Here is a 109,807-nt window from a genome sequence, read left to right as displayed (position 1 = left end):
CACGCCCGTACCGAAGAAGCCCTGGTACTCGCCCACCCGGTCGGCGGGGGCGAGGTCGAACGACAGCTGCCAGGAACCCGCCGACTGCTGCATCTCGGCGACGACCTGGAGCACCGCGCCGACCGTCAGCACGGCGACCGCCACCCAGGGCGAGACCCCGGCCGACAGCGCGAACACCGCGCACGACGCCAGCATCACGAGCCCCGAACGCCGCACCGCGCGCGTGGCCGACACCGGTCCCCGCACCCCGCGTGCCATCCGCACCTGGTAGAGCATCACCGCGCCGGTGTTGAGCACGAACAGCGCGGACACCAGCCAGGTCGGCGCCTCGGTCCGTTCGGAGATCCACAGCGGGATGCCCAGGCTCAGCAGCGGCATCCGCAGCAACAGCACGGTGTTGAGGAGCGTCACCAGGGCGTACGGGCGATCGCGCAGCACTCCGAGGGCGTCGCCCCGTCCCTTCTCGTCGGCCACACGCGCGTGCACCGCCTTCACGACGGGCAGCCGCAGCAGCACCGCGGCGCACAGCAGGAAGCTCACCGCGTCCAGTGCGAACACCCCGAGGTATGCCTCCCGCGTTCCCACGTGCAGCGCGAGTCCGCCGAGCCCCGCTCCCACCGCGAGACCGGCGTTGAGCGTCGACTGGAGGTGCGCGAGCAGTCCCGTCCGCTCCTCCCGGGACACCAGACCGGCCAGCAGGGCCTGCCGGGCCGCCGCGAGCCCCGACTGCGCGGAGGCGTACACGCACGCCGCGAGCACGAACGGCACGAAGCCGCGTACGACGAGGAAGGACGCCACCGCGACGCTCGTCGCGAGCGCCAGCAGCACCGCCGTGCCGCGCGGCCCGCGCCGGTCGGCGAGCCGTCCCAGGGGCACACCCACCAGCGAACCGACCGCCCACGCGATTGTGAGTCCGAGCCCCACGCGCGCGGGGGCGAGCCCGACGACATGGGTGAAGTAGAGGGCGGACGTGACGTAGTAGGCACCGTCCCCGACGGAGTTGCTCAACTGGGCCAGGGCCAGAACGCGCTGCGGACCAGCGGGCGGGATCACGCGGCTCGTCTTCGCGAGGGCTCCGGCGGGTGCGACTCGGTTCGTCATGACTATGACGCTACGAGCGGAATGGAACCCTCAACAGGTCCAATATTCATGAACTTTCCTGGCCCAATTCCACCCCGAACCCAAGACCCGAACCCAAGACCCGGACCCGCCCTCAGGCCCCCTCCAGCACCCGCCCCAACGCCTCCAACGCCGCCGGGTAAACCCGCTCGCGAGGCGTCCCGTACCCGACCACGAGCCCCTGCGGACGTTCGTCGCCCGCCGTGTGCCAGTGCTCCCCGAGGTTCCCCACCGCGAGCCCCTCCTCCGCGGCCCGCGACAGCGCCGTGCCCTCGTCGGTCACGTCGATCAGCGCGTGCAGCCCCGCCGCGATGCCCCGTACACCGCGCCGCGTCCCCAGCCGGTCCAGCAACTGGTCCCGTCGCCGCCGATACCGCAGGCGGCACGCGCGAACGTGCCGGTCGTAGGCGTGGCTGGTGATCATTTCGGCGAGGGCAAGCTGGCCGATGGACTCCGTGTGGTGGTCGGTGTGCAGCTTGGCGTCGGCGATCGCGTCCACGAGATGGGGCGGCAGAACCATCCAGCCGAGCCGCAGCGCGGGCCCGAGCGTCTTGGACGCCGTCCCCAGGTAGACGACATGTCCGGGTGCCATCCCCTGGAGGGCGCCCACGGGCTGCCGGTCGTAGCGGAACTCCCCGTCGTAGTCGTCCTCGACGATCAGCCCTCCACGCGCGCGTGCCCAGTCGGTGAGCGCACGCCGCCGCTCCGGGTGCAGGGTCACCCCGGTCGGGTACTGGTGCGCGGGCGTGAGGACGACGGCCGCCGCGTCGCCCAACCCCCGTACCGAAGCGCCCCGTTCATCGACCTCCACAGGAGCCACGGTTCCGCCGTTGTGCCGCACCACGTCCCGGTGGAAGGGGAGGCCGGGGTCCTCCATGGCGATCACTCCGGCGTCCAGCACGCACGTGAGGAGCGCGAGCCCCTGCACGTACCCGGAGGTCACGACGATCCGCTCGGGCGGCGCGATCACCCCGCGCGCCCGCCCCAGGTACCCCGACAACGCCGTCCGCAGCTCGATCCGGCCGCGCGGGTCCCCGTAGTCGTAGGCCAGGGAGGGCGCGCTCGCGATGGCCCGGCGCAGCGCGCGCAGCCAGGCCGCCGCCGGGAACGTACCGACGTCGGGGCTGCCGGGCCGCAGATCGAAACGGGGTGCACGCGCGCGTGCGGTCGCCTCCGGCGCGTCCTCGGCCGGGGAGGGCAGCGGGGCGACCTGCGTGCCGGACCCCTGCCGCGCGGTCAGATACCCCTCGGCGATCAGCTGGTCGTACGCCGACTTGGCCGTCCCGCGCGAGATCCCGAGCTCGGTCGCGAGCCGCCGTGTCGCCGGCAACCGCGTCCCGGGCGCCAGCCGCCCGTCCCGTACGGCATCGCGCAACGCCCGTTCGAGCCCGGCCCGGCGCCCGTCGGCGGCGTCGGGTTCGAGGTGCAGATCGACACCGACGCCGGACCAGAACGCGTCCACAGACAAGTCCCCCTCAGTGAAACGCGTCCCTATCTTTCAGGGGCGCGGGGCCGTGACATCGTGCGGCTGCGCCGCCGGGGACACGACCAGCCACCGACCGCACGCAGACGTATGGCCGGGCACCACACTGGTACCCGGCCATTCATGTCATGTCAGCCCATGTCGTGTCAGCCCTTGAGGGATGCCATCCACGCCTCGACCTCGTCCGACCGGCGAGGCAGCCCGGCGGACAGGTTCCGGTTGCCGTCCTCCGTGACGAGGATGTCGTCCTCGATACGGACGCCGATGCCCCGGTACTCCTCGGGCACGGTCAGGTCGTCCGCCTGGAAGTACAGCCCCGGCTCGACGGTCAGGCACATGCCCGGCTCCAGCGTGCCGTCCACGTACGTCTCCGTCCGCGCGGCCGCGCAGTCGTGGACGTCCATGCCGAGCATGTGACCGGTGCCGTGCAACGTCCAGCGCCGCTGCAGCCCCAGCTCCAGAACACGCTCCACGGGGCCCTCCACGAGCCCCCACTCGACCAGCTTCCGGGCCAGCACACGCTGCGAGGCGTCGTGGAAGTCGCGGTACTTGCCGCCCGGCTGCACGGCCGCGATACCGGCCTCCTGGGCCTCGTACACGGCGTCGTAGATCTTCTTCTGGATCTCGCTGTACGTGCCGTTGACCGGCAGCGTGCGCGTGACGTCGGCGGTGTAGAGCGTGTGGGTCTCCACGCCCGCGTCGAGCAGGAGCAGGTCACCGGAGCGCACGGGCCCGTCGTTGCGCACCCAGTGCAGCGTGCACGCGTGCGGCCCGGCGGCGCAGATGGAGCCGTACCCGACGTCGTTGCCCTCGACCCGCGCACGCAGGAAGAACGTGCCCTCGATGTAGCGCTCGGACGTGGCCTCCGCCTTGTCGAGGACCTTCACCACGTCCTCGAAACCGCGGACCGTCGAGTCGACGGCCTTCTGCAGCTCGCCGGCCTCGAACTCGTCCTTGACCAGCCGTGCTTCGGAGAGGAAGACCCGCAGCTCCTCGTCGCGCTCGGCGGTCACCTTGTCGGTGAGGGCCGCCTCGACGCCGGCGTCGTAGCCGCGCACGACCCGCACCGGGCCGGTCGCCTCGCGCAGCGCGTCGGCGAGTTCACGGACATCGGAGGCCGGGATGCCGTACAACTGCCCGGCCTCGGTCAGGGAGTGGCGGCGGCCGACCCACAGCTCGCCCTGGCCGGAGAGCCAGAACTCGCCGTTCTCACGGTCGGAGCGCGGCAGCAGGTAGATCGTGGCCTTGTGGCCGTCGGACCTCGGCTCCAGGACCAGGACGCCGTCCTCGGTCAGATTGCCGGTCAGGTACGCGTACTCGACCGACGCACGGAAGGGGTACTCCGTGTCGTTCGAGCGGGTCTTCAGGTTGCCCGCCGGGATCACCAGGCGCTCGCCCGGGAAGCGCGCGGAGAGCGCGGCACGGCGGGCGGCGGTGTACGCGGCCTGCGGGATCGGCTCCAGGCCGTGCAGCTCGGTGTCGGCCCAGCCGGACTTCATGCTCTCGGCCAGCTCGTCGGACACGCCCGGGTACAGGCCGTTCTTGCGCGGCTTGATCAGCTTTTCTTCATCAGCCTGGTCGGCGTCATCGTCAAGCACAGCTTCCGGGGTCTCCGGGTTGAGCGCCTCCGACACGGTCTGCCTCCTCGATACGACTCTGGACGCCCTCCATCGTACGGTCGTACGGAAGGACGCCCAGGGCCGGAGGACCTGTCACGCGGGGCTCGCCCGAAGGGACGCTCACTCGAAGCGTGCCGCCAGGAGCACCACGTCCTCGTCGCTGTCGGCGACGTCGAGCCCGTCCGGCAGCACACTCCGCAGGACGTGATCGGCGACCGCGCCCGGGTCGGTGCGCAGCGCCCTGGGCACGGACGCGGCGGCCGCGTGCAGCCGCGAGAAGGCACGGTCCATGGGGTCGCCGGTGCGGTGCAGCAGCCCGTCCGTGTAGAGCAGAACCGTCTCTCCGGCCTCGGCCTGGAACTCCACGCTCGGCGCCTCCCAGCAGGCGAGCATCCCCAGGGGCGCCGACAGGGACGTCTCCACGTACTCCGTGCGCCGCTCGCCGATCACCAGCGGCGGGCTGTGCCCGGCCCCGGCGAGCGTGACCTTGCGCAGCGCGGGCTCGCAGTACGCGAACAGGGCGGTGGCGGAACGGGCGGGCTCGGTCAGCCGCAGCAGCAGTTCGAGGTCGGACAGGACGGCGACCGGGTCCTCGCCCTCCATCACCGCGTACGCCCTCAGGGAGGCCCTCAGCCGGCCCATCGCGGCGACCGCACTGGGCCCCGACCCGGTGACGGACCCGACCGCGAGGCCGAGCGCGGCGTCGGGCAGCGGCAGCGCGTCGTACCAGTCGCCGCCGCCGCGCGGCCCCGTGCGGTGCCGGGCGGCGAGCTGGACGCCGGAGACACGGGGCAGCCGCGAGGGGAGCAGCTCCTCGGAGATGGTCGCCATGCACGCGCGCGTGCGGTCCAGTTCCACCAGCCGGGCCAGGTGCTCGGCCGCGTAGCGCGCGTACAGACCCACCAGGTGCCGCTGGCGCTCGACCGGCTCGGCGGGCTCGTCGTACAGCCACACGGCGGCGCCCAGGCGGCCCGCCGCCTCCGTGGACAGCGGGAGCGCGTAGCTCGCGGCGTAGCCGAGGCGGGCGGCGACCTCGCGGTGGCGCGGGTCGAGGCCGTCCTCGGACAGGAGATCCGGCTGGGAGATCTCGCCCTCGCCCCCGGGGAGACCGTCGAGGATCTTGCCGTACGACATGGCGCTGCGCGGGACGGTCTCGATGTGGCCGAGATCGGCTCGGGCGAGTCCCAGGCCGATGGTCGTGTCGGGGCCGAGTCCGTCGCCCGGTTCCAGGACCACGAGACCGCGCCGGGCGCCCACGAGGGCGGCTCCGGCGCGCAGCAGCTCCTGCAGCGCGTCCGGCAGTGCGGCGGTGCGCGCCAGGCGCTCGGTCAGCTCGTGCAGAGTGGTGAGATCAGAGACCCAACCTGCGAGTCTGTCCTGGAGAACGGCCCCGGGGGCGTGTGGAGAAGTGGTCGAAGAGGTACCCGGGGCGGCAGGCGCGGGCGCGACAGTGTGTGCGGGCGATGGAACCGTTGAATCGATTCCGGCCACTTTCGGGAGGTGAGGGGCGTTCATGGCGTCCGGCTTTCCGACCGGTGCGTATTGCTCAATAGCATCGCAAACCCCCATGTCATTCTGCGCCGCTAGCAGTGTCTCCACATGTACACGCACTCGTGAGGGGATGTCCAGCATTGTCCTGCCGGGATTCCTGGTGTCCGTGGGACCGTTGCGGAAATGCAAAGTTGGCTTAAAACTGACTCGAGTCTCGGCGTATTGAGGTCGACTGGCCTTGTTCGACGGAGCGTCACAGCGGTCGTGATGGGTACGTACTCGGTGAAGGCCAGGGATGGTTGGGATCGTCCCGGAACCTGGCGACGGACCCGGGCGTCTTAACCATCGACGACCGTGCCCCATCCTCCCGTGGCGGAGGCGGCGAGAAATACGCGCGACGGCAAACGCCAGGCCTCGCCACCCCACGCCATGCCCGTGCTTTAGCCAGACGCAGTATGGACACGGACACAGCCCAACGCTCGGCCCATACGGGTTCCCCTTGTCTCGGACGGGGGTGTGATGCGCCAGTAGGTACGCACAGTGAAGTGATCGACACATGATGTGATGTGGTCCTCGGTGTTGCCAGGCGTGCAACGGAAAGGAACGAGCGCTCATGCGCGAGATCCTCGGAAGGCGACGCAGGCTCCTGTCCAAGCGAAACGGCGGACAGCCTGAGATGCTCGGCGCGGCCCTGACCTTCGCGACCGCATGGCAGTGGCCCGTACTCCCGGGAGTGGCGGCGGACCCGCAGGGGCGGGCCCGCTGTGCGTGTCCCGACCCGGAATGCACAGTGCCCGGTGCCCATCCCTTCGACCCCGGCCTCCTTGCGGCCACCACCGACGAGCGGATGGTGCGCTGGTGGTGGACGAACCGGCCCGCGGCGCCGATCATCCTGGCCACCGGGGACAAGGCCCCCTGTGCGGTGAGCCTGCCGGCGCTCGCCGCGTCCCGCGCGCTCCTCGCGCTCGACCACATGGGGATGCGCCTCGGCCCCGTGATCGCGTCCCCGACGCGCTGGGCGCTGCTCGTGAAGCCGTACTCCCTGGAGCAGCTCGGCGAGTTGCTCTACGCCCAGGACCACGTTCCTGGCTCGCTGCGCTTCCACGGAGAGGGCGGCTATGTGGCGCTGCCTCCGTCCGAGACCGGCCAGGGTCAGCTCCGCTGGGAGCGGGCTCCGCTGCCCGGCTCGGCCGCCCCCTGGGTGCCCGATGTCGAGGCAGTCGTGGACGCCGTGGTGGAGGCCCTCACCCGTACGGGTGTGAGCGCCCCCGAGTTGTAGGGAAACCGGGCGCGCGGCGAGCCGCGCGCCCGCTCTCGCTCGTTATGTTCCTTTCATGCTGCGCCACTCCCGGGGACGACGAGCCCCAGGCCCTCGAAGAGTCCGCCCGATCGCGCTGGCGGGCGTGGTGGCGCTCATGGCCGCTCTGCCACTGGCCGTGGCCTCCGCGGGACCTGTGGGTGACGTGGATTCCGCGACCCCACGGACCTCCGACGACGGCTCACGCGCCTCCGACGACGCCGTACGCGCCTCGGGCGCCCGTGGTTCCGACGACGCGCCTGCTGCCGCCACCGGTCGCGCCGGCGCACCAAAGGCGCCCGAGCCTCGTTCCGCGCCCTCCGAGAGCCCCCTGACGCTCGGCCTGGGCCTCGCCACGGCCGCCCGCTGCGGTCCCGAACTCGCGTCCCCCGACGGCATCGAGGCACAGACCTGCGTGCTGACACAGGGACGGGACACCTGGGCGCGTACGTACTACCGCAACGCGACCGGCGGCGATCTCACGTCCGTACTGACCCTCATGGGGCCCTCGGACCGCACGGTACGGATGCACTGCGCCGTGGGCGCGGACGACGAGCCGGGGGTGTGCGAGACACCGCGGGAGCGCACGGCGGGGGACGCGGGTGCGTACACGGCGGTCGTGGAGTTCGCGAAGGGGGACGAGGGGCCGCTGTTGTTGCGCTCGGGGAGCAACTCACCTGCGCAGACTGCGCGTTGAGGCTTCAGCCGGCATGGGGCCCGGATCCGGGAATGAAAAGACCCGGTTGCTGGCGACGGGGGATGCACCAGCAACCGGGCTAATGGAACGGTAACAAGAGATCGGCGGTTCGCAAATTCGATCTCGGCTATTCGGACACCGACTTCCCTGCCGCAACGGGGAGTTGTGACAGGAGTCACCCGGTCCACGACCCTGTCGGCCGACTGACCGGTCGGCCAGTCCGATCTGGGTGTCAGCTGTGTCTCAGCTGAGCGTGACCTGCCGGTTGGTGAGACCGCCGCGCGCCCGGCGCTCGTCCGCGGTGAGCGGCGCGTCCGAGGCCAGCGCGGTGGCGAGCCGCTCGGCGAACTCGGCCGCCGGCTTCTCGACATCGTCCGCCGAGACGCCGGTCGGCAGGTCCCAGACCGGCACCGTGAGGCCGTGGGCACGGAAGGAGCCCACGAGACGGGTGCCGTCGCCGAGGCTCGACCGGCCCGCGGCGTGCAGCCGGGCGAGCGCGTCCAGAAGCTGCTCCTCCGGGTGCGGCATGACCCAGCGCAGGTGGTTCTTGTCGGGCGTCTCGCACCAGTACGCGGCGTCGACACCCGCGAGCTTCACGGTCGGGATGGCGGCGGCGTTCGCGCGCTCCAGGGAGGCGGTCACCTCCGTGGTCGCGTTCTGCGCGTCCGGAACCCAGAATTCGAACCCCGGGTGCACAACTGGCTCGAACGCGCCTTCGGGGTCGAGGAGGTCCTGCAGCCGCGGTCCGTCGGCCGGGGCGCGGCGGCCCTGGACCGGAGTGCCGGGCTCCGCGGTGAGCGCGCGCGTGAGGGTGTCGGCCAGGTCGCGGCTGATGTCACCGGACGCGGTGTCGTTCTGCAGGCCGATCAGGACCGAACCGTCTTCGCGGCGCAGCGCGGGCCACGCCATCGGCAGCACCGTCGCGAGCGTGACCGACGGGACGCCCTCCGGGAGCGCCTCCTTCAGATGCAGTTCGACAGTGGCCGCGGGCACCAGCTCGCGCAGCGCGACCCAGTCGCCCTCGCCCGCCAGTGCCTCGAAGGGGCGGTGCACCAGCTCGGTCACGGCGTGCGCGGCGGCCCGTCCGTGACAGGCCTTGTAACGGCGGCCGCTGTTGCATGGGCAGGGCTCGCGCGCCCCGACGACCGGGATCTCTCCATCCGTCAGCTGAGGCTGCTTGGCCTTCGTCTGGGGTCGCTTCTTGGCCATCGTGGATGTCTCCCGGTTACGGCTCGACTCGTACGGGCGCGAGCCTAGCCGCTCGTACGGGGAGTCACGGGACCCTGTGGACAACGTGCCGAGTCGTCCCGGAAGCGGTGATTCGGTTCGTCCTTGAACCAGTGCTTCCGTCTGCTTCGGGCTGCTTCGGACCAGGTCGTCCTGGCTTCGGGCCGTGTGGGGCTCGGGCCGTATCGGGGGGCGGCGGATTCTTGGCTCGGGCCGTTCGTCGGTCCGGTTCGTTCTCAGTCCAGGGTGTCGAATGCGTTCCCGAAGTCGAGGTCGGGTATCGCGGACACCGACGGGGCCGTGACACGCGCGGCGAAGTCGGCGCGGCGATGAGCCGCGTGTGCGTCCTTGTGCACGACCACCCACACCGTGACCTCACCGCGGGCGTCGTCCCGGACACCCCAGTCGTCGGCCAGTGCCGTGATGATGTTCAGCCCGCGGCCGCCGCGCGCGGTGACCGAGGGTGTGGCCGGAACCGGACGGGTCGGACCACCGCCGTCCGTCACCTCGACGGTGAGCCTGCCGGTCGGTTCGACGCGCCACGCGGCCCGGACGTCGCCGTCCCCCGCCAGTGCGTCACCCAACGGCCTGCCGTGTCGGCAGGCGTTGCTCAGTAGTTCGGAAAGGATCAGTACGGCATCGTCGATGACCGTTTCCGCCACACCGCCGGTGCGCAGCTGAGCCCGCATCCGGTGTCTTGCTTCCCCCACGCCCGCAGGGCCATGGGGTACGGCCATGCTCGACGACGTGGGCACCTCCTGTGCCACCACCAACGCCACCCCCGAGACCTCCTTTGCCCCACGCCACGGTGTGAATGCCCCCCTGGACTGGACCGGAAACCGGCCAATGCACGTGCAGTGACGCACTCGTAACGATCGAATACGGACCGAACGCGCCGGAGCACTCCCTGTAACCGTGTGGCCTGAATTCGACGGTGTGGCCGAGGCGTGGGGGTAGCCGCACAGGAGGCCCTGCTGGGCCCCAGGTCAGCGGCCCAGCTGGTGGCGCACCGCGCGCGGGCGGTTGGTGATGATGGCGTCGACGCCCAGCCCGACACAGAGATCGACGTCCTCGGGCTTGTTCACCGTCCATACGTGAACGTGATGTCCGGCACGCTTCAGGCGTTCGATGTACGCCGGGTGGTTGCGGACGATGCGCATCGAGGGTCCCGCGATCCGCACACCCGCGGGCAGCCGTCCGTCGCGCAGCCGGGGCGAGACGAACTGCATGAGATAGACCGTCGGCAGCGTCGGGGACGCGGCACGGACGCGGTGCAGCGAGCGCGCCGAGAAACTCATGACGCGCACGGGCGATTCGGCGGCCGAGGGCGGGGCGTCCAGGCCGAAGCGCTTCAGCAGTACGAGCAGGCGCTCCTCGACCTGGCCCGCCCAGCGGGTGGGGTGCTTCGTCTCGATGGCGAGCTGTACGGGGCGGCCGGCGTCGGCGACGAGTTCGAGCAGGCGCTCCAGGGTGAGGACGGACTGCTGCTCCCAGGACGGGGGCCGCTGTTGTTCCCAGTCGGGCGCTTCGTCGCGGTTCTTCCAGGAGCCGAAGTCCAGGGTGGCGAGGTCGGCGAGCTCCAGGGCGGAGACGGCGCCGCGGCCGTTGGAGGTGCGGTTGACGCGGCGGTCGTGGACACAGACGAGATGTCCGTCCGCGGTCAGCCGTACATCGCACTCCAGGGCGTCCGCCCCGTCCTCGATCGCCTTCTCGTACGCGGCCAGGGTGTGCTCCGGGGCCTCTTCGGAGGCCCCGCGGTGGGCGACGACCTGGGTCAGGTGCTGTCGTGCGTGGGTCACCGCGTCATGGTGCCATCGCGAGTGGGTAGGCGTGAGAGCGGTGGCGTGGTGCATGCGATGGTTTTGTCAGACCTGTCCGATATAAATGAAGATCCCGGAGTCACAGGCACCGCTTATGGTGCCCTGACGGCCCATGGGAAAAGCTGACGGCATACAAAAGCACATGCACAGCTGAATCGCGCCGGTTCCTGAACACACGCGGGTGGAGTCATGAACACACGTGAGTGATCGTGACCGAGTGCGACCTGAATGAACAGCCGTGGATCGAGAGGAAGAGCTGTGAGCACCGAGAACGAGGGCACTGCGGTACCCCCGGCCCCGTCTGCACCTCCCGTGCCGGTGGACACTCCTGCTGCTTCCGTGCCGCCGGAGCAGGGGGTGTCGCCGGGAGCGAACCCTATGGACCCCCATCAGGGCACGGCTCCGTCCCAGGGACCCGCCTACCCGCAGGAGTCGGGCGCTGCCCAAGGAGGCGCGCCGACGGCCACGTTGCCCCCGGTTCCCTCCGGGGCGCCCGAGGCCGCGGGCCCGGCACCGGAAGCGGGCGCCTGGCCGCCTCCGCCGCCGGCCACACCCTCGTACGCGAGCGGGGGTGAGGGCGGCTCGGGGGACGTCTGGGGTTCCTCGTACCAACAGCCGGCGCCCAAGCCCAAGTCCGGCGGGCGCGGCGGTCTGGTCGCCGCGGTGCTGGTGGCCGCGCTGGTCGCGGGCGGCGTGGGCGGTGGCATCGGCTACTGGGCTGCCGACCGGAACGACAGTTCCACGGACTCCACGACGGTTGCCGCCTCCCAGAGCGGCGGCGACCTCAAGCGTGACCCGGGCACGGTCGCGACCGTGGCCGCCACGGCTCTGCCGAGCACGGTCACCATCGAGGCCGAGGGGAGCAACGGCGAGGGCGGCACGGGCACCGGCTTCGTCTTCGACACCCAGGGCCACATCCTCACCAACAACCACGTGGTGGCGGAGGCGGTCGACAGCGGCAAGCTCTCGGCGACCTTCTCGAACGGCAAGAAGTACGAGGCCGAGGTCGTCGGCCACGCCCAGGGCTACGACGTCGCGGTGATCAAGCTCAAGAACGCTCCGAACGATCTCAAGCCGTTGCCCCTCGGCAACTCCGACAAGGTCGCCGTCGGCGACTCGACGATCGCGATCGGCGCGCCCTTCGGCCTGTCGAACACGGTGACCACGGGCATCATCAGCGCCAAGAACCGCCCGGTGGCCTCCAGCGACGGCAGTGCCCAGAGCAAGGCCTCGTACATGAGCGCCCTGCAGACCGACGCCTCGATCAACCCGGGCAACTCCGGCGGCCCGCTGCTGGACGCGAACGGCTCGGTCATCGGGATCAACTCCGCCATCCAGTCCTCCAGCGGCGGCCTGGGCGGCACGAGCCAGTCCGGTTCCATCGGCCTGGGCTTCGCGATCCCGATCAACCAGGCGAAGACCGTCGCCCAGCAGCTGATCAAGACCGGCAAGCCCGTCTACCCGGTGATCGGCGCCTCGGTCTCCCTGGAGGAGGGCACGGGCGCGAAGATCACCGAGCAGGGCGCCAGCGGCTCGGACGCGGTCACGCCGAACGGCCCCGCCGCCAAGGCCGGCCTCAAGCCCGGAGACGTCATCACCAAGCTCGACGACCGGGTGATCGACAGCGGTCCCACCCTCATCGGCGAGATCTGGACCCACCAGCCCGGCGACACCGTCAAACTCACCTACACCCGCGACGGCAAGCAGCAGACGGCCGAAGTCACCCTGGGCCAGCGCGAGGGTGACAGCTGACCCGTTAGTCTTGTCCCCGCGCCGATCTCTCAGCGGCGCGGGGTGGGTTGCCCGAGCGGCCTAAGGGAACGGTCTTGAAAACCGTCGTCGCAGCGATGTGACCGTGGGTTCAAATCCCACACCCACCGCATGGCTGAGAGCCTCTGACCAGCAACATCGGTCGGAGGCTCTCGCTGTTTCAGGTCCCTGTGATCGACCGCTGTTCCCCGTGGTTTCCCGGTCGATCGGGCACGTGAGGGGCACGGTGCCCAGCGCGTGTCTCTTTGATGAGCTGGTCAGTTGATCGGATGTGTCTGTCCGATTGTTGATCACCGATGTGATGTGGAACCGGATCGTGCCGTTGATGCCGGCCCCATCGTCCGGGCTCACCAGCACGCCGCCGGAGCCCGTAAAGGGGGGACGGCCCGCTCCAACGAACTCGATGACCACGCGCTCGGGCGTTCCGGCGGCGGGCTGAGCACTGAGGTTCACCTGGCCGCGGACGGCGGTGCGCGGCCCTCGCCTTCGCCGTCGCAGCAGGCCAGGACGGTGACGCACCCGCCTTCGGGACGGTGATGTCTCGCATCCGCGTGACCCGAAGCGGTGTGGGCAGACCACGCGCCCGGCCCCTGGTTGTCCTGGCCGACCGCGCGTACTCCTCCCGTGCCGTTCGCAACCACCTCCGGCGCCGGGGCATCCGCGCGGTTATCCCGCAGCCATCCTCATCTGGGCACGCCGATGACCACGGAACAAGAACCTAGACCCGTTCCAGCGGGCGGTGAGGGGGTAGCGGGGGCTCGACCCGGATGGAATCGTCGGGGCGGACGGTCCCTCCACAGCGGACCACAGCCATGACGCCACACTTGAACGTGAACTCGCCGGACAAGGGGTCCATGGCGAAGACCTCACCGAGCAGCCCCTTGCGGAAGTCGTTGATCTTCGAGCACGGGTTGCGCAGTCCGGTCACCTCGAGCCCCGCCTGCTCCCCGAGATGGAGCAGGGCGCCGGTGGGCAGGCCCAACAGGTCCACTCCGCGCGTGGTGATGTTCTCGCCGAGGCGGCCCGCAGAGACCTCGAAGCCCTTGAGCGCGAGTTCGTCGAAGAGTTCCTCGTGCATCAGGTGGACTTGGCGCAGGTTGGGCAGGTCCGGTTCGTAGGTCATGCGGAACTGGTGGCGGATCGTCTCACCTGCGTGAACGTCTCCTTCCACTCCGAGCCCCGTGAGCAGCCTGATGGAATCGCGATTGGGCTTGCTGAACGAGTACCCCTCGTTACGGCTCACTGCGGTCACCTGACCAGGCATCACGCCCTCCACCAGTTGTCGTTCTGCGGCCGGTCGATCATAGAGGCGGCGCAAGCGGCCTTGTGAGGGAGGCGTGCAGTGAGCGGACCTTCATGGGGCGGATGTGTCAGGTCCGGATCCAGGCCGGCACCGTCCCGCCACCGAACACCAAAGAGACAGCTCCTGGTTGGATGTCCGGCACTGTCGTCCCGACGCGGTGCTCAGCGTGCTGGACTAACGGTCGTGGCTACGTCGGCGGCGCACTCGAAACACGGTCCAGATCCCGACCCCGATGATGGGGAACACGATCAACGACATCGTCACAATGGCGGTGATCCCCGCGACGAGGAACGTGATCAGCAACTCCCATATCGAGGGATTCGGGTCCATGCCCTGCCTTCTTGATGTAGTCGCGTGACGTTGTCTGGCGATGACGCATATGTGGAACCTTCCGGTTCCTCAACGCTCCAGCATCATGCGCCTTCTGCGCCCCTGCTGTTCTTGACGGCGCGTAGGAGTTTTTGGGGTGCACGCGCGCGTGATTGTTTTCGCTTGCCTCGGTTTTCTGGGCTCCTAGGGGTGCTGTTCTCGGTTGCGGCAGGGCTAGGGACGGTGCCTTGTCATGCGGGATGCCGATGTGATGGTCGAGCGGGCCTCGCGTTCGGTGAGACCTGTGTGGATGGCGGCTTCGACCAGGGACTCGGTGAGGTCCGGGCCGAGGCCGTTCTCGTAGGCGCGGCAGGCGGCCCAGAAGAGGCGGGTGTTGCGCTGGCCCTCATGGGCGGCGAGGACGAACTGGACGAGCCCCTGGCCGTGTTGGCCCGCCGAGGCGGGGGTGGCGTGGCGGCCGGTACGGGGCGGGGGCAGGAGGAGCTGCAGAAGGGACGGCGGGCAGGCGGCGGGTGCCAGGTGGGCGGTGCCCGGGGCCGTGCTGTAGGCGCCGTGTTCGGTGCGTGAGCCGGGGCCGACGAGGTAGCCGCCGGCGCCGCGGATGTCGATTCCGGGGGCCAGCCGGCCCGCCGAGTTGGGGACGACGACGTCGGGCGGGCCGCTCAGCCAGACGTGGCGGCCGCCGCTGGGGGTCAGCACGACGACCGTCTCGGGGATCGTGAACAGGTGGCGCAGGGCCAGTTCCCGGAGAGCCGCGGACGAGTCCGTACCCGATTTGGTGTCGAGGTCGATGCCGATCAGGTGATGGGGGTCCAGTCCGCAGGCGATGCCGTAGCCGGTGGCCCAGGGGGCGGCGGCGAAGAGCTCTCGGATGCGCAGGGGGTCGATCGAGGCGTCGTACACCCCGTGGCCGAAGCGGCCGCACTCGCCGTGGCAGAGCGGGGCCGTCGGGTCGTCGCGGTGCGGGGAGCGAAGTGCCGGAAGTTTGGTTCGGGACAGAGGGATGACGGCCAGTCCGCGTTCGGCGGCTGACAGGGCGTGTGCGAGGGCCAGCGTCGTGGCCTGCCGGTCGATGGTGGCCATGACTCCATGTTCGTACGAGTGTTCGAAAAAAGGAAGAGGTGCTCCGAGGGTTGGGCGAAGGGAGGGCGGGCCGGGAGGGGTGGAAACCGGCCCCGCGGGATTGGCCGAAAACGTGCCGGAACGCTTCGTCCCTTGCGGCGTATGGGATTGAGTCGCCCGCACCGTCCTGATCTGCGGTTTCAGTGGCGCGAAGGGGGTTTATCGACATGTCCTCACGCTTGCGAGCGAATAGTGCCTTCCGGGGTGGTTCGCCGGGGATTCGGTGGGCAACTCTGGTCTCGCGACGTTGTGACAGACACCGAGGCGGTCGGCCAACTGCCCCGGAACAAGCCGTACTCAGCCGGTCCTGGCCGGTGCGAACTTCCGCTTCTGGAGGAATAGACATGGCAAGCATCCGTACCGCCCGCCTTCTCGCCGCAGCGGCAGCCCTGCCGCTCGCCGCCGCCCTCTTCTCAGGCGTCGCGGCGGCCGACAACGGCGCCTTCGCGGACAACGGATCGAACGCGGCCGTGGCGAACGTCGTCGGCAGCGGTGTCGGTGGCGACAACTACGGGACCTCGTCCACGACGCAGCAGCAGGCCGTCGGCTCCGGTGCCTCGAACCAGAGCAACACGGCTCAGGTGAACGGTTCCGCGTTCACGGCCATCGACCAGTCGAACGAGAACATCGCCGTCAACTTCACCGAGCTCTGGTGAGCCGGCGGCTGTCGGGGACTGGAGACCCCCGGCGGTCGTACGCCTCCTCAGTGGGGTGCTTAGTGGGGTGGTAACACGTCTGCGCGGCGGCACTTGGGTGCCGCCGCGCAGACGTTTCTGCACGTGTGCCGGGCGGGCGATCGTGACCCTGGCGGCCGAGGTCCGTGACCTTGACAGTCGCACCTATCTGACGGACAGTCAGAAACCCTTGTTCGTACGAGGTCCGGGAGGGCCGTCGTCGTGCATCTCGCCCCCACCGAGCGCCAGCGACGACTGCGCGCCGAACTCCGTACGTACTTCCGGGATCTGATGCCGGACGGGCCGCCGGCGCCCGCGGACTCGGACTCGGGTGAGCCGGGTGTCCCGGAACGGCAGCGGGCGCTCTTGCGCCGGATCGGTGCCGACGGGTGGCTGGGGCTCGGCTGGCCCGTCGCGTACGGGGGTCAGGGGCGCGGTGCCGACGAGCAGTTCGTCTTCTTCGACGAGGCCTACCGGGCGGGCGCTCCGGTCTCCATGGTCACGCTCAACACGGTCGGGCCGACGCTCATGAAGTACGGGACCGAGGAACAGAAGGACTACTTCCTGCCGCGGATTCTGCGCGGGGAGCTCGTGTTCGCGATCGGGTACAGCGAGCCGTCCGCGGGGACGGACCTGGCGTCGCTGCGGACCCGGGCCGTGCGGGTGGACGGCGGTGAGTGGCTCGTCGACGGGCAGAAGGTGTTCACGTCCAACGCCCAGCAGGCCGACTGGATCTGGCTCGCCTGCCGTACGGACCCCGACGCGCCGAAGCACAAGGGGATCTCGATCCTGCTCGTGCCCACCGACGCCCCCGGGTTCTCGTGGACGCCGATCGCGACGGTGGGCGGGCTGACCACGACGGCCACCTACTACGACGGCATCCGGGTCCCGGCGGCCGGCCTCGTCGGTGAGGAGAACGGCGGCTGGGGGCTCATCACCAACCAGCTCAACCACGAACGGGTCGCGCTCGCGGCGATCGGCATGCAGGCCGAGGACTTCTACGCGGCCGCTCTGGCCGCCGCCCGTACCCCCGATCCGGTGACGGGGCGGCGCAGGGTTGACGAGCCGTGGGTGCGGTCGAGGCTGGCCGAGGTGCATGCCCGGCTGGCGGCAACACGCCTGCTCAACTGGCGTTTGGTGGGTGATGTGGGGGCGGGCCGGCTGGCACCCGGCGATGCGAGCGGCGTGAAGGTCGTGGGAACCGAATCGGCGGTCGCGGTGTACCGAATGTGTCAGGAGATTGTCGGATCGGACGCGCTGGTCCGTTCCGGTTCGCCGGGTGTGTTCGAGGACGGCGAGCTGGAGCGGATGAACAGGGCGGCTCAGATCAACACGTTCGGGGGCGGGGTGAGCGAGGTGCAGCGGGAGATCGTGGCGACCATGCGGCTCGGGATGACCAGGGGGCGGCGGTGAGCGAGCGGGAGGTTCCGGGCGGAGAGGGAGCGGCGGCCTTGGGCGAGGGCGGCGAGTACGAGGACGTGTTCGCGCGGGCGAAGGCCTATGAGGGCCAGGCCGCCGCGGTCGGCGGTGTGGGCAAGGACCTGGTCAACGAGCCGATGATCCGGCACTGGTGCGAAGCGATGGGAGACACGAATCCGGCGTACGCGGGGGCGGATGCCACAGCACCGCCCACCATGCTCCAGGCGTGGACGATGGGAGGCCTCTCCGGGCACGCGGGACGTTCCGAGGCGTACGACGAGCTGCTCGGGCTGCTCGACGACGCCGGGTACACCTCGGTCGTCGCCACCGACTGCGAGCAGGAGTATCTGAGTCCGCTGCGGCCCGGGGACGCGATCACCTACGACGCGGTGATCGAGTCGGTCTCCGAGCGCAAGGCGACCAAGCTGGGCACGGGGTACTTCGTCACGACGCGGATGGATGTACGAGTGGGCGGCCGGCCGGTGGGGACACATCGGTTCCGGATCCTGAAGTACGTGCCCGCGGTTCGGAGAAGGAGTGCTCCGAAGGCGGAGGGGGCAGCCGCGGTTTCGCATACCGCGGCGGCTGCGGCGGCTGCGGCGTCTTCGAAGGTGTCGAAGATGTCGAAGGCACCGAAGGTGTCAGATGGTTCGGCGGCATCGGAGGGTTCGCCGAAGCCGGTCACCGGACAGGCTGACGAGGTCTCACGGCCCAAGCGGCCCCGCCCCGTCGTCAATCGCGACAACGCCGGCTTCTGGGAGGGCGTGTCCCGGCACCGGCTGCTCATACAGCGCTGCGACGGATGCAAGACGCTGCGATTCCCCTGGCTGCCGGGGTGCAACGCGTGCGGTTGCCCGGACTGGGACACGGTCGAGGCGGGCGGCGAGGGGACCGTCTACTCGTACGTGGTGATGCACCACCCGCCCTTCCCGGCCTTCGACCCGCCGTACGCGGTGGGGCTGATCGAACTCGCGGAGGGCGTGCGGATGATCAGCAACGTGGTGGGAGTGCCGCACGACCGGGTGCGGATCGGGCTGCCGGTTCGGCTGGAATTCGAGCAGGTGGACGAGGAGTTGGAGCTGCCGGTCTTCCGGGCCGTCGAGGGGAGCGGGGGCTGACATGGACTTCACGCCCACGGAGGAGCAGGCGGCGGCCCGCGAGCTGGCCGCGCGGATCTTCGGAGACCTGTCCACCCACGAGCGGCTGACGGCCGCCGGCACCGGCAGCGACGCCGAGCTGTGGAAGGCGTTGTGCGAGGCCGGATTGCCGGCCGCCGTCGAGGACGTAGGGCTCCTCGGGCTCGTGCTCCTGCTGGAGGAACAGGGGCGGACCACGGCCCAGGTCCCGTTCGCGGCGAGCTGTGTGTACGGGCTGCTGGCGGTGTCGGCCCACGGCTCGGCGGACCAGCGGGAGCGGCTGCTGCCCGCGATCGGGGACGGCACGGTGGTCGTGACCGGCGCACTGCCCGAGGCCGCCGTACGAGTGGGCGGATCAGGGGAGTTGAGCGGTGTGGTCCCCGTGGTGCCGTGGCTCCGTGATGCCACGCATGTCCTCGTCGCCGACGACGAGCACGGCCTGTGGCTCGTACGGACCGTCGACGCGCGGTGCGAGCCCGTCGAGCTGACAGCGCCCTGGTCGGCGGGACGGCTGACGCTGGACGCGACACCGGGTGACCGGCTGGGCGAGGAACCGGGCGAGCGGCTGGGCGGTCCCGATGCGGACGTGGCGGGTCAGGAGGCGTACGACGACGTACTGGCCACCGCGCGTACCGCCTTCGCGGGGCTGCAGGCCGGAGTGTGCGCGGGTTCGGTGGCCCGGGCGGTCGACTACACCAACACCCGCGAGCAGTTCGGGAGACCGCTCGCGACCAAGCAGGGGGTCCAACTCCGGGCGGCCGACGCGTACATGGACACCGAGGCGATACGGGTCACGGCCTACGAAGCGGCATGGCGGCGGGACGAGGGGCTGGACTACGCCACGCACGCGCTGACCGCGGCGTGGTGGGCGTCGGAGGCGGGGCACCGCGTGGTGCACGCGGGACAGCATCTGCACGGCGGTATGGGGGCCGACCTCGACCATCCCGTGCACCGGCACTTTCTGTGGGGCCGGCAGCTGGACGCGTATCTGGGGTGCGGGAGCGAAGTGCTCCAGGAGTTGGGGGCGTTGATCGTGCACGGTGAGGGGGACGTATGAACACCGAGGTCGGGCCGGTGCGGGTCGGGGACACCCTGCCGCCGCTGGAGATCGAGATCACCCGCACGCTCATCGTCGCCGGGGCGATCGCGTCGCGGGACTACCAGGACGTGCACCACGACGCGGAGCTCGCGAGGCAGAAGGGCTCGCCGGACATCTTCATGAACATCCTGACGACCAACGGGCTGGTCGGGCGCTACATCACGGACCGGTTCGGGCCGCGGTCCGTGCTGCGAAGGGTCGCGATCAGACTGGGCGCACCCAACTACCCGGGAGACACGATGGTGTTGACCGGCACGGTGGAGGAGGTCGAGGGCGACACGGCGACGGTCAGGGTGGTGGGGGCCAACGGGATCGGCAGACATGTCACAGGGACGGTCACGGTCACTGTCCCCGGAGCCGATGGAGCCGATGGAGCCGAAGGAGCTGCGGGCACTGAGGGAGCCGAGGGCGCCGCGGTCCGAGGGGCGGGGAGCCGGCCATGAGCGTACGGACGAGGGACGCGCTCGGCGGGCGGGCCGCGATCGTCGGGATCGGGGCCACCGAGTTCTCCAAGGACTCGGGGCGCAGTGAGCTGCGGCTGGCCGTCGAGGCGGTGCGGGCCGCGCTCGACGACGCGGGGCTCACACCGGCCGACGTGGACGGGATGGTGACGTTCACGATGGACACCAGCCCGGAGATCACCGTCGCCCAGGCGGCCGGCATGGGCGAGCTGTCCTTCTTCTCGCGGATCCACTACGGCGGAGGCGCGGCCTGTGCGACCGTCCAGCAGGCGGCTCTCGCCGTGGCCACGGGCGTGGCCGAGGTGGTGGTCTGCTACCGGGCGTTCAACGAGCGGTCGGGACGGAGATTCGGTTCGGGGGTGCAGCGGCGCGAGCCGTCGGCCGAGGGCGCCGCGCTCGGTTGGTCGTTGCCGTTCGGACTGCTCACGCCCGCGTCCTGGGTGGCGATGGCGGCCCAGCGCTATCTGCACACGTACGGACTGACGCCCGAGGCGTTCGGGCAGGTCGCGGTCGTCGACCGGAAGTACGCGGCGACCAATCCGGCGGCGTACTTCCACGGCAAACCGATCACACTCGCCGACCATGCCGCGTCACGGTGGATCGTCGAGCCGCTGCGGCTGCTGGACTGCTGTCAGGAGACCGACGGCGGTCAGGCCCTGGTCGTCACCTCGGTGGAGCGGGCGCGCGACCTGCCGCATCCGCCCGCCGTGATCACCGCGGCCGCCCAGGGCGCGGGACGCGCCCAGGAGCAGATGACCAGCTTCTACCGGGACGACCTGACAGGACTGCCGGAGATGGGCGTGGTGGCGCGGCAACTGTGGCGCACGTCCGGGCTCACGCCGGCCGGAATAGACGTGGGGATCCTGTACGACCACTTCACACCGTTCGTGCTGACACAGCTGGAGGAGTTCGGGTTCTGCAAGCCGGGCGAGGCCGCGGACTTCGTCGCCGAGGAGCGGTTGCCGTTGAACACGCACGGGGGGCAGCTCGGGGAGGCGTATCTGCACGGGATGAACGGTGTGGCGGAAGGCGTACGACAACTCCGGGGCACGTCCGTGAACCAGATACCCGAGGCCCACCGAGTGCTGGTGACGGCGGGGACGGGCGTCCCCACATCGGGGTTGATCCTGGGCACGGACGACCGGGGCTGATCCCGGGGGCGGGACGGACGACCGCGGTGCTCGTCCAGGAGCGGCGGACGGATGGCCGCGGTGCGCGTCGGCCGGGGGGCGGAGGCTTGCCCAGGCCGGGCGCCGGAGCGGGACCGTCGTTCTTCACTCGCTTCACTCGCCGTACGCGATTCGCCGTATGCCGCGGCCGGGTCAGCGCGGCGTCGGTGGTGCGAGCGCGCCCTCGGCCGGGTCTCAGCGCAGCCCAAGGAACTCGCTGCCGCGCTCGGAGAGCACCCCGGCGTACTCTCCGGGAGCGCCCGCGGAGTGCGGCCGTACTACTCCCGCATCATTCCTGGGCCCGGACTACTGCCAGGGGAGCCGTCTCTCAGGGGTGAACCCTCAGGGGGCCGGGGCCCGGCGTCCACCTTCAGTAGGTGGGGCCAGCCCCCCTCCTACAACCTGAGGCGGACACGGCTTCGGGACCTGCGGCCGATCCGCTGGAGTAGGGGGCGCTCCTAGCGTGGAGCCATGACCACAACCGTCTGCACCAGCGCTTCGAATGCGGCGACGCGGACTCTTGCGTACCCGTCGTTCTCTTCGTACGTCAAGGCCCGCCAACCAGTGCTGCTGCGTACCGCTCGCTCGCTGACCGCGAACCCGAGCGACGCGGAGGACCTGCTGCAGACCGCACTCACGAAGACGTACGTCGCGTGGGAGCGGATCGAGGACCACCGGGCCCTCGACGGCTATGTACGGCGCGCGTTGCTGAACACGCGGACGTCGCAGTGGCGCAAGCGGAAGGTCGACGAGTTCGCGTGCGACGAGCTGCCGGAGCCGGAGGCTCCGCCGGCCGGGGACCCGGCGGAACAGCAGGCGCTGCACGACGCCATGTGGCGCGCGATCATGAAGTTGCCTGCGCGGCAGCGGGCGATGGTCGTCCTGCGGTACTACGAGGACCTGAGCGAGGCACAGACGGCGGACGTACTGGGAGTGTCGATCGGTACGGTCAAGTCGGCCGTGTCGCGTGCTCTGGGCAAGCTTCGTGAGGACCCCGAGCTGGGTCCCGTGCGCTGACCGGTGCGCTGGTCAGTGCGGGGCAAGCACACTGCTCACCCGGGGGCAAGGAATCCCGTCGTGACGTGATCGATCATCCCGGAGTAGTGACATACCGCGCGGTATGTGAGCAGAATCAGCCCAACCCTTACTACCGCGTAGGCAATGTCGCCCCCGGGAGGACGCCGTGCTGAGCACGATGCAGGACGTACCGCTGCTGATCTCGAGGATCCTGACCCACGGGTCGACGATCCACGGTTCATCTCAGGTGATCACCTGGACCGGTGAGGGCGAGCCGCAGAGGCGCTCGTTCGCCGAGATCGGGGGCCGGGCGGCCCGGCTGGCACATGCGCTGCGTGAAGACCTCGGAGTCCGGGACGACGACCGGGTCGCGACGCTGATGTGGAACAACGCCGAGCATGTCGAGGCGTACTACGCGATCCCCGCCATGGGCGCGATTCTCCACACGCTCAACCTTCGACTGCCTCCCGAGCAGCTCGTCTGGATCGTCAACCACGCCGCCGACCGCGTGGTGGTGGCCAACGGCTCGCTGCTTCCGCTCCTCGCGCCGCTGCTGCCCCACCTCAAGACCATCGAGCACGTGGTGGTCTCCGGTCCCGGCGACCGTTCGCTGCTGGACGGGGCGACGGTCCAGGTGCACGAGTACGAGGACCTGATCGCCGGCAAGCCGGAGAGCTACGACTGGCCCGAGCTGGACGAGCGCCAGGCCGCGGCCATGTGCTACACCTCCGGCACGACCGGCGACCCCAAGGGCGTCATCTACTCCCACCGGTCGATCTACCTGCACTCGATGCAGGTCAACATGGCGCAGTCCATGGGCCTCACCGACGCGGACACCTCGCTTGTCGTCGTCCCGCAGTTCCATGTGAACGCCTGGGGCCTGCCGCACGCGATGTTCATGACCGGCGTGAACGTGCTGATGCCGGACCGTTTCCTCCAGCCCGCCCCGCTCGCCGAGATGATCGAGAGCCAGCGCCCGACGCACGCGGCCGCCGTCCCGACCATCTGGCAGGGTCTGCTCGCGGAGCTCAAGGCCAAGCCCCGTGACGTGAGTTCGCTGACCCAGGTCACCATCGGCGGCTCCGCCTGTCCGCCCGCCCTCATGAAGGCCTTCGACGAACTCGGCATGCGCGTCTGTCACGCCTGGGGCATGACGGAGACCTCTCCGCTCGGCACGATCGCGCGGCCTCCGGCCCAGGTGGAGGTGGGTTCGGACGAGGAGTTCGCGTACCGCCTCACGCAGGGCCGTTTCCCGGCGGGCGTCGAGGCCCGGCTGACCGGCCCGGGCGGCGAGCGGCTGCCGTGGGACGGAGAGTCGGCGGGTGAGCTGGAGGTGCGCGGCCCATGGATCGCGGGCGCGTACTACGGCGGTCAGGGCGCCGAAGTCCTGCGCCCCGCCGACAAGTTCAGTGAGGACGGCTGGCTCAAGACCGGCGACGTCGGGACGATCAGCCCCGACGGCTTCCTGACTCTCACCGACCGCGCCAAGGACGTCATCAAGTCCGGCGGAGAGTGGATCTCCTCGGTCGACTTGGAGAACGCGCTCATGGCTCACCCTGACGTAGCCGAGGCAGCGGTCGTTGCCGTCCCGGACGACAAGTGGGGTGAACGCCCGCTCGCCACCGTCGTGTTGAAGGAAGGCGCCGGCGCCGACTTCGAGTCCCTGAGGTCCTTCCTCGCGGGCGAGGGCAAGATCGCCAAGTGGCAGTTGCCTGAGCGCTGGACGATCATCGAGTCGGTACCGAAGACGAGCGTGGGCAAGTTCGACAAGAAGGTGCTGCGCAGGCAGTATGCGGCGGGTGAGCTGGACATCACCCAGATCTGACGGTCATCGAGGGCGAGCGACAGCCTTCTGACCGCATGTGGGTCGGTACGTGAGTTGGGGCGTTGTTTCACGTGAAACAACGCCCCAACTCACGTATGCGCACGTGCACTTCTCACGGAACTGACGGCGCTGCCGGTTCTGCCTGCGCTGCCAGTGCCGCCGGTACGGAGGGCGCTCAGTTCGTGCCGATGCGTGCCAGCAGGTCCACGATCCGGCCCTGCACCTCGGTACTCGTCGACCGTTCGGCGAGGAACAGCACCGTCTCCCCCGCCGCGAGGCGCGGCAGTTCGGTCGGGTCGACGGCTGCGGTGTAGACGACGAGCGGGGTGCGGTTGAGCTGGCCGTTCGCCCGCAGCCAGTCGACGATTCCGGCACGTCGGCGGCGTACCTGCATCAGGTCCATCACGACCAGGTTCGGCCGCATCTGCGAGGCCAGCGTGACGGCGTCCTCGTCCGACGAGGCGCGTGCGACCTGCATTCCACGCCGCTCCAGCGTCGAGGTCAGCGCCAGCGCGATCTCCGCGTGTTCCTCGATGAGCAGGACCCGCGGCGGGTGCTGATCGCTGTCGCGCGGGGCGAGGGCCTTGAGGAGTACGGCCGGGTCCGCGCCGTACGCCGCCTCACGCGTCGCCTGGCCGAGGCCCGCCGTCACCAGGACCGGGACCTCCGCGGCGACGGCGGCCTGACGCAGCGACTGGAGCGCCGTGCGCGTGATCGGGCCGGTGAGCGGGTCCACGAAGAGTGCGGCAGGGAAGGCGGCGATCTGCGCGTCGACCTCCTCGCGCGAGTGCACGATGACGGGCCGGTAGCCGCGGTCGCTCAGCGCCTGCTGGGTGGTGATGTCCGGCGCGGGCCAGACCAGCAGCCGACGCGGGTTGTCGAGCGGCTCCGGGGGCAGCTCGTCGTCCATCGGCTGCGGATGCGGCTGGTTCGCGACCTCGACCGCACCGCCGGGGCCGTCGAGCGGCTCGGGCCCCTCGTCGGCGTTCTCGTCGGGGGCTCCTATGGCGTACGAACGGCCGGTGCCCTCGGTGGTGTTGGCCAGCCGGGACTGGGGTCCGCTGCCCTGCGGGTGCGGGCGGGCCGCCGTGTCCGTCTGCTCGGCGACGTCGGCGACGGGCTCGGGGCGGGTGCCGAGCTTACGACGCCGCCCGGAGCCGTTGGTCGCGTGCGGGGGAGGCGTGGGGGCCTGCGGCTGCGGAGCGGTCTGGGCCTGAGCTTGGACCGGGGCTTGTGCCTGCGCCTGCGCCTGGGCCTGAGGAAGCGGCTGGGGCGTCGGCGGCGACGCGGGCCGACTCTGCCGGGGCTGCTGCGCGTCCGTCATACGGCGGCCGAACGGGACGCCCTGCCCGAGGGTACGGACACTGAACGCGCGGCCCTGTGTCGAGTTGGGGTCGACGGGAGGCGCCGCGGCCTCGGCGGGGAGCGGCTGTGCGGCACGGGGCTGCTCGGGCGCAGGCGCGGGCTCCGGGTCCGCCGGGCCGTCGGCCGTACCCGGCCAGGGCTGCTGTGCCGCAGCGGCGTCCGCGGGGGTCTGGGACGGCTCCGGCTGGGCGTTCTGTACGGGGGCCTGGGCGGGCGCAGCGGCTACCGGCACTCCGCCGGGGCCGACGGCTCCCGCGGGGTCCGCCGCACCGGTCGGCGCGGCCTGCGCCGGGAGTGCCTGTCCTGGGGCGCCCTGTTGGGGCATGCCCTGCGGAGGAACGGCCTGCACCGGGGCCATCTGGCCGGGAACGGGGCCGGCCTGGGCAGGGGCGCCCTGACCGGGGTTTCCCTGGGCGGGTACGGCGACGGGCAGGGGCTGCCCGGAAGCAGCCTGCGGCGCCATGCCCTCAGCCGGTACGCCCTGAGCCTGGGGCAGCTGTCCGGGCAAGGGCAGTGCCTGCCCGGGAACGCCCTGTACGGGGCCCAGTTGCGCGGGCATCTCCTGTCCAGGAACCCCTTGTCCAGGCGCCGCCTGCACAGGAACCCCTTGACCGGGAACCGCCACGGCCTGGCCAGGCGCGGCGGGCGCACCCTGCACACCCGGGGCCTGGGGAGCCCCCTGCGCGGGGGTCATTTGCCCGGGAACCCCCGGCGCGCCGGTGGCGGTGGCCGCGTCGAGCTCGCCCGTCGTCTGCCGAGCCCGTCGACGCCCGCTGGGCGCCTGCAATGGATGAGGCTGGGGCGGCGTGTGATCGTCGGCCGCGTTGTGCGACGCCACGTCGTGACGCCCGTCGTCGGCCTGGGCGGGAGCGTGTCCGAGAGCTGCCTGGCTGAGAGGCGGCTGACCGACGGGTGCTTGGGCGAGGGCTGCCTGGCCGTGGGCCTCCGCCTGCTGGGCTGCGTACTCGGGAGAGCGGTCCGCCTCGGCCGGCGGGAGCGCGAACACCGCGCGAGGCCCCGCCTCCTGCGCCGCCGCACGCTCGGCCGCGGCGGCCAGCGCACGCCGACGCCGTCCCGTCGGCTGAGGCGCGCCACCACTGGCGTCCGCGGCGGCACCCGCGTCCGGAGCGGGCGAAGGCGCCGCGGGCAATGCCGCCGGCAGCGCCTGCCGCTCGCCGTCCCGTCGCGCTCGCCGTCCACCGGCGGGCACGGGCACGCCCTGCGGAGGCACGGTCTCCCCCAGCCCCGTGGCAGCGGAACCGGCCGCATGCTCGGCAGCGGTCACGACCGCGCCCTCGGAGACGCCGTCCCCCTCGGCCGGACTGGGCCGCCCTCGCCGCCGCCCGGTTCCGCCGGAACCTTCGGCGCCGGCCTCGTCGGCCGAGACCTGAGCGGGAAGCGCGAGCTGAGCCCCGCCCCCGCCGCCGTCCCCGGCAGCGCGCCTGCGCCGCCCGGTGGGCACGGCCGTCTCCGTCGAGGGCCCGACCTCGCTCTCCAGGAAGGCGTCGACGGAGGCCCGCCGGGCCCGCCGTCGCCCACCACTCTGCGGCGAGGCCTGCTCGGGCAACGCGACCGCGGAACCGACACCGCCACCGCCCGGAGCCGGGCCCGGATCCACACCGGCGTCCGCACCCGCACTCACGGCCAGGGCCATACCGGGGTCCACGCCGGGAGCCGGAACCGCCCCGGCCCCGCCCCCGATCGGCACCTCGAGAACGAACGCGCTGCCGCTCATCCCGGGAACCTCGTGCGTCTGCAGCACTCCGCCGTGCGCGCGCACGATCCCCCGCACGATCGGCTCGTGCACCGGGTCTCCCCCGGTGTACGGCCCGCGCACCTCGATCCGTACGACCTCGCCGCGCTGCGCGGCCGCCACGACGACCGTGTTGTCCATGTAGCCGCCGGCCGAGACCGGCGCGTTGCCCGTGGAGTCGACGCCCGCGACGTCCGCGACGAGATGCGCGAGCGCGGTCGCGAGCCGCTGCGGGTCGACCTCGGCCTCGATGGGCGGCGCGTGAACGGCGAACTGCACCCGTCCGGGCCCGATCAGCTCGACCGCCCCGTCGACACCGGCCGCGACGACCGCGTCCAGCATCACTTTCGTACGGGTGACCTCTTCGGTCCCGGAGTCGAGGCGCTGGTAGGCGAGCACGTTGTCGACGAGCGTGGTGATGCGTGAGTAGCCGGCCGAGAGGTGGTGCAGCACCTGGTTGGCCTCGGGCCACAACTGCCCGGCGTCGTCCGCGGCAAGGACCGACAGCTCGGTCCGCAGCTGGTCCAGCGGCCCGCGCAGGGAACGCCCGAGCACGGCGAGCAGCTGCTCGTGCCGCGCGGCCAGCGCCTCGTAGCGGTCCTTCTCGCGCTCGGCGAGTGCCGCGTACCGGTCGTCGCCGGCGGCAAGCTCCTCCTCGTGCCGCTCACTCAGCTCGGCGAGCTGAGTGCCGTGCTCCTCCCGGAATGCCGCCAGCTCCTTCGCGTGCTCCTCGGCGGCCCGTTCGAGCTCTTCCTGATGCCGCTGGGCCTCGGCGTCCTTCTCCTCGGCGAGCGAGTCGTACGGCCGACGGTCCGTGAAGGTCATCACGGCCCCGACGAGCTGGTCACCGTCCCGAACGGGCGCGGTGGTCAGGTCGACCGGCACCTTGTCACCGCTCTTGGACCACAGGACCTGCCCGCGCACCCGGTGCTTCCGCCCGGAGCGCAGGGTGTCGGCGAGCGGCGACTCCTCGTACGGGAAGGGCTCGCCGTCGGCGCGCGAGTGCAGCATCAGCGGGTGCAGTTCCTGCCCGCCCAGATCGCTGGCCCGGAAACCCAGTATCTGAGCGGCGGCCGGATTGACGAGAACGACCCGTCCCTCGGTGTCCGTCCCCACGACACCCTCGGCGGCGGCCCGCAGGATCATCTCCGTCTGCCGCTGCGAACGAGCGAGCTCCGCCTCTGTGTCGACGGTGCCGGAGAGATCGCGTACGACGAGCATCAGCAGCTCATCGCTGGTGTAGCCGTAACCGTCGTACGCCTGCTGGCCGTTCTCCAGGTTCGCGCTCGTGACCTCGACCGGGAACTCGCTGCCGTCGGTGCGGCGGGCGATCATCCGGGTGGGCCTGGTACGGCCGCTCTCGTCGACGGTGTCGGGCCGCCGCATCGTGCCGGGGATGAGCCGGGAGTCGAACTGCGGCAGCAGATCGAGCAGTCCGCGACCGACGAGTGCCGTGCCCGGGGCCTCGAAGGCCTCCAGGGCGATGGTGTTGGCGTTGACGACCGTTCCATTGGCGTTGACCAGCACCAACGCATCGGGAAGCGCGTCGAGTATGGCTGCGAGGCGAGCAGCGCCTCGGGATGGCCTGCTGCTCACGAGACGCTTCCTCCCTGTTACCGCACCTTGCCGACCGCGGGTGCCATCTTGCCAACCGGTCCGCGACGTGTCACGCGAGGGAGTCTACGGGCAGTGGTTGCGCTCGCGACGCCGGATGAGAGGGAGGTCGCACGTAGAGGGGACGCAGAACGGACGCAGAAGACACGGAGAACCTGTGACCGTGCGTTTCGTCCCTCGACCCATGAGTCCGCTGTGCGATTCCTGTTCCCCCTGCCCTCCATCCCCACGCGCCGAGTTCCTGAAATACGGGCATTCCTACGATCCGAACCCAGGAAGCACCGGCACGAGGGCGTCCCAGCGCGCGATCTCGCACCCGTCGGCGCGCGCGTACGTCGCGTCGACGGGCCGTCCGGCCCAGGTCCCCGTGACATGTGCGGTGGCCGGACCGCCGTACTGCATGGTGCACATCCCGCCCGGCGCGGCCGGCGCGAACGGGTCCTTGCCCCAGGTGGTCCTCCGGTCCAACTGATCGCAGGCGGCCCGGGCGTCGGGGTGGCTGCCGCCCACCGGATGGCAGTCCAGTTCGAACGTCCCGTCCATGCCGCCGCCCGCCTTGCTCACGGTCACGGTGAGCCGGTCCCCGTCGTCCGCCCCGCTCACCGGCGGCGGCATGACGGGAATCGACGCGGCGTACGCGGCCGGCGGCGCCGCGGACAGCGCGGCGAGCGACGCGGCGGCGGAGGTGGCGACGGTGAGGGCGAGGCGGCGCAGCATGAGGGCTCCAGTGGGTGAGGCGGATCGGCGAGGACCTGTCGGCGGGGACCCGAGGGACGACCCCGTGTCGGCTCCGGTGTCTCGTCCGTCCCGGCTGTCTGGTCTGTCTCGTCGTCCTGGGGGCGTGCGCCCCACTCCTCTAACGCCGTCCGTGCCGTGACGTTGCGCCGCGCGATGGGCTTTGCCCTCCGACCTTTCCGCCTAGTACCGTGGGGGGCGATTGGTGACAGCCCGCTCGGCTGTGTCATCATCTGCACGCACCATTCGCGCTCGCGCGGACGGTTGTGCTGGAGGCGTCGCCTAGTCCGGTCTATGGCGCCGCACTGCTAATGCGGTTTGGGACTTAAATCCCATCGAGGGTTCAAATCCCTCCGCCTCCGCCACCTGACCAGGGAGTTCGGCCTAAACGGCTGGGCTCCCTGAGTCGCGTTCGGAGGCTGTTTCAGCGCCCTGATGGCACTGTGTTGGCACCAACCGCCATAAGGCGATTCTGGCGCGGGATAAACGCCGAGATCCTGCGTGTGGCGTCCTCCGACAGTTCCTCCGCGACGACCGCGTACACGTCCTTCGTGAACGACACGGACGCGTGTCCGAGAACCTCGCTCACGAACTTGTCGTCGACCCCGGCAGCGATCAGCATCGTCGCCGCGCCGTGCCGCAGATCATGGAAGCGGATGGGCGGCAGCGTCAGCCTCAGCGCCACCTCGACCGCGGCCTCCGTCGTCCGGTACTTCCGCGCGATCCGCTCGACCGACCACTTCTCAGCGGCCCTCGCACGGATGTTGGCGTGCCGCTCGAGCAGGATCCGGAAGCGGCTCGACAGATACTCCGGCTTCAGTGCCGTGCCGTCCTCATAGACGTACACGCGCCCCGAGTCCTGGTACAGCTCGCCCCACTTCAGGCGCTCCTCGAGCTTCCGCTTGTGCCAGGCCCGGTGAACGCGGACGGTCTCGTCGTCCAGAGGGATCTGCCGGTAGCCGGCCTCGGTCTTCGTGTCGTCGAGCTCGTCGTCCGACTGGGCCTGCAGGACATGCAGGCGCTTCCGTTCGAGGCTGAGGTCCTGCTCCTCGGCGCCGACCAGCTCGCCACGGCGCGGCCCGTAGTACGCGTCCAGATGGAACGCCGGATACAGCCGCTCCTCGGAGGCCTCGGCAAAGTCGAGGAACGCACCGCACTGGTCGGACGTCCACACCATGACCTTCGCCGGAATGACCCCGGTCTTCAGCCACTGCTCGACGCGCTCAGCTGTCCACAGCAGGGGCTTCGCGCGGCCCTGCTTGCGCTTCCCGCCCTTCGACCGCCAGACCCCGTCAGCCGGGTTGTCCGTCCGGATCTTCGACAGCTTCGACGCGTCCGTCAGTACGCCGTGCAGGACCGCGTGCACGCGGCGGATACGCGACTCGGAGAGCGGCCGGGAATGCAGACGCCTCCCCCCGCGGGTGGCTCGAGCGTCCTTCAGCCGGCGCAGAATCTCCGACCGGTCGCCCTTCTCCTCGGGCCGGTTGAGCTTCCGCATGGCCGCGTACAGCTCGCGGAAGTGCTCATCGGTGAGGTCGACGACCTTGATGTGGCCGAGCCCGGGATTGCCGTACAAGTCGATCGTCTCGCGCTCGGCTTCCAGGGTGCTCTTCTTCAGGCCTTCGCCGGTCTCGGCCTCCGACATTCGCCAGGCGTAGCGGCGCTCGAGGTATTCGCCGAGCGTCGTCTTCCGCTCGTCGTGCGCTTTCGGGTTCGCGGCCGTGCCGAGAACCTTCGCCAGCTCCTTCTTGCACTCCGTCTCCGTGGTGTACGGACCGACGCGCGGCTGCCGGCGGGTCCCCTCCGCGGACTTCGGGGCCTCGTACCGGGCGTACCAGCCGCCGTGGCCCTTCTTGGTGAGGTTCGGGCACTTCTTCCCCAGGAGCCGCTTCGTCTGTGGATTACGGCACGAGCAGGCTTTGTACGGCTTCATTCATCACTCTCCTCCGTGAGAGGCGTGTACGTGGTGTCGGCCTCCGTCGTGTCGACGTAGGCCAACTCGGCGGGGAGCTGCGGAGGGGTTAGACCGCGGCGGCGCATCTGCGTGCGTACTTCCTTGAGTGCATCGCCGATGCTGTGCAGGGTCTGGGAAGCGAGGCGCACGATGTTCGCCTCCGGCGATCCCGGTGAGGCGACGAACAGCTTCTGCAGCTGGCGGTTGTTGTCCGACCACTCGGCGACAAGACGATCGTGCCGACGGAACATCCGTACAGCCGCCGCCCCCTCCATGGGCGCGGTCTCCGGATCGTCCCCGGGCAGCCGGCTGGCCTCGCCCGTGAACCACTGCAGGGCCGCCCAGGTGTTCACCGGCTTGCCCGGCAGGACTTCGGTCGTCTCCTCAAGGCCTACGGGAAAGAGCAGTTGTACGGGCGGGACCTTGAGGATGCGGGCGATCACGAGCAGCTCAACGACGCTCAGCGCGGGCCGCCGGCCGCCCTCGAAGTTGGCGAGGACCGAACGCTTGATCGGAAGTCCGTACTCCTCAGTGCAGATGTCCGCGAGCTTCTGGACGCTGATCCCTCGCTCGAGGCGGTACCGACGCACCTGTTGAGCCACTCCCTGTACAAGCCGGGCCCTCCACTCTTCTTCCTCCACGCGCCTCCGCCTTCATCCCTACGACCGTTTGCTCAGATGACGATAGCGGGGAAGTTGACACCTTGCACCCCCACGTGCACCCTTAGCAGCGTGAGCAACGAATCTGCCGAGATCGGCATCTCAGAGAACGCCATGGAAGGTGTCGGGCTGACCCGGCGTGAGTTCGCCAAGCTCGCGCGAGTCCACCCCGACACCGTGAAGCGCTGGGCTCGCGTCGGGATCGGCCCCCAGCCGCACAAGATCGGCCCGCGGCTGGTGCGCTACGACCGCGGTGAAGTCCTCGAGTACCTCAACATCAGCCCGGCCGGAGCGTCAGCCTGATGTCCGCGTGGACCCGCGAGGCGGTCGAGGCGCTCGGCCCGACGACGAACGTGAAGACGGCTGCCTCGATCGTCGACATCGATCCGGAGACCGTCTACGCGGCAATCCGCCGCGAACAGTGGGATCTCACCCGCGTTCTCCGCATCGGCCGCCGGATCCTCATCCCGACCCTCGACCTGATCACTCTTCTCTACGCCCCGACCGACCTCGCCCCGACGGTGCCAGCACAGTGCCAACACGACGCATCGCGGCAGGTCACGGGCCAGCAATCGCAGTCTCAATGCGGTTGCACCCCAACTGCTACCGGGGTTGTTCACCAGCTCCGGGGCGCATGAGAACGGCCCCCATCAGACCGGCGCGCCAACGCCAGCCGACAGGGGCCATGTCCATCCCGCACATGCAAGAACCCCGGCTCATCGCTCGCCAGCGACCGGGGCTCCCACAAAGAACGGACACCGACAGTATGACCCAGCAGAAGCCCAACGTCTCCACCGTCGTCCGCCTCGCCCTCGCCGAATCCAAGGGCGCCATCCCCGGAGGCTGGCGCGAGGACACCGGAGGTCGCGCCGTACAGACCGCCGACTGGGGGACCGTCTGCCCCGGCTGCGACAAGATCCCCGCCGCGGGCCAGCAGATCACGCGCATCTTCTACGCCTGGTGGCACGCCAGCTGCGGCGCCGCCTATCTCCGCTCGACCGCGGCCGACGAGGCCTGGGTAGCCCTCGGGCACCAGCTGGAGCGGCGCCCCTCCGCTTTCACCAACCCGGAGACGAAGGCGATCACCCGCAACCTGCTCCGCATCGCCGGCCGCTCCTTCACCATCCCCGAGCAGGGATGGGGTGACAGCGTCCACGGACGACGCGTCGCCGAGAAGACCAGCGGCGACGAGACCACCCAGTTCGCCGACGTGCTCGAGGGCTACGACGACAGCAACCTGAAGGCCGCCGTGCTCCAGGCCGAACAGCTCAACCCCGGCAGCACGGGAGCAGCCATCGGCATCAAGGCGTGGGCGCAGCTCGACCCGCAGCAGCAGGACCAGGCGATGCCCGAACTCCTCGCCGCCTACGTCGAACTGCAGAGGGTCGAAGCCGACCTGTAGCACCCCGGCCGCGCTCGGCAACGGGCGCGGCCACCAGACCACATCCCTCGCGAGACGGCCCACAGGGCACCCGCACCGCCTCGCCGCCGCGAAGGAAACCCAGCATGGCGACACAGGAAAGGAGTCCGGCGCTCAGTGCCGGACCCCCCGAGACCGCTTCCAGGCTGACCTCACCCACGAGTGTAGTGCGGCCCGCGATGCGACTGCCGGGCGAACAGCCCGACATGCCGGACGCCATGCACAGCGACCAACTGCGCGAGCAGTGGATGCGCGAACGAGGGCGCCGCGAGCTCGTCATCAGTTCCATCCGGGCGCACCTCGCCGAGCAGCCCAACCCGCGCGCCGTCAGGGCTTGCGCCCGGCGCTGGGTCAACGACATCAACTACCTCGCCGACGGCGTCATCGCCGTCATGAACAGCACGGAGACCGAAGAGTGAGCCGAACTGGGCTTTCCCCGCGCGAGCGTCGGCACCGCGCCATGCATGCCTTCATCGACCGTGACTGCCCCGTGTCCGCCCTCACCCCGGGGCTCAAGGTCCCCGTGAAGTCGTGCCCGCAGTGCGACATCAAGTCACCCGACTATGTACGGCATCACGGGATCAAGGACTGCCCGCACCCGGCCGATCTGTGTCACGGCTTCCACGCCGCCACCCTCGACCACGGCAAGGCGCAGTCCTGGATCGACCGCCACCCCGACCTCAACTTCGCGGTGTCGCCGGGGCCGGCCGGGCTGGTCATCATCGACCTCGACACCAACAAGAACCAGGCGCCAGTACCCGAGGCCTACGCGGGCATCCCCGGAGTCCGAGACGGTCACGACGTGTGGGCACTCGCCCTTGAGCGCTACGGCGCCCAGCCGCCGACCGACACGATGCAGGTCGCCACACCCAACGGCGGCCTCCACATCTGGTTCCGTCTCCCGGAAGGCGTGATCGTCAACAAGTCGGAGGGCGACTTCGGCTGGCTCGTCGACGTCCGCTCCACCAACAGCTACATCGTGGCTCCGACCAGCGTCACGAAGGCCGGAGAGTACCGGCGGATCGGCGACGTCACCACCCCCCAACTCGCCCCGGCCTGGCTACTGCACCACCTCGAACACACCGGCCACAAGCCCAAGCCGCCCGTGCCGCGCCCCATCCGCAGGCAGTACGTAGAACGCTCCGGCGACCACCGCGGCAAGACCCTGCAGGACCTCGCCCACGAACTCGCCACCGCCCAAGAAAGCGAACGGCACTCGGTTCTCTGCCGCGTCACCGCCGCCGCGGCGTTCCTCGTCGAACGCGGCCAGTGCGACGAAGCCGAGATGCGCGACGAGATGTTCAGCGCCGGGCACCAGGCCATGCGCAGCGACTACGAAATCCACAAGGCCATCGAGAGCGCCCTCACCTACGCATCCGGGAGGGCCGCATGACCGACGTCGAGGAAGGGGCCGGTAGCGACCCGTGGGCCGGGAAGGTGCCGCCGCTACCCGAGGAAGCCCCCGAGGATGAGCAGCTGCCCAAGGCCTTCGTCCGCGGTGGCGCGTTCGTCCTCGACGTACCCGACACCCCGCCTGCCGTGTGGGGAGAAGGCGGCGACGTGCTGTGGGCGGAGGGCGAGGCATTGATGGTCGCCGCCCCGCAAGGCGTCGGCAAGACGACCGTTGCCCACCAGGTCGTGCGCGCCCGTCTCGGGCTGCAGGAAAACGCCCTCGGCTTCCCAGTGACCGAGGGCAGGCGGGTCCTGCTGCTGTCCATGGACCGGCCTGCGCAGGCTCGGCGTGCCGCTCACCGCATCTTCGCCAAAGACGACCGGGACGTCCTCGATGACCGGCTCATCGTGTGGGAGGGGCCGCCGCCGTTCGACCTGGCCACTCGCACCGACATCCTCGCCGCGATGTGCGAACGGGCGAAGGCCGACACGGTGGTCCTCGACTCCCTCAAGGACGCCGCCATCGGACTGTCAGACGACGCGGTCGGTGCCGGCTACAACCGGGCCCGGCAGACGGTGCTGGCCGCAGGCGTCCAAGTCCTCGAGCTGCACCACACCCGAAAGGCCGGGGCCAACGGGGGCGAGCCGAACACCATCTCCGACGTGTACGGGTCCACCTGGCTGACCTCCGGTACCGGGTCGGTCATCTCCCTGTACGGCGACCCCGGCGACCCCATCGTGTCCTTCCGCCACCTGAAACAACCGATGAACGAGGTCGGCCCTTTTCAGCTGATCCACGATCACCCGTCCGGAACGACCAGCGTCATGCACACGGTCGACCTCGTCGAGTTGGTGCGCGCCAGCGGACCGGAGGGTCTGACGGCTCTCGCCGCCGCGGAAGCCCTGTTCGAGACCAAGAAGCCCAGCCGCGCGGACAAGGAGAAGGCTCGCCGCCGTCTCGAAGCCCTCACCGCCAGCAGCGTCCTGGCCCGCCTGGAACCCAAGTACCCGGGCGGATCGGCCGCTTACTACCTGGCGGCCAGGGAGCAGGGATGACCGTCTCAGCCGAGGCGCACGGAGGGGTGCACGGACCCATTTTCCCGTGCACCCCGCACGGCATGCACGGGAGGTGCACGCGCTCTCCAAAACCCCAGGTCACAGGTGCACGCACAGGTGCACGCACCGCACGCGCCCTAGGTGCACGTTCCCCACCCCTCCTAAAAGGAGGGGAACGTGCACGCCCGCCTCAGCCACCTCAGTACTTCTCTCGGAGAAGTCGTGACCCTCGCCCCATCCGGCACTCACCGTTTCCATCCCGAAGGAGACCGCCATGACCGACCGCACCCTCACTCCCGGCCCGCTCGACCTGGCCGCCGACGACATCCGCGACTACGGGTACGCCATCGTGCAGACCCGCATCGAACGCGTCCCCGCCAACTACCGGCAGCGCACCATCTGCGGCGAACCGAGCGGCTGCCCCGAGCCCGCCACCCTGGTGACCTTCGCGCTCGCCCAGATCACCGACGAAGGGGACGGCCAGACCGGTTTCGGCTTCGCCCGCGACGAAGACGACCAGATCGTCCGCTTCCCCGTCTGCGACGCCCACCGCTGCGAGGCGACCCACCGCCTGTACTACGCGCTCACGAGCCAGCTCCGGCCCGACGGGATCCGCGCCTTCGACCTGCCCGGCCAGCACATGCAGTGGACCTGACCCGCACGCAAACGGCCGGCCCGCGGGAACCGGGCCGGCCACCCGCCCAGCATCTACGAAAGGAGGCAGCCGTGCCCACCACAACCGATCCGCCGCTGATCTTCTGGGGGCGCTGCCGGTACGGGCGCCGCTGGTTCTGGACCGCCAGCGAATACGACGGCCAGCAGCTTCACGGATGGGCCGACAGCGTCGACGAAGCCGCCCGCCAGGCCAACGCAGCAGCGGTGCAACTGGCCGCCGGCCGGTACGCCAACGTCCAAGTCCTGCACGGCATCGCCCGCGAGCAGCTGAAGAAACTCAACGCCGCCAAGCGGAAAGCCAAGGCGCCGAAGAGCGCCCGAACCGGTATCGCGCCGCCACCCAACCCGGTCGGCTACCTGTACTCCGTCGAGCCCGGCCGGTACGAACTCGACGACGTCACCTGGATCTCCGGCAAGGTCGTCCGGTTCCCCATCACGAAGAAGACCGCCAAGCGGATCTACTACCTGCGCCCCCGCTTCCTGTACATGCCCGGCCCCGATTGGGAGCCCGGCTACGTCGACCGGCAGGAACTCGAACGCCACGGCTCCGTGCACGTCCCGTACTGGCACCTGCTGTTCGCCGAACCGCCGGAACTGCCGTCGCCGCGAGCGCTGCGCGCGGGGCGACGGCAGCCGGATTCGGCGCCGCCGCCGGAACTCAAAGAGCTGAAGGCCGCCATGGCCGCCGCCCACCCCGACCGCGGCGGAACCAGCGAGGCGTTCATCGCCGCCCGTGAGCGATACGAACGAGCGCGGCGGAGGGCGGCATGACCTCCCACGTCGAGCAGCAGATACAGGAGCGGATCGCCCGGGTGCGCGCCGAGGAGGAACGCAAGCGCCGCCAGCGCGAGGAACTCGCCAGGCGCCGCACCGCCGGCCTCGCCCGGAGGCACGCGGCGAAGCTTCGGGCCCTCGCCCAACGCGGCATCGACCTGGTGCCGCCCACCGAACTCGACAACTCCACCTATGCCGCATCCGGCGCATAGGTGAACAAACCTCCCGCACGTAGATGCGCGCCCACTACAAAGGAGAACCCCGTGATCGATTTCAAGGGCAACACCACCACCGTCGTCATCCCCGGCGACCGCGGCCACCAGTTCACCCTCCCGCCCAACCGCGACACCATGCCCGCCAAGACCGCTACCGCCCTCGACAAGCTCCTCCAGGCCCGCGACGCCGAACGGCACCTCAAGGGCAACGCCGGCGCCGCCGCCAAGCGGGAGGCGGCCGACACCGTCCAGGCCGCACTCACCGACCTGTACGACGTTGCCGCCGCCACCGCAGTCAGCGCCCGCCAACACCACCAGGAGGGCTACAGCTACGCGACCGCCAAGTTCAACCGGGCGATCGCCGAAGCCGAAGCTGCCCTGCAGCTGCTCGCCGACCATGCGGCCCAGTACGCCAATCCGTCCGGTATCGGCATCGTCGCGAAGAGCAGCACGAAGCCCATCGTCTCCCTGCGGCTCATCGCCGGCGCCCTCGACGCCCTGGTCGCCGTACCGCCCATCGACGCCTGATCACTGCATGAAAGGAGAAGCCGATGGCTGAGAAGCCGAAGACCCGGAAGGCGACGGCCGCGGAGCGCCTGGCCGCCCGCGCCCTGGGCAAGCCGGAGCCCGACGAGATCGAGCTGCCGACCCGGACGGCCGCCGAGCAGCACTGGGACCGCCTGCAGGAACGGCAGTCCAGCACCCCGACCCCCACCGACCAGCAGTAGTAGGAGAACTTCATGCGACCCGTAACCCTCACCCCCGATCACCTGCCCGCCGAGGTCCGTCCCCTGCTCGACGAGTACGCGACCGCCGCCCGTGCCGAGGGGGAGCTGCAGAAGCAGCTCTCCGTATCCCGCGGCGAGGCCCGCGCCGAGGTGGAGGCGGAGCTTGAGCTGGCCACCACCGCCCGCACGGCCGCATACACGGCGCTGGAGACCGCCACCCGCGACTACGTCCCGCAGATGCGGCAGTCCTCCGCGAACGCGTTCTTCGCCTCCGTCGAGCGGGCCCGCAGCCTCATCGCCGAAGCCGAGGCCGCGCTGCGCAACGCGGCCCAGGCGACCGCCCTGCACGCGTCGATCCGCGACGGCAAGACCAACGTGAACACCGACAACGAGCGGGCGGCCCGGTCTAAGACCCGGCAGGACCTGATGCGCAACGTGTCCGGTCTGCGTGATGTCCTCGGCGACCTGCCCGACGGGCTCGACTGATGGCGCGGGTCAGTCGGGAGAAAAAGCTCGAGGCGGCCGTATGGCTGGCTCACGGCAAGTCGGCGGACTGGGTTGCCGCACGGGCAGGGGTTCGCGCGGGCACGGTGCGCGCCTGGCGCCGCAACGACCCCGTGTTCAGGGAGGCGTATGAGCGGCAGCTCGGCGGCCTCCAGGGGCAAGGGCTGCAGGCCATAGCGGAGGGTCGTGCGGTTCCGCCAGCGCGGCTCAGCAGGAAGCCGGGAGCGACCACGCTCGAGGCGCTGCAGGATGCGGCGTTGAAGATCGGAAGGAAGGAGGCCCGCCGTGGGTAACTGGGCGGAGATGGTTGTGGAGGCTGCGGCGCAGCGTGCTGCGGAACGCGCCAGGGCGAAGGAGGAGTCCGGCTCGCGGGTCCTCGCCGAGGAGGCGGCACTGCCGGCCGAGGCCGAGCAGGAGGCCGCGGACCGGGAGGCGCGGGAGACGAAGCAGCGCGAGCAGTACGAGGGCATCGCTGCCCGCGTACAGCGGCAGGTGCGCGCCCGCCGGAGCGCCCGGGCACCGATGACCGAGTGGGAGCGGCAGACCGCGGGCCAGGCTCTCGGCGAGGGCTGGGACAACTGGGAGGGGCCGCCGCCCGCCGCCTGAATTCACCGCCTGCAGAATTACGCCCGGCCGCACCGCACGGTGGCCGGGCGCAGTCATGCCCGAGGGGCTAAGGATTGTTTCCACCCCTGGTGTTACGGCTACGCGTTAGAGACTCTCTGCCGGTAAGCCTTCTGCCTGCACGCCGATCCGCAATAGCGGGAGTCGGCGCGGCCCGTGGTGATCTGCTCGCCGCACGTCTCGCACGGTTGGCCGCTCCCCTGATTGCCGTTACGGCTACGGGTGAGATCTGTTGAACAGGTGGGTGAGCAGGTGGGGCGCTTCAGTAGCGGGTCGGCGTTTCGGATGAACGGGCGACCGCAAGCGGCGCATGGCACGGGCGGCATCTGCTCGCCGCGGCCGACGACTCGATACCAGCGCGCTCCGTCCATCTCGCGCATGTGATCGGCGTTGAGTGTCCCGGTCTCGGCGTCGTAGCCGAACCCGTAGCAGCCGGAGCAGATGAGGAATCGTCCTGGCCACCAGCGGCGCTGCTTGGGGAACTTGCGGGCGCCCTCGACGAGATAGCCAGGGCCTTCCCTGAACGCGTCTCCACAGAGTGGACAGTTGGCGTTACGCATAGACGTGAGGGTAGCTGGACCGGGCTGCAACTGTCACCCATATCCGTAACGCAACAGGGGCTCCGTAGTGTGGAGACTTCAACCCCCTAACCGCATAGGTGATGCGGTGTGTGAGCTTTGACCTGCTGCTTTGTGCCCTGATGGCACGCGTGTGGCACGGCAGGGGGTTGCCCGTCTACTCCTGCTCGTCGTTCTCGAAGTGCAGCGAGATGGACCGCAGGACATCCGCCACCGACACGTCGGCGCGGCCCTCGTCGTAAGCCTCGGCGAGCGTCACGAAGGCGAGAGTGAAGGCGCCCACCATCCGCTTGACGGCCGGCCCTATCTCCTGGCCTACGGCCTCCGCGATCTCGTGCGCGGTTGCGTCGGCGGGAACTTCGACGTCCGGGAGGATCTCGCCGAGCATCGCCTCGACTACGCCGGTGGTCTTGAAGTCGCCCTCGGGGTCCTCCCGGACGAGGCGCCGCATCTCGAGACCCTCGGTGAGAATGCCGACGACCCGCTGCATGATCTCTCGCTGCTCCATTCGCGCAGCCTAGACGCGACGACGCCCCGCCGAGGGTGCTGTCCATCGGGCGGGGCGTCGAGGCATCCAGTGCAAGCAGCCAGCAGGCACGGATGGAATACCGCCACGGTACGCCGCAGCACTGACAGTCGACTCCAAGGGCTCGATGAATCGTAGGTATGACCTGTCTATGGCCTACGAATCTATGGTCACAGTGATTGTTCTGGAGTAAAATTCCAGCCAGGACGTACAACCGAGCGCTAGACGCAGCGCCAGGGATCCGGCGGCACAGCTGGCCGCGAGCAGGGCTCACACGGATCACAGGCAACGCGTCGACGGCAGGCGAAGCAGCGGCCCGTGATGGGGCGCCAGGCCATAGAGCGTGATGCTCAGCCGGCGAGAGGGCGGGTCACTCGGGCCCGCGGAACCGTCCGCCCCATCCCGCCTCTCCCTGGGATCCTCCGTGGCTCGACTGTTTTCCGGCGCCAGCCTGCGCGACACCCGACTGCTCGCCGGCGTATCGACGGCCGAGCTCGCCGCGTCCGTAGGCCGCACCCCGTGGGCGATCTTGAAGTACGAGACCGGCACGGCACAGCCGCCGATCGTCATCGCCGACGCACTCGCCGAAGCCCTCGGCGTGCCGCTTGAGTCGCTCCTCGTCAACGACTCGCTGGCGGTGGCCTGATGTCCTTCCTCGTCGCCTCAGGGCATGTTCAGGTCGACGCCAGGACCCGCGACGCCAAGCAGGACATCGAGCGGTTCCTCGCCGCACTGCAGCGCACCGGAACCCAGGGCAGCGCCGCACTGGCGGCCGTGGTCGACAAGCTCGACGACGCGAAGCGGGCAGCAAACCAGCTGAAGGCCGCAGCCCGCGACATCCGCTTCAAGGTTCAGCTCGACGACCAGGCAACCCCAGGGTTCGCCGCGATGAAGACGGCGATCCGCGACCTCAAACGCGAGAGCCCGCTGCGCCTGCGAGCCGAGTTCGACGGCCCGACCGGGCAACTCCTCGCTACCGCACAGGCGATGCGGGACCTGCGCGAGCACGCATCCCGTGTCAACACCCCGCTCGCCACCCTCGCCGCGAACGCTGCCGCCGCAGCCGCCGCCCTTCAGCTGCTCGACGACGCCGCCGGCGATGCGTCCCGTGCCCTCCGTACCCTGCGCAGCCGGGCAGCCGGGGCAGCGGACGCCATGCGGGACCTGCGCGACACGACGTCCCGCGCGTCGACGGCCCTCAACACGCTGTCCAGCCGCGCCACCACAGCAGACACGCGGCTGACGCGCCTATCCGGAAGCACCCGCACCCTGCGCAACGACCTCGACGACCTCGACGGCCGGCTGCGCAGGGTCGGCGGCAGCATGGGTGCGCTGCGGCCCGCCCTCGGCAGCATCGGCGGTGGCGGCGGTGGGGGTGGCGCGAACGGCATGCAAGGAATGGCGCAGGGCGCACTGCTGCTCGCCCCCGCGCTCATCCCCGTCGCCGCCTCGCTCACTGCCATTGCGGCCGAGACTGTCGCCGCGGGCGCCGGACTTGCCATACTCGGCGTCGCCCTGGGTGCGCAGGTCAAAGGAATGGTCGACGCGGCGCAGGCGACGACCAAATACAACGAGGCGGTCGAGCAGCACGGCCGGGGCTCGGTCGAGGCGGCGAAGGCACAGCAGGAGCAGCAGCGGATACTCGGGAAGCTGCCGCCCGCCACCCGTGAGGCCGCCGCCGCGTTCAGCGTCCTGAAGAGCGAATACAAGGAATGGTCGGCGTCCCTGGCCGGCGACACGATGCCGGTGGTCACCAAGTCCATGGGCATCTTCCGGGACCTGCTGCCCCGTCTCACACCCGTGGTGCGCGGCACCTCGGCCGAGCTCCAGAACATGCTCAACGTCCTCGCCGGCGGCATGCAGACTGCCGGGTTCGAACGGTTCATGGACAAGCTGGCGAGCTGGTCGGCGGGCGCTCTCTCCGACGCCACGCTCGGCATGGTCAAGTTCTCGCAGGCTGTCGACGGCGGCGAAGTGAGCCGCGATGTCGAAGAGTTCATGGACTACGTGCGGGCGAACGGTCCGCTCGTCGGCGAGACGCTGGGCAACCTGGCGCGCGCCCTGACGAACCTGGTGGTGGGCGCCTCCGACGTCGGCGTCAGTATCCTGACGGCCGCGAATGCTCTCGCGAAGCTGGTCAATGCGGTACCGCCCGAGGTGCTCGGCACAATCATCCAGCTGTATGCGGGGATGAAGCTGCTGAAGCTCGGTATGGCGGGCATTGCCGCAGCGTCCACGTCCGCGGCGGTAGCGAACCTGACGGGCTTCGTGCGGGCCGCACGCTTCGGCGGCGTCGGCCCGGCGATTGCCGGTGTCGCGCAGCGGATGAGCACCCTGCAGAGGGTGGGCGGCAGTCTCGGCTTCCTCGGGATTGCGGCGCTCGGTATCAACGAGCTGGCGAAGGCGTCGCGCGGCGCGCCGCCGGACGTCGACCGGCTGGCTTCGTCTCTCAAGACGCTGTCCGCGTCGGGCCGGTGGACCGGCGAACTGAAGTCGACGTTCGGCGATATGGATGGCTTCGTCGCCAAGCTGGGGAAGCTGAAGAACGAGTCCGCCGCCATGGAGAAGGCCAAGCCTTTCCTCGCCTTCTCCGGGCTGGGTGCGTTCGCCGACACGGCGGTCACCAAGCTCGACGATCTCGTCCGCGGCACGAAGAGCCTGGGCGCCACGAAGGACGACTTCAAGAGCCTCGACCAGACCCTCGCGGGGATGGCCACGAACGGCTACGCGAACCAGGCGGCCGAGCAGTTCCGGAACATGAAGGCCGCCTGGCTGGCCTCCGGCAGATCGCTGAAGGAGTTCAACGCCGCATTCCCCGAGTACCGGGCCGGCGCCGCCGGGTTGAAGGCGGAGCAGGACCTGGCCGCGGCGGGCATGGGCGTCTTCGGCCGGCAGGCCATGGATACGAAGGCAAAGCTCGATGCGCAGAAGGGTGCGGCCGACGGTCTGCGGGCCAGCATCATGGCGCTCAACGACACGAACCGGTCGGCCTATGACGCGCAGATCGGCTTCGAGGCGGCCATCGATGCGCTGAGCGCGTCGTTCAAGGAGAACGGCCAGACCCTCGACACCAACACCGAGGCGGGCCGTGCGAACGGTCAGGCAATGTCGGCGGCGGCGAAGTCCCACGACGAGATGCTCGCGGCCGGTCTCGCGGCCGGCGACTCCCTCGGGTCGATGACGGGCAAGTCGGAGCAGCTGCGCACCAAGATGATGCAGCTGGCGACGGCCACGCTCGGCAGCAAGAAGGCGGCCACCGAGTACGTCAACAAGCTGCTCGGCGTCCCCGGCGACATCAAGACCATGATCAAGCTGGAGCGGCAGGAAGCCGTCACGGGCCTGCAGGCCGTCCAGGCGGCGATCAAGGCGACGCCGGGCGCGAAGTCCGTCAAGGTCGACACGTTGAACGCGGCGGCCATCGCGGCGCTGGAAGCAGTCGGGTACAAGACGCGGACTCTGCAGGACGGCCGCACCGAGGTCTACACAAAGAACGGCCAGGCCATCGGTGCCATCGGCGCGGTGTCGACGGCCCTGAACCGCTTGGACGGCAAGACGGCCCAGACGTTCACCAAGCACGTCATCCGCACGATCCGCGAGTACCAGACGAACTACCTCTCCGGGCGTAGCCAGCACGACATCACGGGCGCGACGGGCGGTCGTTTCAGCGGCTCGGCGTTCCGCACCAACTACGACACGGGCGGCCGGGTGCAGGGGCCGGGCACAGGTACCTCGGATGACGTGTTCGCGCCGTGGCTGTCGAATGGCGAGTGGGTCATCAAGGCCGCGGCGGTGGCGAAGTACGGCGACAAGTTCATGGCGTCCGTCAATGACGGCAGCCTCAAGCTCGGCCCGCAGATGGCCAAGGGCGGCAAGCTCTCCGACAAGCAGAAGGCCGCGATTGCCGCGGAGAAGCAGCGGCAGAAGGAAGGCCGCTCCGCTCTCACCTCGGACGTCACCTTCACGACCGCGGGCAAGCTCGCCGGGTACAAGAACACCGAAGCCGTTCACGATCTCGGCATGCCCGACTCGGTGGGCTCTCTCGTCTCCTCGATCAACAGCTATCTGGGCAACATCAAGAAGGCGTTCTCGGGGTCGACGGAGAAGAAGCTGGTCTCGCAGCTCACCTCATCCGGCAAGGCGCTGCTGGCCAACCAGAAGAAGCTCGAAGGCGTCAACAAGGCGCTGGACTCGGCGAAGTCGAACCTCGAAGACCTCAAGGGGAAGTTCGACAGCCTGAAGACCTCGGTGAGTTCCTCGCTCGTCGGCTTCGCCAACGTGACGAAGATCGGCAAGTACGGCACCAGTGCCGAGACTCTGATCAAGCAGCTGTCGTCGGACACGAGCCGCACGACGGAGTTCGCCAAGCAGCTGGAGGCGCTGAAGGGGAAGGGCCTCAACGCCACCGCCATCTCGGATATCGCGGGCGCCGGGGTGACGGGCGGCGGCATGGCGACGGCACAGTCTCTGCTGAACGCGACCCCTGCTCAGATCCAGCAGATCAATGCCCTTCAGGCGCAGTTGCAGAAGTCCGCGGATGCGGCCGGTGCGACGACCGCGAACGCCATGTACGGGGCGGGCCTGAAGGCCGCCGAGGGCCTCGTCAAGGGGCTCACGTCCCAGCAGGACAAGATCGAAGCCGCAATGATGCGGATCGCCCAGGCGATGGAGAAGTCCATCAAGAAGGCGCTCGGCATCAGGAGCCCCGCGAAGCGCATGGAACCCATCGGCGACTTCAGTGCGCAGGGTGTGGAAGTGGGCTGGGAGAAGCGCCTCGCCAAGGGCCGCACCCTGCTCTCGGGGAGCGCCGCCAGCCTGCGGATGCGGCCGGGCCTGCAGGCCGGCGGGGCTGCGGCACAGGCGCCGGCCGGTGCGCCCGCCCTGAACGTCACGGTGAACATCAACTCGACCGACCTCATGACGAGTACCCCGGAGCGCCGCCGCGTCGCGCAGTCGATGGCCAAGGAGATCAACGATGCGCTGCTCGACTACCAGCAGATGCGGAGGCGCTGATGGGCACGCCGACGGTTGTCCGCTGGCCGCTGCCTGGTGGCGGGTTCGCCTGCCCCACATGCGGGGCCGCGGAGGGCAACACGGTGGCCCTGGACGCCGCGGAGTTCTCCGGTGAGCCGTCGTACATGCAGTGCCCGGCCGGCCACCTGTGGGCTGAGCCGGCATTCCCGCGGCTCCTCGCTGGCGGGATCCTCCGCGGAGCCGACCCGCAGCATGTCGCCGTCATGCCCGAGCTGCTGAAGCTCCGCGAGCAGCCGCGCATCGTGATCCGGGCGAAGCATGTCGAGGACCTCTTCGAGTACCGGCTTGCCTGCCCCGAGTGCGCTGCTACGCACGGCCTGACGGCCCGCCTGGACTCGCACGCCATCACGGCGGAGCCGACGATCCTCGCATGCCTGAACGGCCACGAGTGGGCCGAGGACGGCTTCCCCTCGTGGGTGGGCGCCGACATGATCCGCTACGCGGTCGAAGAAGACCCCGACTTCGCAGAGAAGGCGGCCCGCCACGAGGACGGTCACCCCTGAGAGAGGCTTACGGCTCGGTCGTCGGGACGAGGGTGTTGGTCTCCTCGATGATGTGCGCCATCAGGAGAGTGTTGTAGTCGTCCTCGGACAGACCTTCGCAGGCCTCCGGCTGCACGGGCACTTTCGCCGGGAGCTTCTCAAGGGCCGCCCGGCAGCGATCGAGTTCCTCCTCCCCGGACGCACCGCAGGCCGCGAGGCCCGCCAGCAGGACGGCAGTCGTGACGAGAGTGCGGATGCGCATGGGTCCCCCAGAGGTGCGGATGAGATGCAGCATCATCCGCCCCGGAATGCGCCGACATCAGGGGAGTGGCCATCCTGTGACCCGTTTCGCGGTTCGGCCCCGGCCGGTGGACATGACCGGCCGGGGCCTGTTCCCACGTCGCCCGTCATCGGGACGGGCACGGCGACCGCGTGACCGACGCCGGACGTGGGCGCGATCCCGCCCGCCCCTCTCGGGGGTACCAGGGGCGGGCGGGAGTCGTCAGCGGTGCTCGCCGCCGAGATTTTCGTAGTGGTCGCACAAGGCGTTGACCGAGCGGGCGAGCCGCTGAGCGTGCTTGATCGCTGCGGGTAGACCGTGCCCGGCTTCAAGGCCGAGACGCATGCGTGCCTCCCCGATACAGGCCAGCGCGCAGGCCCGCGGCACGTCGTCGTCAGGCAGCTTGAACGCCGCCTTCTCTACCTCGGGGATCGTCAGCATGATGTGGCCGCGCAGCTGCAGCGTCAGCGTCTCCAGCTCCTCGACGCTGGGGAGTTCGGCGTCCTCGCCGACCAGCCGGTTCGCGCTCGCCCGCATCACCTCGACGTCCAGGGGCATCTCGACTGGTCCCGGCCGGGGCGGAGGTGGTGACTCGGGCACGGTGACGCTCTTGCTGGTCATGGTCGGCTCCATGTGACGGACGGTGTGGGTACCGTCACATCGTGCCGACCTGGCAAGGCCCTGGCGTTGACAGGCTGGCAACACCCAGACCCTTGACCAGCGTTGCCCCGCGCGCTACACGCCGCACCAGTGCGCGAACTCCAGCAGGTCCCCCGACGCCTTCACCCGCGCCCGCAGCAGCGTCGCCACCGTCTCGTGCACCCCCGGGTGATACCGAGTCTGCTGCGGTGCGGCTCTCCGGGCGTGGCCCAGCGACGTGAACGCGTCCTCGTGCCGTGCTGTCCACGTCTCCGCACGTGCCCGGTCCACCCAGTAGTGCCCGGCCCGAGCCTCCGGGTAGTCGTCCGGCAGCCGCACCTTGCGGGCCTTCTCCAACGCGCGAGCGTGCTTGTCCCGGTCGCTGGACGCCGACATGCCGTGAATGATCACGTTGACCGGGCCGAACACGAGTCCGTAGTTGCGGGTTTCACCCGTCTCCTCGGCGATTTCTCCAGCCGCGGCCAGCCAGTCATCCGCGCCGGCCGTGTCTCCCTGACGGCTGGAGAGGATGGCCCCCTTCAGGTGCAGGGCGCCGCGCACTGCCTTCGTGGCCTGCTCCCCGTCGTCGTCCAGGTCTTTGAGGGCCTGCCGAACGAGGAGCACCCCGCGGTCATGACGGGCGGCGTCCGCCATCAGCTGCGCCCGGTCCCATCGCTCGATGGCCACTTGCCGGGGGTCGCCGGACTGCGGGGCGGACACGGCCATGCGAGACAGCGCCAGGCGCGCGAGGTCCATGAAGCCGATCTGACGGCCGACCACGTACACGGTGCGGCACAGCTCCGCCTGTAGCCACGCGGCCCGCTCCAGGGCGTACCCGGGGGACTGCGTCAGCACGTGGGCGTTCACCTCGGCGAGCAGCGAGGGAAGTTCGTGGGCGATCTCGATGTACTCGGCTCTCGCGCGCTGCCCGTTCAACGCCGTCACCGTCGCCTCCAGCGCGGCGAGCTGACGGGGCGGGGGGTCGCCCTCCCCGAGAGGGATGTCCCAGTCATCCAGCGCGGCACTGATCGGCGTTATCAGCCGGTCGAGCTGGTCGGCCTGCAACTGGTGAATGTACGGCTGACCGTGGAGGACCGAGATGCTGACGGACAGAGCGCGGGCGACCGCGGAGACGATGGCTGGGCTGGCCTGGCGCTGGCCGTTGATGATGCGGGAGAGCATCGACGGGGAGACGTTGGCGCGGCGGCCAAGTTCCCGGAGGGAGAAGCCTCGAAGGGCGCTCACCTCTTCGATACGCGCCCCAATTCCGCCGGTGCCGACGCGTGTTGGCTGTGGCATGCTGGCTCCGTTCTGACCTCGACACTCAGAACGTACCCCCGGTCGGCTCCGGGGATATACGGCCTCCGTGAAGCTTCGGCCCACGGGGGCCGTTAAGCGTTCACCCCCGGACATGACGAAGGGCCCCCGCCCGAGGCGCAGCAGTTCGCTACGGCGCTCAAGCAGAGGCCCTCATTCGCGGGCTAGCTGCCCGGCTGGTCGTCGATCTCCTGCTGAGTGGTCGACTCGATGCACTCCATCAGGTACGCCTCGAAGGCCTCGTCGGATCCGCAGGCCTTCCGCCCCAGCGCTGCCGTCAGCGACAGGACCATGTCCCGCACCACCTCCGGCGGGTGCGCCGCCGTGAGGGCCTCGTAGCCTGCCTCGTCCTGCCGCAGCACGGCGAGGACCAGAGCGAACGGCAGAGACGGATTCGCGTCCTTCGGACCCCATCCCCAGTTCGGCCTGTCGTCGGTCACAGCGCTTCTCCTTGCTTGCCAGCCCAGTGGGCGAATGCCTGCCAGGCATTACCGCTCAGCCGTACCCGCGGCCCGACGGGCCGCTTCGAATCCCGCACCAGGACACCGCCTGCGGGCCTCGCCCACTCCACACAGCTGCCGCTGTCGGTGTACGTCGACTTCGTCCAGCTCAGCGACTCGTTCGGAGTCTCCGGCAAAGCGTCTCCCTCGTTGCGTCGATCAGGTCGAGCGATTCGGCAGCGGACAGGGCCAGCGCCTCAAGCCGCTCCCACGTCGAAGCGTAGGCAGCGACATCATCGGGGCGGGTGGTGATCTCTGAAGACGTCAGCGACTCGATGAACACGGCACGCTGCCGGGCGGCCCGGTACAGGGTGAACGGCCCGGCGAGACCGGGGTGCGCCTCGATGCTCTGCGGCAGGATCCGCAGTGTCAGCGACGGCTGTAGCGAGGCCACGGCGAGCAGGTGCTCCAACTGGTCGACGAGCGCCGCGGACCCGCCGACGGCCCGGTACAGGGCGCTCTCGTCGACGATAAACTCGGAGGCGGCGCGCAGCTGGTCGATGCGCTGGCGGCGGATGTCTGCCCGTTCGGCGATGGTCTCCGGCGGCAGGGCCGGGGTGGTGGATCCGATCGCCCCGCACGCGTAGGCGTAACTCTGCAGGGCGCCCGGTATGAGCAGCGGCTGCCAGGCGTGCACGGTCTCGGTCTCGGCTTCGATCGCGACCAGGCGGGCGATGTGCTCGCCGAGCGTCTCCGCCGGCGACTCCCAAAGGGTGGTCAACGGCTGGTCCTCTCGGGCATGGGGCGGGTGCCGGCCTCGCGGGTGCGGCGCCATGCGTTGTGCATGCGCCGGCCCACACGCAGCCGAAGCTTGTCGCCGTGGCAGCGCGGGCACGTCCGCTGCTTACGGAAGTGCTGCAGATAGCCAGCGCCCTTGCACCTGCCGCACGGGGCGAACGGCTTGACGGCACACAACACTGCGTAACCGGCGAGCCAGAGGATGAGCGCGGCTATAGCAAGCCACATGGGGTGTCTCCCTCGTCTGAAGTGGGTGTTTCCCGTTTCCCGGGGGCGCCCCTGCTAGACGCTAGATCACAGATCAGGGGCGCATTTCACTGCTAGTAGCCCTGCTAGACCTAGCGGGTCGGGGTGCTAGGTCTAGCAGCGGTTCTCGGGCTAGGCGGCGACCCTGTCGGCGTTACGGCGCGTGACGGCGGCGACGACGTCGGCGCGCTTGATGCCGCGCCGGTTCTTGCCTTCACCCTCGTCCGTGGTGCCCCACACCTGGGTGGTCTCGACGCCCCACGGCTTGAGTGCGGAGGTGACGTTCTCGCCCTTCCAGCCCTCGTACACGTCGGGGCGCAGCTCGGCGAGGCGGGCGGCCACACGCTCGTTCCACACCTGCTCTTCGTCGGCGCCCACACTCTTGAGGATGTCGCCGAGCAGGTCCATGCCGACCGTCTCAGCTGGCCCCTCGCCGATGGCGTGGCCGGTGATGTTGCCGTACTCCTCGCGCATCTTCCGGGCGCGGGTGACGACCAGTTCGGCCTTGGGTGCGTCGACGAACGCGCTCGCGACGATGCGCGGGTCATCGCCCTCGCCGGCCATGTAGCAGATGCCCAGGTCACGACGGTTGAACATGGTGGCGCGGATGCCGGACTTGTAGGCGCCGGTGCTGAGGATCAGGTCGTTCGCCGTGTGGCCCATGACCTTGAGGGCGAAGCGCAGGACAGCGTTCGCGCTGATGCCGGTCGGCAGGGACTTCGCGTCGGGCCGCTGGGTGGCGTACATGCCGATGATGCCCAGCGCCGGCCCGCGCTTGGTGATGTCGGTGCAGATGCTCTCCAGCTCGGCGCCGTGCTTGTCGTGCTCGAACAGCACCTGGCATTCGTCGATGCTGATGGCGATGGGGTGCAGGCCAAGGGACTTGTCGTTGGCCAGGGCAGGCGTGACCTTGGACTCGGGGCAGCGGGAGCGCGGCAGGGACTTGATGACCTTTGCGCGGCGACGCAGCTCGGCCTTGATCTCGCGGAGGGCGTGAAGGATGTATTCGATGTCCTCGTCTTCCTCGCCGGCCCGGTAGCGGTGGCAGACCGGCTCAAGGGCGCCGAGGTCGCCGGTGCCCTTCAGGTCGAAGGCCAGCAGCATCGCCCGCGGGTCGAGGGCGCAGATCAGCATCAGCAGCCTGAGCAGGAATGTCTTGCCCATCCTCGGGATCGCGCCGATAACGATGGACGCGAACATGAGGGTGACCTCAACCCACCGCATCCGCTGGTCGTTGCCGAAGATGACGGGCTTGAACAGGTCGACCTGCCCGTCCTTCAACAGCGGCCACGCCGGCTTCGTGGTCTCGTTCATCGGCTTGTCGCCGACCCACAGCACCAGGCGCCCTTCGTGCTCGTTCTCGTCGCCGGACGGCCACACGCAGCCGACCTTGCGGCGCAGGCCAGAAGCGAGCTGCTCCCGCTTCTCCATGACGTCGTCCGGCGTAACCCCATACGGGAGGTCGAGGTCGGCGCGGTAGCCGGGCCCGTCGCGGGTGATTTCGCTGGTGAAGCGCATCCCGTCCATGTCGCCGCCCTTTTTGATGGCGGCTGAGATCTTCGGGTTGCTGATGGCGTCGAGGGCGCGCAGCACGATCAGGCCCGTCAGCTTCTGCAGCTCGGTGCGCATCACGGCCGGGCCGATGACGGGAGCGTCGGGCTGTTGCCCGAGGTACCCCATGGTGAGTACGCCGCCGGCTGCGAACGCGTACAGGAACTCGGGAGCGAGGACGTACAGCCACAGGGCGAAGCCGAGGCCGAACACCATGGCGACGACGGTGACCAGGCCGCGGAGGCGTACCCGGTTGCCGCGGAGGCGGGCGAGACGCATGTACTCCTCGACGTCCTCGGTCCGCACGGCGTAGTCCCGCAGGGGTGCGGCCTCCCGGTCCCACAACCACCTGTTCGTGGAGGCGATGAACCGGCAGGCGCCCCGCGGGGACATCATCGTCAGCTGTGTGCCGTACCAGGGGACGCGTACCCCGTGATACATCGCGGCGTACCCGGCGCGGGTCGCAGAGTGGCGTGCCGCGGTGACGAACTCGGTCCGGTCCTTCACCCATGGGGGCAGGATCGGCTTGCGCTTCTCGTCGGTGACGCCCGGCGCGGGCAGCTTCGGGTTGTCGACGGGTACGGGTGTACCTGCCGTACCTGCCTGCTCGGGTACATCGGGTACGGGGGTACTCGGCGGGGTGTCTGTCGGGGGAACGATGGTGTCCGTCATGCTTCTCTCTCCGGTCGCTCTACGGGGCGGTCTGGGACACGGGGCGCCCGGTGTACCTGTGCCGGGTACGGGCGCCCCGTGGTGTACCTACTTCCGGCGCTTGGCGTCCTCGCGCTTCTGGGCCTGCTCGCGGATGCGGTCGACGCGGTTCTCCAGGCGCTTGGTCGGCTTGCCCAGGCGCTCAAGTCGAGCGATGCGGGCGCCGAGGAGGACGACGGCCGCCAACTCGCGGTTGTTGTGCGGGTCTCGGCTGGTCGCAGCCATGTCAGTCCTCCGGGGTGGTCTCGGGCAGGGCCTGGGCGATGGCCGCGTAGGCGACTGCGACGTCGGCCCACAGGGCGCCGGCCGCGGCGAACGCGGGCGTCTGGGGGCGGAAGTCGTTGTGGTGGGCCATCCGGTCCGCCTCCCGGGCGAGGTCGGTGGCGTTGTCTGCGGCGATCACGGCCTGGGTGAGGGCCTGTTCGCGGGTCATGGATTCCTCCTGGTCGCGGGCCGGGTTGTCCGGCCCCACCGCCCGACAGAGGTCCCGGAAGAACCTCTGTGGGACGGAAGGGCAGGTCAGCGGCGGCGCAGCCGGAGGCGGACGAGGACGTGAACGACCTCGGGGCGGGTGACCTTGATGCCGCAGCCCACGGCCAGGCTCACGACGTCGTCGGGGCGGACGCAGCCGTGCTCCCGGTTGAGGTGGCGGGCGATACGGCCGATGCGGGACTGACGGTCGCGGACGGCGCGGGAACGAACACTCACGATGAACTCCTGTGCAGGTCTTAGGGGGTTAGGTACAGGGCGGGTACAGGCGGAGGTACAGCAGGTACGCCCCGCAGTCAGCGGCGCTTTCTCGCGGGGGCGTCGGGCCGGATCTTCGAGGCCGCCCAGCCGGCGGCGAGGATCACGCCGACCAGGGAGGCGCCGATCATCGGGATGTTCGCGGAGACGGCGCCGATGATCCCCATCAGCGTTCCGCCGACCAGGACCACCACGGCGCAGATGGCTGCGGTGCAGACGACGACCACGGCGAGGATCAGGAACGTGATGATGACGAGCCGCTGCATGGCCGGGTCGAGGCCCTGCTGTACGGGCGCCTGCACGACAACCGCGGGTGGGGGCTGACCGATGGTGAAGTGGACCGGCCGGCCCTGCTGGTCGTAGACGATGTTCGGCGGCCGGTGATGCGCGGCCGTCGGGTCGACGGGGTGGAGGTACTGGCGGTACTGCTCCGGCAGGTTGGACAGTTCGTCGCTCATCGCGTCCGCCTCCGCAGCAGGGGGGACCGCGCACCTACGGCGAGGCCGAGGCCGAACGCCACCAGGAGCGGCTTGGACAGGACCGCCGCGACCACGGCGAGAACGACCGCCAGCAGCGACGGGTACAGCAGGCACAGGCCCAGCAGGGCGCCGAGGAGAATCCACTTCATGACGTCACCGCCGTCAGCTCGTCACGGATGCGCTGCGCGCGGGGCTGGCCGATCCCGTACTTCTCCTTCAGGCGCCGTACTCCGGGCGTCTCGCCGGGGAAGTCGCGGCGTACCTGCGGGATGAGCGGGTCGGGGTACTCGTGCTCTTCGTCGGGCTCGTCATCCGGCCCGGGGTCGGGCACCTGCCGGTCGCTGTCGGGTACGTACTCGGCGTGCACCGCGGGCCGGGTACGGGGGTACTCGGCGGCGGGTACAGGCGTCGGAGTTTCGTGACGAATTTCGTGACGCAGGGCGCGGTGCAGCTCTCCCGGGCAGCCGAAGACCGGCAGCAGCCGGACACCCCCAGGTACGGCCTCGGGTACGGCAGGTACAGCCGCCTCGATCTCCGGGTACACCTCGGGTACACGCTCGACCGTGGCGGCCGGGAGGGTCTGGATAACATCCAAAGCCTCGGTCTCGACGTCCGACACGAGTTGCTCGTGTACCTGCCGCATGATGGCGGCGAAGGCGAGCAGCGCGGCCACCGGAGGAACCGCGGCGACGATGTACTCGAGCGGGTCCGCCCCCGTACCGACCCCGGCGACGTTCAGCGCGATGGACCCGAGCGAGCCGACCCCGGCCAGCAGGTAGGCGAACCAGTCCGCACGGCCGCGCAATGCGGCCCGCAGGATCAGCAGCTCCCCGGCGACGATGAACAGGTCGACCGTGCCGGGCCACGCCCACGCCCGGATGCCGCCGAGGCCGTTGTCGTCAGCGACGTCGTGCAAATGCTCATACGACAGCCAGAACGCTGCGGCCGTCAGGGTGACGGTCACAAGACCGGCACCGCCGGCAAGAGTCTGGCGTGCGCTGAGTCGCTTCATGAGTGCTGCTCCTTCTGCAGCTGGGCGTGCAGTTCGTCGATGCGGGCCTGCATCAGCGCCATCTCCGCGGCCATCACGACCGGGGAGGTCGCCTCGCGCGGCTGGGCCCTCTTGAGGGCGTGCAGGAAGCGCTGCATGTGGTGCGCTGTCAGCCGGTCGTAGGCGATGTCCAGGGCGTCCTGCGTCTCGCGGGAGATCCGGGCTTCCGGCGCCGTCGACCAGCGGGAGATCGTCCGCACGGACGGGCCGAGGTAGTCGCTGAACTGCTCCTGCGTCATCCGCAGGGCCAGCCGCAGCGCGTTGGCCTCCGCGCCGGTCCACGTGAAGATGAACGGCTTCTCGGGCTGGGCGTCCATCACTCGCCTCCTTCTCCGCCGAGGCGGGCGATGGCGTGGGCGAACAGGTTCTTGCCGTGCCGGTCGCCGACCGCGTTGGCGGTCACCAGGCCGGCGAACAGGACGGGATACGAGGGGAGTCGGCGCGGGCAGCGGTCCAGCTGCCGCAGCGCGGCATGCTCCGTGGGTCGCGGCACGGTGGTGTAGCGGCTCACTGCATCCCCCTGCGGATCCGGTCCAGCTCGTTGGCCTTCGTGTAGAGCTCGCTGGAGTACAGGCCGACCACCGCGGCCAGGCCGCGCAGCTCGTCGGGCTCCATGGGCGGGAACTCGTCGACGTCGAGCACCGGGAACGGCTCCGGCTGCTCCTCGGCGAACGGCGCCCACGAGATGCAGGCCGGCAGGAACTCGACACCCTCGAACTCCGCAGAGATCCACGGGCCCTTGTGCGTGACGTCCGCGCGGTGGCCGATCGGCTCGTTGTCGTGACCGGCACACCAAGCAGGCTCGTCGACGACGATCTCGCCGTGATCGACGGTCTGCAGGGTGACCGTGCCGCCCTCGTAGTACGGCCGCTGCACGGGCCTCGGCTCCGGCTCGGGGCGAGGCGAATATGCCCGGTCCATGGCCCGCTTCAGGGCCTGCATCTGCTCCGGGTGTTCGCCCCGCTCGATCTGCCCGGCGACCGACTCGACGAGGTCTTCCATGTCCCGCCACGACATCAGAGACAGCTGCGCCTCGACGTCGTAGCGGATCTGCTGGACGGTCATGTCGTCGGGGCTGCGCTCGATGTTCGTCGTCGCGTAGCCGGCCGCGAGCGCCGCGAGGATCTCCCAGCGGGACATGCGGTAGGCGACGCGCACGACGACGTGCGGCTCCGGCTGGTCGTCGTGGGCGTTCTGTACGTCGCTCGGCCCGTAGACCGGGGCCGGGCCCTCGCCGCGCTCGGCGGCGAGGAACGCGGCGGTCACCGGGAAGTGGCGCTCGACGAACTTCTGCGCGCGCTCGTCGTCGTTGCTCATGCCTGACCACCGCGGGCCTGCCGCAGGGCCTCGTCGGCCTGGGAGCGAAGCGCACGGCCGGACTTGGCGTCGAAGCGGTCGATGAGCAGGCGGCGGGCCTGGTCCTCGCGCATGTACTGCGACATCTCCGGCTTGATGCGCAGCTCCATCGCGCCCGGCTTCCCGTACAGGGCGGCCACCGCCTTACGGCCGATGTCCTCCGTCTCGACGACGGTCACTCCGAACGCCTTCAGCAGGTACGCGATCGGCATCGACTGCAGGTCGGTGCGGCTGAGTGTCGACCAGGCCGTGTCGTCGGCCTGTACGTGGCGCTCGTGGTCGTCGGCCTGCGCCTCGGCGAACTGGTCACCCAGCTCGATCAGCGCGCTCAGGTGCGCGCGGACCCGCCGGATCTCCTCGTCGAGCTCGATCCGGTTGGTCAGGATCAGGCCTACGCCGGTGCGACCCTCGGGAACGAGCTCGATGTACGGCTTGCCGTCTTCCTGGGAGAGCGGCCACTGACTGATGCGCGCCACGAGGATGCTCTGCTCGGCGCCCTGCGTCGCGAAGTCGAGGCTGACAGCCTCGCCCTGGTGGAGCAGGTCGCCGGGGGTGGTGAGGCCGCCGACGACATCGTCCGTGTGGTCGTCGTCGCAGAACTTGGGGCAGGTCGTGGTGAAGGATCCGCCTGCCTTCAGCGGGTAGGTGATGGTGCGGTCCGGCGCGGCCGGCGTCTGACTGGTGAACGTGGCGGGCGTGGTCTGTACGGTGTTCTGCACGGTCGTTCTCCCTGCTTGAAGGGATTCGGCCCAGGCCCCGGCAGAAGGTCGCAACTCCTGCCGGGGCCGTCCGCTTGTGCGGTGGCCGTGGGGTGGAGAGAAAGTCAGGCGGTGGGACTACTTCTCGGGCGTCACGCCGTCCGCACTGATCCAGGTGGTGTCACCGGAGTCCCACGCGACCTTCACGTGGGGCACTTCGTCGGCGTCCCCGGTGAGCTCCGCCTCGACGTCTTCGACGGTCCCCGCCTCGGTCCGGGTGCTGATGTGCGGCTTTCCGAGTCCGACTACGCGGGTTCCGATGACGCTCACAGCGCGACCGCCACGGCGGGCTCGACGGCCTCGACCTTGAGGGAGGGCGCGCACGCCTTCATCGGGACCGGGCCGAGCCCGTTCGCCTTGAAGATGCGGGTGATCTCCGCAAGGTCCGGGGTCTGACGACTGGACGGGGTGCGGAACACGCGCCACGAGCCGTAGATGCCGGAGGGCAGCTTGTCGAGGACCTTCTTCGCGGCACGCTTCCCACGGTCGGCGCGACGGGCCTGGTCGGCGGCACGCTCAAGCTCTCGGGCAGCGGCCTCGATCACGTCCGTGTCGGGCAGCTCGTCGGCCTCGTACAGGCCGGCCGGGTCCGGCGCCTCGACCGCGGTCTTCTGCTCGCCGAGCGAGGCGGGCCTGATGGCGGAGCGGACGGCGCCGAGCAGGCCGCGAACCGTGCGGGTGGCACGGGGGGACGTGAGAAGCTGAAACACAGCGGGACTCCTGGTTGCTCAGGTGATTCCGTGAGGCCCTCGGTCGGTGCGCTAACACCTTCCGGGGGCCGTTCTGTTGGTCCGTCTCGGGCCAACACCTGAAGAGTAGGGAACATCATGTTCCTCTGTCAACCTCTTCAACCTAGGCAAAGATGCTGATGTTGAGTAACCTCATGTTCCATGACGCTCATCGAACCTGCCGTGGCCTCGGCGCCCGTCGCCTGCGATGGAACACTGTGTGCCATGGATAAGCGCTCCCTCCAGCACGTCGCCGGCCGCTTCAGAGAGGCCGAGCAGCGGACCGAGATCCTGCGGCAGGAACTGGCTGTGGCCATCCGGCAGGCGGACGCCGACGGAGTGCAGCAGAAGGACATCTGCGAGGCGACCGGCTACACCCGGCAGCAGGTACGGAGGATCGTCAACGCTGCGGTGTCCGAGGATGACTGATCGGCCGCGGGTATCGATGGCCGTCATCGTGGATGGCGGCCGTCTCCTGTTGATCAGGCGCAGCGTCCGCGAGCGCGACCTCGTCTGGGCGCTCCCTGGCGGCAAGGTCGAATCAGGCGAGAGCGTCGAGCGAGCAGCCGTGCGAGAGGTGCGCGAGGAGACTGGCCTCACCGTCGAGGCGATCAAGCCTCTCGGTGAGCGGCTCCATCCCGACACTGGCCGGCTGGTCTCCTACACCGCATGCGCGGTGCTGGCCGGGACCGCATCGGCTGCCGCACCCCGTGAGGTCGCAGAGGTGGCGTGGCTGACGCGGAGACAGCTGCCGGAGTACGTGCCGGGTGGCCTGTTCGATTCTGTTGAGGTGTACCTCGACGAGGTATTGCCGGACTGAGGCGACGACCGCCTGATGGCACGGCGTTGGCACCAAGAGGACGGGTCCCGGTAAGTCGGGGTCCGACCCCGTCCGACAGCACTATGGGCATGACCTGCACGAGTCGGTCTTGAAGGGTTGCCCCCCGTCGTCGTCAGACGAGGGGCAACGCACTGCTAATGCGGTTTGGGACTTAAATCCCATCGAGGGTTCAAATCCCTCCGCCTCCGCCGAAGATCCCGTAAGCCCCGGTCATCACTGGCCGGGGCTTCGGTCGTTCCTTGATCGTTTCCGGGTGTCCCGTGGGCCTCGCCGAGGGCCGCTTCAGGGATGTCTGCGCAGGTCAGGCCGGGTCCGACAAACGGATTTCGCCTCACGCCGCCAGTCATGTAATGTTGTTCCCGCAACGCCGACCGGGAAGAAAAACCCGGAAGGAAGAGCGAACACAACAGAACACACAAGCACTCGTAGCTTAACGGATAGAGCATCTGACTACGGATCAGAAGGTTGCAGGTTCGAATCCTGCCGAGTGCACACAGGTAAGAGGCCCCGGAGAGATCCGGGGCCTCTTACGTTTCGGGGGCGTACAGCAGCGGAGTACAGCAACCGTGACCCGAGGGGCTCGCGGATGGGGTATCCGTGCGTACCGCACATGGCGACCGGGGGGTCATGGCACTTGTGCAGCGCGGGAGGGGCACCCATGAAGATCAAGATCGGCAGAGCGGGACTCACGACCATGGTCCTGGCGGCACTGGCGGCACTGGTGGGATGTGGAGGCGGCCCGGCCGGGCAATCAGAGGACTCGACAGCTCCTGCTTCAGGTGCACCGTCGTCGGCGCAAGCCCGTCTCTCTCCCGGGGATCTGCAGAGCCGATGGTGGACATGGGCGATGTCGGAACCTGAACCCACCAACCCGGTCGCTGACAAGGACGGAAGCGAGTGCGAGCGTAACCAGCCGCAGGACATGTGGTTCCTCGCGGGCACATTCGGCACTCGGGCCGAGCGCGCTTGCAGCATCCCTGACGGGGTCCCTGTCGCGTTCCCCCTGGTGAACCTGATGGGTGGCCCGGCGGACTGCGCAGACTTCATGAGCACGGCCAAGGGGTCAGCGGTCCTGGACGGCAAGAAGGCCGACTCGGAAACCATCCGAGGAGAGACGATCTCTGTGCAGGGCGTCGCCGGCAACCCCGTCACAGGCACGGACGAGCGCTTCACGGCTACCGGGTGCGGCCTCTGGGTCCAGTTGCCCCCGCTGAAACCCGGGAAGCACACACTGACGATTCGCGGTCAGGCACAGGACTTCTCCGTTGGTGTGGACTACTCCCTGACCGTGGATGCCGCGTAGGCGAAAGGCACGCAGGAGACCCCGGGTTCGGGGTCTCCTGGAGAGCCAGGCCACGGTTACGGGCCGCTCAGCCGGTGCCGAGGAGAAGTGTGGCAGCTGGTTGGCCGGTCAGGGGCCGATTCAGTCCTGCCGCAGGGTCAGGACGCAGAGCGAATGACCCTCGTCGGGGTCCCCGACATATGTCCAGAGTTTCAGCGTCTTGCCGTCTCGCAGGGCCTTGTAGGTGGAGTTCACGCGATCGGCTTCGAACGACACCGTAACGCTGCTCTGTCCCTCCCGGTCATCGTCACCCCAGGTACCCGATCCCGACCGGGGTTCGTTCTCCGGCCCGTAGGCAGAGATGTCGTAATCACCGCAGACATCATCGGCAGTGAACGTTCCGTCCGGTTTCAGCTCCAGCCTGCCGCCCGCGCCGTCGCCCCACATGGTCGCTGTCTGCGATCGGGGTAGCTCGGCCGGCTTGCCGTCAGGAACTGGCGCGAAGGCGAACCTGCCACATGCGACGAGGGCGAACGCGACGGGAACGAGGACCAGGACTGCCCGGTAGGAACGCAACTCACGCCACCCCAAAACCTTCGGCGGGACACACGAACGCCCCGAGTTCGACCAGCTGTCGAGCACGCGCTCGTCATCTTGGCAGCATTATTGAACATGTTCAATTTCTCTGGGTGGCTGGGCACGTGAACGCGCGCCCACCTGGGCAGTCAGTCCTCGGCCTTCGCGGGGAAGCGAACCAGGGGAACCGGCATCAGGCAGAGCGCGAAAGCCACCTGCGCCAGGACCGGGATGAAGAGGAGTGTCACGAAGTTCTGGAAGAGCAAGAACCATGTGGGCAGGAGGAGGAGCCCCGCCAGGCGGATACGGAATGCCGCCCCCTTGCGCTTGTTGAGCAGCCCGAACAACAGGATTACCAGCAGCGAGGGGATGCCCACCATGAGTCCCACCCAGGCAATGGGGCCGTCCCACAGGTAGTGGGCGGTGTCCTCCCAGTACGAGTGGGTGCGAGGCAGGTAGGACGCAAGCTCGTGCCGGCGGGGAGCTGTCAGGGCATAGACGAGCCATGCCGCCACCCAGATCAGCAGATAGCGACCGACGGCATCAGCGATGCACAAGCCGACACGGCCGAGCCGGCGCCAAGGAGAGGTGACCGCGAAGGGCATAGGGCATGGTTACACCTTTTTTGAACGCGTTCAAGAGCAGTGAGGGCTAGGCCAGGAGTGGCTGGCGGTCCGGTCGGCGGTACAGCAGCGGGGTGCCGCAGCCACGGCAGCCGACCCCGTCCTGTAGTGCCTCCCCGGGGCCGCTGACCGACCGGAACGACTGTCGCTGACCGATCTGTCCAGAGGTCAGGTTTCGCGGACCTCTTCGAGGTAGTCACTCATCAGCTTGCCGGTTCGGGTGAACCAGTCGTTCAGGACGGCGATTTCGGCGGGGGAGTAGTCGTCGAACTGTTCGGTCAGGCGGGCGTAGTACGGGCCGTAGAGGGCGGTGACGCGGTCGACCGCGGCCGGGACCGCGGCGATGCGTACGCGGCGGCGGTCGGACGGGTCGGACTGGCGGGTCACATAGCCCGCGCGTTCCAGGCGGTTGACGATGCCGGTGACCGCGCCGGTGGTGACGTGGGCGCGGGCGGCCAGGTCGCCTGCCGTGAGCAGGTGCTCGCCCGCCTCCAGGATGTAGCCGAAGCAGGTCAGGTCCGAGGCGTTCAGGCCCAGGCGCTGGGCCATCTCGTGCTGGGCGACCATGCTCGTGGCGATGACGTGGTCCATCGCCGAGAGGGTCTCCGCCGGGGTGGCCGGCGGACGCTGACGCGGGCCCGAGCCGCTCTCGCTCGCCCTCTTCTCACTCACCCGCTTCTCCTTCGTCTTCTCTCGCTCCTCATTCTCTCCCTGCCCGACATCTGGAACATCCCTTAGTTCGTAAGGTAAATTTCTTACTTGCTAAGAGGATCCGACTCTGGTCGTGCGTCGGCCAGGTCGGAAGGTCGGTACGCCAGTCGGTCAGGAGGTACGTACATGAGTGAGTCTCAATGATGGTGTCAAGCCGATTGGGCGACTGGCGGAGTGAGTGTGAAGCGCCTCTTGTCACGGAGCATGGCCCATAAGACGTCGACTCGGCGGCGTGCGAGGGCGAGCAGTGCCTGGGTGTGGATCAGTCCTTCGGCACGTTTCTTGAGGTAGTAGTCCCGGGAGGGGCCTGGGCGCATCATCGCGGTCTGCGCGGCCATGTAGAGGACGTGTCGCAGGCGGCGGTGGTAGCGCTTGGGCCGGTGGTGGTTACCGGTACGGCGGCCGGAGTCGCGTGACACCGGGGCCAGTCCCGCGTGGGCGGCCAGGCGGCCGGCGTCTGCGTAGCTGGACAGGTCTCCGACGATGGCGAGGAACTCGGCCCCGAGGATGGGGCCCATGCCAGGAAGGGATTCGATGACTTCTGCGCGTTCATCGAGGTGGAAGGCTTCGCGGATCTCCCGGTCGGTGTCTTTGATCCACTCGTCGAGCATGAGGAGCTGATGGGCGAGGTCGCAGACGAGTTTGGCGGCTCGCGTTTCGCCTGGCAGGGCGGTCACCTGAGATCGGGCTGCCTCGAGTGCGCCGGCGGCGACATTGGCTGCGTTGCGGACCGCGCGTCGTGCCAGCCAGTCCGCGAGCTGTTTGGCACCGGCCTGCCGCAGGGCGGACGGGGTCTGGTACTCGGTCAGCAGGATGACCGGCCCCTTGGCCGCCGAGTAGTCGAATGCCCGCTCCAGAGCAGGGCAGATGCCCACCAGGGCATCGCGCAGCCGGTTGATCAGTCGTACCCGGTCGGCTATCAGGTCGGCTCGATGTGCGGTGAGTAACTGGAGATCAGCCACGGTCTCGTTCGGCAGGCTCAGGGCTGTGAAGTCCTGGCGCATACGCGCGGTGTCTGCGATGACCAGGGCGTCTTTTGCGTCGGTCTTCCCTTCGCCGCGGTAGGCCCCGGACATTCGGCTGACCGTGCGTCCAGGCACATACACCACGCCTTGGCCATTGGCGATCAGCAGTGCGAGCAGCAGAGTTGAGGACCGGCCGCAGATATCCACCGCCCACTGCACCTCGTTGGCCATCTCGCATGCCGTCACGATCAGGGCAAGGATCTCGTCCTCACCGTTGATGACCTTTTTCGAGAACACTTTCTCTCCGCTGGCGTTTACTCCTACAGCCCAGTGATGGGTCTTGCCAGCGTCGATGCCGACCCAGACCTGCTCATGACGTTCCGTCACCGTCGTTGCTCCGTTCCTCTGGAAGCAGCACCCTCTGGGTCCGGGAACACTCCGCCGCCAAGCCCTTAACCAGCGATGACCGCAGTTCTCAATCAGCAGCCGGAGCGTCCCGAAGGACCGGGCAGCCACTCACTCAGAGCCATCAATGGCAGGTCACCATCAGCTACACCCAGTCCTCCCGGACCACGACCATTCTTAAGGGGCATCACCATGACGAAGGGCACACCGTTGCCGGGTGGACCGGTTGCGCTGTAGCCGTCGTGGGCACGTCGGTGGCCGGGGTCGGGATGTGTCTGGGGTCCGCGGCCGGGATCTGGCTGGGTCTCGGCGTCGTGGGGCTCGGTGTGCTGGTGACCTGGGGGCTGCATCTGGCGGGGTGGGGCAAGCCGCCCGGGATCCGGCCGGTGGCGGAGCGGGGTATGAGGGTGCGGGACCGTGCCGCGAGGGCCGGGCATCCCGCGTGCGTCGGGTGCCGGCTGGCCGGGCGGGGGCGTTCGGTGAGCACCCTCGTGGCTGCTTCCGCCCAGGGGGTCCAGGGGGTGCGGGGGGCTCAGCGGCCGGATGCCGCCTCGGGATCGGCTGCCTCTGCGTCTGCTCCGTCTGAGTCTGCCTCCTCGGGGTCCGTGGTCTGACGGCCGTTGCGCTGCCCGAGAGGCGTCGCGTTGTCAGTGGTGCCCTCTACGCTCGTGAGTGATGGCACAGGTGTGGAAATGCACGGGGCTTCGGTGGGGCGGAGAAGGGCCTGTGCTGACGTGGGACGGGGGGCGTCGAAGTGCGTTGCCGTGGGGGAAGCAGGTTGCGTTCGCTGTTGCCCGTGGGGGCGGGCGGACATGCGTGGGGGCGCGGGGGAACAGCTGTCCTTCGCGGGTCGCGGTGTCCGGGCGGAGTGTCGGGGCCCGGTGCGAGGAGTGCGCGCGGCTGGACCGGGCCCACTCGGTGGCCGCGGACACCATCGCCGACGATCCACGGCCCTACTCCGTCTATCTGGCGTGGTTCGGACCCGGGTTGGTCAAGGTCGGGATCACCGCCGTCGAGCGCGGGTCCGCCCGGCTCCTGGAGCAGGGTGCCGTCGTCTTCACCTGGCTGGGGCGGGGACCGCTGATGGCCGCCAGGCGGAGTGAGGAGTTGCTGCGTACGGCGCTGGGGTGCCGGACCGGATTCCGTACGACGCCAAGCGGGCCGTGCGGAGCGAGTTGCCGGACGCGGGGGTGCGGATGGCGGAGGTCCGGGAGCTGCATGCCCGGGCCGTGGGGCTGGGCGGGTGGCCCGAGGCGTTGGAGCGGATGCCGTTCGCGGCCGTCGATCACGCGGAGGTCTTCGGGCTCGGCGGGTTGCCGCCCGCCGCGGGTGTCGTCGGTGAGCTCGTGGCGGGGGGTGTCGTGAGCGGGGAGCTCGTCGCCGCCGCCGGGCCCGATCTGCATCTGCGGACCGGGCGTGGGGTCGTCGTGCTCGACACGCGGCTCATGACCGGCTGGGAATTGACCGGGACCGGCGGGGGTGAGCGGGATGCGCGAGGTGAAGTCACCGTGCCTGTGCGGGAGTTCGGTGGTGTTCAGGGCGGGCTCTTCTGAGGGCGGGGTGGAGGCGGGAGGAATGGTCAAGAGATCGATCCCTCGGGGATCCCCTTCGGTAAAGGCCCTGGACGTGGCGTGGCGGCCGGGCCGAGAGTTGGCGACATGAGCGATCACTCCCATGCGCCTGTCGCCGACCGTGCCTCTGTTGCCGATGCCTCCGCCACCCCTGTTCCTCCCACCCCTGTTCCCGCCGCCCCTGGCCCTGCCTCCGTTCCTGCCTCTGTATCCGCCCCAGCCGTTCCCGTCGCCGCGTACGAACCGCCGTACTACGCCGTCGTGTTCACCTCGGTGAAGACGGAGGAGGGCGGGCGGGACGGAGTGGCCGGAGGGTACGGCGAGACCAACGAGCGGATGGAGGAGCTGGTGGAGAAGATCCCGGGGTACCTCGGGATGGACTACGCGGGTTCCCCCGGCGGGCTGTCCATCACCGTCGGGTACTTCCGTGACGCGGACGCCCTTGAGCAGTGGCGGAGCGATGTCGAGCACCGGGCGGCGCAGAAGCGAGGGCGGGCCGAGTGGTACGAGCGCTACACCCTGCACGTCGCCAAGGTCGAGCGAAGCCATGGGTTCGAGCGTGAGCACGGCTGACGGGGTGGGTGCGGCGGACGGGACGGACCGGCCGGACGGCGACGACGGGAATGGCCTGGTGGATGTGACGGACGAGGCCCGTGAGGTGCGGCGGTTCTGGGAGGGGCTCGGGCTTCCCGGGCTCGTCGACGTCCATACCCACTTCATGCCCGAGCGGGTTCTGAAGAAGGTCTGGGAGTACTTCGACGCGCTCGGGCCGCTGACCGGTGGTGTCGAGTGGCCCATCACCTACCGGGCCGAGGAGCGTGAACGGGTCGGGCTGCTCCGGGAGTTCGGGGTGCGGGCGTTCACCGCCATGCTCTACCCGCACAAGCCGGGCATGGCCGAGTGGCTGAACCAGTGGGCTGTCGAGTTCGCCGGCCGGACCCCCGACTGCCTGCACACGGCGACCCTCTTCCCGGAGCCGGGCGTGGCGGCGTACGTCCAGAAGGCGGTGGACGAGGGCGCTCGGGTCTTCAAGGCGCACGTCCAGGTGGGGGCGTACGACCCGGCCGGCGAACTCCTGGATCCGGCCTGGGGGTTGCTCGCCGAGGCCGGGACGCCCGTCGTGATCCACTGCGGTTCGGGGCCCTCGCCCGGCAAGCACACCGGGCCCGATCCGATCGGGCGGGTGCTCGCGCGGCATCCGCGGCTGCGGCTGGTGTTCGCGCACATGGGGATGCCGGAGTACGAGGACTTTCTCGGTCTCGCCGAGCGGTTCGGCGAGGTGCGGCTGGACACGACGATGGCGTTCACGGACTTCAGTGAGCAACTCGCCCCGTTCCCCCGGCGGGCGCTCCCCCGGCTCGCCGACCTCGGTGACCGGATCCTGCTCGGGACCGACTTCCCCAACATCCCCTATCCGTACGTCCATCAGCTGCGTGTGCTGGAGGGGCTGGGTCTGGGGGACGAGTGGCTCCGGGCGGTCTGTCATGACAACGGGGCGCGGTTGTTCGGGCTGTGAGGAGAGGCATGGGCGGAGGAAGGGAACAGGCGGCGGGCGTCAGTCGGTGATGATGAGTTGCTCGTCCGTCGACAGGCCCCGCCAGGAGAGGCGGAGTGCTCCGTCGGTGACCTGGTGGACGTCGAGTTTCATGAAATAGACGTCGTCGTCGGGCACGGTCATGGCCGGCAGACGCAGCGTGTGGAGCGCGCGCCCGGTGCCCGCGTCGAGGACGAGCAACTCGGCCTCCCGGACACGGCGCTCGGCATCCGCCTCGGTGAGGAGGGGCTGGCGCACGAGGTACACCCGGCCGTCGGCGATCACACCTGAGCCGTACTCCTGGCCGGCCGGCGCCTTCAGCCGCCAGGCGAGGTGGCCGTCCTCGGTGTCGTAGGCGTGCAGGACGGTGTCATGGTCGCTGTCGCCGTTGCCCTGGGCATCGGTGGCCAGCAGCACGGTGCCGCTGCCCGCGCCGACCGGATTCCAAGCGGTGGTGTCCGGCCCGGCGCGCGGAGTGGCTCCTTCCCGGCTCATGTCGAGCAGTTGGACGGCCGGTGAGTCGTCCGAGTCCGGTGCCGGGGCGGCCAGCGTGTGTGCGTCGCCCCTGACCGCCCACTTGGGGTCGCTTATGCGCCGCTGCCAGTGGGCCTTTCCCGTCCGGTCGTCGACGCCGAGCAGGAGGTAGTACTGCTCGTTGTCCCTGTCGATACTCGCCACGTTGCACATCACCGGGACCGCGCTCACGTGGTCCGGCAGGGGGTACACGGCGTAGACGACCACGTCGGAGCAGGACTTGGGCGTCTTCGCCGTCCACAGGCTCCGGCCGTCGCGCTCGTCGAAGGCGCGCACGGCGCCGGGTGCCGCGGTCAGGGCCTGACCGGCGCCGAGGCTCACGCTGCGGAAGCCCTTGCCGTAGTCGAGGGCCTCGCGCCACAGTCGCTTGCCGGTGTGCAGATCGACACCGACCAGGGTGCTGTCCGAGTAGGCGATCACCACGGTGCGCCCCGACACGTCGAACGACATCACGACGGAGTCCTCGTCCTGTCGCTCGTAGCGCCAGTACTCCTTGCCGGTCCGCAGGTTCACCGCCCGTGCGCCGTGGGTCGTCCACTCCACGGACAGGCCGTGCACCAGGGCTCTCTCCCCCGTCTCACGGTGCATGACGTGCTCGGGCGCGACGGGTGCCTCGGTGCCGAACGCGGCGGGGAAGGGCCCCTGCGCACCCGTGACGACGTCACGGCTCTCGTACCACCGGAAGAAGAGGAGCACGGGGAGCATGAGCAGCCCGACCGCCATCGCCACGTACAACGGGTTGTCGCGCATCCGCAGGGGGCCCGGCTGTCCCAGCAGTTCCACAGGTCTGTCCGCACCCGCCACAACAGCCCCCCACAGGCCACCCCCTGATCACCATGACCGGCGGATGACGGATCCTCCCCCGCCACAGTCCGCCGGGGCAAGGAGTTCCAAGGTGTTCCCTGAGAGGCGGCTGTGCGTTTCTCAGGGAATTCACAGGTTCCAGAAAGCGTGTTCTCAGAGGCGCCCAGCAATGTGTTCGCTATGACCACGACCTCGCCCCAGGGGCGCACCGAACTGCTGAGGCCGGACGGGAGCCCCGTCCGAGTGCTTGTGGTGGACGACGAGCTGTCGATCACCGAGCTGTTGTCCATGGCCCTTCGCTACGAAGGCTGGCAGATCCGCAGCGCGGGTGACGGGACCGGTGCGGTGCAGACCGCGCGCGAGTTCCGGCCCGACGCCGTGGTGCTCGACATGATGCTGCCCGACATGGACGGTCTCGCCGTCCTCGGCCGGCTGCGGCGCGAGCTGCCCGACGTGCCCGTTCTCTTCCTGACCGCCAAGGACGCGGTCGAGGACCGGATCGCGGGCCTGACGGCCGGCGGCGACGACTACGTCACCAAGCCCTTCAGCCTCGAAGAGGTCGTGGCACGCCTGCGCGGCCTCATCCGCCGCTCCGGTGCCGCCGACCGCCGCTCCGACTCCGTCCTCGTCGTCGGTGACCTCACCCTGGACGAGGACAGCCACGAGGTGTCACGGGCCGGCGAGGGCATCCACCTCACCGCGACCGAGTTCGAGCTGCTGCGCTTCCTGATGCGCAACCCGCGCCGGGTGCTCAGCAAGGCGCAGATCCTCGACCGCGTGTGGTCGTACGACTTCGGCGGTCAGGCCAATGTCGTCGAGCTCTACATCTCGTACCTGCGCCGCAAGATAGACGCCGGTCGTGAGCCGATGATCCACACCCGTCGTGGTGCGGGGTATCTGATCAAGCCCGCGGTGTCATGAGCGGGCGACGACAGCTGCGGAAGCAGCGGCGCCGACAGCCTCGGACGCTGCGGACGCGGCTCGTCGTCTCGGCGGTCGCGCTCATCGCGGTGGTGTGTGCGGTGATCGGTACGGTGACGACGATCGCGCTGAGCCAGCACCTGTACGACCAGTTGGACACCTCGCTGAGCGATGTCGGCGACCGGGCCACCGGCGGCCCGGTGAGGCCGGACAGTCCGTCGGACCCGAAGGGCGAGCCTCCCGGGGGGCCGTTCGGTTTCATCACCAAGGGCGGCACGGAGGAGAACACCGTTGTCGCCCAGGTGAGTGACGACGGCGGAATCAGCGACGCGGTCGTCGCCAAGGAGAAGAACTCCGACAGCGAGGGCTTCGAGGGCATGGTCGCCGGCTCGCTCACCGAGGCGCAGAAATCCGCGGTCGGCTCCGTGTCGAAGACCGGGGAACACACCGTGGAGATCCCCGGGCTCGGTGAATACCGCGTCAAGTACGTCGAGGGCAACAGGGGCGGCTACTACGTCGCCCTGCCCACCGAGTCCGTCACCAGCACCGTCAACACCCTCATCCTCGTCGAGGTGAGCGTCACGGTGGCCGGCCTCGTCGCTGCCGGAATCGCCGGGTCCGTCCTCGTCACCGTCGCGCTCCGCCCCCTCCGCAAGGTCGCCTCCACCGCGACCCGCGTCTCCGAACTCCCCCTCCACAGCGGCGAGGTGACGCTCAACGAGCGCGTCCCCGAGTCCGAGACCGACCCCCACACGGAGGTCGGGCAGGTCGGCGCCGCCCTCAACCGCATGCTGGACCACGTCCACGGGGCCCTGCACGCGCGCCAGGAGAGCGAGACGCGCGTACGGCAGTTCGTCGCGGACGCGAGCCATGAGCTGCGCACACCGCTGGCGTCCATCCGCGGATACGCCGAGCTGACCAGACGCGGACGGGAGGAGACCGGGCCCGACACGAGACATGCCCTCGGCCGGATCGAGTCCGAGGCCGGGCGCATGACAGGGCTCGTCGAGGACCTGCTGCTGCTCGCACGCCTCGACGCCGGGCGGCCCCTGAGTTACGAGCACACCGACCTCTCCCCGCTGGTCGTGGACGCCGTGAGCGACGCCCGCGCGGCCGGGCGCGAACACAACTGGCGCCTTGAGCTGCCCGACGAACCCGCGCTCGTGCTGGCGGACGCCGCCCGCGTCCAGCAGGTCATGGTGAATCTGTTTGCGAATGCGCGAACGCACACACCTCCGGGCACGACCGTGACCGCACGCGTGCACCGTCAGGGACCCTGGGTGTGCGTGGACGTCCACGACGACGGTCAGGGCATTCCGCCGGACCTGCTCCCGCATGTCTTCGAGCGGTTCGCCCGGGGCGACTCGTCCCGGTCACGCGCCTCCGGATCCACCGGACTCGGGCTCGCCATCGTGCAGGCCGTCGCAGCCGCGCACGGCGGCGCGGTGACGGTCGACAGCGTGCCCGGACGTACCGTCTTTACCGTGCATCTGCCCGCGCTGGCGCCCGAGGACTCGCATTCTCATGAGGCCTTCATTTCCTCATCGAATTCGCAATCGTACTCACAGGCACAGCACAGCACGACCACATGGGTGCGACAGGGCGCTTGACGACAGTCGTCGTCATGCGAACCGAACCTTCTCCCGGCAACCTGCCGGCGCGGGAGCACCTCCCGGCCGGAAATGCCGGTACGCCTGTCCTGGACGTAGTGATCCCCGTCTACAACGAGGAGAAGGACCTCCAGCCGTGTGTGCTCAGACTGCGTGAGCACCTTGCCCGCACCTTCCCGTACGCGTTCCGCATCACCATCGCGGACAACGCGTCCACGGATACCACTCCCCTGGTGGCGGCGCGGCTGGAGGCGGAGATGCCCGAGGTCAGGGCGTTCCGGCTGGAGCAGAAGGGGCGCGGCAGGGCGCTGCGCACCGTCTGGTCCGCCTCGGACGCCCCGGTCCTCGCCTATATGGACGTCGACCTCTCCACCGACCTCAACGCGCTTCTCCCGCTGGTCGCCCCGCTGATCTCGGGTCACTCGGACCTGGCGATCGGCTCGCGGCTCGCCCGCAGCTCGCGGGTGGTGCGGGGGGCCAAGCGGGAGTTCATCTCCCGTACGTACAACCTGATCCTGCGGGGCTCGTTGCAGGCCCGCTTCTCCGACGCCCAGTGCGGTTTCAAGGCGATCCGGCGCGATGTCGCGCAGGTGCTGCTGCCGCTCGTCGAGGACACCGGATGGTTCTTCGACACCGAGATGCTGGTCCTCGCCGAGCGGGCCGGGCTGCGGATCCACGAGGTGCCGGTCGACTGGGTCGACGACCCGGACTCGACCGTGCACATCGTGAGGACCGCGACCGACGACCTCAAGGGTGTCTGGCGGGTGGGGCGCGCCCTGGCCACCGGTTCGCTGGCGCTCGACCGGCTCGCGCGTCCCTTCGGCGACGATCCGCGCGACCGCGAGATCAGCGACGTACCGAAGGGGCTGGCCCGCCAGCTCGTCGGGTTCTGTGTCGTGGGCGGTCTGTCCACGCTGTTCTATCTGCTGCTCTACAGCGGCTTCCGTACGTTCTCGGGGTCGCAGGTCGCCAACGCGCTCGCCCTGCTCGTCTCGGCGGTCGCCAACACCGCGGCCAACCGGCGTCTCACCTTCGGTGTGCGCGGCCGGGGCGGCGCGGTGAAGCACCAGGCGCAGGGCCTGGTCGTCTTCGGCATCGGGCTCGCCCTGACCAGCGGTTCGCTCGCCGCCCTGAACGCGGCGACGAACGACCCCGCGCACTCCACCGAACTGGCGGTGCTCATCGCCGCCAACCTCGCGGCCACCGTGCTGCGGTTCCTGCTCTTCAGGGCCTGGGTGTTCCCTGACCGGCGCGACGAGTCACCGTCGACCGTCGTCGCCTCGCACACACCCGCCGTGCCGGCCGGACCCGCGTCGCCCGTCTACGCGACGGCGCAGCGGTCCCCGTACAGCACGACGCCGGAGCCGTACGGCTCGGCGTCCGCTCCCTACGGCACGACTGCCTACGGCTCGACTCCGTACGGCACGACCCACTCTCCGCACGACCACCAGACCTGGGGGGACGCGACCATGCAGCTCCAGCCGGTGCGTCCGAACGATCACGATCCGAGGGACGCACGATGACGACGACTCAGCCCGACACGACCTATCAGGGGGGCGTCGGTCCCTCCGGGGGCGCGAGCCCCGACTGGGGACCGCCAGGCCCGACCGGGGCAACCGCCGTGCAGGAGCCCGTGGTTGCTCCGCCGGCCGCCCCCGAGGACGGCAGTCCCAAGCAGCCCTTCGTGCGCCGTCTGTGGCGCGGGCGGCCCGAGGACCACCGCTGGACGCGTCCCGCGTTCCTCGGCACGCTGCTGCTGATCGGCGCGCTCTACACCTGGAACCTCACGGCCTCCGGGTACGCCAACTCCTTCTACTCCGCGGCCGTCCAGGCCGGCAGCCAGTCCTGGAAGGCCTTCTTCTTCGGCTCGCTCGACTCGGCCAACGCCATCACCGTCGACAAGCCCCCGGCCTCCCTGTGGCCGATGGCCCTGTCGGTGCGGCTGTTCGGCTTGAACTCCTTCGCGATCCTGTTCCCGCAGGTGCTCATGGCGGTCGCCACGGCCGGAGTGCTGTACGGGGCGCTGCGCCGCCGGTTCAGCGCCGCGGCCGGCTTCATCGCGATGGCCGTCTTCGCGCTCACACCCGTCGCCGCGCTGATGTTCCGCTTCAACAACCCGGACGCGGCCCTCGCGCTCCTGATGGCCGTCACGGTCTACTGCGTGCTGCGGGCCATGGAGAAGGCGCAGACGAAGTGGCTGGTGTGGGCGGGTGCGGCCGTCGGTCTCGCCTTCCTGGTGAAGACCCTCCAGGCCTTCCTGATCCTGCCGCCGCTGGCCCTGGTCTACGTCGTCTTCGCGCCGACGACCCTGCGCAGGCGCATCGGCCAGGTGCTCCTCGCGGGCCTCTCGATGATCGTCGCGGGCGGCTGGTGGGTGGCGATCGTCGAACTGTGGCCCGCGTCCTCCCGCCCGTACATCGGCGGCTCGCAGAACAACTCCTTCCTTGAACTGACCTTCGGCTACAACGGACTCGGCCGCATCAACGGCGAGGAGACCGGCAGCGTCGGAGGCGGCGGGGGCGGCGGCTGGGGCGAGACCGGCTGGGACCGGATGTTCAGTTCCTCGATCGGCGGCCAGATCTCCTGGCTGATCCCGGCCGCGCTGATCGTGCTCGCCGCGGGCATCGCCCTCACCTGGAAGGCGAAGCGGACGGACACGGCCCGTGCCGCGTTCCTCGCCTGGGGCGGCTCGCTGCTGATCACCATGGTGATCTTCAGCTTCATGCAGGGCATCTTCCACGAGTACTACACCGTGGCCCTCGCCCCGTACGTCGCCGCCGTGATCGGCATGGGCGCGAGCGTGCTGTGGGAGGAGCGCGGCAAGGTGTGGGTCTCGCTCACCATGGCCGCCGGGGTGACGGCCACCGCGGTCTGGGGGTACGTCCTCCTGAACCGCTCCTCGGACTACCTGCCCTGGCTGAAGTGGCTGGTCCTGGTGGGCGGCCTGGTCGCCGCGCTCGGCCTGGTCTTCGTCTCGCGGCTCGGGCGCCGACTGGCCCTCGGGGTCGTCGGGTTGAGCTTCGTCGCGGCCCTCGCGGGTCCGACGGCGTACACCCTCACCACGCTGAACGAGGGCCACACCGGTTCGATCGTGACGGCCGGTCCGGCGGTCTCGGGCGGCAGGGGCGGACCCGGCGGCGGTGGCGGCATGGGCGGCGGCCCCGGTGGCGGCGGTATGCCGGGCCAGAACCAGCAGGGTGGCACCGGTCAGAACCAGCAGGGCGGCGGCATGGGGCAGCCCCCGACCGGCGGTATGCCGGGCGGCGGCCAGAACGGCCAGGGCCAGCAGAACGGCAACGGCCAGACCGGCAACGGTCAGACGGGCCAGAACGGCCAGACCCAGCGCGGTGGCGGCACAGGCGACGGCGGCGGTATGGGCGGCGGTGGCGGTATGGGCGGTCTGCTCAACGGCGCGAGCGTCAGCTCCGAGGCCAAGGCCCTCCTGGAGAAGAACTCCGGCGACTACACCTGGGCCGCGGCGGCCATCGGCGCCCAGAACGCCGCGAGCTACCAGCTCTCCACCGGTGACCCGGTCATGGCGATCGGCGGGTTCAACGGCAGTGACCCGTCGCCGACGCTGGCCCAGTTCAAGAAGTACGTGGAGGACGGGAAGATCCACTACTTCATCTCCTCCGGCTCCATGGGCGGCGGTGGCGGCGGCAGCAGCTCCGGCACCGGGACCCAGATCAGCGAGTGGGTGCAGGAGAACTTCAAGGAGGTGACGGTGGGTTCGTCCACCTTCTACGACCTGACGCAGCCGACGAGCTGACAACGGGAGGCTGCCGACCGGCTGGTCAGGAGAGCGGTGGCAGAGGGGTGGTGGCCGAGGCGGGAGTGCCTCGGCCACCACCCCTCTCTTTTTGTGTTGTACACCGTATGGGAGTTGTTCTACGGTGTATGGCATGCCAACCTCGCAAGGCCAAGCCCACCCCCAGCGCTGGCTGATCCTCGGTGTCATCTCCGTCGCCCAGCTCACCGTGCTGCTCGACAACACCGTGCTGAACGTCGCGATCCCCTCCCTCACCGAGGAGCTGGACGCCGGCACCGCGGACATCCAGTGGATGATCAACGCGTACTCGCTCGTGCAGTCGGGCCTGCTGCTCACCGCGGGCAGCGCGGCCGACCGCTACGGCCGCAAGAAGATGCTGGTCTGCGGACTCGTCCTGTTCGGCATCGGCTCGCTGGCCGCCGGACTGGCCGACAGCACCGGGCAGTTGATCGCCGCCCGCGCGGGCATGGGCGTCGGTGGCGCGCTCCTGGTCACCACCACGCTCGCCGTCGTGATGCAGATCTTCACGACGGAGGAGCAGCCGAAGGCGATCGCCATCTGGAGCGCGGTCGCCGCGCTCGGCTTCGCGACCGGTCCGCTGCTCGGCGGTTTCATGCTCGACCACTTCTGGTGGGGCGCGATCTTCCTGATCAACCTGCCGGTGGTGGCGCTGGCACTCTTCGCGGTGATCTCCCTCGTGCCCGAGTCCAAGAACCGGCGCGGCGACCGCCCCGACCTCCTGGGCGCCCTGCTCTCCACGATCGGCATGGCCTCCCTCGTGTACGCGATCATCTCGGGCCCGGAACACGGCTGGACCTCCGGCCGGGTGCTCGCCCCGGCGGCCACCGCGCTGGTGGTCCTCGCCCTGTTCGCGTACTGGGAGAGCCGGATCCCGTATCCGATGCTGGACCTGCACTTCTTCCGGGACCAGCGGTTCACGGGCGCGGTCTCCGGTGCCGTACTGATCGCCTTCGGCATGGGCGGCTCGCTGTTCCTGCTGACCCAGCACCTCCAGTTCGTCCTGGGGTACGGGCCGTTGGAGGCGGGGCTGCGCACCGCGCCGCTCGCGCTGACCATCGTGGCCCTCAACTTCACCGGTCTGTCGGCCAGGTGGACGGCGAAGCTGGGCAATCCGGTGTCGATCGCGCTCGGCATGACGCTGATGTCGGGCGGCCTGGTGTCGATCGCGACCCTCGCGGCGAGCGGGTACACGGGCACGCTGCTCGGGCTGGTGCTCATCGGCGCGGGCTCCGCGATCGCCGGCCCGGCCATGGCGCACGCCATCATGAGCGCGATCCCGCGGGAGAAGGCCGGCGTGGGCGCGGGCGTCAACGGCACGCTCAACGAATTCGGCATCGGGCTCGGTGTGGCGGTGCTCGGCGCCGTCCTCAACGCCCGCTTCGCCGCGCTGATCCCGGTCGCCGCGTCCTCCCTGCCGGCGGCGCTGGCGTCCGCGGAGTCGGCGGGCGAGCGCGCACGGATCACGGACGCGTTCGCCTCGGGTCTGGAGACCAGTCAGCTGGTGGGCGCGGCGGCGGTGTTCCTCGGCGGACTGCTGGCCGCGGCGTTGCTCCGGCGGGCGGAACGGGCAGACTCCGCGGTGACGATGGCGGCGTAGGGCCCGCTTAGCATCAGGGAGGGGGCGGACCTCGGTGTTCCGGGGCGCCCCCTCCGTAAGAGTTCCGAGGAAGGTGCGCCATGGTGAGGGCAGCCGACCGGGCCAAGCGTCCGGCGCGGACCAGCGTCTGGTTGGAGGGCAAGGCCCCGCGGGGCGGCGGTGCCCGGGGAGGACAGCCGTCGTCGCTCGACCGGGACCGGATCACCGAGGTGACGGTACGGCTGCTCGACGCGGAGGGACTGGCCAAGTTCTCCATGCGCCGGCTGGCCGCCGAGCTGAACGTGACCGCGATGTCCGTCTACTGGTACGTGGACACCAAGGACGATCTTCTCGAACTCGCCCTCGACGCGGTGTTCGGTGAACTGGAGCTGCCCGACCCGGAGCCGGGCGAGGACTGGCGCGAGCAGCTCCGGGCGCTGGCCGTCGGGTACCGGGCCCTGCTTGTCCGGCATCCCTGGGTGTCGCCGCTCGTCGGGACGTTCCTCAACATCGGGCCGCACTCCATGGCCTTCTCGCTGCGGGTGCAGGAGGTTGTGCGCAACACGGGGCTGCCGTTGCGGCGGCAGAGCGGCGCGATCTCCGCTGTTTTCCAGTGGGTGTACGGGTTCGGCACGATCGAGGGGCACTTCGTGCAGCGGTGCGCGTCCGCGGGGATGACGCAGGACGAGTACTTCCACCAGGCCATGAGTACGTTCAGCGGGCATCCTCAGTTCGCGGAGAACTATGAGAGTGCGGCGGGGCTCATGGAGGCGCGCGGGGGTGACACGGTCGAGGAGATGCGGGAGCGGGACTTCTCCGTGGCGTTCGAGTTGGTGGTGGCGGGGATCGAGAGCATGGTTGCCCGAGAGACCGGTGGGTGAGTGGCTGCCGCCGGTTTGTGTGTGATGTGCGGGTGGGTGGGGGCTGATCGCGCGGTTCCCCGCGCCCCTGAAAGCTTGCGGTGCCCCCAGCCCGAAAAGGTGCCGCAGGTTCCGTGCCCTCAAGGATGCGCAGTTCCCCGCGCCCCCAAAAGGCTGCGGTAGCCCCTGCCCGAAGACGCACCCGGTTTCCTGTGCCCCTGAAGGGCCCTACTCCTGCGGAGCCAGCCTTGCCGGGAAGCCGCCCGTTGCCACCGGGCCCCACTTCTCGGGGGTGATCCTGATGATGGACTTGGCCTGCTTGAGCATGGCCTCTCGGTACTCGTCCCAGTCGGGGTGTTCGCCCGCGATGTTGCGGTAGTACTCGACGAGGGGCTCGACGGAGTCGGGGGAGTCGATCACCTCGGCCGTGCCGTCGATCTGGACCCAGGGGCCGTTCCACTCGTCGCTCAGGACGATGAGGCTGACGCGGTCGTCGCGCTTGGCGTTGCGGGTCTTGGCGCGCTCCGGGTAGGTCGAGACGACGATGCGGCCCGAGTCGTCCACTCCGCAGGTCAGCGGCGAACCCTGGGGGCCGCCGTCCGACCTGCGCGTCAGCAGGATGGCGCGGTGGCGGGGGCGTACGAAGTCCAGCAGATCGTCGAGGGAGACAGAGGTGTTCGTCGCGATGTTCGATGCCATGGCCCCAGCCTAGGACTCGATCGCCTCCGCGAGGTTGTCGTACACCGGCACGTCCCGGCGCATTCCCGTCAGCTCCAGGACACGGCTCGCCATCCCTTCCGGGCGTGCCGCCACGCGCAGTTGGGCGGGCCGGGGCAGCCGGACGCGGAGGCCGGCGATCACGCGGACGCCCTGGGAGTCCATGAAGTGCGTACGGGTGAGGTCCAGGACAAGCAGCCGCAGCCGGTCCCTCCTGGCGTCCACGACGTCCAGGGCGCCGACGAGGACGACGTCGGCGTTGCTCAGGTCGATCTCCGAAGGAAACCCGAGCAGGGTGCATTCCGGCAGGTCATGAGGGGTCGGGAAGAAGGTCATCGCACTCACCTGACAGACGTTCGTCCGGATTCCGATGAGGCCGCTTCCTGACCCGCACACCCATTGCACCACGCGTGCGGGCGAGATCGGAAGCACGTACGAAGAGCCGCGCCCTCACCCCAACAGAGCAGCTAAAGTGGCTCTTCGTCCTGTGCTCGCAGTCGGGAATGTGCTGCGGAGCTCTCCTGCGCACAGCCGCCGGGGTCTGTCGTCGAACCGACGACGGGATCCGGGGCCGTGCATGCCGAAGAGGTTCGTGGTGGCTGCGTCTGAGTTTTCCGAATTGCCCCGTTTTTCCGGGGGTCTTGAGCTGGCCGAGACACTGACGGTCGCGGCTCAGCAACTGCACGAGACGTCCAGTCCCCGCAGCACCCTGCGCACCGCCGTCCGGCTCGCCGTGCACATCCTTCCCGGCGCCGAGCACGCCGGTATCTCCGTCATCGAGCGCAAGGCCCACCGCCAGACCCTCGCCTGGACCGACGAGGTCGTCCGCTCCGCCGAAGCCCTGGCCTCGGGCGGGGAACACCAGCACTGGACCCGGCTGTGGACCTCCCCGGTCGCCCGTATCGAGGACAGCGCGTCCGGCGACGACGACGGCGAACCCGCCCTCTCCGACCTCGGACTGCGCTCGGTGCTCTCGCTCCGGCTGCGCACCGAACGCCAGCGACTCACGGTCCTCACGGCGTACGCGACCAAGCCGCGGGCCTTCGACGACTCGGCCACCCGGATCGGCCGGCTGTTCACAGCGCACGTCAGCATCGCGTTCGACTCGGCGACCGCCCGCGAGCAGCTCACCGAGGCCATGCGCACCCGGGACCTGATCGGCCAGGCCACGGGCATCCTCATGGAACGCCTCGACATCGACGCGGCCGAGGCCTTCGACAGCCTCGTCCGGACCTCCCAGCGGGAGAACGTCAAGCTGCGTGACCTGGCCAGACGGATCGTCGACGCCAGGAGCGGCGAGTGACCGGGCACCGACGGGATACCCGTGCCCCATGACACTCTCCGCCGATCCTGCTGACCGCGGCCATCGCGACGAGCAGCAGCCGCGTGCCACCGCCCCGGAGTCCGCCACGCTGCACCAGGCGCTGGCCGGCACCGGTGGCCTCGACACGCTGCTGCGCGACCTCACGGACCGCGCCGTGCTCGCCGTGGCGGGCGCCGAGGCGTGCAGCATCACCGTGCGCCGCGACGGGCGCCTGCTGACGGTGGCGGGCACCGACGGCCTGCCCAGCGGGCTCGACCAGCGCCAGTACGAGAACGGCGACGGGCCCTGCGTCAGGGCGGCGGACTCGGACGCGGAGCAGCACGCACCCGACCTCTCCCAGGAGGACCGCTGGCCCACGTACGCCGCGTACGCGCTCTCCAGGGGAGTCCGTACGGTGCTGGCCGTGCCGCTCGCGGTCGACGGCGAGACCGACGCCGCCCTCAACCTCTACGCCACGACGGAGGGCGCCTTCCGCGGGAGCCGCACCGTGGCCAGGGCCTTCGCGGCGAACGCCTCGGACGCGATCAACGCCGCCCTGAGCATCGAGCGCGAGCGGGCGTCGGCGGGCGACGTCCGCACGGCGCTGCTCTCGCGCAGCGTGATCGACCAGGCCATCGGCATCCTCATGGCCCAGGAGCGCTGCACCGCGCAGACGGCACTCGACACCCTGCGCCGCGTCTCCCAGGACGCGAACATCAAACTCCGTGACCTGTGCGGAGACTTGGTGGCCCGCACGACGGACGGGGCCTCGGACCGGGCGTCGGACGGCGCATCGCACGGGCGCGGCGGTGCCTCGCGCCGGCGGGCGTCACAGCGACGGTAGCGTCCCGCCCTGCACCGCCTGGATGTCCAGCTCCACCTTCAGCGTCGTACCGATCGCCGCGATGCCCGCCTGGAGAACCTGGTTGTAGTTCATCGCGAAGTCCTCGCGGCGCAGTTCGGTGGTGGCCCGGAAGGCCGCGCGCGTACCGCCCCAGGGGTCGGCGCCCGTGCCCAGGTAGGCCAGGTCCAGGTCGACCGGCCGTACGACCCCGTGCATGGTCAGTTCGCCGTGGACCGTCCAGCGGTCGGTGCCGGCGGCCGGGGTCAGGCCCGTCGAGACGTACGTGATCTCCGGGTGGCGCTCGACGTCGAGGAAGTCCGGGGACTTCAGGTGGCCGTCGCGCATGGCGTTGCCCGTGTCGATGGAGGCCGCGGAGATCACCGCCTCCACCCGGGACTTGGCCACCTCGTCGGGCGCGATGTCGATCGAGCCCGCGAACTCCGTGAACCGCCCGTGCACGCTGGAGATGCCCAGGTGCTGGGCGACCGCGCCCACGGAGGAGTGGGCGGGGTCGACGGTCCAGGGGCCGGGCGGCGGTAGTTCGGTGCCGCCCTGCCGGGCCAGCGTCACGGTGCCGATCGCGGCCCGGCCGCTCGCCGTCACGATCGCGCTGGACGCGGCGGGCGCGTACCCGACGGCCGTGACGATCACGGTGTACGCCCCGGGCGCCAGCTCCGTCGCGTCCCGTACGCCGCCCTCCTCGTCCGTCTCGGCGCGCACCACCTGCGTGCCCGTCCCGTCGGTCACCGTGACGACCGCGTGCGACACGGCCCAGCCGTCCCGCGTACGGATCCGCGCGGTCAGTCCCATTGCAAGCAACCTCTCGTAAATGAAACCGGCCCGTGGTGCGTGCCTCCGCTAGGAACGCGCGCCACGGGCCGGGGTTCTCAACTGGCTCTCAACTACTCGCCGGGGTGGGCGAGTTCGATGTCGTGGCCGTCCACGCCGCCGCCGTTCACGGTCAGTGCCGTGGCCACCGGCGGGTAGCCGGTCGCGATGACCGTGTACTCGCCGCTGTCCAGGTCGGCGAAGGCGTACGCCCCGTCGGCCCCGGTGGTGGCGGTGCCGACCACGTTGCCCGCCGCGTCGATGAGCGTGACCCGGGCGTCGCCCAGCGGTCCGCCGGGTGCCCGCACGACGCCCTGGAGCTGCGCGCCCGCGGTGAGTGCGACCTCGATCCGGGTGACGCCGGTGCCGCCGACCTCGACGGGCAGGGCCCGCGGCCGGTGTCCGGCGGCGTTCACCGCGACGGTCACGGCGCCCGGCACCAGCTCGGCGAAGGCGAACTCGCCCTGCTCACCGGTGGTCCCGGTGGCCAGCACGTCACCGCGCACATCGGTCACGATGACCATCGCGCCCACGACCGGCTTCCCGCCCTCGGCGGCCTTCACCGTGCCGGACAGCCCGCTCGTGCCGCTCAGCAGGATGTCGTACGCGAGCGGTTCACCGTTCACGACGACCGTCGAGGCCTGCGGCTGGAACCCGTCCGCGGAAGCGATCAGCACGTACGAACCCGTGCCGGGCGCGTCCACCGCGTAGGCGCCGTCGGCCTGCGCGACCGAGCGGCCCAGCTGACGGCCCGCGAGGGAGATCAGCGTGACGGCGGCCCGGGGGACGGGCGCGCTCTCGGCACCGCGGACGTATCCGCGCACCGGGACCCCGCCCGAGCCGTTGCCGGAGGCGGCGCCCGGTCCGGCCGTCATGGTGGCGACGGCCGCGAGGCGCTGGGTGCCCGCCGGACCGGTCTCGGCGCCGGAGCCGTTGTCGTTTCCGGTTCCGCTTCCGGTTCCGCTTCCGGTTACGTCTACGGTTCCGGTGTCCGCGACGGCCCAGCTCGGGACGCGCTCTTCGGCCTCGGTGGAGACGGCCGCGGCGCCGGCGTTCGCCGGGACTGCCTCCGCGACGGCCGTGACATCCGGCTGCGCCTCGGCGGCCTGCGCCAGCGCGCCCGAGGTGCGCAGCGGGACCTCCTTGATGAACAGCGTGACGAAGAAGGCGATCAGCGCCATCGCGCCCGCGATCAGGAAGACGTCCGCGATGCCGTGCCCGTACGCGCTCTCCATGACCGTGCGCAGCGGCGCGGGCAGCGCGTCCATGTCCGGGATGCTGCTGTTGTGCGAACCGCCCGCAGCGGCCGCGTACTTGGGGTCGATCCCGGTCAGGCCGTCCTTGACGTAGTCGGTGATCCGGTTGGCCATCACCGCACCCAGCGCGGAGACGCCGATCGCGCCGCCGAGGGAGCGGAAGAAGGTCACCGTGGAACTGGCCGAGCCGAGGTCCTCCGGCGCCACCTGGTTCTGCGTGGACAGCACCAGGTTCTGCATCATCATGCCGATGCCGAGACCCAGCAGCGCCATGAAGACGGCCACTCGCCAGTAGTCCGTGTCGTACCGGATGGTGCCCAGCAGACCGAGCCCCGCGGTGATCAGGACACCGCCGCTGACCAGCCAGACCTTCCACTTGCCCGTCTTGGTGATGATCTGCCCGGAGACCGTGGAGGAGATGAACAGGCCGCCGATCATCGGGATCGTCATGACACCCGACATCGTCGGGGACTTGTCCCGCGCCAGCTGGAAGTACTGGCTGAAGAAGACCGTGCCGGAGAACATCGCGACACCCACGAAGAGCGAGGCGAGGGAGGAGAGGGTGATGGTCCGGTTGCGGAAGAGCCGCAGCGGGATGATCGGTTCCTTGGCCTTCGACTCGACGAGCACGAACAGCAGTCCCAGGGCGACGGCACCGCCGACCATGGCGTACGTCTGCCACGACACCCACTCGTACTTGTCACCCGCGAAGGTGACCCAGACCAGCAGCAGCGAGACCGCGGCGGAGATGAGGAACGCGCCGCCCCAGTCGACCTTCACGTCCCGCTTCACGACGGGCAGGTGCAGGGTCTTCTGCAGCACGATCAGCGCGATGACCGCGAACGGCACACCGACGTAGAAGCACCAGCGCCAGCCAAGCCAGCTGGTGTCGGTGATGACACCGCCGAGCAGCGGGCCGCCGACGGTCGCGACTGCGAACGTGGCGCCGAGGTAGCCGGAGTACCGGCCGCGCTCGCGCGGGGAGATCATCGCCGCCATCACGATCTGCGCGAGGGCGGACAGACCGCCCACGCCGATGCCCTGCACCACGCGGCAGGCGATCAGCATGCCGGGGTTCTGCGACAGGCCCGCGGCGGCCGATCCCAGGACGTAGATGACAAGGGCTATCTGGACGAGCGCCTTCTTGCTGTACAGGTCGGCGAGCTTGCCCCACAGGGGCGTCGCGGCTGTCATCGACAGCAGCGCCGCGGTGACGACCCAGGTGTAGGCGGACTGGCCGCCGCCCAGGTCGCCGATGATCTCGGGCAGGGCGTTGGTGACGATCGTCGACGACAGGATCGCGACGAACATGCCGAGCAGCAGTCCGGAGAGGGCCTCCATGATCTGCCGGTGCGTCATCGGGGCGCCGTCGGCGGCGCCTCCGTGCTTGGCGTGTGAGCCCCGCACACCGGCTGGTGTGGTCGTTGCCATGGGCTTCCTTTTCTTGTGATGCGTCATACGGGTGTACGGGTTGTCTGCTCGACGAGGGGTGTCGGTGGGGGTGGGGGTGCGGGGGGTGCGGCCGACGTGGGGGGTGCGGCCGGTGCCGCCTGTGCCGCCGATACGGGCCTGCAGTCGCCGAAGCTGGTGCGCAGGCGGCCGAGCAGGGTGTTGAGCTGGTCGACCTCGTCGTCCGACCAGTCCGCCAGGTAGTGGACGAGCGCGTTCATGTAGCGCTCGGAGAGTTCGGCGAGCATGTCCTGTCCGGCGGGGGTGAGCCGCAGGATGCGTGAGCGTTTGTCGGCGGGGTCGGGGGACCGGTCGATCCAGCCGCGTTCCGCCACGTGCGCCACGTGCCGGCTCGTCACCGACATGTCGATGGCGAGCAGCTCCGCGAGGCGGCTCATCCGCATCTCGCCGTGCCGGTCGAGCAGGGTGAGGACCGCGGCGGAGCCCGCCGGGCACTCGTGCGGGAGGACTCGGCCCAGGCCCCGTTTCACAGCGCCGATGGCGCTGAGTTGCCGGGCCAGCTCCTCGTACTGACGTCGAGCAGCCATCGCACCTCCCTTGTTTGTTGCTTCAGGCAACCATAAGAATGATTGGTTGCTGCAGGCAAATGAAAACGGGGATGACGGTCTAAAACCTTGGCAAAGGCAAGTATTGGCGAACGTAAACTCGCAGGTGGGGTGGCTTTGGCGGGTGCGTGTTCGGCTGCGGGTGTGTTTGTGGCTGGTCGCGCAGTTCCCCGCGCCCCTTGGGTGGGTGGGGGTGCCGGTTCGTCTTCTGGGTGCGGGGCCGTGGCGGGATGTGCGTCCGCAGCCGGTGACGTAAGGCGCGGTTGCCGCCCGGTGGCTGACAACTGGTGTCCTCGTAAGCTGCGGCCACACATCCCGCCACGTCCCCTCCGGCTGGTGGGCCGACCGGTCCCCGCCAGGGGGGCGGGCGGTGGTGGGGCGCCCCTTTTGGGGGCGCGAGGAACGGCGCGAGCAACCACGACGGGCCGGCACATGACGACGGCGGGTACCGCCCCTCTCAGGGGCGCGGGGAACTGCGCGAGCAACCCAGGACGGCCGGCACGTGGTGAACCCGGCCTCGGCCACCGGCTTTTAGGGGCGCGGGGAACTGCGCGACCAGCCGCAGTGGGCCCGCGCGTGGCAACGGCGGGTGGCCCAGGGGGTACCCGGGTGGACGTTCACCCGAAGTGCCACCTAGAGTCCAGGGCCATGGCAAACACCCAGGGCCCCGAGGGCAACTACGACCCCGCGGGTAGCACCCAGATGTTCCGAGCGTTCGTCGACGACCCGCAGAGCAGCCGGCAGCAGGCCGCCCCCGCGGGCCCCCGCATCGGCCTGATCGTCGGCGTGATCGTGGCCGTCGCGGTCGTGGCCCTCGTCGCCTGGCTCGCGCTCAAGTAGGCGACGGCGTCGTAGGGCGGCGCCCTACTCCCACCGGACGGACACGTCCCGAGTCTCGACGTGCATGCCCAGCGGGACGCGCCACGCGTCGACGCACACCGTCCAGGTCTTCTCTTCCCGCGCGCCCGGAGCGATCGGCGCGGGAAGCTTCTCGGCCGACTCGACGGTCGCCCAGTCGATCCCGAGCGCCCCGATGATGTGCGTCCCGAGGGTCACCGTGCCCGAACGCACCGCGGTGCCCCCGGTGTTGTGGAAACCGACGGTGACCTTCTCGCACCAGCGCTTGTCGGCGGGCTCCCGCTCGGGGTCGCCGATGCCGAGCACCGCGGGCCCGGGCTTCGCGGGGCTCGTGGGGCTCTGCGGACCGCCGCTCGGTGCTCCGGTGCCAGAGCCGGAACTCCCGGTCCCGGCACCGGAGTCGCTCCCGCCCGTCGGTGGAGCAGTCGTACGACCTTCGCCGCCGTCGGCCGACCTCGACGCGGCCGAGTCGCTCCCGCTGTCCCGATTGTCCGGAGAGCCCGAACTCCCAGGTCCCGGCTCGCCCGGGGCCGAACTGCCGCCGCTCGCCGCCGCCTCGGGCGTCCCGGCTTCCTCCAGCGGCACCAACTCCACATCCCCGGTGGGCGCTACCGCCTCGCCGGACGACGCGGGTCGCTGCACGGCGACGTAACCCTCATTGCCGTCGCCGGTCCCGCAGGCGACGAGGGCCGCCCCCAGGCAGACGACAGCCGCCGAGGCACCCCCAAGGGCACCTCGGCGACCACGAATCGACTGCTGACCCATCCGTCGGCGCATCGCGCCAGTGTGGCTGACGGGTCGTCAATTATGAACCCTCGGTCGGGATCTCAGTCGGAGATCAGACCTTCCCGCAGCTGCGACAGCGTGCGAGTGAGCAGTCGGGAGACGTGCATCTGCGAGATGCCGACCTCCTCGCCGATCTGCGACTGCGTCATGTTCGCGAAGAAGCGGAGCATGATGATCCGCCGCTCGCGGGGCGGGAGTTTGGCGAGCAGCGGCTTCAGGGACTCGCGGTACTCGACGCCCTCCAGCGCCGTGTCCTCGTAGCCGAGGCGGTCCGCGAGGGAACCCTCGCCGCCGTCGTCCTCGGGGGCCGGCGAGTCGAGTGACGACGCCGTGTACGCGTTGCCGACCGCGAGGCCGTCGACCACGTCCTCCTCGGACACGCCGAGCACGACGGCCAGTTCGGCGACGGTCGGCGAGCGGTCCAGCTTCTGGGAGAGATCGTCACTGGCCTTGGTGAGGGCCAGCCGCAGCTCCTGGAGGCGGCGCGGCACCCGCACCGACCACGAGGTGTCCCGGAAGAACCGCTTGATCTCGCCCACGACCGTCGGCATCGCGAACGTCGGGAACTCGACCCCGCGTTCGCAGTCGAAGCGGTCGATCGCCTTGATCAGGCCGATCGTGCCGACCTGGACGATGTCCTCCATCGGCTCGTTGCGCGACCGGAAACGCGCGGCCGCGTAACGCACCAGCGGGAGGTTGAGCTCGATGAGCGTGTCCCGTACGTAGGCACGCTCGGGGCTGTTCTCGTCGAGTGCGGCGAGCCGCAGGAACAGGGAGCGGGACAGGGTGCGGGTGTCGATGGCTTCCGAGGTCGGGGGAAAGGCCGGGGCTTCCACGGCCGGGACGGCCGGAACATCGGCAACGACACTGTGAAGCGCGTCGGGCGCGGGTTCGCTCTTCGTGAGCGTGAGCACCTTCGAGCTGCCCTGGTCTGCGGACATGCCACCCCCTTTGGGTCGCGGACGGTCGCGGCGGACGCTCCCGTCGAAGGAACGCAGCCTCCACCTGAATACCGGAGGTGGGGCTGCGGCAAACGCGTCACCGGAAGAATGTCACATGTCGGCAACACGCTGTAGTGACATGTCGACACCGGAGGGGTGAATAGGCCCTGGAAAAGGGGGGTCTGACGGTTTTTCGACGCAGAAATGTCGCGAAAAGGCCTTGGAGTCGATTCGCTCCTGAGGGTTACGCCTCGATCCTGTTTGCGGATCGCAGTCTGGCGAAGCTGCGGGCGAGCAGTCTTGACACATGCATCTGCGATACGCCCAGTTCGGCACTGATCTGTGACTGCGTCAGATTGCTGTAGTAGCGCAGGAGGAGGATCCGTTGCTCCCGCTCGGGGAGCTGGACCAGGAGGTGCCGTACGAGGTCGCGGTGTTCGACCCCGTCGAGTGCGGGGTCCTCGTAGCCGAGCCGGTCGAGGAGTCCGGGCAGTCCGTCGCCCTCCTGCGCGGCCTCCAGCGAGGTCGCGTGGTAGGAACGTCCGGCCTCGATGCAGGCCAGGACCTCGTCCTCGGTGATCCGCAGCCGCTCGGCGATCTCACCGGTGGTGGGCGTGCGTCCGAAGGCCGTCGTGAGGTCCTCGGTCGCGCTGTTCACCTGGACCCACAGCTCGTGCAGCCGGCGCGGTACGTGGACCGTGCGGACGTTGTCGCGGAAGTACCGCTTGATCTCACCGACCACCGTGGGCATCGCGAAGGTCGGGAACTGCACGCCCCGGTCGGGGTCGAAACGGTCGATGGCGTTGATCAGGCCGATGGTGCCGACCTGGACGACGTCCTCCATGGGCTCGTTGCGCGACCGGAACCTGGCGGCGGCGTACCGCACCAGCGGAAGGTTCGCCTCGATCAGCGCGGCCCGCACCCGGCCGTGTTCGGGGCAGCCGGGCTCAAGGTTCTTGAGCTCGCCGAAGAGCACCTGGGTCAGGGCCCGGGTGTCGGCTCCGCGGCGGCGCTGCGGGCTGTCCTCCGGGGTGTCGGGAAGGCGCTCCTGGGCTGGGGCCGAGGGTGGAGCCGGGGGCTCATGGGGCGGTGCTTGAGGCGCAGTACTGGCCGGCACGGTCAACTCCACCTCTGGGTCGGTCAACATCCGTCAACTCATCCGTCAAAAGCGGTCATAGCATCACAAGACATGTGCACTGTGTGCAAGCACCGCATAACTCCGTGTTGAGCGTCAGTTGGGGCCCGGGGAGGGTTCCTGGGGGTTCCCGAGCGGGGCCGGAGACGCGAAACGGCCCCCCGCCGTTCAGGCGAGGGGCCGGGGGCGTGCGCCGGGCGCGCTTCAGAACTCGTAGTCGGCGATCACCCACGTGGCGAACTCCCGCCACAGTGCGACGCCCGCCTGGTGCGCGGGGTGCTCGATGTACCGCTTGAGCGCGTCCGTGTCCTCGACCGCCGAGTTGATCGCGAAGTCGTACGCGATGGGCCGGTCGGTGATGTTCCACTCGCACTCCCAGAACTTCAGTTCGGGGATCTGTCCGCCGAGGGCGCGGAAGGCGGCGACGCCCTCGACGACGCGCGGGTCGTCGCGCTCCACACCCTCGTTGAGCTTGAAGAGGACCAGATGGCGGATCACGGGCACTCCTAGTTCTTGGCCCCGTCGGCGATCCACGTCATGAAGTCCCCGACGGCCTGAGCGGCGTTCGAAATGCCCTCAAACCCTATCTGGACGTAGTCGGCGGCCTTGGCGGGGTCGGTGATGATCACGTACAGCGCGAAGACGATGAGCACGTAGACGGCGATCTTCTTCGAATTCACCGCCATCGCGGCCTCCCCGTGTGCCTGCTGCCTGCTGTCTTGTCGGCTGCGCCTGTTGGGACCCCTGTTGCCGGCGGTGAGTGTAACCCGGACAGTTGATATGACGATCTTTCAAACCGTGCCGAGTTCGGAACGCACGAAGGGCCCCGTCTTTCGACGGGGCCCTTCAGAAGCGGTAGCGGAGGGATTTGAACCCTCGGTGACTTGCGCCACACTCGCTTTCGAGGCGAGCTCCTTCGGCCGCTCGGACACGCTACCGAGAGAGATCCTAGCCCACGTTGGGCCGTGCTCCGAAATCGGTATTCGGCGCCGGCCGGGCAGCTGCGCCGGCGGCCGGATCAGCGGTCGCGGAAGAAGTCGGTGAGCAGCCGGGCGCACTCCTCGTCGAGTACGCCGGCGATCACTTCGGGCCGGTGGTTGAGCCGGCGGTCGCGTACGACGTCCCAGAGGGAGCCGGCCGCGCCCGCCTTCTCGTCGCGGGCGCCGTAGACCACACGGTCCACACGGGACTGCACGATCGCGCCCGCGCACATCGTGCAGGGTTCGAGGGTCACGACGAGCGTGCAGCCGGTGAGCCGCCACTCCCCGAGCTTCGCGGCGGCCCGGCGAACGGCGAGCACCTCGGCGTGGGCGGTCGGATCGCCGGTCGCCTCACGCTCGTTGTGCCCGGTGGCGAGGACCGTCGTGCCGTCCGGGGACAGCACGACGGCGCCGACGGGGACGTCCCCGCCCCGGACGGCCGACCCGGCCTCGTCCAGGGCGAGCCGCATCGCGGCCCGCCAGCGGTCGCGTACGGGGTCCTGTTCCTCCTGAGCGCTCGGGGGAGTCAGCGGACGGTCTCCAGGACCTCCGCCGCGCCGAGCACCTCGGCGATCTCGCCGAGCGCGTCGGTGCTGTCCAGGGCCAGCAGCTCCTTCTCGTTCACGCCGAGGTCCGTGAGGACCTCGCGGTCTCCGATGGGTCCGGACGGCACGGCCTCACCCTTGGCGGTGGTGCCGACGTCGTCCTCATCGTCGTCGTCGGCCTCGTCCTCGGGTTCACCGTCCTCCGTGCCGTCGAGGTCGAGGGAGTCCAGGTCGGCGACGTCGTCGTCCGGCTCCCTTCCGAGCAGTTCGTCCGTGAGCAGGATCTCGCCGTACGAGCTGCGGGCGGCGGCCGCGGCGTCCGAGACGTAGATGCGAGGGTCCTCCTCGCCGTCCACGCGGACGACTCCGAACCACGCGTCCTCCTGCTCGATGAAGACGAGCACCGTGTCGTCGTCGACCGAGGCTTCGCGGGCCAGGTCGGTCAGATCCGACAGGGTCTCCACATCGTCGAGCTCTGTGTCGCTCGCTTCCCACCCGTCTTCGGTGCGCGCGAGCAGTGCGGCGAAGTACACCGTGACTCTCCCACTGGTCATAGGCGTGCCGGTTGGGGGTCCCCCCGGCGGAGGCTGTGGGCGGGGAGTGCGTGTGCCGAGCCCCGCCCACTCGGAATCGTGGCAGAAACGGAGCGTTCAGGAGAGGTCTTCGGCTCGCTGTGTCCCGGTCGCGTCTCAGCGTCCGTTTCGCGTGTCGCGTGCGTCACGCAGCCGTACGGCCTCACCTGGGCGCCCAGCACCCACCGACAGCGGGATCGTACGCCGACAGGACCCGCGCTTCGTACGCGGCTTCCCGGGAGATCGTCCGGCGGGTCGCCCGGCGCCGGTCCGAGGACGGGCGGCCTGCCTGCGCCGCGGCGGGACCTGCGGGGGCGCGGCTGCCGGCGGCCTACCAGCGGAATGTGCGCATGCGCATGGCGTGGCGCAGCCGGGCCGTCTTGGCCCGCCGGGGCTGCACCCGGTCGCGCAGCTCGCGCGCCTCCGTGAGCTCCCGCAGGAACTGGGCGCGACGCCTGCGGCGCGCGGCTTCGCTCACCGGGTCCTCGCGGTCCTCACGGCTTCGCTGCTCCGGGTCGGACATGGGCAACACCCCCAGTCGGTCCTTCCCACTTTCCCTCCGACGGGCGGTTTGATGCCACCTGGGGTTTAACGGCGCGACGAGGCATCGGACGAGTCGGTGGCGGGCGAGGGGCGGGTGGCGGGCGCCCGGATACCCTTGTGGGCATGCGTCTCCACGTCGTCGACCACCCTCTGGTCGCTCACAAGCTCACCACGCTGCGCGACCGTCGCACCGACTCCCCGACCTTCCGGCGGCTCGCCGACGAGCTGGTCACCCTGCTCGCCTACGAGGCCACCCGGGACGTGCGGACCGAGCAGGTCGACATCGTGACCCCGGTGTCCCCGACCACGGGCGTCAAGCTGTCCCACCCGCGCCCCCTCGTCGTACCGATCCTGCGGGCCGGCCTCGGCATGCTCGACGGCATGGTGCGCCTGCTGCCGACCGCCGAGGTGGGCTTCCTGGGCATGGTGCGCGACGAGGAGACGCTCCAGGCGTCCACGTACGCGACCCGCATGCCGGACGACCTCTCCGGGCGCCAGGTGTACGTCCTCGACCCGATGCTCGCCACCGGCGGCACGCTCGTCGCGGCGATCCAGGAACTCATGAAGCGCGGCGCCGACGATGTGACGGCCGTGGTTCTCCTCGCCGCCCCCGAGGGCGTCGAGGTCATGGAGCGCGAGCTGGCCGGCACGCCCGTCACGGTCGTGACCGCTTCGGTCGACGAGCGCCTGAACGAGCACGGCTACATCGTCCCGGGCCTGGGCGACGCGGGCGACCGGATGTACGGCGCGGCCGAGTAGCGGGCCCGGGCTCTTGCGGGGCGCGGGCCCGTACGGGGTCTGCTAGCAGCTCTTCTTCGTCGCCGAGGGCGTCGGTGCGGGCTTGGCCAACGTGGTCAGGGCCTTGTCGGCGTCCTCTTTCTTCGTCAGGGACTTGAAGGCCGTGCCGAGGATCAGGTCGACCTCCGCGGGCTTCGCGCGGGTGTCGGTCTTCAGCTCGGCGCCGGTGAGCTGTGTCGCGAGGACGGGGAGCGCGGCGTCGGAGGCCGACTTGGCACCGAGGACCATCCCGGTGCCCTTGACCTTCTTGTCGTACGTCTTCGTCGCGTTGCCGACGTCGCCGATCTTGAAGCCGCGTTTCTTCAGCTCGTCGGCGGTGTCCTTGGCGAGGCCGCCGCGGGGGGTGGCGTTGAGGACGTTCACGGTGATCTGGCCGGGCTTGGGGAGGGCTTTGACCGGGCTCGGGGAGGGCGAGGGGGATGCCGTGCAGTCGGCGGCCGGACCTGCCGCGGAAGCCTCGTCGCCGCCGCCTGTGAAGACGTCGATGAGCTGCAGCGTTCCCCAGCCGATCAGTCCGAGCGCGGCGACGGATGCGACGACCGCGAGCGCGATTCTGCGGCGCCCTCGGTTTCTGCGCATCCGCGGGTACTTGTCCCCCGTGATCTTGTACTGGCCGCCCATGCCAGGGGGAGTCAGCATGCTCATGGGCGCAGCGTAGTGCGCCTTGGCGGCGATGCCTACTAGATGATCATTGACCGGGGGTCAGTCCAACCCGAAAGGGCCAATTCGCTCCGCTGGGGGCGCGTTTTCGGGTGCGGGTCGGTGGGGGCTTGTCGCGCCCACGCGGCGGAGCCGCATATGTCACAGCCCCGCGCCCCTGGTGGGTGGGGCTTGCGGTGGTGTGTGACGTGCGGGCCGTCCGTGGCTGGGCGCGCAGTTCCCCGCGCCCCTGACGGGGCGCCACTGCCGGACCGGGCTACGAAGTCCCGCTCAGTCCAGTTCCAGGACTCGGGCGTGCAGGACCTGGCGCTGCTGGAGGGCGGCTCGGACGGCTCTGTGGAGGCCGTCTTCGAGGTAGAGGTCGCCCTGCCACTTCACGACGTGCGCGAAGAGGTCGCCGTAGAACGTGGAGTCCTCGGCGAGCAGCGTTTCCAGGTCGAGCTGGCCCTTGGTCGTCACCAACTGGTCGAGGCGGACCGGGCGTGGCGCGACGTCCGCCCACTGCCGGGTGCTTTCCCGGCCGTGGTCGGGGTACGGCCGGCCGTTTCCGATGCGCTTGAAGATCACACGGAAAGCCTACCGGTCAAGAGCTTCCGGGCGCAGCCATGGTGGCGGAGTGCGACGCTGGAAATGACGCCGTAAATAGGGGCAAACCGGTAATTCTCCTAGATCACCCTTTCAAGATCGGTTCGGATGCGGGCCGAGGACAGTCTTGGGCAAACCGGGAACAGGGGTCTGAAATGACTGACAGCGAAGCGCCGCCGGCAAAGGCACCCGAAGGCGTGAGCGGTGCTCCCGCGCTTCCGCAGCCGGCCCTCGAAATCGCCTCCGGGTACGCCTTCACGGGCCCCGCGCTCGATCTGGGCGCCCTGCTGTGGGACGGGCGGTGCTTCCCGGACGTACAGATCCGGATCCCGCTGCCGATGCTCAACCGGCACGGGCTGGTCGCCGGGGCCACCGGTACGGGCAAGACGAAGACCCTGCAGCTCATCGCGGAGCAGTTGTCCGCGCAGGGCGTGCCGGTGTTCCTCGCCGATGTGAAGGGTGACGTGTCCGGGATCTCGGCGCCGGGGCAGGAGAACGACAAGGTGCGGGCGCGGGCCGGGGAGGTCCGGCAGGAGTGGACGCCGGCCGGTTTCCCCTGCGAGTTCTACGCCCTCGGGGGCATGGGGCACGGCACCCCCGTACGCGCGACGATCACCAGCTTCGGGCCGGTCCTGCTGTCCAAGGTGCTCCAGCTCAACCAGACCCAGGAGCAGTCGCTCGGCCTGATCTTCCACTACGCCGACCAGAAGGGCCTGGAACTGGTCGACCTGAAGGATCTGCGGGCCGTGGTGACCTTCCTGACCTCCGACGAGGGCAAGTCCGAGCTCAAGGGCATCGGCGGGCTCTCCACGGCCACGGCCGGGGTGATCCTGCGCTCGCTGACGGCGTTCGAGGCGCAGGGGGTGAGCCCGTTCTTCGGGGAGCCGGAGTTCGACACCGGTGAGCTGTCGCGGGTGGCGGGGGACGGGCGGGGCACGGTCTCCGTCCTGGAGCTGCCGGCCGTGCAGGACAAGCCGCAGCTCTTCTCCACGTTCCTGATGTGGCTGCTGGCCGACCTCTTCCACGATCTGCCGGAGGTCGGTGACGTGGACAAGCCGAAACTCGTCTTCTTCTTCGACGAGGCGCACCTGCTCTTCAACGACGCGTCGAAGGCCTTCCTGGACGCCATCACCCAGACCGTCCGGCTGATTCGCTCGAAAGGGGTCGGCGTCTTCTTCGTCACACAGACCCCCAAGGACGTACCGGGGGATGTCCTCGCGCAGCTCGGCAACCGGGTCCAGCACGCACTGCGCGCGTTCACCCCCGACGACCAGAAGGCCCTCAAGGCCACGGTGAAGACCTTCCCCAACTCGCCGTACGACCTGGAGGAGGTCCTCACCGCGCTCGGGACCGGCGAGGCCGTGGTCACCGTCCTCAGTGAGAAGGGCGCGCCGACCCCGGTCGCGGCGACGCGGCTGCGGGCGCCGGAGTCCCTGATGGCGCCCGTCGATCCGGCCGCCCTCGACCGGGCGGTCCAGGAGTCGCCGCTGTACGGGCGTTACGCGGAGGCGGTCGACCGGGAGTCGGCGTACGAGAAGCTGACGGCGCGGGAGAAGGAGGCCGCGGCCTCCGCCTCCTCCCCTCCTTCGGCCTCCACGCCTTCCTCGGAGCCGGCTCCGTCGCGGGGCCGCGGGCGGAAGGGCGACGACCAGGACTCCTCCGTCGTCGAGCAGGTCGTCGGCAGCGGTGTCTTCAAGTCCCTGGCCCGCAGCCTGGGCACGCAGATCGGCCGCGAGATCACCCGGTCGGTCTTCGGAACGGCTCGGCGCAGGCGGTAGCGGGCGGCGAGAGCCCGGGGAGGCGGGAGGCGGTACATCCGTCTCCCGCCTCCCCGGGCGGGCGGCTCAGTCGCGCTCGTGGTCCTTCGGCGGGGACTGCTGCTCCGGAGCGGGTTCCGGGGTGACCTGGTGGGTGTCACGCGCCGGCGCCGGCTTCGGGGCGTTGCGGAGGGATTCGGCGCGTACGAGGGCACGCAGGATCGCGTACGGGTCCTTCGACATGTGGGGTCCTCTCGTGCTGCTGGGGGGGAGGGGGAGCGGTCCGGAGCGGGGACCGTCAGCAGCGGAGGACCATGCAGCGCTGGGCGCGCGGGGTGGGGGCGTACGGAGGTGCGGGGCGGGTGTGTGGCTTCGGGCGCGGGTGTGCGGGGACCGGGGGGCGCGCGGGGCGCTGGGGTACGAGGGGGCGGTGGCTCTGGCGGGCGGGTGAACGTAGGGCGGTGTCCAGGAGGTCGTGGGGGTGTTCCAGACCGGACTCGGTGGTGACGGCGGGCGGTGGTGCGGTGCGGGTTCCGGTGTGGGCGCCCACGGCACTCACCGCGCACGTCGCGCACAGCACGGCCGCGAGTGCCATGAGGAACCGTGGCCGGGTGGGCCGACGGTTCCGGCGCTCGTGCCGCGGGGCGAACCGGCCGGGGGTCATGAGAGGTCATGTCCCCGGGAGGGGTGGGTGGTTCATCGGCCGCGTCCTGAGAACCGCCCTCTTGGCGTACGCGGGGGCCTCCGACGGGCCGCGTTGTTCGTCTGCGGGTTGGTGGAGGCTGGTCGCGCAGTTCCCCGCGCCCCTGGGGGTGGGTGGGGGTTCGGTGTGGTTTGTCGGGTGCGGGTTCGTTTGGGCTGAGCGCGCAGTTCCCCGCGCCCCTGAAAGACAAAAGCCAGGGCGCAGCCCTGCTTTTAGGGGCGCGGGGAACTGCGCGACCAGCCCAAACGAACCCGCACCCGACACACAACCCAGCTCCACCTCAAAGCGCCCCCGCAGCGAACCGCCTGCGCAGCTGTACCGCCGTGATGGTCTCCGTGATGCCGAGGGCGAGGAGCCAGCAGCCGCCGACCACCGTGAGGACGGCGACGGACTCGAAGGGGGAGACGATCAGGACGACGCCGGCGAGGAAGCTGAGGACGCCGAGCAGGATCTGCCAGCCGCGGGCGGGGACGGACGGATCGGACACGGCGGCCAGGGTCTGTGTCACACCCCGGAACAGCCAGCCGATGCCGATCCACAGCGCGAGCAGCAGGATCGACTGCATCGCCCCGCGGAAGCAGAACAGGCCGAGCAGGATCGACAGCGCGCCACTGATGAAGGCCATGACCCGCAGCGAGGTCGCCGCGTGCGTACCGAAGGCGGAGACCAGTTGGAGTACGCCGCTGAAGAGCAGGTAGAGCCCGAAGAGCACCCCCGCCGCGAACAGCGTCGCCTCAGGCCACACCAGGATCATGACGCCGAGCGTCAGTGTCGCGATCCCGGCGGCCAGTACGGCCTGCCAGGCGGTGCGCGTGAGACGGAAGAGGGGATTCTCAGGTCCTCCGGGGCCACCGAGTCCTCGGGAGCTACCGAGCCCTCCGGGGCCGCCGGGCCTCTCCGGCCGGTGCGGGTCGCGGGCCGCATGGACCCGCCGGTCGTCGTCCGACCCCCAGGGCGCTCCGCTCGGTACCTCGGCCATGCTCCATGCTCGGACCGGCCTCCGGCACCCCGCCACCCGGGACGGCCGACCGACTGACCCCTCCCCCGCCGTCCCCTCTCACGCGCCGGAGGCCTCACGTGCCGCAAGCCTCACTTGCCTGCGGCCTTCTCCGCCTTCGCCGCCGCCTTCATCTCCTGCTTGTGCGCCCGTACCTTCACCAGCGACTCCGGTCCCGTGATGTCGGCGACCGAGCGGAAGGACTTCTCCTCGCCGTACGCACCGGCCGCCTCGCGCCAGCCCTTCGGGCGTACGCCGAGCTGCTTGCCCAGCAGGGCGAGGAAGATCTGCGCCTTCTGGGCGCCGAAGCCGGGCAGCTCCTTGAGGCGCCGCAACAGCTCCTCGCCGGTCTTCACGCCCTCCCAGACCTTCGCCGCGTCCCCTTCGTAGTGCTCCACGAGGTACTGGCACAGCTGCTGGATCCGCTTCGCCATCGAGCCCGGGTAGCGGTGCACGGCCGGTTTCTCGGACAGCAGCGCCGCGAAGGCCTCGGGGTCGTGCGCCGCGATCTCGTGCGCGTCGAGATCGTCCGTGCCGAGGCGCTGCGCGATCGTGTACGGGCCCGCGAAGGCCCACTCCATCGGAACCTGCTGATCGAGGAGCATGCCGACGAGCGCGGCGAGCGGGCTGCGGCCGAGCAGTTCGTCGGCCTCGGGCTGCTGGGCTAGGTGAAGCGTGGCGTCCATGCTCCGATCATCGCGCGTGGGCGCTCAGGCCGCGCGCCAGTACCCCAGCGCGTTCACCCGCTGTTTCGGCAGCGCCAGTTCCTTGCGGAAGTAGGCCGCCAGTGCCCGCGTCGTCGCCGTGTCGCAGGCGATCCAGACGTACGGGTCGGCCGCGCCCTTCAGAAGTTCCGGCACGGCCTCCTTCACCTGGGCCACCAGGTGCGCGCCCTTGTCGAGCCGGGGGACCGTGCGGACGTCGTGACGGTCGGGGTCGGCCTGGAGGGGCAGGCCGTCCAGGCCCTCCGCCGACTCGAACCAGATCGTCGTGGGTGCCGAACCCACCGCCCCGAGGAGGGAGTTGAGGGCGGGGAGGGAGGCCGTGTCCCCTATTGCCAGCACGTGGGAAGGAGCCGGGTCGGGGTCCGTGAAGCCCGTGCCCTGGACCGTCGCCTCGATCGTGTCCCCCGGCTTCGCGGCCCGCGCCCAGTCGCTCGCGCACCCCTCGTGCAGGGCGAACTCCAGGCTGAAGGTCCCCGCGGCCGGATCGGGGTCCACGAGTGTGTACGCCCGCTGGTGCGGCTTGCCCGCGTTGTCGAACCACAGCCGCACCCACATGGTCGGGTGCACCCCGGTCGCCGCGAGCATGCCGCCGTCGGTGAGACGCACCCGGCGGTAGTGCTCGGTGACGTCCTCCGCTCCCGTGACCGTGAACGCGAAGTCCTTGCCCCGGAACAGTTTGAGGACCGCGCCCTCCCAGCCGTGACCCTGCCCCATGACGTCTTCACCCTTCACGTACGATTCCGGCGCACCTTACTTAGGTGAGCCTAACCTAAACCGCATGGGAGACGCAGGGTGACTGTCGAGATCTACCGCGATGCCTGGGGTGTCCCACATCTGCGCGCGGACGACGCGCTTGAACTCGCCCACGCCCAGGGCCTGGCCACCGCCCACGACCGCGCCTGGCAGCTGGAGGTCGAACGGCACCGGGCGCGCGGCACCTCGGCCGCGTTCCTCGGCGCGGACGCGCTCGGCTGGGACCGGTTCGCGAGACAGGCCCGGCTCGACGACACGGCGAGACGCTGCTTCACCGCCCTGGAGAGACGGGACCCCGAGACGGCCGCCTGGGTCCGGGCGTACGTCGACGGGGTCAACCGGGGCCTGCCCGAAGGCGCCCGCCGCGCCCCCGAGTTCACGACCGTCGGTCTCGCCCCCGGCCGCTGGGAGCCCTGGACCCCGCTCGGCGTCTGGCTCGCCACGCATGTCCTCTTCGCCGGGTTCCCGGCCAAGCTCTGGCGCGAGGAGGTCGTACGCCACCTCGGTCCGGACGCGGTCGGCCTCTTCGCCACCGACGGGCCCGGCACCGCCGGCAGCAACGGCTGGCTCGTCACCGGCGAGCGCACCGCCACCGGCGCGCCGGTCGTCGCCGGCGACCCCCACCGCTACATCGAGGCCCCCGGCGTCTACCAGCAGATCCGCCTGGCCTGCCCGGAGTTCGACGTCGTCGGCCTCGCCGTGCCGGGTGTCCCGGGCATCGCACACTTCGGCCATACGGGCACGGTCGCCTGGGCGATCACCAACGCGATGGCCGACTACCAGGACCTGTACCGGGAGCGGCTCCGGCGGACCGGCCACGGCGACCGGGTGGAGGCCATCGGCCCGGACGGGGCCTGGCACCCCGCCTCCCGCCACACCGAGATCATCGAGGTGGCCGACGGCGACCCGGTCGAGGTCGAGGTGGTCGAGACCGACCGCGGCCCGGTGGTCGTCGACGGCGACTTCACCGGCGGAGACGCCGACCCCGACCTCGACGGTGTCCCGAACGGGGGCGGCCCGGCCGGTCCCCTCAGCCTCCGCCACCCACCCCGCGTCAGCGAAGACCTCGGCTTCTCCTCGCTCCTCCCCCTCCTCCGCGCCCGCCGGGTCGCCGACGTGGACCGCGCGTTCGACGACTGGACCGAACCCGTCAACGTCGTCCAGGCCGCCGACACCGAGGGCGGCCTCCTGCACCGGGTCGCGGGCAGGGTCCCCGTCCGGAGCGAGGACAACCGCACACGGATCGTCGACGCCTGGGAGCCCGGCCACGAGTGGCGCGGCTGGTACGCCCCCATGCCGCGCGGCACGGTCGACGACGGCATCGCGGTGATGGCGAACCAGCGCGGCCCTGCGACCCCGCTCGGCGTCGAGTTCGCCCCGCCCCACCGGGCCACCCGGCTGCGCGCACTCCTCGGCACCCGGCGGGACTGGTCCGCCGCCGACATGGCCGCCCTCCACATGGACACCCATCTCGCCTCCGCGGCCCCGCTGTTGGACCACCTCGCCGCCCTCGACGGCCTCACCCCCGCGGCCGTCTCCCTGCGCGACCGGCTCCTCCACTGGGACCGCCACATGACCGCCGACAGCACGGAGGCGGCCACCTACGCGGCGGTCCGGGGCGCGGTCGTACGCCGCCTCGCGGCCCACCCCGCCCTGGCCCGCCTCACCGAACCCCCGCTCTACCCCGAGGTCTTCCGCCCATGGCTCGCCCTCGTCCCGCGCGTCGCCTTCGCCCTCGAAAGCCTGCTCAGGGCCGAGGAGTTGTACGGGATCGACCGTGCCGAGGTCGTCAGGGCGGCCGTCGAGGAGGTGGCCGGGGACCCGCCGAGGGGCACATGGGGCGACACCCACCGCCTCGCTCCCTGGCGGGCGCTGCCGGATCCCTCGCACGACGAGAGGGAACCCGGGCTCTCCGGCGACCACGACTGCGTGCTGTGCACCTCCGCCGTGCCGGGGCTCACCGACCGGGCCGCGCGCGGCCCCGCCGCCCGCTATGTGTGGGATGTCGCGCGGCGCGAGAACAGCCTCTGGGTGGTGCCGTTCGGTGCCTCGGGCGTCCCGGACTCGGCGCACCACCGCGATCAACTCCCCTTGTGGGTCAGGGGAGATCTCGTCCCCGTCGTGACCGACTGGTCCCGGCTGACGAAGGAGGAGCCGACGAAGGACGAGCTGGTGAGGAACGATGGGAAGGAAGGCAGAACGATGACATCCGAGCCGTACGCCGAGAGCCGTGAGGCCGTCCACGAGCAGGTCGTCGACGGACTCGGCACGGTCCGCGTCCTGCGCGTGGACCCGGACGCCGACCTAGACGTGCTCCATGCGTGGGTGACGGCCGAGCGTGCCAGGTTCTGGGGCATGGGCGGCTTCGGCAGGGAGCAGGTGCTGGAGACGTACCGGCATCTCGACTCCCTCGACACCCACCACGCCTTCCTGGCCGTCCTGGACGGCAGGCCGGCCGCGCTCTTCCAGACGTACGAGCCCACCGCCGACCGGGTCGGCGAGTGCTACGAGGTGGAGCCGGGCGACATCGGCGTCCATCTGCTGATCGGGCCCGCGGGCGAGGGCGACGAGCGGCCGGGGTACAGCTCGGCGCTGCTCACCGCGTTCACCGTGTATGTGCTGGGCGTCCTCGAACGGAGCCGGGTCGTCGTCGAACCCGACACCCGCAACGAGAAGGCGATCGTCCGCCTGACCCGCCAGGGCTTCGTTCTCGGTCCACCGGTCGTGCTCCCGGAGATAGACCTGCCGGAGGTGCACCTGCCGGCGAAGAAGGCCCAACTGGCGTTCCTGACAAGGGAAGCAGCGGGCTTCTAGGGGCGCGGCGGGGCGTCGAGTGGCCCGGCTAGGTTCTCTGTGTTCCGCGCGTCGGGATCCTTTCCGCGCATCGACAACTCCCTTTGGGGCATGGTCGACAGGTGGTCCATGACATCACTCCCGAAGCCCTTGTCGCCCACTACAAGCTGGAGCCCATCCCCAAGGAGGGCGGTCTCTTCCGCCGTACCTGGGCGGGTCCCGAACGGCCCGACGGCCGCCCCGAGGGGTCCGCGATAGTGGTCCTCCTGACCGCGGAACCCGGTGACTTCTCCGCACTCCACCGGCTCCCCGCCGACGAGACCTGGCACTTCTACCTGGGGGATCCGCTGGAGATGCTGCTCCTGTCCCCCGACGGCACGTCCCGTACGGTCCTGCTCGGCCCCGACGTCCTCGGCGGCCAGCACCTCCAGTACACCGTGCCCGCACGCACCTGGATGGGCGCGCGGGTCGCGACCGCCACCGGCTGGTCGTTCTTCGGGTGCACGATGGCGCCCGGTTTCACCTACGAGGGGTACGAGCACGGGGACGCGGCGGAACTCACCGCCCGCTACCCGGACCGGGCCGCGCGGATCGCCGCGCTGAGCCGCCCGTGAGCGGCCCGGACGACGGACACCGCGGCGGACTTCTCGACGGGCAGGCCGCGCTCGTCACCGGGGCGTCGGGCGGCATCGGGCGGGGCATCGCGCTGCGGTTCGCCGCGGCGGGGGCGGCCGTGGCCGTCCACTTCCGTACGAACGCGGAGGCCGCCCGTGAAGTCGTCGACCTCATCGAGGACTCGGGCGGACACGCGGTCGCCCTGCGTGCCGACCTGACCGTCGAGGACGAGTGCCACCGCCTGGTGCGCGAGGCGGCCGACAGATGCGGCGGCCGGCTGACGGCCCTGGTGAACAACGCGGGCGTACAGCCGGTCCAGGAGCTGCCCGGCATGACGGCGGGGGACTGGCGGGCGGTGGTCGACGCCAACGTGTCGAGCGTGTTCGCGTGTACGCAGGCGGCGGTGGAGGTGATGCGCGAGGGGAGGGGGCAGGGTGACCGGCGTGACCCGAGCGGCCTGAGCGACCGGCGGGACTCGTCCGGTGGGCCTGTGGGCAGCATCACGCACATCGCGTCCATCGAGGCCACACACCCCGCTCCCCTGCACGCCCACTACTCCGCGTCCAAGGCGGCCGTCGTCGCACACGCGCGTTCGGCGGCCCTGGAGTACGGTCCCTACGGAATCCGCGTGAACACCGTCTCGCCGGGGCTGATCGACCGCGCGGGTCTCGCTGAGGCGTGGCCCGACGGTGTACGGCGCTGGCAGCAGGCAGTTCCCACCGGGAGGCTGGGGCGTCCCGAGGACGTGGGCGACGCCTGTGTGTTCCTCGCCTCGCCGATGGCCTCCTGGATCACCGGGCACGACCTGGTCGTGGACGGCGGGGTCTCGGCGCGGCCGACCTGGTGAACGCCGGTGTCGCGGCGGCCGGGCCGGTCGGTGCGGACGCGGGCCGAGTTGAACAAGGTGTCGCGTACATCCGTACTCTCACCTAGGCCGCAGCCGCGGACAGCGGCGGACAACCGCAGCCACAGACGTACCCGTACACGGACGTGCAGTGCGAGCAGGACGAGCAGTAGGGAGAGGCGACGTGGGCCGAGTGCGCCGCATACACCGAGTGCTACGGGTACTACGGGTGTCGGCGCCACGCCGGGCAGTGGCCCTCGTCGCCCTGCTGGGCACGTTGTTCCTGCTGGGCGGCGCGGGGTCGGTGTCCGCCCACTCGGCCGTGCGCGAAACGAGCCCCGGCGAGGGAACCGTCCTCAAGTCCGCGCCGAAGCAGGTCACCATGACCTTCACCGAGGCGGTCGGCATCACCGACGACTCGCTGCGCGTCCTCAGCCCCGAGAACCGCCGGGTGAACGCGGGCGACACCGAGCACGCGTCCGGCCGGTCCGACATGGTCCGGGTGCCGCTCGACGACGGTCTGGCCGACGGCACGTACACCGTGGCCTGGCGGGTGGTCTCGGCGGACAGCCACCCCATCTCCGGTGCCTTCACCTTCTCCATCGGCAAACCGTCCGAGACCACGGCGTCCGTCTCCGCCGAGCCGGCCGTGAACCCCGCCTCGGGCGCCCTCTACGACATCGCCCGCTACGCCGCGTACGCCGCCGTCGCCCTGCTCATCGGCGCGGCCACCTTCGTCCTGGTCTGCCGTCCGCCCTCCGCCGAGCCGCTGCGCGGACTCGTCCGGGCCGGCTGGTGGGTCCTCGTCGCCTCCACGGCCGCGCTCCTCCTGATACGCGGCCCGTACGAGCGCGGCACCGGCCCCTCGACCCTCCTCGACCCCGAGCTCATCGAGAACACCCTGATCAGCAGGCCGGGCTGGGCCCTGCTGGCCCGGCTCGCGCTGCTGGCGGGAGCGGCGGTCTTCCTCGTACGGATCGTGCCGGTCGTCCGGGGCGCGTCGGAGACGGAGGGCTCGGGGACGGAGGGCCCGGAGCTGGAAGGCCCGGAGAAAGATGAGGTGCGGCCCAAGCCGGTCGTGCTCGCGGTCGGCGGGCTTCTCGCCGTCGGTCTGGCGGGCACCTGGGCCGCCGCCGAGCACGCGTCCGCCGGGATCCAGGTCCCCCTGGCGATGACGTCCTCCGTACTGCACCTGCTGGCGATGGCGGTCTGGCTGGGCGGCCTCGCGGCGCTCCTCACCACGCTCCACCGCTCGGAGGCGCTGTTGTCGGCGGTCTCCGTGGCCCGTTTCTCGCGCCTCGCGTTCGCCTCGGTCGTCGTCCTGGTGCTGACCGGCGTCTACCAGTCGTGGCGAGGGCTCGGCTCGTGGGACGCGTTGTTCGACACGTCGTACGGCCAGATCCTCGTCGCCAAGGTGTGCGCGGTGGTCCTGCTGCTGGCGGCGGCGGGGTTCTCGCGCCGCTGGACGGGGCGGCTGACGGACGCGGAGGAGCCGTTGCGGGTTCCGGTGCTGGAGACGGTGGGGGCGCACGCGGGTGCGGGCGGCGGTGTGGACTCCGGCCCCGCGGGCGGCAACTCGGGCAGGGGCGCCGGAGAGTCTCCGTCGGCCGCCGCCGGGGACGGGCCCGAAGAGGATCCCGAGAACGAGTCCGAGGCGGCCTCGGCTCCCGGCGCCCGCCGCAGCGCCCTGCGCCGCTCGGTCCTGGCCGAGGTCGTCGTGGGTGTGGTCGTACTGGTCGTCACGACGGTTCTCACCGGTACGCAGCCGGGGCGCGCCGAGATCGAGACGGCGGCGGCCGAGGAGACCGCGGCGGCAGGTCGGCGGACCGCGTCGACGACCCTGATCCCCTTCGACGTCGGCACCCCTGGCGGCCAAGGCAAGGTCCAGATCGTCCTGGAACCGGGCCGTGTCGGCGAGAACACGGTCGAGGCGGTCATCATCGGCCCCGACGGAGGCATCGCCACGGTCCCCGAGATCCGCCTCTCCTTCACCCTCGCGTCCCAGAAGATCGGCCCCATCGACGCCGGTCTCACCAACAAGGGCGGCTACTGGGGCACTTCGTCCCTCAACCTCCCCATCCCCGGCACCTGGACGATGAAGGTCACCATCCGCACGTCGGACATCGACCAGGTGTCGGAGACGCGCCGGGTGAATATCCTCCGCTGACCCCGGTCAGGGCTCCCAGTGCCCGAGCCGGCGGAGGGCGGCGGTGGTGCGTACGAACTCGTCCTCGCCGAGGAGGGCCCGCACCTCGCCGTTGAAGCGGTCGATCTCGGGCTGGGCGGCGCGGAGAGCGCCGGCCCCCTCGGACGTCAACTCCAGTGTCACGGCCCGGTGTTCGCTCGGGTGCGCCTGCTTGGTGACGAGGCCGGCCGTGGTGAGCCGGGTGACGAGCGCGGTGACGGCGGACTCGCGCAGCCCCAGGGTGCGGGCCAACTCCCGCTGGGTCACGCCCGGTTGCTCGCGCACGGCGAACAGCGCGCCGAGCTGTGCCGTGGTGATCCCGGCGGCGGCCAGACAGCGCCGGTCCGCGGTCGTACGCAACTGGTGGGCCGCTCGCTGGAGATGGAAGAAGAGGCGCGGGTCGGGCTCGGGGGTGTCCCCGGGGTGGGGGCCGGTCGCGGACATGGGGAGATCTTGACAGATCCGGAGGGTGCGCGGGATTCTCGCTTCACTAGTGAAGTGAGGTGCGGTGTGAGTGACATCCCGGATCTGGCGGCAGCCCAGAAGGTGCTGGCGGCCCAGCCCTTCAGCAACCTGGTCGGTGCCCGCCTGGTGTCCTTCGGGGAGGGCGAGGCGATGCTTGAGCTGGACATCCGCGACGACCTGCGCCAGCAGTACGGCTTCCTGCACGGCGGTGTGCTCGGTTACGCCGCGGACAACGCGCTGACCTTCGCCGCGGGCGCGGCCACCCACTCCCGGCTGATCACCGCCGGCTTCACCATCGACTATCTGCGCCCGGCCGAGGGCGCACTGCTGAGGGCCCGGGCTCGGGTCGTCCGGGCCGGCCGCACCCGCATCGTCTGCCGCTGCGACCTGTCCGCCGTGGACGACGAGGGCGCCGAGAGCCTGTGTGCCGTGGCGCAGGGCACGATCGCCGTACTGGGATCCTCGGACGAATCAGGTGAATAAGGTCATTCAGGCGAATTGAGGAAGGTGGAGGAGCCGGGGGAACCAGGGAAATCGGAGTGAGGCGCGATCAGGTGTCGAGCTTGAGGACGACGTAACCCTCGGTGGTGCCGACGAGCGAGTAGCGGGCGTCGGGGTGGAGCCGGAGGGCGCGTGCCTCGATGTCGCGGATCCGGTCGTCGGGGTTGTGGAGGGCGATGTAGTCGGGGGTGATTCCGCCGGTGTCGCCCACCCACAGGACACGGCAGCGTGAGGTGAGGCGGCTGCTGGGGCGGATGTCGGCCTCGACGGTCGCGCCGTCCGGGATCCGGTCCAGGAGACGCTCGACCGCGGCGACGCGCGCGGGCTTGCGGTAGGCGGCGGGCTCGCTCAGCACGGACATCGGGAGCGTGGTCGTGAGCGAGAGCGCGGCCGCGGCGACGGCCGCGGGCAGATGGTGCGCGTACGTACGCAGCCAGGGCCGCGGGCTGTAACGGGCCCCGGCGAGGGCGTCGACGAGGGCGAGTGCGACGACGGGCATCAGGGCCGCGCTGTAGTGCCAGTCGGTCCCCCAGTAGTGGTCGTCGGAGGAGAGGAACCGCCACCCGAGCGTGGGCAGCGCGACGACGGACAGCGGGGAGCGCAGCGCCAGCAGCCCGCTGGTCGGCACCAACAGCCAGGCGAGGGTGCGGAGTTTGGTGCCCGTACCGTCGAGGACGGTCGAGCCGCCGTCGACCTTGGTCCAGTAGTCGTATCCGCCGGTGGTGTTGAAGGCCGGGATGACGACGACGAGGACGACCAGGGTGGCGGCGAGGCCCAGGGCCGCCACGGCTAGGGCGTACGGGATCGTGCGCCGGGAGTCGCGGCGGCACCGCAGGGCGACGACGAGGGCGATGGCCGCCACCGTCACCCCGAGGTCCTCCTTGACCAGCACCAGCGGCAGCGCCCACAGCAGCGCCGCGCGCCACCGCCGGGCCAGGATCGCCTCCAGGCCGAAGGCGATGAGGGGTACGGCGAAGCAGATCTCGTGGAAGTCGAAGTCGACGGCACGCTGGATGCCCCAGGACAGGCCGTACGCGATACCGAGCGCGAGCCCGCGTGGGCGCCCCAGCAGCCCGGCGGCCGCACGGGTCACCGGTACGGCCGACAGCGCGAACAGCGCCGCCTGCGCGACGAGCAGGGTGAGAGGGGAGGGGAAGGCCCGGTAGAGGGGGGCGAGGAGAGCGGTGACCGGGCTGAAGTGGTCGCCCAGGACATTGGTCCCGGGCCCCTTCAGATCGACGACGGGCGCCTGGAGGTGCGCGTACGCGCGGACGGCCTGCTCGAAGATGCTGAGGTCCCAGGAACGGGTGGCCAGGTGGCGGAAGCGGGCGAGGGAGAGAGCCGTGTAGGCAGCGAAGAGGGCGACGGCGAGGAGATACGGGTCGTGCCGGCCGGCCGGGCCGGCACGGCGGGGGCGCCGGTCACGCGGGGAGATCGCGACCGGCCCGGGTATCGCGGACCCGGGTGAGACCCGTATCGGTACCGGCATTTGTGTGGGCACTTGTGCCGGGACCTGTTCCGGAATTTGTGCCGGTATCTGTATCGGTGTCCGTATCGGCAGGGATGCCGGTGACGACGTCCGCGCGGCCCGGGCGTCCTGCGGCGGGCCGGGAAGAGCCTTGGTCACGAGCGGTCCTTACGAGCCGTCGGCGCACCGGGCAACCGGGAAGTCATCGGCCGGGTGTCGATGTCGGCGCCGCGCTTCCGAGGGACGGGAACGGAGACCCGAGCATGACACGGACCTCCGTCACCACGCGATCGAGGTCTGTGTTCTCGCAGTTCAGGGGGTGTGGAGGAGGCGGATTCCGAACTCGTTCCCGGCAAGGTCCTGTTGCCCTGTGAGCAGTGCGGACGCGGGCTCGCGGAAGGTCATCCGGAGGCCTACCGGCCGTCACCCCGGCCCGGCACTATCGCCGGCATGACGATCACCGCGGGCGCGCCACCCACGCACAGCACTCCCGCGGCCCTCGCCCGGGGGTTCCTGACGGGCGGCGTGGCCGGGACGTCCCTGGCAGCTCTCGTCGTCGGGGGCATCATCGAGAGGGTGCCGCTGTTCGTCGCGGGACTGGTCGTGCCCGCGGTCTACGGCCTGCTCCTCTTCCTCGCGGGTGCGCCACGGCGGGCCCGGGAGGCGGCCGTCGTGCCCCGCACCGCTCTCGCGATGATCGAGAGCCTGAAAGCCATCGGGGGCGAGTCGAGCGACGTACCGGTGCGCTTCGATCTCACCGTCGCGCCGGACGACGAGCCGGCGTACCGCGTCGAGATCACGCAGGACATCAACCTCGTGGACCTCCCCGACTACCGGCCGCGCGGCATCCTGGTCGTCCAGTACCCGCCGGACCGGCCGTGGCGGGTGAGGATCGTGAAGCGGCCGCCCCTGGAGTGGGAGGAGCGGGCGGCCGGCGCCCGCCTCGACTCGGTGCCCGGGCCGGCCACGGTGAGCGAGCCCCCCGAGGGCTGTGCCTTCGGCTTCGTCGTGCTCCTCGGCCTGCTGCTCGGCGCGGCCGCCGTGATCGGGCTGTTCCGCGCGGACCTGTTCGACGAGGACGCCACCGCACGGCCGTCCTCCTCCTCGAAGCCCTCCGCCGCCTCCTCTTCCTCGACGTCGTCGACCACGGTCGTGTCGTCGGCGTCCGGCACGGTCGCCCTCGGCCCGGGCCAGTCCATGCTCGACAAGGGCGAACTGCGCCGGGCCGTCGACTCGCTCATCAAGGGCAAGGGCATGGGCGAGGGCGAGGGCAACGACAAGGGCAACGACAAGGGTGAGGGCAAGAACAAGCGCGCTGCGCTCACCGTCGTCGTCCAGGAGCGCCTGCTGTCGGTCGTGTTCTCCCCGACCGGCACGCAGGCCCCGCAGTTCGATCCGGGCTCCCTGCCCTACGAACGATTCCCCGCCCTGGTCGAGGAGGCCAGGACCACTCTCGGCATCCGCTCCCCGCAGACCTGGCAGATCACGGCCGACCGCCTCACCGGCTCCCTCACCATCAGGGTCGGCGTGACCGGTCCCGAAGGCGCGGCCTCACTGGAGGCGGACGGGCAGGGGAAGGTGGTGCGGCGCACTCCGGCGGGCTAGGCCGACCCCTGTGACATCGCCTGGTGCCGGGTGGCACCGCATGGCGTCACAAGACCTCGCATGACGTCGGGCGGCACGGTTGGTGCCGCTCGGCACCGGGTGGCACGGTGTGGCACCGTGTGGCGCGGATCGGTGCCGGACTGTGCCATCCGGTGCCGCCCAGTGCCAATCCGTGCTCTAACGGGGGCATGAGTACGTCTGGTGCCACAAACGCTCAATCAGGTGCCATCGTGTTTTCGCAGGTCAGAGTGATTGCGTCGACTGGTCGCCCTGAGATGTCGCCATGCGGCTTGCATGTGGCGCCATTGTGGTGCCATCATGGCGTCATGGACCTCACCCCGTATGTCGACAGCCTCCGCCGCGAACTCGCGGTGGCCGCCGAAGCCGGCGGCGACGAAGCCCGCGAGCTGGCGGAGAGGCTGACGGCTCCCCTGGAGTCGGCAACCCGGCTGATCATGCTCAACGTGCTCTCCGCCGCGACGGACGAGATCACCCGTGAACTCGCCCCCGGCTCGGTCGACGTACGGCTGCGCGGGCTCGACCCCGACTTCGTGGTGACACCGCCGCCCACCGACGGCGGCGCCTCCGCGGAGCCGGCCGAGTCCGTCGAACCGCTCGGGACGCCGGCCCCGGCGGACGGCGACGAGGGCGGCACCGCTCGCGTCAACCTGCGTATGCCGGCCCACCTCAAGGCCCGCGCCGAGGAGGCCGCGACCCGCGAGGGCCTGTCGGTCAACGCGTGGCTGGTGCGCGCCGTGTCGGCCGCGGTCGACGGCGGCAACCGGCCGCGTACGACGGAGAAGACCCAGACCTTCAAGCAGAGCATCACGGGCTGGGTGCGCTAACCGCGCCCGCGCCCCGCCACTTCACCCGGACCACTACACCCGGACCACTTCACCCACACCACGTCCCACCAGCGGGGACGACCCAAGGACTCATGAGGACGGGACAGCCATGCCTACTTTCGAAACTCCCGAACCGATCTCCGTCACGGCGCACGTGGGGGCCGGTTCCATCCATTTCACTGCGGGCGACCGCCTCGACACGGTCGTCGAGGTGCGTCCCACCACCCCCAAGAGGGACAAGGACGTGCGGGCCGCCGAGCAGACCGAGGTCACGTACGCCGGCGGTGTCCTGACCATCAGGACGAAGGAGCGCTACCTCATCGGCCCCAGCGGCGCTGTCGACGTGACGGTCGGCCTGCCCACAGGCTCGCGCGCCGACATCACCGGCTCCTGGGTCCAGGCGTTCGGCGAAGGCCGGCTCGGTGAGATCCGGATGAAGACCTCGACCGGCGACGCCCGTTTCGACGAGACCGGCCCGCTGCAGCTGACCGTGTCGCACGGCGCGATCACCGTGGACCGGGTCGAGGGCATGGCCGAGATCACCAGCAACAGCGGCAACGTGCGCGTCGGCACCGTCGACGGCCCCGCCGTCCTGAAGAACTCGCACGGCAGCACGACCGTCGGCGCCGTGACCGGCGAGCTGCGGATGAGCGGTGCCAACGGCGCCATCGACATCGCGCGCGCCGAGGCGTCGGTCACCGGCACCGCGACCAACGGCTCCCTTCGTGTCGGCGAAGTCGTCCGCGGCACCGTCCAGTTGGAGACCTCCAACGGCGCCATCGAGGTCGGCATCCGCGAGGGCACCGCCGCCTGGCTCGACGTCAGCTCCAACCGCGGGCACGTACGCAACGCGCTCGCCGCGTCCGAGGCCCCGGAGCAGACCGAGGAGACCGTCAAAATCCGCGCACGGTCCAACTGGGGCAACATCGACGTCCTTCGCGCCAAGGCTTGAGCACCCTCGCTCCGCCCCGCCGCCACGCGGCCCCACTCCACCGCGCCCCGCCCCAGCCTCATCTCTTCCGATCCCCCAGCCCCTTCAGCCTTCTAACGGGAGGGCTCCATGCCTTCATCTGTCATGCCCACGTCCAGGCAGGGTGGCGGTCACCCGTCGCCGGCCGCCGTCTCCACCGTCGGTCTGCGCAAGTCGTACGGCGACAAGACGGTCCTCGACGGCATCGATCTGCGCATCCCGGCGGGGTCGGTCTTCGCCCTGCTCGGCCCGAACGGCGCCGGCAAGACCACCGCCGTGAAGATCCTCTCCACCCTCATCTCCGCCGACGGCGGGCAGGCCCAGGTCGCGGGCCACGACATCGCCACGTCACCGGACGGGGTGCGGTCCGCGATCGGTGTCACCGGTCAGTTCTCCGCCGTGGACGGTCTGATCACGGGCGAGGAGAACATGCTCCTCATGGCGGACCTGCACCACCTCTCCCGCAGCGAGGGGCGGCGGGTCGCCGCCGAACTCCTGGAACGCTTCGACCTGGTGGAGGCCGCGAAGAAGCCCGCCTCCACCTACTCCGGCGGCATGAAACGCCGCCTGGACATCGCCATGACCCTGGTCGGCAACCCGAGGATCATCTTCCTCGACGAACCCACCACCGGCCTGGACCCACGCTCCCGCCACAACATGTGGCAGATCATCCGCGAACTCGTCACAGGCGGCGTGACGGTCTTCCTCACCACCCAGTACCTGGAGGAGGCCGACGAACTCGCCGACCGCATCGCCGTACTCAACGACGGCAGGATCGCCGCCGAAGGCACCGCAGAAGAACTGAAACGGCTGATCCCCGGCGGACACGTACGACTGCGCTTCGACGACCCGGCCACCTACCAGTCCGCAGCCCTGGCCCTGCACGAGGCCACCCGCGACGACGAAGCCCTGTCCCTGCAGATCCCCAGCGACGGCAGCCAACGCGAACTGCGCTCCATCCTCGACTGGCTCGACGCGGCCGGCATCGAGGCCGACGAACTCACCGTGCACACCCCCGACCTCGACGACGTCTTCTTCGCCCTCACCAGCACCACCACCCTGCCCACCCAGGCCAAGGAGGATGTCCGATGAGCTCCCTCGCCCTCGCCGTACGCGACTCGAACACCATGCTGCGCCGCAATCTCCTGCACGTGCGGCGCTACCCGTCCCTCACCCTGAACCTGCTGCTCACGCCGGTCATCCTGCTGCTGCTCTTCGTCTACGTCTTCGGCGACGTGATGAGCGCCGGCATCGGTGGCAGCGGCGGTCCGGACCGCTCGGCGTACGTCGCGTATCTCGTGCCGGGCCTGCTGCTGATGACCATCGGTGGCACGACCATCGGCACCGC

Annotated in this window: 117 protein-coding genes, 4 tRNA genes and 2 pseudogenes (2 of these 123 only partly in view); 59 read left to right on the top strand and 64 right to left on the bottom strand. The window is 70.2% G+C overall.

What is annotated here, in order from left to right; all coding sequences use genetic code 11:
- The 4 genes from OG718_RS27925 to OG718_RS27910 all read right to left on the bottom strand — a co-directional run.
- Positions 1-1,101: the 5' portion of an MFS transporter gene (locus OG718_RS27925; RefSeq protein ID WP_328845484.1), read on the bottom strand. It extends 189 nt beyond the left edge of the window; the window shows 1,101 of its 1,290 coding nt (coding positions 1-1,101); its start codon is at positions 1,099-1,101; its stop codon lies off the left edge, out of view.
- A gap of 112 nt (positions 1,102-1,213) precedes the next feature.
- A complete protein-coding gene (gene pdxR, locus OG718_RS27920; RefSeq protein WP_143643380.1) occupies positions 1,214-2,581 on the bottom strand; it encodes a MocR-like pyridoxine biosynthesis transcription factor PdxR in 1,368 nt (455 codons plus the stop codon).
- 167 nt (positions 2,582-2,748) lie between these two features.
- A complete protein-coding gene (locus OG718_RS27915; protein WP_143643381.1) occupies positions 2,749-4,236 on the bottom strand; it encodes an aminopeptidase P family protein in 1,488 nt (495 codons plus the stop codon).
- Between the two features lie 105 nt (positions 4,237-4,341).
- The gene (locus OG718_RS27910; RefSeq protein WP_328845483.1) at positions 4,342-5,853 is read right to left on the bottom strand and encodes a PP2C family protein-serine/threonine phosphatase; all 1,512 of its coding nucleotides are present in this window, start codon (positions 5,851-5,853) and stop codon (positions 4,342-4,344) included.
- Positions 5,854-6,325: 472 nt separating this feature from the next.
- Here OG718_RS27910 and OG718_RS27905 point away from each other — a divergent pair, with 472 nt between their 5' ends.
- Both OG718_RS27905 and OG718_RS27900 read left to right on the top strand, forming a co-directional pair.
- Positions 6,326-6,991, top strand: coding sequence for a bifunctional DNA primase/polymerase (locus OG718_RS27905; RefSeq protein WP_143643383.1), 666 nt, complete (start codon positions 6,326-6,328; stop codon positions 6,989-6,991).
- 55 nt (positions 6,992-7,046) lie between these two features.
- Positions 7,047-7,706, top strand: a complete 660-nt coding sequence (locus OG718_RS27900) for a hypothetical protein (protein WP_443055147.1) — start codon at positions 7,047-7,049, stop codon at positions 7,704-7,706.
- 243 nt (positions 7,707-7,949) lie between these two features.
- Here OG718_RS27900 and OG718_RS27895 read toward each other — a convergent pair whose 3' ends face one another.
- From OG718_RS27895 to OG718_RS27885, 3 genes are all read right to left on the bottom strand, one after another.
- Positions 7,950-8,915 (bottom strand): DUF5926 family protein, encoded by a 966-nt coding sequence (locus OG718_RS27895; protein ID WP_143643384.1) that lies wholly within the window; start codon positions 8,913-8,915, stop codon positions 7,950-7,952.
- A gap of 254 nt (positions 8,916-9,169) precedes the next feature.
- Positions 9,170-9,799 carry an ATP-binding protein gene (locus OG718_RS27890; RefSeq protein WP_143643385.1) on the bottom strand — a complete coding sequence of 210 codons (630 nt, stop codon included), beginning with the start codon at positions 9,797-9,799 and terminating at the stop codon, positions 9,170-9,172.
- A gap of 120 nt (positions 9,800-9,919) precedes the next feature.
- Positions 9,920-10,732: a glycerophosphodiester phosphodiesterase gene (locus tag OG718_RS27885; RefSeq protein WP_306938905.1), complete on the bottom strand. Its 813-nt coding sequence runs from the start codon at positions 10,730-10,732 to the stop codon at positions 9,920-9,922.
- A gap of 279 nt (positions 10,733-11,011) precedes the next feature.
- On the opposite strand from OG718_RS27885, the gene OG718_RS27880 reads away from it, so the two are divergent.
- From OG718_RS27880 to OG718_RS27870, 3 genes and pseudogenes are all read left to right on the top strand, one after another.
- Entirely contained in the window at positions 11,012-12,505 is a 1,494-nt protein-coding gene (locus OG718_RS27880; protein ID WP_143643387.1) for a S1C family serine protease, read from the top strand.
- A gap of 41 nt (positions 12,506-12,546) precedes the next feature.
- Positions 12,547-12,633: transfer RNA gene (locus OG718_RS27875), tRNA-Ser, on the top strand.
- A gap of 226 nt (positions 12,634-12,859) precedes the next feature.
- A pseudogene (locus OG718_RS27870) lies at positions 12,860-13,218 on the top strand (transposase); the annotation flags it as partial.
- 23 nt (positions 13,219-13,241) lie between these two features.
- Here the strand turns inward: OG718_RS27870 and OG718_RS27865 are convergent.
- The 3 genes from OG718_RS27865 to OG718_RS27855 form a co-directional block, all read right to left on the bottom strand.
- Entirely contained in the window at positions 13,242-13,787 is a 546-nt protein-coding gene (locus OG718_RS27865; RefSeq protein ID WP_328845481.1) for an MOSC domain-containing protein, read from the bottom strand.
- Positions 13,788-14,000: 213 nt separating this feature from the next.
- A complete protein-coding gene (locus tag OG718_RS27860; protein ID WP_328845480.1) occupies positions 14,001-14,156 on the bottom strand; it encodes a hypothetical protein in 156 nt (51 codons plus the stop codon).
- Between the two features lie 213 nt (positions 14,157-14,369).
- Entirely contained in the window at positions 14,370-15,239 is an 870-nt protein-coding gene (locus OG718_RS27855; RefSeq protein WP_143643389.1) for a bifunctional DNA primase/polymerase, read from the bottom strand.
- 383 nt (positions 15,240-15,622) lie between these two features.
- Between OG718_RS27855 and OG718_RS27850 the strand changes: the two genes are divergently transcribed.
- The 8 genes from OG718_RS27850 to OG718_RS27815 all read left to right on the top strand — a co-directional run bounded on the left by OG718_RS27850 (position 15,623) and on the right by OG718_RS27815 (position 24,078).
- The gene (locus OG718_RS27850; RefSeq protein WP_143643390.1) at positions 15,623-15,934 is read left to right on the top strand and encodes a hypothetical protein; all 312 of its coding nucleotides are present in this window, start codon (positions 15,623-15,625) and stop codon (positions 15,932-15,934) included.
- Between the two features lie 240 nt (positions 15,935-16,174).
- Positions 16,175-17,365, top strand: a complete 1,191-nt coding sequence (locus tag OG718_RS27845; protein ID WP_328845479.1) for an acyl-CoA dehydrogenase family protein — start codon at positions 16,175-16,177, stop codon at positions 17,363-17,365.
- Positions 17,362-18,489 (top strand): bifunctional MaoC family dehydratase N-terminal/OB-fold nucleic acid binding domain-containing protein, encoded by a 1,128-nt coding sequence (locus OG718_RS27840; RefSeq protein WP_443055146.1) that lies wholly within the window; start codon positions 17,362-17,364, stop codon positions 18,487-18,489. The genes OG718_RS27845 and OG718_RS27840 overlap by 4 nt, the downstream gene beginning before the upstream one ends.
- Before the next feature lies 1 nt (position 18,490).
- A complete protein-coding gene (locus OG718_RS27835; RefSeq protein ID WP_328845478.1) occupies positions 18,491-19,564 on the top strand; it encodes an acyl-CoA dehydrogenase family protein in 1,074 nt (357 codons plus the stop codon).
- A gap of 17 nt (positions 19,565-19,581) precedes the next feature.
- The gene (locus OG718_RS27830; protein ID WP_328847842.1) at positions 19,582-20,049 is read left to right on the top strand and encodes a MaoC family dehydratase; all 468 of its coding nucleotides are present in this window, start codon (positions 19,582-19,584) and stop codon (positions 20,047-20,049) included.
- Positions 20,046-21,218 carry a lipid-transfer protein gene (locus tag OG718_RS27825; protein WP_143643393.1) on the top strand — a complete coding sequence of 391 codons (1,173 nt, stop codon included), beginning with the start codon at positions 20,046-20,048 and terminating at the stop codon, positions 21,216-21,218. Before OG718_RS27830 ends, OG718_RS27825 begins: the two co-directional genes overlap by 4 nt.
- Before the next feature lie 489 nt (positions 21,219-21,707).
- On the top strand, positions 21,708-22,253 hold the full coding sequence (locus tag OG718_RS27820; RefSeq protein WP_143643394.1) for a SigE family RNA polymerase sigma factor: 546 nt from the start codon (positions 21,708-21,710) through the stop codon (positions 22,251-22,253).
- A gap of 166 nt (positions 22,254-22,419) precedes the next feature.
- A complete protein-coding gene (locus OG718_RS27815; RefSeq protein WP_328845477.1) occupies positions 22,420-24,078 on the top strand; it encodes a long-chain fatty acid--CoA ligase in 1,659 nt (552 codons plus the stop codon).
- Between the two features lie 175 nt (positions 24,079-24,253).
- On the opposite strand, the gene OG718_RS27810 is transcribed toward OG718_RS27815, so the two are convergent.
- Positions 24,254-28,792 (bottom strand): PAS domain-containing protein, encoded by a 4,539-nt coding sequence (locus tag OG718_RS27810; RefSeq protein WP_328845476.1) that lies wholly within the window; start codon positions 28,790-28,792, stop codon positions 24,254-24,256.
- Between the two features lie 276 nt (positions 28,793-29,068).
- Positions 29,069-29,527 carry an SSI family serine proteinase inhibitor gene (locus OG718_RS27805; RefSeq protein ID WP_306938894.1) on the bottom strand — a complete coding sequence of 153 codons (459 nt, stop codon included), beginning with the start codon at positions 29,525-29,527 and terminating at the stop codon, positions 29,069-29,071.
- A gap of 289 nt (positions 29,528-29,816) precedes the next feature.
- On the opposite strand from OG718_RS27805, the gene OG718_RS27800 reads away from it, so the two are divergent.
- Positions 29,817-29,910 (top strand) — tRNA-Ser (locus OG718_RS27800).
- A 59-nt stretch (positions 29,911-29,969) separates the two neighbouring features.
- On the opposite strand, the gene OG718_RS27795 is transcribed toward OG718_RS27800, so the two are convergent.
- Positions 29,970-31,478 carry a site-specific integrase gene (locus tag OG718_RS27795; protein WP_328845475.1) on the bottom strand — a complete coding sequence of 503 codons (1,509 nt, stop codon included), beginning with the start codon at positions 31,476-31,478 and terminating at the stop codon, positions 29,970-29,972.
- Positions 31,475-32,089 carry a helix-turn-helix domain-containing protein gene (locus tag OG718_RS27790; protein ID WP_328845474.1) on the bottom strand — a complete coding sequence of 205 codons (615 nt, stop codon included), beginning with the start codon at positions 32,087-32,089 and terminating at the stop codon, positions 31,475-31,477. The genes OG718_RS27795 and OG718_RS27790 overlap by 4 nt, the downstream gene beginning before the upstream one ends.
- Before the next feature lie 141 nt (positions 32,090-32,230).
- Between OG718_RS27790 and OG718_RS27785 the strand changes: the two genes are divergently transcribed.
- From OG718_RS27785 to OG718_RS27725, 13 genes are all read left to right on the top strand, one after another.
- On the top strand, positions 32,231-32,461 hold the full coding sequence (locus tag OG718_RS27785; protein ID WP_328845473.1) for a helix-turn-helix transcriptional regulator: 231 nt from the start codon (positions 32,231-32,233) through the stop codon (positions 32,459-32,461).
- Entirely contained in the window at positions 32,461-32,796 is a 336-nt protein-coding gene (locus OG718_RS27780; RefSeq protein WP_328845472.1) for a DNA-binding protein, read from the top strand. Before OG718_RS27785 ends, OG718_RS27780 begins: the two co-directional genes overlap by 1 nt.
- Before the next feature lie 128 nt (positions 32,797-32,924).
- Positions 32,925-33,560, top strand: a complete 636-nt coding sequence (locus tag OG718_RS27775) for a hypothetical protein (protein ID WP_328845471.1) — start codon at positions 32,925-32,927, stop codon at positions 33,558-33,560.
- 104 nt (positions 33,561-33,664) lie between these two features.
- The gene (locus OG718_RS27770) at positions 33,665-33,997 is read left to right on the top strand and encodes a hypothetical protein (protein ID WP_328845470.1); all 333 of its coding nucleotides are present in this window, start codon (positions 33,665-33,667) and stop codon (positions 33,995-33,997) included.
- The gene (locus OG718_RS27765) at positions 33,994-34,971 is read left to right on the top strand and encodes a bifunctional DNA primase/polymerase (protein WP_328845469.1); all 978 of its coding nucleotides are present in this window, start codon (positions 33,994-33,996) and stop codon (positions 34,969-34,971) included. Before OG718_RS27770 ends, OG718_RS27765 begins: the two co-directional genes overlap by 4 nt.
- A complete protein-coding gene (locus OG718_RS27760; protein ID WP_328845468.1) occupies positions 34,968-36,026 on the top strand; it encodes an AAA family ATPase in 1,059 nt (352 codons plus the stop codon). The genes OG718_RS27765 and OG718_RS27760 overlap by 4 nt, the downstream gene beginning before the upstream one ends.
- A gap of 274 nt (positions 36,027-36,300) precedes the next feature.
- Entirely contained in the window at positions 36,301-36,681 is a 381-nt protein-coding gene (locus OG718_RS27755) for a hypothetical protein (protein ID WP_328845467.1), read from the top strand.
- 71 nt (positions 36,682-36,752) lie between these two features.
- Complete coding sequence (locus tag OG718_RS27750; RefSeq protein WP_328845466.1) at positions 36,753-37,472, top strand: hypothetical protein; 720 nt, start codon at positions 36,753-36,755, stop codon at positions 37,470-37,472.
- Positions 37,469-37,687, top strand: a complete 219-nt coding sequence (locus OG718_RS27745) for a hypothetical protein (RefSeq protein ID WP_328845465.1) — start codon at positions 37,469-37,471, stop codon at positions 37,685-37,687. Before OG718_RS27750 ends, OG718_RS27745 begins: the two co-directional genes overlap by 4 nt.
- Positions 37,688-37,738: 51 nt before the next feature.
- Complete coding sequence (locus OG718_RS27740; protein WP_328845464.1) at positions 37,739-38,218, top strand: hypothetical protein; 480 nt, start codon at positions 37,739-37,741, stop codon at positions 38,216-38,218.
- Between the two features lie 23 nt (positions 38,219-38,241).
- Positions 38,242-38,418 carry a hypothetical protein gene (locus OG718_RS27735; protein ID WP_328845463.1) on the top strand — a complete coding sequence of 59 codons (177 nt, stop codon included), beginning with the start codon at positions 38,242-38,244 and terminating at the stop codon, positions 38,416-38,418.
- Positions 38,419-38,430: 12 nt separating this feature from the next.
- Positions 38,431-38,904 carry a hypothetical protein gene (locus tag OG718_RS27730; protein ID WP_328845462.1) on the top strand — a complete coding sequence of 158 codons (474 nt, stop codon included), beginning with the start codon at positions 38,431-38,433 and terminating at the stop codon, positions 38,902-38,904.
- A 303-nt stretch (positions 38,905-39,207) separates the two neighbouring features.
- Complete coding sequence (locus tag OG718_RS27725; RefSeq protein WP_328845461.1) at positions 39,208-39,528, top strand: hypothetical protein; 321 nt, start codon at positions 39,208-39,210, stop codon at positions 39,526-39,528.
- A 98-nt stretch (positions 39,529-39,626) separates the two neighbouring features.
- On the opposite strand, the gene OG718_RS27720 is transcribed toward OG718_RS27725, so the two are convergent.
- Both OG718_RS27720 and OG718_RS27715 read right to left on the bottom strand, forming a co-directional pair.
- Entirely contained in the window at positions 39,627-40,106 is a 480-nt protein-coding gene (locus OG718_RS27720) for a hypothetical protein (RefSeq protein WP_328845460.1), read from the bottom strand.
- 175 nt (positions 40,107-40,281) lie between these two features.
- On the bottom strand, positions 40,282-40,632 hold the full coding sequence (locus tag OG718_RS27715; protein ID WP_328845459.1) for a hypothetical protein: 351 nt from the start codon (positions 40,630-40,632) through the stop codon (positions 40,282-40,284).
- A gap of 442 nt (positions 40,633-41,074) precedes the next feature.
- On the opposite strand from OG718_RS27715, the gene OG718_RS27710 reads away from it, so the two are divergent.
- The 3 genes from OG718_RS27710 to OG718_RS27700 are packed head-to-tail and all read left to right on the top strand — an operon-like array spanning position 41,075 to position 46,184.
- Entirely contained in the window at positions 41,075-41,296 is a 222-nt protein-coding gene (locus tag OG718_RS27710; protein ID WP_328845458.1) for a helix-turn-helix transcriptional regulator, read from the top strand.
- Positions 41,296-45,660: a hypothetical protein gene (locus OG718_RS27705; RefSeq protein WP_328845457.1), complete on the top strand. Its 4,365-nt coding sequence runs from the start codon at positions 41,296-41,298 to the stop codon at positions 45,658-45,660. The genes OG718_RS27710 and OG718_RS27705 overlap by 1 nt, the downstream gene beginning before the upstream one ends.
- Positions 45,660-46,184, top strand: coding sequence for a hypothetical protein (locus OG718_RS27700; protein WP_328845456.1), 525 nt, complete (start codon positions 45,660-45,662; stop codon positions 46,182-46,184). The genes OG718_RS27705 and OG718_RS27700 overlap by 1 nt, the downstream gene beginning before the upstream one ends.
- Positions 46,185-46,191: 7 nt before the next feature.
- Here OG718_RS27700 and OG718_RS27695 read toward each other — a convergent pair whose 3' ends face one another.
- The 20 genes from OG718_RS27695 to OG718_RS27600 all read right to left on the bottom strand — a co-directional run bounded on the left by OG718_RS27695 (position 46,192) and on the right by OG718_RS27600 (position 57,246).
- A complete protein-coding gene (locus OG718_RS27695; protein WP_328845455.1) occupies positions 46,192-46,425 on the bottom strand; it encodes a hypothetical protein in 234 nt (77 codons plus the stop codon).
- A gap of 240 nt (positions 46,426-46,665) precedes the next feature.
- Positions 46,666-47,064 (bottom strand): DUF6415 family natural product biosynthesis protein, encoded by a 399-nt coding sequence (locus OG718_RS27690; RefSeq protein WP_328845454.1) that lies wholly within the window; start codon positions 47,062-47,064, stop codon positions 46,666-46,668.
- 114 nt (positions 47,065-47,178) lie between these two features.
- The gene (locus OG718_RS27685) at positions 47,179-48,381 is read right to left on the bottom strand and encodes a helix-turn-helix domain-containing protein (RefSeq protein WP_328845453.1); all 1,203 of its coding nucleotides are present in this window, start codon (positions 48,379-48,381) and stop codon (positions 47,179-47,181) included.
- A 182-nt stretch (positions 48,382-48,563) separates the two neighbouring features.
- The gene (locus OG718_RS27680; protein ID WP_328845452.1) at positions 48,564-48,839 is read right to left on the bottom strand and encodes a hypothetical protein; all 276 of its coding nucleotides are present in this window, start codon (positions 48,837-48,839) and stop codon (positions 48,564-48,566) included.
- Positions 48,836-49,036: a DUF397 domain-containing protein gene (locus OG718_RS27675; RefSeq protein ID WP_328845451.1), complete on the bottom strand. Its 201-nt coding sequence runs from the start codon at positions 49,034-49,036 to the stop codon at positions 48,836-48,838. Before OG718_RS27675 ends, OG718_RS27680 begins: the two co-directional genes overlap by 4 nt.
- Entirely contained in the window at positions 49,009-49,620 is a 612-nt protein-coding gene (locus OG718_RS27670) for a DUF5753 domain-containing protein (RefSeq protein WP_328845450.1), read from the bottom strand. The genes OG718_RS27675 and OG718_RS27670 overlap by 28 nt, the downstream gene beginning before the upstream one ends.
- The gene (locus tag OG718_RS27665) at positions 49,617-49,865 is read right to left on the bottom strand and encodes a hypothetical protein (RefSeq protein ID WP_328845449.1); all 249 of its coding nucleotides are present in this window, start codon (positions 49,863-49,865) and stop codon (positions 49,617-49,619) included. Before OG718_RS27665 ends, OG718_RS27670 begins: the two co-directional genes overlap by 4 nt.
- 150 nt (positions 49,866-50,015) lie before the next feature.
- On the bottom strand, positions 50,016-52,106 hold the full coding sequence (locus tag OG718_RS27660) for a cell division protein FtsK (protein ID WP_328845448.1): 2,091 nt from the start codon (positions 52,104-52,106) through the stop codon (positions 50,016-50,018).
- Positions 52,107-52,193: 87 nt separating this feature from the next.
- Positions 52,194-52,370, bottom strand: coding sequence for a hypothetical protein (locus OG718_RS27655; protein ID WP_328845447.1), 177 nt, complete (start codon positions 52,368-52,370; stop codon positions 52,194-52,196).
- 1 nt (position 52,371) lies between these two features.
- Positions 52,372-52,578: a hypothetical protein gene (locus tag OG718_RS27650; RefSeq protein ID WP_328845446.1), complete on the bottom strand. Its 207-nt coding sequence runs from the start codon at positions 52,576-52,578 to the stop codon at positions 52,372-52,374.
- 86 nt (positions 52,579-52,664) lie between these two features.
- Entirely contained in the window at positions 52,665-52,853 is a 189-nt protein-coding gene (locus tag OG718_RS27645) for a hypothetical protein (protein ID WP_328845445.1), read from the bottom strand.
- Positions 52,854-52,930: 77 nt separating this feature from the next.
- Positions 52,931-53,350, bottom strand: a complete 420-nt coding sequence (locus tag OG718_RS27640) for a hypothetical protein (protein ID WP_328845444.1) — start codon at positions 53,348-53,350, stop codon at positions 52,931-52,933.
- Positions 53,347-53,520 carry a hypothetical protein gene (locus tag OG718_RS27635; RefSeq protein ID WP_328845443.1) on the bottom strand — a complete coding sequence of 58 codons (174 nt, stop codon included), beginning with the start codon at positions 53,518-53,520 and terminating at the stop codon, positions 53,347-53,349. Before OG718_RS27635 ends, OG718_RS27640 begins: the two co-directional genes overlap by 4 nt.
- Complete coding sequence (locus tag OG718_RS27630; protein ID WP_328845442.1) at positions 53,517-54,383, bottom strand: DUF2637 domain-containing protein; 867 nt, start codon at positions 54,381-54,383, stop codon at positions 53,517-53,519. Before OG718_RS27630 ends, OG718_RS27635 begins: the two co-directional genes overlap by 4 nt.
- Positions 54,380-54,739: a helix-turn-helix domain-containing protein gene (locus tag OG718_RS27625; protein WP_328845441.1), complete on the bottom strand. Its 360-nt coding sequence runs from the start codon at positions 54,737-54,739 to the stop codon at positions 54,380-54,382. Before OG718_RS27625 ends, OG718_RS27630 begins: the two co-directional genes overlap by 4 nt.
- Positions 54,739-54,933, bottom strand: coding sequence for a hypothetical protein (locus OG718_RS27620; RefSeq protein ID WP_328845440.1), 195 nt, complete (start codon positions 54,931-54,933; stop codon positions 54,739-54,741). Before OG718_RS27620 ends, OG718_RS27625 begins: the two co-directional genes overlap by 1 nt.
- Entirely contained in the window at positions 54,930-55,739 is an 810-nt protein-coding gene (locus OG718_RS27615; protein WP_328845439.1) for a DUF6907 domain-containing protein, read from the bottom strand. The genes OG718_RS27620 and OG718_RS27615 overlap by 4 nt, the downstream gene beginning before the upstream one ends.
- A complete protein-coding gene (locus OG718_RS27610) occupies positions 55,736-56,497 on the bottom strand; it encodes a DUF6907 domain-containing protein (RefSeq protein WP_328845438.1) in 762 nt (253 codons plus the stop codon). The genes OG718_RS27615 and OG718_RS27610 overlap by 4 nt, the downstream gene beginning before the upstream one ends.
- A 117-nt stretch (positions 56,498-56,614) precedes the next feature.
- Positions 56,615-56,806 (bottom strand): hypothetical protein, encoded by a 192-nt coding sequence (locus tag OG718_RS27605; protein WP_328845437.1) that lies wholly within the window; start codon positions 56,804-56,806, stop codon positions 56,615-56,617.
- A complete protein-coding gene (locus OG718_RS27600; RefSeq protein ID WP_328845436.1) occupies positions 56,803-57,246 on the bottom strand; it encodes a hypothetical protein in 444 nt (147 codons plus the stop codon). The genes OG718_RS27605 and OG718_RS27600 overlap by 4 nt, the downstream gene beginning before the upstream one ends.
- A gap of 243 nt (positions 57,247-57,489) precedes the next feature.
- Between OG718_RS27600 and OG718_RS27595 the strand changes: the two genes are divergently transcribed.
- The 4 genes from OG718_RS27595 (at position 57,490) to OG718_RS27580 (ending at position 59,408) form a co-directional block, all read left to right on the top strand.
- Positions 57,490-57,693 (top strand): helix-turn-helix domain-containing protein, encoded by a 204-nt coding sequence (locus OG718_RS27595; protein ID WP_328845435.1) that lies wholly within the window; start codon positions 57,490-57,492, stop codon positions 57,691-57,693.
- Positions 57,686-58,084: an NUDIX hydrolase gene (locus tag OG718_RS27590; protein WP_328845434.1), complete on the top strand. Its 399-nt coding sequence runs from the start codon at positions 57,686-57,688 to the stop codon at positions 58,082-58,084. Before OG718_RS27595 ends, OG718_RS27590 begins: the two co-directional genes overlap by 8 nt.
- Positions 58,085-58,524: 440 nt before the next feature.
- Positions 58,525-58,597, top strand: a tRNA-Arg gene (locus OG718_RS27585).
- A 166-nt stretch (positions 58,598-58,763) separates the two neighbouring features.
- Positions 58,764-59,408 carry a signal protein gene (locus OG718_RS27580; protein ID WP_328845433.1) on the top strand — a complete coding sequence of 215 codons (645 nt, stop codon included), beginning with the start codon at positions 58,764-58,766 and terminating at the stop codon, positions 59,406-59,408.
- Positions 59,409-59,528: 120 nt separating this feature from the next.
- Here the strand turns inward: OG718_RS27580 and OG718_RS27575 are convergent, their stop codons facing one another.
- From OG718_RS27575 to OG718_RS27560, 4 genes are all read right to left on the bottom strand, one after another.
- Positions 59,529-60,029, bottom strand: a complete 501-nt coding sequence (locus OG718_RS27575; RefSeq protein WP_328845432.1) for a hypothetical protein — start codon at positions 60,027-60,029, stop codon at positions 59,529-59,531.
- Between the two features lie 83 nt (positions 60,030-60,112).
- A complete protein-coding gene (locus tag OG718_RS27570) occupies positions 60,113-60,568 on the bottom strand; it encodes a hypothetical protein (protein ID WP_328845431.1) in 456 nt (151 codons plus the stop codon).
- A 186-nt stretch (positions 60,569-60,754) separates the two neighbouring features.
- Positions 60,755-61,177: a MarR family winged helix-turn-helix transcriptional regulator gene (locus OG718_RS27565; RefSeq protein WP_143643441.1), complete on the bottom strand. Its 423-nt coding sequence runs from the start codon at positions 61,175-61,177 to the stop codon at positions 60,755-60,757.
- A 269-nt stretch (positions 61,178-61,446) separates the two neighbouring features.
- The gene (locus OG718_RS27560; RefSeq protein ID WP_328845430.1) at positions 61,447-62,649 is read right to left on the bottom strand and encodes an IS110 family transposase; all 1,203 of its coding nucleotides are present in this window, start codon (positions 62,647-62,649) and stop codon (positions 61,447-61,449) included.
- A 191-nt stretch (positions 62,650-62,840) separates the two neighbouring features.
- On the opposite strand from OG718_RS27560, the gene OG718_RS27555 reads away from it, so the two are divergent.
- From OG718_RS27555 to OG718_RS27540, 4 genes and pseudogenes are all read left to right on the top strand, one after another.
- The gene (locus tag OG718_RS27555) at positions 62,841-63,281 is read left to right on the top strand and encodes an HGxxPAAW family protein (RefSeq protein ID WP_328847841.1); all 441 of its coding nucleotides are present in this window, start codon (positions 62,841-62,843) and stop codon (positions 63,279-63,281) included.
- Between the two features lie 61 nt (positions 63,282-63,342).
- Positions 63,343-64,220, top strand: a pseudogene (locus OG718_RS27550) (DUF2797 domain-containing protein).
- A 105-nt stretch (positions 64,221-64,325) separates the two neighbouring features.
- A complete protein-coding gene (locus OG718_RS27545; protein WP_143643402.1) occupies positions 64,326-64,811 on the top strand; it encodes an antibiotic biosynthesis monooxygenase family protein in 486 nt (161 codons plus the stop codon).
- Positions 64,786-65,754 (top strand): amidohydrolase family protein, encoded by a 969-nt coding sequence (locus tag OG718_RS27540; protein WP_443055145.1) that lies wholly within the window; start codon positions 64,786-64,788, stop codon positions 65,752-65,754. Before OG718_RS27545 ends, OG718_RS27540 begins: the two co-directional genes overlap by 26 nt.
- A 39-nt stretch (positions 65,755-65,793) precedes the next feature.
- Here the strand turns inward: OG718_RS27540 and OG718_RS27535 are convergent, their stop codons facing one another.
- The gene (locus OG718_RS27535) at positions 65,794-67,089 is read right to left on the bottom strand and encodes an outer membrane protein assembly factor BamB family protein (protein ID WP_328845429.1); all 1,296 of its coding nucleotides are present in this window, start codon (positions 67,087-67,089) and stop codon (positions 65,794-65,796) included.
- A 201-nt stretch (positions 67,090-67,290) separates the two neighbouring features.
- Between OG718_RS27535 and OG718_RS27530 the strand changes: the two genes are divergently transcribed.
- The 6 genes from OG718_RS27530 (at position 67,291) to OG718_RS27505 (ending at position 75,888) form a co-directional block, all read left to right on the top strand.
- Entirely contained in the window at positions 67,291-68,031 is a 741-nt protein-coding gene (locus OG718_RS27530) for a response regulator transcription factor (RefSeq protein WP_055616400.1), read from the top strand.
- A complete protein-coding gene (locus OG718_RS27525) occupies positions 68,028-69,641 on the top strand; it encodes a sensor histidine kinase (RefSeq protein ID WP_328845428.1) in 1,614 nt (537 codons plus the stop codon). The genes OG718_RS27530 and OG718_RS27525 overlap by 4 nt, the downstream gene beginning before the upstream one ends.
- A gap of 14 nt (positions 69,642-69,655) precedes the next feature.
- Positions 69,656-71,164, top strand: coding sequence for a bifunctional glycosyltransferase family 2/GtrA family protein (locus OG718_RS27520; protein ID WP_328845427.1), 1,509 nt, complete (start codon positions 69,656-69,658; stop codon positions 71,162-71,164).
- Positions 71,161-73,410: an ArnT family glycosyltransferase gene (locus tag OG718_RS27515; RefSeq protein WP_328845426.1), complete on the top strand. Its 2,250-nt coding sequence runs from the start codon at positions 71,161-71,163 to the stop codon at positions 73,408-73,410. Before OG718_RS27520 ends, OG718_RS27515 begins: the two co-directional genes overlap by 4 nt.
- A 133-nt stretch (positions 73,411-73,543) precedes the next feature.
- Positions 73,544-75,028 carry an MFS transporter gene (locus tag OG718_RS27510; protein ID WP_328845425.1) on the top strand — a complete coding sequence of 495 codons (1,485 nt, stop codon included), beginning with the start codon at positions 73,544-73,546 and terminating at the stop codon, positions 75,026-75,028.
- A gap of 80 nt (positions 75,029-75,108) precedes the next feature.
- A complete protein-coding gene (locus tag OG718_RS27505; protein WP_143643409.1) occupies positions 75,109-75,888 on the top strand; it encodes a TetR/AcrR family transcriptional regulator in 780 nt (259 codons plus the stop codon).
- A gap of 207 nt (positions 75,889-76,095) precedes the next feature.
- On the opposite strand, the gene OG718_RS27500 is transcribed toward OG718_RS27505, so the two are convergent.
- A complete protein-coding gene (locus tag OG718_RS27500; protein ID WP_143643410.1) occupies positions 76,096-76,566 on the bottom strand; it encodes a PPOX class F420-dependent oxidoreductase in 471 nt (156 codons plus the stop codon).
- Positions 76,567-76,575: 9 nt separating this feature from the next.
- Positions 76,576-76,920, bottom strand: a complete 345-nt coding sequence (locus tag OG718_RS27495) for an STAS domain-containing protein (RefSeq protein WP_143643411.1) — start codon at positions 76,918-76,920, stop codon at positions 76,576-76,578.
- A gap of 241 nt (positions 76,921-77,161) precedes the next feature.
- Between OG718_RS27495 and OG718_RS27490 the strand changes: the two genes are divergently transcribed.
- Together OG718_RS27490 and OG718_RS27485 are read left to right on the top strand one after the other, a co-directional pair.
- Positions 77,162-77,887 carry a GAF and ANTAR domain-containing protein gene (locus OG718_RS27490; RefSeq protein ID WP_143643412.1) on the top strand — a complete coding sequence of 242 codons (726 nt, stop codon included), beginning with the start codon at positions 77,162-77,164 and terminating at the stop codon, positions 77,885-77,887.
- Positions 77,888-77,915: 28 nt separating this feature from the next.
- The gene (locus OG718_RS27485) at positions 77,916-78,731 is read left to right on the top strand and encodes a GAF and ANTAR domain-containing protein (RefSeq protein ID WP_328845423.1); all 816 of its coding nucleotides are present in this window, start codon (positions 77,916-77,918) and stop codon (positions 78,729-78,731) included.
- Here the strand turns inward: OG718_RS27485 and OG718_RS27480 are convergent.
- The 3 genes from OG718_RS27480 to OG718_RS27470 form a co-directional block, all read right to left on the bottom strand.
- Positions 78,717-79,541, bottom strand: coding sequence for a YceI family protein (locus OG718_RS27480; protein WP_143643414.1), 825 nt, complete (start codon positions 79,539-79,541; stop codon positions 78,717-78,719). The two genes, OG718_RS27485 and OG718_RS27480, sit on opposite strands and share 15 nt — an antisense overlap.
- Before the next feature lie 92 nt (positions 79,542-79,633).
- A complete protein-coding gene (locus OG718_RS27475; RefSeq protein WP_328845422.1) occupies positions 79,634-82,246 on the bottom strand; it encodes an MFS transporter in 2,613 nt (870 codons plus the stop codon).
- A 23-nt stretch (positions 82,247-82,269) separates the two neighbouring features.
- The gene (locus tag OG718_RS27470; RefSeq protein WP_328845421.1) at positions 82,270-82,812 is read right to left on the bottom strand and encodes a MarR family winged helix-turn-helix transcriptional regulator; all 543 of its coding nucleotides are present in this window, start codon (positions 82,810-82,812) and stop codon (positions 82,270-82,272) included.
- Between the two features lie 666 nt (positions 82,813-83,478).
- Here OG718_RS27470 and OG718_RS27465 point away from each other — a divergent pair.
- On the top strand, positions 83,479-83,670 hold the full coding sequence (locus OG718_RS27465; RefSeq protein WP_143643417.1) for a hypothetical protein: 192 nt from the start codon (positions 83,479-83,481) through the stop codon (positions 83,668-83,670).
- Between the two features lie 24 nt (positions 83,671-83,694).
- Here OG718_RS27465 and OG718_RS27460 read toward each other — a convergent pair whose 3' ends face one another.
- The 9 genes from OG718_RS27460 to OG718_RS27420 all read right to left on the bottom strand — a co-directional run bounded on the left by OG718_RS27460 (position 83,695) and on the right by OG718_RS27420 (position 89,170).
- Positions 83,695-84,465 (bottom strand): hypothetical protein, encoded by a 771-nt coding sequence (locus OG718_RS27460; protein ID WP_328845420.1) that lies wholly within the window; start codon positions 84,463-84,465, stop codon positions 83,695-83,697.
- A gap of 50 nt (positions 84,466-84,515) precedes the next feature.
- Entirely contained in the window at positions 84,516-85,415 is a 900-nt protein-coding gene (locus OG718_RS27455; RefSeq protein WP_143643418.1) for an RNA polymerase sigma factor SigF, read from the bottom strand.
- 244 nt (positions 85,416-85,659) lie between these two features.
- Positions 85,660-86,562, bottom strand: coding sequence for an RNA polymerase sigma factor SigF (locus tag OG718_RS27450; RefSeq protein WP_186001483.1), 903 nt, complete (start codon positions 86,560-86,562; stop codon positions 85,660-85,662).
- A gap of 192 nt (positions 86,563-86,754) precedes the next feature.
- Complete coding sequence (locus tag OG718_RS27445; RefSeq protein WP_055618263.1) at positions 86,755-87,048, bottom strand: Dabb family protein; 294 nt, start codon at positions 87,046-87,048, stop codon at positions 86,755-86,757.
- 8 nt (positions 87,049-87,056) lie between these two features.
- Entirely contained in the window at positions 87,057-87,236 is a 180-nt protein-coding gene (locus tag OG718_RS27440; protein ID WP_055618264.1) for a hypothetical protein, read from the bottom strand.
- 167 nt (positions 87,237-87,403) lie between these two features.
- Positions 87,404-87,488 (bottom strand) — tRNA-Ser (locus tag OG718_RS27435).
- A gap of 80 nt (positions 87,489-87,568) precedes the next feature.
- On the bottom strand, positions 87,569-88,000 hold the full coding sequence (gene tadA, locus OG718_RS27430) for a tRNA adenosine(34) deaminase TadA (protein WP_189841621.1): 432 nt from the start codon (positions 87,998-88,000) through the stop codon (positions 87,569-87,571).
- A 56-nt stretch (positions 88,001-88,056) separates the two neighbouring features.
- Positions 88,057-88,608, bottom strand: a complete 552-nt coding sequence (locus OG718_RS27425; RefSeq protein WP_306943487.1) for a tRNA adenosine deaminase-associated protein — start codon at positions 88,606-88,608, stop codon at positions 88,057-88,059.
- Between the two features lie 370 nt (positions 88,609-88,978).
- Complete coding sequence (locus OG718_RS27420) at positions 88,979-89,170, bottom strand: hypothetical protein (protein WP_055618270.1); 192 nt, start codon at positions 89,168-89,170, stop codon at positions 88,979-88,981.
- 143 nt (positions 89,171-89,313) lie between these two features.
- On the opposite strand from OG718_RS27420, the gene upp reads away from it, so the two are divergent.
- Complete coding sequence (upp, locus tag OG718_RS27415) at positions 89,314-89,949, top strand: uracil phosphoribosyltransferase (RefSeq protein ID WP_143643421.1); 636 nt, start codon at positions 89,314-89,316, stop codon at positions 89,947-89,949.
- A gap of 42 nt (positions 89,950-89,991) precedes the next feature.
- Here the strand turns inward: upp and OG718_RS27410 are convergent, their stop codons facing one another.
- Complete coding sequence (locus OG718_RS27410) at positions 89,992-90,609, bottom strand: LytR C-terminal domain-containing protein (protein WP_306943485.1); 618 nt, start codon at positions 90,607-90,609, stop codon at positions 89,992-89,994.
- 309 nt (positions 90,610-90,918) lie between these two features.
- Positions 90,919-91,215: a type II toxin-antitoxin system VapB family antitoxin gene (locus OG718_RS27405; protein ID WP_003999914.1), complete on the bottom strand. Its 297-nt coding sequence runs from the start codon at positions 91,213-91,215 to the stop codon at positions 90,919-90,921.
- Between the two features lie 173 nt (positions 91,216-91,388).
- On the opposite strand from OG718_RS27405, the gene OG718_RS27400 reads away from it, so the two are divergent.
- Complete coding sequence (locus tag OG718_RS27400) at positions 91,389-93,011, top strand: helicase HerA-like domain-containing protein (RefSeq protein WP_328845419.1); 1,623 nt, start codon at positions 91,389-91,391, stop codon at positions 93,009-93,011.
- Positions 93,012-93,077: 66 nt separating this feature from the next.
- On the opposite strand, the gene OG718_RS27395 is transcribed toward OG718_RS27400, so the two are convergent.
- The 5 genes from OG718_RS27395 to OG718_RS27375 all read right to left on the bottom strand — a co-directional run bounded on the left by OG718_RS27395 (position 93,078) and on the right by OG718_RS27375 (position 96,129).
- Positions 93,078-93,233 carry a hypothetical protein gene (locus tag OG718_RS27395; RefSeq protein ID WP_186001484.1) on the bottom strand — a complete coding sequence of 52 codons (156 nt, stop codon included), beginning with the start codon at positions 93,231-93,233 and terminating at the stop codon, positions 93,078-93,080.
- Between the two features lie 55 nt (positions 93,234-93,288).
- Positions 93,289-93,654, bottom strand: a complete 366-nt coding sequence (locus tag OG718_RS27390; RefSeq protein ID WP_328845418.1) for a hypothetical protein — start codon at positions 93,652-93,654, stop codon at positions 93,289-93,291.
- A 319-nt stretch (positions 93,655-93,973) separates the two neighbouring features.
- The gene (locus tag OG718_RS27385) at positions 93,974-94,672 is read right to left on the bottom strand and encodes an HdeD family acid-resistance protein (RefSeq protein WP_328845417.1); all 699 of its coding nucleotides are present in this window, start codon (positions 94,670-94,672) and stop codon (positions 93,974-93,976) included.
- Between the two features lie 110 nt (positions 94,673-94,782).
- Complete coding sequence (locus OG718_RS27380) at positions 94,783-95,376, bottom strand: HhH-GPD-type base excision DNA repair protein (protein WP_143643424.1); 594 nt, start codon at positions 95,374-95,376, stop codon at positions 94,783-94,785.
- Positions 95,377-95,400: 24 nt separating this feature from the next.
- Positions 95,401-96,129 (bottom strand): siderophore-interacting protein, encoded by a 729-nt coding sequence (locus OG718_RS27375; RefSeq protein WP_328845416.1) that lies wholly within the window; start codon positions 96,127-96,129, stop codon positions 95,401-95,403.
- Between the two features lie 78 nt (positions 96,130-96,207).
- Here OG718_RS27375 and OG718_RS27370 point away from each other — a divergent pair, with 78 nt between their 5' ends.
- The 4 genes from OG718_RS27370 (at position 96,208) to OG718_RS27355 (ending at position 102,587) form a co-directional block, all read left to right on the top strand.
- Positions 96,208-98,982: a GNAT family N-acetyltransferase gene (locus OG718_RS27370; protein WP_328845415.1), complete on the top strand. Its 2,775-nt coding sequence runs from the start codon at positions 96,208-96,210 to the stop codon at positions 98,980-98,982.
- A gap of 113 nt (positions 98,983-99,095) precedes the next feature.
- The gene (locus OG718_RS27365) at positions 99,096-99,575 is read left to right on the top strand and encodes a cupin domain-containing protein (protein WP_143643447.1); all 480 of its coding nucleotides are present in this window, start codon (positions 99,096-99,098) and stop codon (positions 99,573-99,575) included.
- The gene (locus OG718_RS27360) at positions 99,572-100,423 is read left to right on the top strand and encodes an SDR family NAD(P)-dependent oxidoreductase (protein ID WP_328845414.1); all 852 of its coding nucleotides are present in this window, start codon (positions 99,572-99,574) and stop codon (positions 100,421-100,423) included. Before OG718_RS27365 ends, OG718_RS27360 begins: the two co-directional genes overlap by 4 nt.
- Before the next feature lie 226 nt (positions 100,424-100,649).
- A complete protein-coding gene (locus OG718_RS27355) occupies positions 100,650-102,587 on the top strand; it encodes a copper resistance CopC/CopD family protein (RefSeq protein ID WP_328845413.1) in 1,938 nt (645 codons plus the stop codon).
- A gap of 6 nt (positions 102,588-102,593) precedes the next feature.
- Here OG718_RS27355 and OG718_RS27350 read toward each other — a convergent pair whose 3' ends face one another.
- Positions 102,594-103,049: a MarR family winged helix-turn-helix transcriptional regulator gene (locus OG718_RS27350; protein ID WP_306938869.1), complete on the bottom strand. Its 456-nt coding sequence runs from the start codon at positions 103,047-103,049 to the stop codon at positions 102,594-102,596.
- 66 nt (positions 103,050-103,115) lie between these two features.
- On the opposite strand from OG718_RS27350, the gene OG718_RS27345 reads away from it, so the two are divergent.
- On the top strand, positions 103,116-103,553 hold the full coding sequence (locus OG718_RS27345; protein ID WP_328845412.1) for a PaaI family thioesterase: 438 nt from the start codon (positions 103,116-103,118) through the stop codon (positions 103,551-103,553).
- 67 nt (positions 103,554-103,620) lie between these two features.
- Here the strand turns inward: OG718_RS27345 and OG718_RS27340 are convergent, their stop codons facing one another.
- Positions 103,621-105,060, bottom strand: coding sequence for a DUF2079 domain-containing protein (locus OG718_RS27340; RefSeq protein WP_328845411.1), 1,440 nt, complete (start codon positions 105,058-105,060; stop codon positions 103,621-103,623).
- Positions 105,061-105,489: 429 nt separating this feature from the next.
- On the opposite strand from OG718_RS27340, the gene OG718_RS27335 reads away from it, so the two are divergent.
- The 5 genes from OG718_RS27335 to OG718_RS27315 form a co-directional block, all read left to right on the top strand.
- On the top strand, positions 105,490-106,644 hold the full coding sequence (locus OG718_RS27335; protein ID WP_328845410.1) for a hypothetical protein: 1,155 nt from the start codon (positions 105,490-105,492) through the stop codon (positions 106,642-106,644).
- A gap of 326 nt (positions 106,645-106,970) precedes the next feature.
- Entirely contained in the window at positions 106,971-107,489 is a 519-nt protein-coding gene (locus OG718_RS27330; RefSeq protein ID WP_143643432.1) for a toxin-antitoxin system HicB family antitoxin, read from the top strand.
- Between the two features lie 109 nt (positions 107,490-107,598).
- A complete protein-coding gene (locus tag OG718_RS27325) occupies positions 107,599-108,441 on the top strand; it encodes a DUF4097 family beta strand repeat-containing protein (RefSeq protein ID WP_143643433.1) in 843 nt (280 codons plus the stop codon).
- A 108-nt stretch (positions 108,442-108,549) separates the two neighbouring features.
- Positions 108,550-109,551: an ATP-binding cassette domain-containing protein gene (locus OG718_RS27320; RefSeq protein WP_328845409.1), complete on the top strand. Its 1,002-nt coding sequence runs from the start codon at positions 108,550-108,552 to the stop codon at positions 109,549-109,551.
- Positions 109,548-109,807: the 5' end (the start) of an ABC transporter permease gene (locus OG718_RS27315; protein WP_328845408.1), read on the top strand. It continues 535 nt past the right edge of the window; 260 of the gene's 795 nt are visible here — the first part of the coding sequence; it begins with the start codon at positions 109,548-109,550; the stop codon falls past the right edge of the window. The genes OG718_RS27320 and OG718_RS27315 overlap by 4 nt, the downstream gene beginning before the upstream one ends.

It is taken from the genome of Streptomyces sp. NBC_00258, assembly GCF_036182465.1.
In the GTDB taxonomy this organism is placed as follows: Bacteria; Actinomycetota; Actinomycetes; order Streptomycetales; family Streptomycetaceae; genus Streptomyces.
The sequence above is the reverse complement of the archived record's forward strand: the minus strand, read 5'-3'. Positions and strand labels throughout refer to the sequence as shown.

Excerpts from the sequence above, each read along its gene's own strand:
- OG718_RS27910 (WP_328845483.1), bottom strand. The coding sequence starts at position 5,853 with ATGCTGGACATCCCCTCACGAGTGCGTGTACATGTGGAGACACTGCTA.
- OG718_RS27905 (WP_143643383.1), top strand. The coding sequence starts at position 6,326 with ATGCGCGAGATCCTCGGAAGGCGACGCAGGCTCCTGTCCAAGCGAAAC.
- OG718_RS27900 (WP_443055147.1), top strand. The coding sequence starts at position 7,047 with ATGCTGCGCCACTCCCGGGGACGACGAGCCCCAGGCCCTCGAAGAGTC.
- OG718_RS27895 (WP_143643384.1), bottom strand. The coding sequence starts at position 8,915 with ATGGCCAAGAAGCGACCCCAGACGAAGGCCAAGCAGCCTCAGCTGACG.
- OG718_RS27865 (WP_328845481.1), bottom strand. The coding sequence starts at position 13,787 with ATGCCTGGTCAGGTGACCGCAGTGAGCCGTAACGAGGGGTACTCGTTC.
- OG718_RS27860 (WP_328845480.1), bottom strand. The coding sequence starts at position 14,156 with ATGGACCCGAATCCCTCGATATGGGAGTTGCTGATCACGTTCCTCGTC.
- OG718_RS27855 (WP_143643389.1), bottom strand. The coding sequence starts at position 15,239 with ATGGCCACCATCGACCGGCAGGCCACGACGCTGGCCCTCGCACACGCC.
- OG718_RS27850 (WP_143643390.1), top strand. The coding sequence starts at position 15,623 with ATGGCAAGCATCCGTACCGCCCGCCTTCTCGCCGCAGCGGCAGCCCTG.
- OG718_RS27835 (WP_328845478.1), top strand. The coding sequence starts at position 18,491 with ATGGACTTCACGCCCACGGAGGAGCAGGCGGCGGCCCGCGAGCTGGCC.
- OG718_RS27825 (WP_143643393.1), top strand. The coding sequence starts at position 20,046 with ATGAGCGTACGGACGAGGGACGCGCTCGGCGGGCGGGCCGCGATCGTC.
- OG718_RS27820 (WP_143643394.1), top strand. The coding sequence starts at position 21,708 with ATGACCACAACCGTCTGCACCAGCGCTTCGAATGCGGCGACGCGGACT.
- OG718_RS27805 (WP_306938894.1), bottom strand. The coding sequence starts at position 29,527 with ATGCTGCGCCGCCTCGCCCTCACCGTCGCCACCTCCGCCGCCGCGTCG.
- OG718_RS27795 (WP_328845475.1), bottom strand. The coding sequence starts at position 31,478 with ATGAAGCCGTACAAAGCCTGCTCGTGCCGTAATCCACAGACGAAGCGG.
- OG718_RS27780 (WP_328845472.1), top strand. The coding sequence starts at position 32,461 with ATGTCCGCGTGGACCCGCGAGGCGGTCGAGGCGCTCGGCCCGACGACG.
- OG718_RS27775 (WP_328845471.1), top strand. The coding sequence starts at position 32,925 with ATGACCCAGCAGAAGCCCAACGTCTCCACCGTCGTCCGCCTCGCCCTC.
- OG718_RS27770 (WP_328845470.1), top strand. The coding sequence starts at position 33,665 with ATGGCGACACAGGAAAGGAGTCCGGCGCTCAGTGCCGGACCCCCCGAG.
- OG718_RS27760 (WP_328845468.1), top strand. The coding sequence starts at position 34,968 with ATGACCGACGTCGAGGAAGGGGCCGGTAGCGACCCGTGGGCCGGGAAG.
- OG718_RS27755 (WP_328845467.1), top strand. The coding sequence starts at position 36,301 with ATGACCGACCGCACCCTCACTCCCGGCCCGCTCGACCTGGCCGCCGAC.
- OG718_RS27745 (WP_328845465.1), top strand. The coding sequence starts at position 37,469 with ATGACCTCCCACGTCGAGCAGCAGATACAGGAGCGGATCGCCCGGGTG.
- OG718_RS27735 (WP_328845463.1), top strand. The coding sequence starts at position 38,242 with ATGGCTGAGAAGCCGAAGACCCGGAAGGCGACGGCCGCGGAGCGCCTG.
- OG718_RS27730 (WP_328845462.1), top strand. The coding sequence starts at position 38,431 with ATGCGACCCGTAACCCTCACCCCCGATCACCTGCCCGCCGAGGTCCGT.
- OG718_RS27720 (WP_328845460.1), bottom strand. The coding sequence starts at position 40,106 with ATGCGTAACGCCAACTGTCCACTCTGTGGAGACGCGTTCAGGGAAGGC.
- OG718_RS27715 (WP_328845459.1), bottom strand. The coding sequence starts at position 40,632 with ATGGAGCAGCGAGAGATCATGCAGCGGGTCGTCGGCATTCTCACCGAG.
- OG718_RS27705 (WP_328845457.1), top strand. The coding sequence starts at position 41,296 with ATGTCCTTCCTCGTCGCCTCAGGGCATGTTCAGGTCGACGCCAGGACC.
- OG718_RS27700 (WP_328845456.1), top strand. The coding sequence starts at position 45,660 with ATGGGCACGCCGACGGTTGTCCGCTGGCCGCTGCCTGGTGGCGGGTTC.
- OG718_RS27695 (WP_328845455.1), bottom strand. The coding sequence starts at position 46,425 with ATGCGCATCCGCACTCTCGTCACGACTGCCGTCCTGCTGGCGGGCCTC.
- OG718_RS27690 (WP_328845454.1), bottom strand. The coding sequence starts at position 47,064 with ATGACCAGCAAGAGCGTCACCGTGCCCGAGTCACCACCTCCGCCCCGG.
- OG718_RS27685 (WP_328845453.1), bottom strand. The coding sequence starts at position 48,381 with ATGCCACAGCCAACACGCGTCGGCACCGGCGGAATTGGGGCGCGTATC.
- OG718_RS27665 (WP_328845449.1), bottom strand. The coding sequence starts at position 49,865 with ATGTGGCTTGCTATAGCCGCGCTCATCCTCTGGCTCGCCGGTTACGCA.
- OG718_RS27660 (WP_328845448.1), bottom strand. The coding sequence starts at position 52,106 with ATGACGGACACCATCGTTCCCCCGACAGACACCCCGCCGAGTACCCCC.
- OG718_RS27655 (WP_328845447.1), bottom strand. The coding sequence starts at position 52,370 with ATGGCTGCGACCAGCCGAGACCCGCACAACAACCGCGAGTTGGCGGCC.
- OG718_RS27650 (WP_328845446.1), bottom strand. The coding sequence starts at position 52,578 with ATGACCCGCGAACAGGCCCTCACCCAGGCCGTGATCGCCGCAGACAAC.
- OG718_RS27640 (WP_328845444.1), bottom strand. The coding sequence starts at position 53,350 with ATGAGCGACGAACTGTCCAACCTGCCGGAGCAGTACCGCCAGTACCTC.
- OG718_RS27635 (WP_328845443.1), bottom strand. The coding sequence starts at position 53,520 with ATGAAGTGGATTCTCCTCGGCGCCCTGCTGGGCCTGTGCCTGCTGTAC.
- OG718_RS27630 (WP_328845442.1), bottom strand. The coding sequence starts at position 54,383 with ATGAAGCGACTCAGCGCACGCCAGACTCTTGCCGGCGGTGCCGGTCTT.
- OG718_RS27625 (WP_328845441.1), bottom strand. The coding sequence starts at position 54,739 with ATGGACGCCCAGCCCGAGAAGCCGTTCATCTTCACGTGGACCGGCGCG.
- OG718_RS27615 (WP_328845439.1), bottom strand. The coding sequence starts at position 55,739 with ATGAGCAACGACGACGAGCGCGCGCAGAAGTTCGTCGAGCGCCACTTC.
- OG718_RS27595 (WP_328845435.1), top strand. The coding sequence starts at position 57,490 with ATGGATAAGCGCTCCCTCCAGCACGTCGCCGGCCGCTTCAGAGAGGCC.
- OG718_RS27590 (WP_328845434.1), top strand. The coding sequence starts at position 57,686 with ATGACTGATCGGCCGCGGGTATCGATGGCCGTCATCGTGGATGGCGGC.
- OG718_RS27580 (WP_328845433.1), top strand. The coding sequence starts at position 58,764 with ATGAAGATCAAGATCGGCAGAGCGGGACTCACGACCATGGTCCTGGCG.
- OG718_RS27570 (WP_328845431.1), bottom strand. The coding sequence starts at position 60,568 with ATGCCCTTCGCGGTCACCTCTCCTTGGCGCCGGCTCGGCCGTGTCGGC.
- OG718_RS27565 (WP_143643441.1), bottom strand. The coding sequence starts at position 61,177 with ATGGACCACGTCATCGCCACGAGCATGGTCGCCCAGCACGAGATGGCC.
- OG718_RS27545 (WP_143643402.1), top strand. The coding sequence starts at position 64,326 with ATGAGCGATCACTCCCATGCGCCTGTCGCCGACCGTGCCTCTGTTGCC.
- OG718_RS27540 (WP_443055145.1), top strand. The coding sequence starts at position 64,786 with ATGGGTTCGAGCGTGAGCACGGCTGACGGGGTGGGTGCGGCGGACGGG.
- OG718_RS27530 (WP_055616400.1), top strand. The coding sequence starts at position 67,291 with ATGACCACGACCTCGCCCCAGGGGCGCACCGAACTGCTGAGGCCGGAC.
- OG718_RS27525 (WP_328845428.1), top strand. The coding sequence starts at position 68,028 with ATGAGCGGGCGACGACAGCTGCGGAAGCAGCGGCGCCGACAGCCTCGG.
- OG718_RS27520 (WP_328845427.1), top strand. The coding sequence starts at position 69,656 with ATGCGAACCGAACCTTCTCCCGGCAACCTGCCGGCGCGGGAGCACCTC.
- OG718_RS27515 (WP_328845426.1), top strand. The coding sequence starts at position 71,161 with ATGACGACGACTCAGCCCGACACGACCTATCAGGGGGGCGTCGGTCCC.
- OG718_RS27510 (WP_328845425.1), top strand. The coding sequence starts at position 73,544 with ATGCCAACCTCGCAAGGCCAAGCCCACCCCCAGCGCTGGCTGATCCTC.
- OG718_RS27505 (WP_143643409.1), top strand. The coding sequence starts at position 75,109 with ATGGTGAGGGCAGCCGACCGGGCCAAGCGTCCGGCGCGGACCAGCGTC.
- OG718_RS27500 (WP_143643410.1), bottom strand. The coding sequence starts at position 76,566 with ATGGCATCGAACATCGCGACGAACACCTCTGTCTCCCTCGACGATCTG.
- OG718_RS27495 (WP_143643411.1), bottom strand. The coding sequence starts at position 76,920 with ATGACCTTCTTCCCGACCCCTCATGACCTGCCGGAATGCACCCTGCTC.
- OG718_RS27490 (WP_143643412.1), top strand. The coding sequence starts at position 77,162 with ATGCCGAAGAGGTTCGTGGTGGCTGCGTCTGAGTTTTCCGAATTGCCC.
- OG718_RS27485 (WP_328845423.1), top strand. The coding sequence starts at position 77,916 with ATGACACTCTCCGCCGATCCTGCTGACCGCGGCCATCGCGACGAGCAG.
- OG718_RS27480 (WP_143643414.1), bottom strand. The coding sequence starts at position 79,541 with ATGGGACTGACCGCGCGGATCCGTACGCGGGACGGCTGGGCCGTGTCG.
- OG718_RS27475 (WP_328845422.1), bottom strand. The coding sequence starts at position 82,246 with ATGGCAACGACCACACCAGCCGGTGTGCGGGGCTCACACGCCAAGCAC.
- OG718_RS27470 (WP_328845421.1), bottom strand. The coding sequence starts at position 82,812 with ATGGCTGCTCGACGTCAGTACGAGGAGCTGGCCCGGCAACTCAGCGCC.
- OG718_RS27465 (WP_143643417.1), top strand. The coding sequence starts at position 83,479 with ATGGCAAACACCCAGGGCCCCGAGGGCAACTACGACCCCGCGGGTAGC.
- OG718_RS27460 (WP_328845420.1), bottom strand. The coding sequence starts at position 84,465 with ATGCGCCGACGGATGGGTCAGCAGTCGATTCGTGGTCGCCGAGGTGCC.
- OG718_RS27455 (WP_143643418.1), bottom strand. The coding sequence starts at position 85,415 with ATGTCCGCAGACCAGGGCAGCTCGAAGGTGCTCACGCTCACGAAGAGC.
- OG718_RS27450 (WP_186001483.1), bottom strand. The coding sequence starts at position 86,562 with ATGTTGACCGACCCAGAGGTGGAGTTGACCGTGCCGGCCAGTACTGCG.
- OG718_RS27440 (WP_055618264.1), bottom strand. The coding sequence starts at position 87,236 with ATGGCGGTGAATTCGAAGAAGATCGCCGTCTACGTGCTCATCGTCTTC.
- tadA (WP_189841621.1), bottom strand. The coding sequence starts at position 88,000 with ATGCGGCTCGCCCTGGACGAGGCCGGGTCGGCCGTCCGGGGCGGGGAC.
- OG718_RS27420 (WP_055618270.1), bottom strand. The coding sequence starts at position 89,170 with ATGTCCGACCCGGAGCAGCGAAGCCGTGAGGACCGCGAGGACCCGGTG.
- upp (WP_143643421.1), top strand. The coding sequence starts at position 89,314 with ATGCGTCTCCACGTCGTCGACCACCCTCTGGTCGCTCACAAGCTCACC.
- OG718_RS27410 (WP_306943485.1), bottom strand. The coding sequence starts at position 90,609 with ATGGGCGGCCAGTACAAGATCACGGGGGACAAGTACCCGCGGATGCGC.
- OG718_RS27400 (WP_328845419.1), top strand. The coding sequence starts at position 91,389 with ATGACTGACAGCGAAGCGCCGCCGGCAAAGGCACCCGAAGGCGTGAGC.
- OG718_RS27395 (WP_186001484.1), bottom strand. The coding sequence starts at position 93,233 with ATGTCGAAGGACCCGTACGCGATCCTGCGTGCCCTCGTACGCGCCGAA.
- OG718_RS27390 (WP_328845418.1), bottom strand. The coding sequence starts at position 93,654 with ATGACCCCCGGCCGGTTCGCCCCGCGGCACGAGCGCCGGAACCGTCGG.
- OG718_RS27385 (WP_328845417.1), bottom strand. The coding sequence starts at position 94,672 with ATGGCCGAGGTACCGAGCGGAGCGCCCTGGGGGTCGGACGACGACCGG.
- OG718_RS27380 (WP_143643424.1), bottom strand. The coding sequence starts at position 95,376 with ATGGACGCCACGCTTCACCTAGCCCAGCAGCCCGAGGCCGACGAACTG.
- OG718_RS27375 (WP_328845416.1), bottom strand. The coding sequence starts at position 96,129 with ATGGGGCAGGGTCACGGCTGGGAGGGCGCGGTCCTCAAACTGTTCCGG.
- OG718_RS27350 (WP_306938869.1), bottom strand. The coding sequence starts at position 103,049 with ATGTCCGCGACCGGCCCCCACCCCGGGGACACCCCCGAGCCCGACCCG.
- OG718_RS27340 (WP_328845411.1), bottom strand. The coding sequence starts at position 105,060 with ATGCCGGTACCGATACGGGTCTCACCCGGGTCCGCGATACCCGGGCCG.
- OG718_RS27335 (WP_328845410.1), top strand. The coding sequence starts at position 105,490 with ATGACGATCACCGCGGGCGCGCCACCCACGCACAGCACTCCCGCGGCC.
- OG718_RS27330 (WP_143643432.1), top strand. The coding sequence starts at position 106,971 with ATGGACCTCACCCCGTATGTCGACAGCCTCCGCCGCGAACTCGCGGTG.
- OG718_RS27325 (WP_143643433.1), top strand. The coding sequence starts at position 107,599 with ATGCCTACTTTCGAAACTCCCGAACCGATCTCCGTCACGGCGCACGTG.
- OG718_RS27320 (WP_328845409.1), top strand. The coding sequence starts at position 108,550 with ATGCCTTCATCTGTCATGCCCACGTCCAGGCAGGGTGGCGGTCACCCG.